The sequence below is a fragment of the Mesorhizobium sp. LSJC285A00 genome (assembly GCF_000503155.1).
Lineage (GTDB): Bacteria > Pseudomonadota > Alphaproteobacteria > Rhizobiales > Rhizobiaceae > Mesorhizobium.
The window spans coordinates 1-115,343 of the sequence record NZ_AYVK01000025.1; the positions used below are offsets into that span (position 1 = coordinate 1).

Annotated in this window: 103 protein-coding genes, 1 tRNA gene and 2 pseudogenes (1 of these 106 running past the window's edge); 53 read left to right on the forward strand and 53 right to left on the reverse strand. The window is 63.7% G+C overall.

The genetic code is table 11. The features are described 5' to 3' along the window. Positions 1-225 precede the first annotated feature (225 nt). From X726_RS149755 to X726_RS149735, 5 genes are all read right to left on the reverse strand, one after another. Positions 226-1,260: an ABC transporter substrate-binding protein gene (locus tag X726_RS149755; RefSeq protein ID WP_023671054.1), complete on the reverse strand. Its 1,035-nt coding sequence runs from the start codon at positions 1,258-1,260 to the stop codon at positions 226-228. A 78-nt stretch (positions 1,261-1,338) separates the two neighbouring features. Next, on the reverse strand, positions 1,339-2,253 hold the full coding sequence (locus tag X726_RS149750; protein ID WP_023671055.1) for a sugar phosphate isomerase/epimerase: 915 nt from the start codon (positions 2,251-2,253) through the stop codon (positions 1,339-1,341). Positions 2,254-2,275: 22 nt separating this feature from the next. Further along, on the reverse strand, positions 2,276-3,811 hold the full coding sequence (locus X726_RS149745) for a mannitol dehydrogenase family protein (protein WP_023671056.1): 1,536 nt from the start codon (positions 3,809-3,811) through the stop codon (positions 2,276-2,278). Further along, positions 3,808-4,590: an SDR family oxidoreductase gene (locus X726_RS149740; RefSeq protein ID WP_023671057.1), complete on the reverse strand. Its 783-nt coding sequence runs from the start codon at positions 4,588-4,590 to the stop codon at positions 3,808-3,810. The genes X726_RS149745 and X726_RS149740 overlap by 4 nt, the downstream gene beginning before the upstream one ends. 79 nt (positions 4,591-4,669) lie before the next feature. After that, entirely contained in the window at positions 4,670-5,557 is an 888-nt protein-coding gene (locus X726_RS149735) for a MurR/RpiR family transcriptional regulator (protein ID WP_023671058.1), read from the reverse strand. A gap of 86 nt (positions 5,558-5,643) precedes the next feature. Here X726_RS149735 and X726_RS149730 point away from each other — a divergent pair, with 86 nt between their 5' ends. Both X726_RS149730 and X726_RS149725 read left to right on the forward strand, forming a co-directional pair. Continuing rightward, on the forward strand, positions 5,644-6,828 hold the full coding sequence (locus X726_RS149730) for a Gfo/Idh/MocA family oxidoreductase (RefSeq protein ID WP_023671059.1): 1,185 nt from the start codon (positions 5,644-5,646) through the stop codon (positions 6,826-6,828). A 396-nt stretch (positions 6,829-7,224) separates the two neighbouring features. After that, entirely contained in the window at positions 7,225-7,476 is a 252-nt protein-coding gene (locus tag X726_RS149725; RefSeq protein ID WP_023671060.1) for a hypothetical protein, read from the forward strand. 13 nt (positions 7,477-7,489) lie between these two features. Here the strand turns inward: X726_RS149725 and X726_RS149720 are convergent, their stop codons facing one another. Genes X726_RS149720 through X726_RS149710 form a run of 3 tightly spaced genes read right to left on the reverse strand, consistent with a single transcriptional unit; the run spans position 7,490 to position 10,532 of the window. Further along, on the reverse strand, positions 7,490-8,353 hold the full coding sequence (locus tag X726_RS149720) for a carbohydrate ABC transporter permease (RefSeq protein ID WP_023671061.1): 864 nt from the start codon (positions 8,351-8,353) through the stop codon (positions 7,490-7,492). Beyond that, entirely contained in the window at positions 8,350-9,240 is an 891-nt protein-coding gene (locus X726_RS149715) for a sugar ABC transporter permease (protein WP_023671062.1), read from the reverse strand. Before X726_RS149715 ends, X726_RS149720 begins: the two co-directional genes overlap by 4 nt. Continuing rightward, positions 9,240-10,532, reverse strand: a complete 1,293-nt coding sequence (locus tag X726_RS149710; RefSeq protein WP_023671063.1) for an extracellular solute-binding protein — start codon at positions 10,530-10,532, stop codon at positions 9,240-9,242. The genes X726_RS149715 and X726_RS149710 overlap by 1 nt, the downstream gene beginning before the upstream one ends. A gap of 315 nt (positions 10,533-10,847) precedes the next feature. Between X726_RS149710 and X726_RS149705 the strand changes: the two genes are divergently transcribed. The 7 genes from X726_RS149705 to X726_RS149675 are packed head-to-tail and all read left to right on the forward strand — an operon-like array spanning position 10,848 to position 17,163. Further along, positions 10,848-12,122 (forward strand): extracellular solute-binding protein, encoded by a 1,275-nt coding sequence (locus X726_RS149705; protein WP_023671064.1) that lies wholly within the window; start codon positions 10,848-10,850, stop codon positions 12,120-12,122. A gap of 49 nt (positions 12,123-12,171) precedes the next feature. After that, the gene (locus X726_RS149700) at positions 12,172-13,104 is read left to right on the forward strand and encodes a sugar ABC transporter permease (protein ID WP_023671065.1); all 933 of its coding nucleotides are present in this window, start codon (positions 12,172-12,174) and stop codon (positions 13,102-13,104) included. Continuing rightward, entirely contained in the window at positions 13,101-13,958 is an 858-nt protein-coding gene (locus X726_RS149695) for a carbohydrate ABC transporter permease (RefSeq protein ID WP_023671066.1), read from the forward strand. The genes X726_RS149700 and X726_RS149695 overlap by 4 nt, the downstream gene beginning before the upstream one ends. Beyond that, a complete protein-coding gene (locus tag X726_RS149690) occupies positions 13,955-14,695 on the forward strand; it encodes a PIG-L family deacetylase (protein WP_033001899.1) in 741 nt (246 codons plus the stop codon). The genes X726_RS149695 and X726_RS149690 overlap by 4 nt, the downstream gene beginning before the upstream one ends. Further along, entirely contained in the window at positions 14,692-15,567 is an 876-nt protein-coding gene (locus X726_RS149685) for an ROK family protein (RefSeq protein WP_023671068.1), read from the forward strand. The genes X726_RS149690 and X726_RS149685 overlap by 4 nt, the downstream gene beginning before the upstream one ends. Next, the gene (locus X726_RS149680; protein WP_023671069.1) at positions 15,564-16,334 is read left to right on the forward strand and encodes a GntR family transcriptional regulator; all 771 of its coding nucleotides are present in this window, start codon (positions 15,564-15,566) and stop codon (positions 16,332-16,334) included. Before X726_RS149685 ends, X726_RS149680 begins: the two co-directional genes overlap by 4 nt. A gap of 37 nt (positions 16,335-16,371) precedes the next feature. Continuing rightward, positions 16,372-17,163 carry an SIS domain-containing protein gene (locus X726_RS149675; protein WP_023671070.1) on the forward strand — a complete coding sequence of 264 codons (792 nt, stop codon included), beginning with the start codon at positions 16,372-16,374 and terminating at the stop codon, positions 17,161-17,163. A gap of 60 nt (positions 17,164-17,223) precedes the next feature. Here X726_RS149675 and rsgA read toward each other — a convergent pair whose 3' ends face one another. Then, a complete protein-coding gene (gene rsgA, locus X726_RS149670) occupies positions 17,224-18,237 on the reverse strand; it encodes a ribosome small subunit-dependent GTPase A (protein WP_245272135.1) in 1,014 nt (337 codons plus the stop codon). A 268-nt stretch (positions 18,238-18,505) separates the two neighbouring features. On the opposite strand from rsgA, the gene X726_RS149665 reads away from it, so the two are divergent. Continuing rightward, positions 18,506-18,886, forward strand: coding sequence for a hypothetical protein (locus X726_RS149665; protein ID WP_023671072.1), 381 nt, complete (start codon positions 18,506-18,508; stop codon positions 18,884-18,886). 216 nt (positions 18,887-19,102) lie between these two features. On the opposite strand, the gene X726_RS149660 is transcribed toward X726_RS149665, so the two are convergent. Beyond that, positions 19,103-20,698 carry a GMC family oxidoreductase N-terminal domain-containing protein gene (locus X726_RS149660; RefSeq protein WP_023671073.1) on the reverse strand — a complete coding sequence of 532 codons (1,596 nt, stop codon included), beginning with the start codon at positions 20,696-20,698 and terminating at the stop codon, positions 19,103-19,105. A gap of 305 nt (positions 20,699-21,003) precedes the next feature. On the opposite strand from X726_RS149660, the gene X726_RS149655 reads away from it, so the two are divergent. From X726_RS149655 to X726_RS149640, 4 genes are all read left to right on the forward strand, one after another. Beyond that, entirely contained in the window at positions 21,004-22,074 is a 1,071-nt protein-coding gene (locus tag X726_RS149655) for a sugar ABC transporter substrate-binding protein (RefSeq protein WP_023671074.1), read from the forward strand. Between the two features lie 102 nt (positions 22,075-22,176). Next, on the forward strand, positions 22,177-23,217 hold the full coding sequence (locus X726_RS149650; RefSeq protein ID WP_245272136.1) for an ABC transporter permease: 1,041 nt from the start codon (positions 22,177-22,179) through the stop codon (positions 23,215-23,217). Positions 23,218-23,222: 5 nt separating this feature from the next. Further along, entirely contained in the window at positions 23,223-24,725 is a 1,503-nt protein-coding gene (locus X726_RS149645) for a sugar ABC transporter ATP-binding protein (protein ID WP_023671076.1), read from the forward strand. Between the two features lie 4 nt (positions 24,726-24,729). Further along, a complete protein-coding gene (locus X726_RS149640) occupies positions 24,730-25,698 on the forward strand; it encodes an ABC transporter permease (protein ID WP_023671077.1) in 969 nt (322 codons plus the stop codon). 74 nt (positions 25,699-25,772) lie between these two features. Here the strand turns inward: X726_RS149640 and gloA are convergent, their stop codons facing one another. Further along, positions 25,773-26,183 carry a lactoylglutathione lyase gene (gene gloA / locus X726_RS149635; protein ID WP_019856614.1) on the reverse strand — a complete coding sequence of 137 codons (411 nt, stop codon included), beginning with the start codon at positions 26,181-26,183 and terminating at the stop codon, positions 25,773-25,775. 157 nt (positions 26,184-26,340) lie between these two features. On the opposite strand from gloA, the gene X726_RS149630 reads away from it, so the two are divergent. Both X726_RS149630 and X726_RS149625 read left to right on the forward strand, forming a co-directional pair. Continuing rightward, positions 26,341-27,783 carry an FAD-binding oxidoreductase gene (locus X726_RS149630; RefSeq protein WP_023671078.1) on the forward strand — a complete coding sequence of 481 codons (1,443 nt, stop codon included), beginning with the start codon at positions 26,341-26,343 and terminating at the stop codon, positions 27,781-27,783. 3 nt (positions 27,784-27,786) lie between these two features. Further along, on the forward strand, positions 27,787-28,581 hold the full coding sequence (locus X726_RS149625) for a FadR/GntR family transcriptional regulator (RefSeq protein ID WP_023671079.1): 795 nt from the start codon (positions 27,787-27,789) through the stop codon (positions 28,579-28,581). 321 nt (positions 28,582-28,902) lie between these two features. On the opposite strand, the gene X726_RS149615 is transcribed toward X726_RS149625, so the two are convergent. Beyond that, entirely contained in the window at positions 28,903-29,790 is an 888-nt protein-coding gene (locus tag X726_RS149615; RefSeq protein WP_023671081.1) for an AraC family transcriptional regulator, read from the reverse strand. A gap of 375 nt (positions 29,791-30,165) precedes the next feature. On the opposite strand from X726_RS149615, the gene X726_RS1000000170555 reads away from it, so the two are divergent. After that, positions 30,166-30,309, forward strand: coding sequence for a hypothetical protein (locus X726_RS1000000170555; protein ID WP_023756462.1), 144 nt, complete (start codon positions 30,166-30,168; stop codon positions 30,307-30,309). A 231-nt stretch (positions 30,310-30,540) separates the two neighbouring features. Here X726_RS1000000170555 and X726_RS149610 read toward each other — a convergent pair whose 3' ends face one another. Then, on the reverse strand, positions 30,541-31,563 hold the full coding sequence (locus X726_RS149610; protein WP_280940459.1) for an NAD(P)-dependent oxidoreductase: 1,023 nt from the start codon (positions 31,561-31,563) through the stop codon (positions 30,541-30,543). Between the two features lie 2 nt (positions 31,564-31,565). On the opposite strand from X726_RS149610, the pseudogene X726_RS01000000167130 reads away from it, so the two are divergent. The 3 genes and pseudogenes from X726_RS01000000167130 to X726_RS149600 all read left to right on the forward strand — a co-directional run bounded on the left by X726_RS01000000167130 (position 31,566) and on the right by X726_RS149600 (position 34,958). Then, positions 31,566-32,380 (forward strand): annotated as a pseudogene (locus tag X726_RS01000000167130) (FadR/GntR family transcriptional regulator). A 226-nt stretch (positions 32,381-32,606) separates the two neighbouring features. Further along, entirely contained in the window at positions 32,607-33,593 is a 987-nt protein-coding gene (locus X726_RS149605; RefSeq protein WP_023671084.1) for an aldo/keto reductase, read from the forward strand. A gap of 207 nt (positions 33,594-33,800) precedes the next feature. Beyond that, the gene (locus X726_RS149600; protein ID WP_023671085.1) at positions 33,801-34,958 is read left to right on the forward strand and encodes a PHB depolymerase family esterase; all 1,158 of its coding nucleotides are present in this window, start codon (positions 33,801-33,803) and stop codon (positions 34,956-34,958) included. 47 nt (positions 34,959-35,005) lie between these two features. Here X726_RS149600 and X726_RS149595 read toward each other — a convergent pair whose 3' ends face one another. From X726_RS149595 to X726_RS149580, 4 genes are all read right to left on the reverse strand, one after another. Beyond that, the gene (locus X726_RS149595; protein ID WP_031215100.1) at positions 35,006-35,626 is read right to left on the reverse strand and encodes a hypothetical protein; all 621 of its coding nucleotides are present in this window, start codon (positions 35,624-35,626) and stop codon (positions 35,006-35,008) included. A gap of 260 nt (positions 35,627-35,886) precedes the next feature. Continuing rightward, positions 35,887-36,492, reverse strand: coding sequence for a hypothetical protein (locus X726_RS149590; protein WP_023671087.1), 606 nt, complete (start codon positions 36,490-36,492; stop codon positions 35,887-35,889). A gap of 32 nt (positions 36,493-36,524) precedes the next feature. Then, complete coding sequence (locus tag X726_RS149585; protein WP_023671088.1) at positions 36,525-37,277, reverse strand: DUF4142 domain-containing protein; 753 nt, start codon at positions 37,275-37,277, stop codon at positions 36,525-36,527. Between the two features lie 260 nt (positions 37,278-37,537). Next, positions 37,538-37,711, reverse strand: coding sequence for a hypothetical protein (locus X726_RS149580; protein ID WP_155923304.1), 174 nt, complete (start codon positions 37,709-37,711; stop codon positions 37,538-37,540). Between the two features lie 145 nt (positions 37,712-37,856). Here X726_RS149580 and X726_RS149575 point away from each other — a divergent pair, with 145 nt between their 5' ends. The 5 genes from X726_RS149575 (at position 37,857) to X726_RS149560 (ending at position 40,799) form a co-directional block, all read left to right on the forward strand. Beyond that, positions 37,857-38,207: a hypothetical protein gene (locus X726_RS149575; RefSeq protein WP_023671090.1), complete on the forward strand. Its 351-nt coding sequence runs from the start codon at positions 37,857-37,859 to the stop codon at positions 38,205-38,207. 200 nt (positions 38,208-38,407) lie between these two features. After that, complete coding sequence (locus X726_RS149570; protein ID WP_023671091.1) at positions 38,408-38,617, forward strand: hypothetical protein; 210 nt, start codon at positions 38,408-38,410, stop codon at positions 38,615-38,617. 59 nt (positions 38,618-38,676) lie between these two features. Continuing rightward, positions 38,677-38,946: a PilZ domain-containing protein gene (locus X726_RS1000000169200; protein WP_023726509.1), complete on the forward strand. Its 270-nt coding sequence runs from the start codon at positions 38,677-38,679 to the stop codon at positions 38,944-38,946. 185 nt (positions 38,947-39,131) lie between these two features. Continuing rightward, positions 39,132-39,680 carry a dihydrofolate reductase family protein gene (locus X726_RS149565; RefSeq protein ID WP_023671093.1) on the forward strand — a complete coding sequence of 183 codons (549 nt, stop codon included), beginning with the start codon at positions 39,132-39,134 and terminating at the stop codon, positions 39,678-39,680. 684 nt (positions 39,681-40,364) lie between these two features. Continuing rightward, a complete protein-coding gene (locus X726_RS149560; RefSeq protein WP_023671095.1) occupies positions 40,365-40,799 on the forward strand; it encodes a hypothetical protein in 435 nt (144 codons plus the stop codon). A gap of 408 nt (positions 40,800-41,207) precedes the next feature. Here the strand turns inward: X726_RS149560 and X726_RS149555 are convergent, their stop codons facing one another. The 7 genes from X726_RS149555 to X726_RS149525 all read right to left on the reverse strand — a co-directional run bounded on the left by X726_RS149555 (position 41,208) and on the right by X726_RS149525 (position 48,178). Further along, positions 41,208-42,020: an SDR family oxidoreductase gene (locus X726_RS149555; RefSeq protein WP_023671096.1), complete on the reverse strand. Its 813-nt coding sequence runs from the start codon at positions 42,018-42,020 to the stop codon at positions 41,208-41,210. Continuing rightward, positions 42,020-43,012 (reverse strand): TIM barrel protein, encoded by a 993-nt coding sequence (locus tag X726_RS149550; protein WP_023671097.1) that lies wholly within the window; start codon positions 43,010-43,012, stop codon positions 42,020-42,022. Before X726_RS149550 ends, X726_RS149555 begins: the two co-directional genes overlap by 1 nt. A 26-nt stretch (positions 43,013-43,038) precedes the next feature. Further along, entirely contained in the window at positions 43,039-43,806 is a 768-nt protein-coding gene (locus tag X726_RS149545; protein WP_023671098.1) for an SDR family oxidoreductase, read from the reverse strand. Between the two features lie 59 nt (positions 43,807-43,865). After that, complete coding sequence (ugpC, locus tag X726_RS149540; RefSeq protein WP_023671099.1) at positions 43,866-44,972, reverse strand: sn-glycerol-3-phosphate ABC transporter ATP-binding protein UgpC; 1,107 nt, start codon at positions 44,970-44,972, stop codon at positions 43,866-43,868. 25 nt (positions 44,973-44,997) lie between these two features. Further along, positions 44,998-45,903 carry a carbohydrate ABC transporter permease gene (locus X726_RS149535; protein ID WP_023671100.1) on the reverse strand — a complete coding sequence of 302 codons (906 nt, stop codon included), beginning with the start codon at positions 45,901-45,903 and terminating at the stop codon, positions 44,998-45,000. Further along, a complete protein-coding gene (locus X726_RS149530; RefSeq protein ID WP_023671101.1) occupies positions 45,896-46,831 on the reverse strand; it encodes a sugar ABC transporter permease in 936 nt (311 codons plus the stop codon). Before X726_RS149530 ends, X726_RS149535 begins: the two co-directional genes overlap by 8 nt. A gap of 81 nt (positions 46,832-46,912) precedes the next feature. Next, positions 46,913-48,178, reverse strand: coding sequence for an ABC transporter substrate-binding protein (locus X726_RS149525; protein WP_023671102.1), 1,266 nt, complete (start codon positions 48,176-48,178; stop codon positions 46,913-46,915). Between the two features lie 145 nt (positions 48,179-48,323). Between X726_RS149525 and X726_RS149520 the strand changes: the two genes are divergently transcribed. Next, positions 48,324-49,529: an ROK family transcriptional regulator gene (locus tag X726_RS149520; protein ID WP_023671103.1), complete on the forward strand. Its 1,206-nt coding sequence runs from the start codon at positions 48,324-48,326 to the stop codon at positions 49,527-49,529. 29 nt (positions 49,530-49,558) lie between these two features. On the opposite strand, the gene X726_RS149515 is transcribed toward X726_RS149520, so the two are convergent. After that, on the reverse strand, positions 49,559-50,599 hold the full coding sequence (locus X726_RS149515) for an aminopeptidase (protein WP_031215102.1): 1,041 nt from the start codon (positions 50,597-50,599) through the stop codon (positions 49,559-49,561). A 237-nt stretch (positions 50,600-50,836) separates the two neighbouring features. After that, positions 50,837-51,070, reverse strand: a complete 234-nt coding sequence (locus X726_RS149510; RefSeq protein WP_023671105.1) for a hypothetical protein — start codon at positions 51,068-51,070, stop codon at positions 50,837-50,839. Between the two features lie 185 nt (positions 51,071-51,255). Between X726_RS149510 and X726_RS149505 the strand changes: the two genes are divergently transcribed. Beyond that, the gene (locus X726_RS149505; protein WP_023671106.1) at positions 51,256-53,256 is read left to right on the forward strand and encodes an AI-2E family transporter; all 2,001 of its coding nucleotides are present in this window, start codon (positions 51,256-51,258) and stop codon (positions 53,254-53,256) included. A gap of 129 nt (positions 53,257-53,385) precedes the next feature. Beyond that, complete coding sequence (locus X726_RS1000000171160) at positions 53,386-53,544, forward strand: hypothetical protein (protein ID WP_023671107.1); 159 nt, start codon at positions 53,386-53,388, stop codon at positions 53,542-53,544. Positions 53,545-53,973: 429 nt separating this feature from the next. Here the strand turns inward: X726_RS1000000171160 and X726_RS149500 are convergent, their stop codons facing one another. Next, positions 53,974-54,342: a response regulator gene (locus X726_RS149500; protein WP_023671108.1), complete on the reverse strand. Its 369-nt coding sequence runs from the start codon at positions 54,340-54,342 to the stop codon at positions 53,974-53,976. A gap of 155 nt (positions 54,343-54,497) precedes the next feature. On the opposite strand from X726_RS149500, the gene X726_RS149495 reads away from it, so the two are divergent. Beyond that, positions 54,498-56,291, forward strand: a complete 1,794-nt coding sequence (locus tag X726_RS149495) for a PAS domain S-box protein (protein WP_023671109.1) — start codon at positions 54,498-54,500, stop codon at positions 56,289-56,291. Positions 56,292-56,855: 564 nt separating this feature from the next. Next, positions 56,856-68,189, forward strand: coding sequence for an autotransporter-associated beta strand repeat-containing protein (locus X726_RS1000000170560; RefSeq protein ID WP_023671111.1), 11,334 nt, complete (start codon positions 56,856-56,858; stop codon positions 68,187-68,189). Positions 68,190-68,359: 170 nt separating this feature from the next. On the opposite strand, the gene X726_RS149490 is transcribed toward X726_RS1000000170560, so the two are convergent. From X726_RS149490 to X726_RS149465, 6 genes are all read right to left on the reverse strand, one after another. Continuing rightward, positions 68,360-69,592: a MalY/PatB family protein gene (locus X726_RS149490; RefSeq protein ID WP_050588556.1), complete on the reverse strand. Its 1,233-nt coding sequence runs from the start codon at positions 69,590-69,592 to the stop codon at positions 68,360-68,362. Between the two features lie 49 nt (positions 69,593-69,641). Then, a complete protein-coding gene (locus X726_RS149485; RefSeq protein WP_031215105.1) occupies positions 69,642-70,766 on the reverse strand; it encodes an amino acid ABC transporter permease in 1,125 nt (374 codons plus the stop codon). Between the two features lie 18 nt (positions 70,767-70,784). Beyond that, positions 70,785-71,972: an amino acid ABC transporter permease gene (locus tag X726_RS149480; protein WP_023671114.1), complete on the reverse strand. Its 1,188-nt coding sequence runs from the start codon at positions 71,970-71,972 to the stop codon at positions 70,785-70,787. A 174-nt stretch (positions 71,973-72,146) separates the two neighbouring features. Further along, positions 72,147-73,160, reverse strand: a complete 1,014-nt coding sequence (locus X726_RS149475) for an amino acid ABC transporter substrate-binding protein (RefSeq protein WP_023671115.1) — start codon at positions 73,158-73,160, stop codon at positions 72,147-72,149. 165 nt (positions 73,161-73,325) lie between these two features. Continuing rightward, positions 73,326-74,285, reverse strand: coding sequence for a LysR family transcriptional regulator (locus X726_RS149470; RefSeq protein ID WP_023671116.1), 960 nt, complete (start codon positions 74,283-74,285; stop codon positions 73,326-73,328). 277 nt (positions 74,286-74,562) lie between these two features. Beyond that, positions 74,563-74,652 (reverse strand) — tRNA-Ser (locus X726_RS149465). A 359-nt stretch (positions 74,653-75,011) separates the two neighbouring features. Here X726_RS149465 and X726_RS149460 point away from each other — a divergent pair. The 3 genes from X726_RS149460 (at position 75,012) to X726_RS149450 (ending at position 77,440) form a co-directional block, all read left to right on the forward strand. Further along, positions 75,012-75,758 carry a hypothetical protein gene (locus X726_RS149460; RefSeq protein WP_023671118.1) on the forward strand — a complete coding sequence of 249 codons (747 nt, stop codon included), beginning with the start codon at positions 75,012-75,014 and terminating at the stop codon, positions 75,756-75,758. A 116-nt stretch (positions 75,759-75,874) separates the two neighbouring features. Next, the gene (locus tag X726_RS149455; protein ID WP_023671119.1) at positions 75,875-76,198 is read left to right on the forward strand and encodes a hypothetical protein; all 324 of its coding nucleotides are present in this window, start codon (positions 75,875-75,877) and stop codon (positions 76,196-76,198) included. A gap of 252 nt (positions 76,199-76,450) precedes the next feature. After that, positions 76,451-77,440: a BMP family ABC transporter substrate-binding protein gene (locus X726_RS149450; RefSeq protein WP_023671120.1), complete on the forward strand. Its 990-nt coding sequence runs from the start codon at positions 76,451-76,453 to the stop codon at positions 77,438-77,440. 387 nt (positions 77,441-77,827) lie between these two features. Here X726_RS149450 and X726_RS149445 read toward each other — a convergent pair whose 3' ends face one another. Together X726_RS149445 and X726_RS149440 are read right to left on the reverse strand one after the other, a co-directional pair. Beyond that, the gene (locus tag X726_RS149445; protein WP_023671121.1) at positions 77,828-78,241 is read right to left on the reverse strand and encodes a hypothetical protein; all 414 of its coding nucleotides are present in this window, start codon (positions 78,239-78,241) and stop codon (positions 77,828-77,830) included. Positions 78,242-78,254: 13 nt separating this feature from the next. Next, on the reverse strand, positions 78,255-78,461 hold the full coding sequence (locus X726_RS149440) for a SlyX family protein (RefSeq protein WP_196813821.1): 207 nt from the start codon (positions 78,459-78,461) through the stop codon (positions 78,255-78,257). A gap of 221 nt (positions 78,462-78,682) precedes the next feature. On the opposite strand from X726_RS149440, the gene X726_RS149435 reads away from it, so the two are divergent. The 6 genes and pseudogenes from X726_RS149435 to X726_RS01000000167140 all read left to right on the forward strand — a co-directional run bounded on the left by X726_RS149435 (position 78,683) and on the right by X726_RS01000000167140 (position 84,819). Beyond that, positions 78,683-80,215 carry an ABC transporter ATP-binding protein gene (locus X726_RS149435; protein WP_023671123.1) on the forward strand — a complete coding sequence of 511 codons (1,533 nt, stop codon included), beginning with the start codon at positions 78,683-78,685 and terminating at the stop codon, positions 80,213-80,215. Next, a complete protein-coding gene (locus X726_RS149430; RefSeq protein ID WP_023671124.1) occupies positions 80,212-81,351 on the forward strand; it encodes an ABC transporter permease in 1,140 nt (379 codons plus the stop codon). Before X726_RS149435 ends, X726_RS149430 begins: the two co-directional genes overlap by 4 nt. Position 81,352: 1 nt before the next feature. Beyond that, on the forward strand, positions 81,353-82,324 hold the full coding sequence (locus X726_RS149425; RefSeq protein ID WP_023671125.1) for an ABC transporter permease: 972 nt from the start codon (positions 81,353-81,355) through the stop codon (positions 82,322-82,324). A gap of 109 nt (positions 82,325-82,433) precedes the next feature. Further along, positions 82,434-82,826 carry a cytidine deaminase gene (cdd, locus tag X726_RS149420; RefSeq protein ID WP_023671126.1) on the forward strand — a complete coding sequence of 131 codons (393 nt, stop codon included), beginning with the start codon at positions 82,434-82,436 and terminating at the stop codon, positions 82,824-82,826. A 12-nt stretch (positions 82,827-82,838) separates the two neighbouring features. Next, positions 82,839-83,657 carry a purine-nucleoside phosphorylase gene (locus tag X726_RS149415; RefSeq protein WP_023671127.1) on the forward strand — a complete coding sequence of 273 codons (819 nt, stop codon included), beginning with the start codon at positions 82,839-82,841 and terminating at the stop codon, positions 83,655-83,657. Then, a pseudogene (locus tag X726_RS01000000167140) lies at positions 83,657-84,819 on the forward strand (thymidine phosphorylase). The gene X726_RS149415 and the pseudogene X726_RS01000000167140 overlap by 1 nt, the downstream one beginning before the upstream one ends. A 9-nt stretch (positions 84,820-84,828) precedes the next feature. Here X726_RS01000000167140 and X726_RS149410 read toward each other — a convergent pair. From X726_RS149410 to X726_RS149400, 3 genes are all read right to left on the reverse strand, one after another. After that, positions 84,829-85,386, reverse strand: a complete 558-nt coding sequence (locus tag X726_RS149410) for a TIGR02281 family clan AA aspartic protease (RefSeq protein ID WP_023740923.1) — start codon at positions 85,384-85,386, stop codon at positions 84,829-84,831. A gap of 129 nt (positions 85,387-85,515) precedes the next feature. Then, positions 85,516-86,145, reverse strand: coding sequence for a uracil phosphoribosyltransferase (gene upp / locus X726_RS149405; RefSeq protein ID WP_023671129.1), 630 nt, complete (start codon positions 86,143-86,145; stop codon positions 85,516-85,518). A gap of 127 nt (positions 86,146-86,272) precedes the next feature. Beyond that, positions 86,273-87,244, reverse strand: coding sequence for an adenosine deaminase (locus X726_RS149400; protein WP_023671130.1), 972 nt, complete (start codon positions 87,242-87,244; stop codon positions 86,273-86,275). 134 nt (positions 87,245-87,378) lie between these two features. Here X726_RS149400 and ubiE point away from each other — a divergent pair, with 134 nt between their 5' ends. The 3 genes from ubiE (at position 87,379) to coaBC (ending at position 91,295) form a co-directional block, all read left to right on the forward strand. After that, entirely contained in the window at positions 87,379-88,155 is a 777-nt protein-coding gene (gene ubiE, locus X726_RS149395) for a bifunctional demethylmenaquinone methyltransferase/2-methoxy-6-polyprenyl-1,4-benzoquinol methylase UbiE (RefSeq protein ID WP_023671131.1), read from the forward strand. A gap of 31 nt (positions 88,156-88,186) precedes the next feature. Next, positions 88,187-89,761: a 2-polyprenylphenol 6-hydroxylase gene (gene ubiB / locus X726_RS149390; RefSeq protein ID WP_023671132.1), complete on the forward strand. Its 1,575-nt coding sequence runs from the start codon at positions 88,187-88,189 to the stop codon at positions 89,759-89,761. Positions 89,762-89,828: 67 nt separating this feature from the next. Then, positions 89,829-91,295 (forward strand): bifunctional phosphopantothenoylcysteine decarboxylase/phosphopantothenate--cysteine ligase CoaBC, encoded by a 1,467-nt coding sequence (gene coaBC / locus X726_RS149385; protein ID WP_023671133.1) that lies wholly within the window; start codon positions 89,829-89,831, stop codon positions 91,293-91,295. A 120-nt stretch (positions 91,296-91,415) separates the two neighbouring features. Here coaBC and X726_RS149380 read toward each other — a convergent pair whose 3' ends face one another. From X726_RS149380 to X726_RS149345, 8 genes are all read right to left on the reverse strand, one after another. After that, positions 91,416-92,852, reverse strand: a complete 1,437-nt coding sequence (locus tag X726_RS149380) for an MFS transporter (RefSeq protein WP_023671134.1) — start codon at positions 92,850-92,852, stop codon at positions 91,416-91,418. 194 nt (positions 92,853-93,046) lie between these two features. Further along, positions 93,047-93,526 carry a DUF992 domain-containing protein gene (locus X726_RS149375; protein WP_023671135.1) on the reverse strand — a complete coding sequence of 160 codons (480 nt, stop codon included), beginning with the start codon at positions 93,524-93,526 and terminating at the stop codon, positions 93,047-93,049. Between the two features lie 89 nt (positions 93,527-93,615). Then, the gene (locus X726_RS149370) at positions 93,616-94,089 is read right to left on the reverse strand and encodes a DUF992 domain-containing protein (RefSeq protein ID WP_023671136.1); all 474 of its coding nucleotides are present in this window, start codon (positions 94,087-94,089) and stop codon (positions 93,616-93,618) included. A gap of 258 nt (positions 94,090-94,347) precedes the next feature. Next, positions 94,348-95,202 (reverse strand): tetratricopeptide repeat protein, encoded by an 855-nt coding sequence (locus X726_RS149365; protein ID WP_023671137.1) that lies wholly within the window; start codon positions 95,200-95,202, stop codon positions 94,348-94,350. 203 nt (positions 95,203-95,405) lie between these two features. Further along, entirely contained in the window at positions 95,406-95,684 is a 279-nt protein-coding gene (rpsU, locus tag X726_RS149360; protein WP_023671138.1) for a 30S ribosomal protein S21, read from the reverse strand. A gap of 176 nt (positions 95,685-95,860) precedes the next feature. Continuing rightward, on the reverse strand, positions 95,861-96,247 hold the full coding sequence (locus X726_RS149355; protein ID WP_023671139.1) for an SET domain-containing protein-lysine N-methyltransferase: 387 nt from the start codon (positions 96,245-96,247) through the stop codon (positions 95,861-95,863). Between the two features lie 105 nt (positions 96,248-96,352). Next, a complete protein-coding gene (locus X726_RS149350) occupies positions 96,353-97,111 on the reverse strand; it encodes an SDR family oxidoreductase (protein ID WP_023671140.1) in 759 nt (252 codons plus the stop codon). 133 nt (positions 97,112-97,244) lie between these two features. Then, the gene (locus X726_RS149345) at positions 97,245-97,613 is read right to left on the reverse strand and encodes a YrdB family protein (protein ID WP_023671141.1); all 369 of its coding nucleotides are present in this window, start codon (positions 97,611-97,613) and stop codon (positions 97,245-97,247) included. A gap of 201 nt (positions 97,614-97,814) precedes the next feature. On the opposite strand from X726_RS149345, the gene X726_RS149340 reads away from it, so the two are divergent. From X726_RS149340 to X726_RS149315, 6 genes are read left to right on the forward strand one after another with little or no spacing between them, the layout of a single operon-like run. After that, on the forward strand, positions 97,815-99,068 hold the full coding sequence (locus tag X726_RS149340) for a sarcosine oxidase subunit beta (protein ID WP_023671142.1): 1,254 nt from the start codon (positions 97,815-97,817) through the stop codon (positions 99,066-99,068). Beyond that, positions 99,068-99,490, forward strand: coding sequence for a hypothetical protein (locus X726_RS149335; protein ID WP_023671143.1), 423 nt, complete (start codon positions 99,068-99,070; stop codon positions 99,488-99,490). The genes X726_RS149340 and X726_RS149335 overlap by 1 nt, the downstream gene beginning before the upstream one ends. A gap of 12 nt (positions 99,491-99,502) precedes the next feature. Further along, on the forward strand, positions 99,503-99,814 hold the full coding sequence (locus X726_RS149330; RefSeq protein WP_023671144.1) for a sarcosine oxidase subunit delta: 312 nt from the start codon (positions 99,503-99,505) through the stop codon (positions 99,812-99,814). Further along, entirely contained in the window at positions 99,811-102,804 is a 2,994-nt protein-coding gene (locus X726_RS149325; RefSeq protein WP_023671145.1) for a sarcosine oxidase subunit alpha, read from the forward strand. The genes X726_RS149330 and X726_RS149325 overlap by 4 nt, the downstream gene beginning before the upstream one ends. Further along, entirely contained in the window at positions 102,797-103,381 is a 585-nt protein-coding gene (locus X726_RS149320) for a sarcosine oxidase subunit gamma (RefSeq protein ID WP_023671146.1), read from the forward strand. The genes X726_RS149325 and X726_RS149320 overlap by 8 nt, the downstream gene beginning before the upstream one ends. A 52-nt stretch (positions 103,382-103,433) precedes the next feature. After that, positions 103,434-103,661 carry a hypothetical protein gene (locus tag X726_RS149315; RefSeq protein ID WP_023671147.1) on the forward strand — a complete coding sequence of 76 codons (228 nt, stop codon included), beginning with the start codon at positions 103,434-103,436 and terminating at the stop codon, positions 103,659-103,661. Positions 103,662-103,799: 138 nt separating this feature from the next. Here the strand turns inward: X726_RS149315 and X726_RS149310 are convergent, their stop codons facing one another. Continuing rightward, positions 103,800-104,033 carry a DUF680 domain-containing protein gene (locus X726_RS149310; RefSeq protein WP_023671148.1) on the reverse strand — a complete coding sequence of 78 codons (234 nt, stop codon included), beginning with the start codon at positions 104,031-104,033 and terminating at the stop codon, positions 103,800-103,802. A gap of 186 nt (positions 104,034-104,219) precedes the next feature. After that, positions 104,220-104,864 carry a TetR/AcrR family transcriptional regulator gene (locus X726_RS149305; protein WP_023671149.1) on the reverse strand — a complete coding sequence of 215 codons (645 nt, stop codon included), beginning with the start codon at positions 104,862-104,864 and terminating at the stop codon, positions 104,220-104,222. 26 nt (positions 104,865-104,890) lie between these two features. Here X726_RS149305 and X726_RS149300 point away from each other — a divergent pair, with 26 nt between their 5' ends. Next, a complete protein-coding gene (locus X726_RS149300; protein WP_156940664.1) occupies positions 104,891-105,814 on the forward strand; it encodes a hypothetical protein in 924 nt (307 codons plus the stop codon). Between the two features lie 249 nt (positions 105,815-106,063). Here the strand turns inward: X726_RS149300 and X726_RS149295 are convergent, their stop codons facing one another. The 3 genes from X726_RS149295 to X726_RS149285 are packed head-to-tail and all read right to left on the reverse strand — an operon-like array spanning position 106,064 to position 108,422. Next, positions 106,064-107,098 carry a phosphotransferase gene (locus tag X726_RS149295; protein ID WP_023671151.1) on the reverse strand — a complete coding sequence of 345 codons (1,035 nt, stop codon included), beginning with the start codon at positions 107,096-107,098 and terminating at the stop codon, positions 106,064-106,066. Continuing rightward, positions 107,095-107,610, reverse strand: coding sequence for a MaoC family dehydratase (locus X726_RS149290; protein ID WP_280790513.1), 516 nt, complete (start codon positions 107,608-107,610; stop codon positions 107,095-107,097). Before X726_RS149290 ends, X726_RS149295 begins: the two co-directional genes overlap by 4 nt. Continuing rightward, positions 107,607-108,422 (reverse strand): SDR family oxidoreductase, encoded by an 816-nt coding sequence (locus X726_RS149285; protein WP_023671153.1) that lies wholly within the window; start codon positions 108,420-108,422, stop codon positions 107,607-107,609. Before X726_RS149285 ends, X726_RS149290 begins: the two co-directional genes overlap by 4 nt. 127 nt (positions 108,423-108,549) lie before the next feature. On the opposite strand from X726_RS149285, the gene X726_RS149280 reads away from it, so the two are divergent. From X726_RS149280 to X726_RS149265, 4 genes are read left to right on the forward strand one after another with little or no spacing between them, the layout of a single operon-like run. Further along, on the forward strand, positions 108,550-109,791 hold the full coding sequence (locus X726_RS149280; RefSeq protein ID WP_023671154.1) for an acyl-CoA dehydrogenase family protein: 1,242 nt from the start codon (positions 108,550-108,552) through the stop codon (positions 109,789-109,791). Next, positions 109,712-109,996, forward strand: a complete 285-nt coding sequence (locus tag X726_RS1000000171165) for a zinc-binding dehydrogenase (protein WP_196813644.1) — start codon at positions 109,712-109,714, stop codon at positions 109,994-109,996. The genes X726_RS149280 and X726_RS1000000171165 overlap by 80 nt, the downstream gene beginning before the upstream one ends. An 11-nt stretch (positions 109,997-110,007) precedes the next feature. After that, the gene (locus X726_RS149270; protein ID WP_023671156.1) at positions 110,008-111,045 is read left to right on the forward strand and encodes a zinc-binding dehydrogenase; all 1,038 of its coding nucleotides are present in this window, start codon (positions 110,008-110,010) and stop codon (positions 111,043-111,045) included. Positions 111,046-111,069: 24 nt separating this feature from the next. Then, positions 111,070-111,567 carry a hypothetical protein gene (locus X726_RS149265; protein ID WP_023671157.1) on the forward strand — a complete coding sequence of 166 codons (498 nt, stop codon included), beginning with the start codon at positions 111,070-111,072 and terminating at the stop codon, positions 111,565-111,567. 69 nt (positions 111,568-111,636) lie between these two features. Here the strand turns inward: X726_RS149265 and X726_RS149260 are convergent, their stop codons facing one another. Together X726_RS149260 and X726_RS149255 are read right to left on the reverse strand one after the other, a co-directional pair. Next, complete coding sequence (locus X726_RS149260) at positions 111,637-114,768, reverse strand: efflux RND transporter permease subunit (protein WP_023671158.1); 3,132 nt, start codon at positions 114,766-114,768, stop codon at positions 111,637-111,639. Then, positions 114,765-115,343: the 3' portion of an efflux RND transporter periplasmic adaptor subunit gene (locus X726_RS149255; protein WP_023671159.1), read on the reverse strand. It continues 585 nt past the right edge of the window; the window shows 579 of its 1,164 coding nt (coding positions 586-1,164); the start codon falls outside the window, past its right edge — the gene reads right to left on this strand; it ends in the stop codon at positions 114,765-114,767. Before X726_RS149255 ends, X726_RS149260 begins: the two co-directional genes overlap by 4 nt.

Here is a 115,343-nt window from a genome sequence, read left to right on the forward strand (position 1 = left end):
CGCCCCCCTCTGTCCTGCCGGACATCTCCCCCACAAGGGGGGAGATTGGCAGTTCCGGCGCCGCCCCTCGTCTTGCGACGTAGAAAATTAGCGAAAGCCGAGATGACAGCCAATCTCCCCACCTGTGGGGGAGATGTCCGGCAGGACAGAGGGGGCGCCGTAGAGCGCTAGTCTGTGTGGCGAGGACGGCAGGTCGCCGTCCGCGCCAGTTCATTCAAAACAAGCTTACTCCCCCGGCCCCTTGCATGCCACGATCTGTTCCTTCGTGTAGGTCGTCCACTCCGGGATCGAGATCGAGACCGGCCATTCCGGGCTCAGCGACGGGTCGGCGGCTGCCTTCAGCTTGGCCTTGCCTTCGTCGGTGGCGTTGTCCCACAGCTGCGGGTCGACCAGCACGGTCTGCTGCGCCGGCTTCTTGCCGTCGAGGATCTGCAGCGCCAGCGTCACGCCCGCGCCGCCGATCGAGCCGGGGTTGGTGACGGCTGCACCGACGAGACCTTTCACCGAGCTCAGCTGGCCGACGAAGCCGGCATTGTCGGCGCCGACCACCGGTACCAGCGGCGCCTGCGATTCGACCAGCGCGTCGACGATGACGTTGTCGATGCCCGACGTCCACACGCCGTTGAACGGCGTGCCGGTGGCCAGGAACGACAGCATCTGCTGCTTGGCCTGATCCTGCTGCCAGCCGGTGAAGACTTCCTGCGCCACCTTCACGCCGGGGTTTTCGGCCAGCGCCTTCTTGAAGCCTTTGTCGCGATCGCTATCGGCCGAGGCGCCGGCGGCGCCGCGCATGTAGAACACTTCGCCCTTGCCGCCCATCTGCTGGAACAGCCATTTGGCGCCGAGATAGGCATACTGTTCCTGGTTGTTGGAGATGATGTAGGCCGACGGTTCGGTCACCGCCTGGTCGACGGCAACGACGACGATGCCGGCCTTGGTGGCTTCTTCCAGGCCCGCCTTGATGCCGGCGGGATCAGCGGGGTTGACGACGATGGCGTCGACCTTGGCGCTGATCAGATTGCGGATGTCTTCGAGCTGGCCGGCGGCATCGGTGTTGCGGTGGGCGATGTTGAGCTTCGTCACTTCGCCCGAAGCCAGCGCCTGCGCCTTCATGGCGCAGACCATTTCCTCGCGCCAGCCATTGCCCTGCACGGTGTTGGAAATGCCGATCGTATATTTGGCTTCGGCCGACGACACGCCCATCGATGCCAGCAAGCCAGCGCCCGCAAGCAACGGGACCATGGTCAGTATTTTCTTCATCTCAGTACTCCTCCACATTGTTGTTTTTCGTCTCAGGGCCAGACCCTTCGGCAGGATCAGACCAAGTCATTCACCTCGTCATTTGACGAAGGGGCGCAGCACGTCGCGGGCGAGCAGAAAGCCCCGCTTCACCGCATCGTCGCTGCCTTCGAACCGCCTGTCCTCATGTTCGATGATGACCGAGCCGTCATAGCCGGCGCGGTAAAGGCCGGAGAAGAAGCCGCTCCAGTCGACATCGCCCAATCCCGGCATGCGCGGCACCTGCCAGCCTATCCCGGCGGAAAGGATTCCGCGCTCATACAAACCATCATGATCGATCATCAAATCCTTGGCGTGGACATGCAGCATGTAGGGGCCGAACTCCCGGATGAAACGGCCCTGGTCGATCATTTGCCAGACCAGGTGCGAGGGGTCGAAATTCATGCCGACCTCGCCGCCCCAGGCCTCAAGGATGCGCCGCCAGATGCAGGGCGAATAGGCGATGTTGTGCCCGCCCGGCCACTCGTCATAACTGAAGATCATCGGGCAGTTCTCGAAGGCGAGTTTTACCCCGTGATCGCGCGCATAGGCGACGGTCTCGGGCCAGACTTTCAGCGCGTCCTGCCAGTTGACGTCGACGGTCTTCGAGGCATCGCCACCGCAGAAGGTGTTGACCACCGGCACGCCCATATTGGCGGCCAGCACGATGACCTTCTTCAGATGGCCGATGACGGCCTCGCGATGGGCGGGGTCCGGATGCAACGGGTTGGGATAGTAGCCGAGGCCGGAGACCGTCAGCTTCTTCTCCGTCAGCGAAGCGACGATCTCCTTGGCCTGCGCCGCCGAGGTGGAAGCGGCATCGATATGGCTGGTGCCGGCATAGCGCCGCGTCGCGCCGGAGGTCTTCGGCCAGCAGGCGATTTCCAGCGCCTCGAAGCCGGCCGAGTGCGCCCAGCCGGCGACCTCGCCAAGCGGCGTCTCCGCAAACGGTGCTGTAAGAACTCCAAGTTTCATTCTGCCTCCCTAGACCCGACGACTATAATGCCGATTGTTTGGATCGCTTCAACCTCGCGACCTCATCTTGTTCAAGACTGTGCCGGACAGCCGCCATCGGATCGTCCGACAGCAGGTCGCCCAGCGCCGATGTGACTGCCGCGCGGAACGTATCGTCGGCGGCAAGGCCGGGGTCGAATATCCCGTCGATGGCAAGGATGGCGGACACCAGCGCGCTGGCATCGTGACCGGTCGCATCGGCGATCGCGGCGACCTTGCCGGCATAGGGGTCCGACACCGGCCAGCGTCTTTCAAAGCGATCCGAGGCCCGGATCAGATAGGCCATCCAGCCGGCGACCGGCACCGATAGCAGGCCGATGCTCTGGCCCATCGCGAGCCGGTCGCGGATCGGGTTGAGCAGGCGCTGGACGATCTTCTGCGAACCGTCGGTGGCGACCTGGTGGTTGCGGTGGCGGATCGCGGTGTTCTTCAGCCGGGCAAGGCTCTGCTCGACATAGGCAAGCGGCAGGACGCCGGATACCGGCATCAGCGTCGGCACAGTCTCCTCGACCAGCATGCGCTTGATGAAGTCCGACAGCAGCGGGTCGGCCATGGCATCCGATGTGTGCTCGAGACCAGCCAGAACGCCGAGCGTGGCGAGTGCCGTCTGGGCGCCATTCAGCACCCGCATCTTGAGATGCTCAAACGGCGTGACGTCGTCGACGAAGGTGGCGCCGACCAGATCCCAGCGCGGCATGCGGCCGGCGAATTTTTCCTCGATCACCCACTGCCGGAACGGCTCACCGACAGCGACGGCGGCATCGTGGTAGCCGAACCATTGTTCGACACTATCGAGGTCATCCTGCGTCACCGCCGGCGCGATGCGGTCGACCATGGCCGCGGGGAAGGCGACATTGGCCTCTATCCAGCGGGCCAGCCCTTTGCTCCGCCGTTCGGCAAACGTCCGCACGACATTGTTCAGGATAGTACCGTTGGTCGGGATGTTGTCACAGGAGAGAAACGTTATGGGTCGCTCATGTGTGGCCCTGCGCTGCTCCAGCGCCCGCACCAGCAGGCCGGGGACGCTGCGCGGCGTCTCGGGGTTGGCGAGGTCGTGGGCGATGTCGGGATGGCCAAGGTCGAGTTCGCCGCTGGACGGGACGTGGCAATAGCCTTTTTCGGTCACCGTCATCGTCACCAACTCGATATCGGGAGAGATCAGCACACCCAGCGCCGGTGCGGCACTCTCCTGGCTGTCGACCACCCGGACGATGCTGCCGATGACGCGTGCCTCGATATGGCTGTTCTCGCGGATCAGCCTTGTGTAGAGCCCGCCCTGCCGTCCCAGCGTGTCGGCAAGGCTGGGCGGACGGATGTTGATGCCGACGATGCCCCAGCGGTCGAAGCGCAGCGAGATGAGATCGTCGGTGTATTCGGCCTGATGGCTGCGGTGGAAGGCGCCGACGCCGAGATGCGCCATGCCGGGCGCCAGGAGCGTACGGTCATAGGACGGTGTCTGCACCGATGCCGGCAAGCGATCGAGCAGCACCGGCCCAAGCGTTTCGATGGAAGCGCTCACCGGTTCGCTCCGATCACCGCCTGTTCCTGGTCGATGACCGCGCCGGTCATCGGGCCGGCGGCGTCGGACAGCAGGAAGACGGCGAGGCTGGCGATGTCGTCCGGCGTCAGCAACCGGCCGAAAGGCTGCGCGGCGTTGGCCTTCTCGAGCCAGCCAGGGCCGTTGCCCAAAGTCTCCGCCTGCATGATGCGTTCGGCCGGCGTGTCCGTCCAACCGACATTGATGCCGTTGACGCGGATGCGGTCGAAACGGTGGGCGTTGGCGGCGTTCTTGGTCAGCGTCGCTAGCGCGCCCTTGGTGGCGGAATAGACGGCAAGCTCCGGCGAGCCGCAATGGGCGTTGATCGACAGAATGTTGAGAATGGCGCCACCTTGGCCGCGCTGCTTCATGTCGGCAATCGCCGCCTGCATAAGGAAGAACGGCGCGCGCGCATTGACGGCAAACAGTGACGCCCAGTCGTCGAGGCTGGCGTCGAGGAAAGAGGCGCGATCGGTCAGGCCGGCGGCGTTGACCAGCGCATCGATGCGGCCGAAGCGCTCGATGCAGGCCTGCGCCAGAAGGATGGGGGCGTCAGGATCGGCAAGGTCGGCGGCGACGAAGATGGTCGGCGTGCCCAATTGCGAAAGCTCGGCCGCCACGGCCTCGCCACGCGCCCTCTCGCGCCCGGTGACCAGCAGCCCGGCGGCACCGGAACGCGCCAGCGTCTCGGTAATGGCGCGGCCAATGCCTTGCGTCGACCCGGTGACCAGAGCCACCTTGCCGTCAAGCCGGATCTCCATTCCTCCTCCCGGGAATAAAGTTTCTATTTTGAGAAATATGGAACGGCAATTCCCGATAGTCAATTGGACCAGTGACGCCTCATTCGCCGCGCCGCGCCGCCACGCCATGGACCAGCGCCATCCCAACGGCGAGCGAGGCCGCCAGTGAGCGGAAGCCGGCAAAGTCGGATTCCACCACTTCCAGCCAGCTGTCCGAGAGCGGGATCAGCGGGCTGAAGGTGCTGTCGGTGACGGTGACGATACGCGCCTTGCGCTCATGCGCCACCGCGACGAGATCGGGCGTGATCGAATTGTAGGGGCTGAAGGAGACAGCGAGCACGGCATCCCGGCCGCCGATGCAGCCGATCTGGTCGAGTGCGGAGGAGCCGACATTGTCGACCAGCACGTTGCGCACGCCCTGCTGCGAGAGCGTCAGCGAGAGATAGGCGGTGACGGGAAAGGCGCGCTTGGAGCCGATGACATAGATCAGCTCGGCCGCTGCCAGCAGCGCCACCATCTTGTCGAAACTCGCGACATCGAAGCCCGCCTCGATGCGGCCAAGCGAGGCCTGCGACGCGCCGACCATGCCGTGCAGGAAATGCAGATTGGGCTCGGTCTCGGTGCGCGGCTCGCCACGGCCTTCCGGCCATGAGCCCTTGATGTGCTCCTTGAACAGGCCCTGGAAATCGGAAAAGCCGGAATAGCCGAAGATCTGGGCAAAGCGCACCAGCGTCGAGGGCTGCACGCCGGCCTGTGCCGCAACCTGCGCGATGGTGCCGAGCGCGACGTCGCTCGGATGCTGCCACAGGAAGATTGCCACCTGGCGCAGCCGCTTGGGGAAATGCACCGTGCCCGACGACAGCACGGCGCGCAGCTCCTCGTAGGTCTGCGGCTGGATATAGCCGAGTGCGGCCAGAGAGCGCCCGCGCTTGCGCGTCGCCGCCTCGTCGGTGCTGGACCGTCCGGATGCCTTGCTTGCCCCACTCATGATTTCAGGCTAGCGCGATACGATCGTTTTACAATATGAAAATTGGAAATCATGTTCGAAAGCGGTCTGCCGGGAGGAGCTTGAAAATGGTCTACGCAACATCGGACGGATCAGCCGGCAAGCGCCTGCGGGTCGGCATGGTCGGCGGCGGCCGCAATGCCTTCATCGGCGCCGTGCATCGGCTGGCCATGCGTCTCGACGACCAGATCGTGCTGGTCGCCGGCGCGCTGTCGTCGGACCCGGAAAACGCCGCCGCGTCGGCTGCCGAGATCGGCATCGCGCCAGATCGCAGCTATGCCGACTACCGGGCCATGGCCAGGGCGGAAGCTGAGCGGCCGGACGGCATCGAGGCGGTGGTCATCGTCACGCCCAACCATCTGCACGCGCCGATCGCCACGGCCTTTCTGGAGGCCGGCATCGACGTCATCTGCGACAAGCCGCTGTCGACGACGCTGGATGAGGCCGAGGCGCTGGTGGCGCTGGCGCGGGAGAAAAAGCGTCGCTTCGTCGTCACGCTCAACAACACCGGCTACGCCATGGTCCGCCAGGCGCGCGCGATGGTGGCGGCGGGCGCGCTTGGCCGCATCGTGTCCGTGCATGGCGCCTACATCCAGGACTGGCTGACCAAGCCGATCGACGCCGAGGGCCAGAAGCAGGCGGAGTGGCGCACCGATCCGGCGCGCGCCGGCCAGTCGGCGGTGTTGGCCGACATCGGCGTGCATGCCTTCAATTTGGCGAGCTTCATCTCCGGATGCGAGGCCGAGGCGGTGTCGGCCGATCTGTTCACCGCCGTCCCCGGACGCCGGCTCGACGACAATGCGCATGTGCTGGTGCGCTGGACGGGCGGCGCGCGCGGCACGATCCTGGCCAGCCAGACCTCGCCCGGCCACTACAACGATCTCTCGGTGCGCATCTATGGCGACAAAGCCGGGCTCGAATGGTCGGGCGGCCGGCCGGAGGAACTGCGCTTCTCCATCCATGGCGAGGAGACCCGCACGCTGGTGCGCGGCGGCCATGGCTCGACCACTGAGAGCCAGCGCGTGTCGCGCATGCCGGCGGCGCATCCGGAGGGATATATCGAGGCCTTCGCCAATATCTACCGCGACGCCGCCGATATCATTCGCGCCCATCGCTCTGGTGGGGTGGTCGATCCGGCGCGTGCGGCGCAGGTGCCCGATGTTGTGGATGGCGCGCGTGGGGTGAAGTTTGTTGCTGCGGCGGTGGAGTCGAATGCGGCGGGTGGGACATGGACTTCGGCGCGGTTTGGGTGAGGGGCTGATGCGGATGTAGAGGCCAGCGGCCTAGGGCGGTCCCCCACTCCGTCTCGGCTTCGCCGATCCACCTCTCCCCGATGAGGAAATCCCAAGCTTTTTGATGGGAAATGAAACCCAAGTCTTTCGATGCAGTGACTCCGGCGGTTGGCGTTTCCTCTCCCCCATGAACATGGGGGTAGAGGTGGCTCGGCGAAGCCGAGACGGAGTGGGGGACTGGCGCTGCCCTAAGGGATTGACCCGCCGAAGGCGCTACCGCCGCCGCAGCAGACCTGGCAGCGGCGGGGCGCCAAGTACTCTTCGGCCGCTTTACTGGGCAAAACGCTGCTATGCATGTGTTAATCATGATAGGGGTTGTTCATTGTCAGAGCATCGGCCCAGCCGTATTCGGTAACAATGCGCAACTTGTCTCTCTTCCTTGCTGCCAGCCTCGGCTGCCTCGTTCTCTCGGCGGTTTCCTTCGGCGCTCCGCAAGGCCTGCTCGTCACCCTGTTCCCGAACAGCAATGCAGCGAAGGTGGCGCAGTGCAGAAGCCTTCTCAAAATCCGTTTCGACACGGGCGAATGGCCGGACAAGCGCGCGGCTGACTATATGCGCTATGACGAGTGCTACTATCTGATCTGTGGCGGAACCAGGCCGAGCGCTTGAAGGCTTGGTGCAGCTATCCCTTGATCGCCGAGCCGACGATGGAATCGACGAAGAAGCGCTGCAGGAAGACGAACAGGATGAGCGGCGGCAGCACGGCCAGCGTGGCGCCGGCCATCACCAGGCCGGTGTTGACCGCGCCCCTGTTGTAGCTCAGCAACCGGCTCAGGCTGATGACGATCGGATAGGCGTCGGCATTGCCCTGCAGCACGGTCAGCGGCCACAGATAGCTGTTCCAGTGATAGACGAAGGCGAAGAGGGCCAGAGCCGCGATTGCGGGGGCGACGCTCGGCGCGACGATCTTGTAGAGGATCAAGAACTCCGAGGCGCCGTCCATGCGCGCGGCGTCGATGAGCTCGTCGGGCACGCCGGAGATGAACTGGCGCATCAGGAAGATGCCGAAAGCATTGGCGAGATTGGGCACGATGATGCCGGCGAGGCTGGCGTTGAGGCCGATCGAGCCGACCAGGCGATAGAGCGGGATCAACGTCACGATCGGCGGCAGGAACATGGTGGCGATCAGCAGAGAAAACAGCAGCGACTTCCCGGGGAAGTGGTATTTGGCGAAGGCGTAGCCGGCCATCATGCTGGTCAGCAGGATGCCGGCGGTGGTGATCGAGGCGATGACCAGAGAATTCCACATCGAGCGGCCGACATTGATCACGCCCGACACCTTCTCATAGGCGTCGAGGCTCGGCGTAAGGGGGATCCACACCGGCGGCACCTGCATGCTCTCGGCCGGCGTCTTGAGGCTCGACAGCGCCATCCAGACCAGCGGGAAGGCCGAGGCGACGGCGACCAGCAGCATCAGCGTCGCCAGCAGCGCCTTGCGGCCGGACGGGCGCCGGCGCGACAGCCGGCTCGACGATCCCGCGCTCATTCGTCGTTCTTCCGGTTGGCGAAGGCAAACAGCGCGCAGACGACGACAATCAGCGAAAGCATCAGCATCACCGCCATGGCCGAACCCAGTCCACCCTGCGCACGCTCGATGCCGACGCGGCGGATGTGGTAGGTCAGCACATTGGTCGAGCCGACCGGCCCGCCCTGCGTGATCAGGGCAACCGGCTCGAACACCTGCACGGCGTTGATGATGGCGATGACGGCGCTGAACAACAGCGTGCGCCGCATCAGCGGCAGCGTGATGAAGCGGAACTGCTCGAAACGGTTGGCGCCGTCGAGCTTTGCTGCTTCATACAGGCTGCCGGGGATTTGCGTCAGTCCGGCGATCGCCAGCACGGTGAAATAGCCGACCTGCTGCCAGACATTGAGGAAGACGATCGAGATCAGCGCCGAGCGCGGCGACGACAGGAAAGGCTGCGGGCCGATGCCGATAAGGCCGAGCATCTGGTTGAGAGGGCCTTCGCTCGGCGAATAGAGTTTCGACCACACCAGCGCCACGGCGATCATCGGCACCATGTAGGTGGCAAACAGCACCGTGCGCAGCGCCGTGCCGCCGGCGACATCGCGCTGGTAGACCATCAGCCCAAAGGCCACCGACAGCGGCAGGATGAGGATGACGGAGAGCGCGGTGTAGACGGCTGTGTTGACGAGCGCGGCCTTGAAATCGCGGCCGACCGAGGTGGCCCCGAAAATCTCGCGGAAATTGTCGAGGCCGATGAAGCTGGTGCTGGAAAACGGTGTCTGCGTCGACCAGTCCTGGAACGACAGCCAGACGGTGAGCAGCATCGGCAACAGGACGAAGATGCCGATCAGCGTCACGGCGGGCGCCAGCATGATGCCCGCCGAGGCACGGTACCTCTGAATCATTATTTGGCGGCGCGCTCCAGGATCGAAATGGCGTCGGCCTGCGCCGTCGCCTGCGCATCCTTGGCCGAGACCTGGCCATACTGCAACGCCTCGAGCGTCTGCTGCAGCGATTCCGAGAATTCCTGGCCGCCGGGCACGACAGGGAACGGCTTGGCATCGGTGAGCACGCTGACATAGCCGGAGAGGAATTCCGAGCCGAGCTTGTCTTTGTGCGCCTCGATGTCGGAGAGGCGTGAGGGCAGGATGCCCATCGACATGAGGATATCCGACATCGCGGAAGCACCGTTCTTGCCGGACTTTGGATTGTTCAGCCAGGCGAGGAAGTCCCACGCCGCCTTCTGCTCGGCGGCACCTGCATTGGCGTTGACCACGGTCATCCAGGAGTAGGAGATCGAATGCGGCTTGTCGCCGCTCGGGCCGACGGGAAGCGGCGCCGTTGCAATGTCGGCGAACTTGTCGCCCATGCCGGCCTTCAGTGCGCTCTCCCACCAATTGGCCATGATGATCATGCCGGTCTTGCCGGAGACGAAATTGTCGAGGAAGGGGCCGGTGGTGTTGGCGTCTGCGGTCGCCATCGCCGGCACGCTGGCGCCCGACTTGATCAGGTCCTCATAGAACTGGAAGGTCTCGGTCGCCTGCGGGCTGTCCAGCACCGGCTTGCCGTCCTTGACCAGGTCGCCGCCATTGGACACCAGCAGCGAGGCGAAGGGGTGGACGACGCCGGCGGCCCATGAATTGATCATGCCGAAGCCTTGCTGTCCCGCATCCTTGTTGGTCAGCTTCTTGGCCGCATCCTTGAATTCGTCCCAGGTCTTGGGTGGCGCCGCGATGCCGGCCTGCTTGAACAGCGCCTTGTTATAGTTCAGCGCATAGACATCGATCTCGTTGGGGATGCCGTAGAGCGTGCCGCCGACCGAGGCGGCGCTGGTGACGCCCGCCGGCCAGGCGGCCATGACCTCGCTGGCCACCGCATCGGGGGCGGGCGCGACCAGCTTGTCGCGGGCGAGTTCCGGCAGCCACAGATCGTAGATGCCGCCGATGGTCGGGCCGTCCGCGCCACCACCTTGCGAGCGCAGCGTGGTCAGGAGATCGCCGAAGGGAACGGCGCGCACGGTGACACTGACATCCGGATTGGTCTTGGCGAAATCCTTGGCTGCGGCTTCCAGCAGCGCGACCGTCTCCGGCGACCAGTGGGTGAGATAGGAGATGTTGACCGATTGCGCCCAGCCGGTGGCGGGCAGGATGGCGAGGCCCGCGGCCAGTGCCAGTTTCGAAGTCCAGGCAAACGACATTCCTCATCCTCCCTATCGATCACGATGACGTTATGACAAGTTCAGGCGATGACGCAAGGGCTTGCTGGCGAAAAAGCCTCATTTGGTGCCGCCACAGATTTCTTTGCTGCGCCGGAACGTGGATATTTATCATTATAAAACAGCTGTCTATGCCTACCCTCATGCGGTGAGGTGCCTGCCGCCACTGTTTTCGAAGCACACCAGACCTCTTGCGAATGCCGCTATGTCGTTATAATGACTTTCCCCAACCAATGACTTCTCACGGCACGGAAACGCCGCGGGACGCCAAGGACAGAGAACAATGGGAGACTGGCAATGAGCATGCTTTCACTTCACCGGCGCGCAGCACTTGGGCTGATCGGCGGCCTTGCCGCCGCCTGCGCCGGCGTCTTCGCCTCATTGCCGGCGCGAGCCGCCGACAGCACGGTGACGCTGTGGAGCTGGCGCACCGAGGACGAGGCCGCGATGCGCCGCATCTTCGATGCCTTCGAGGTGAAGAATCCCGGCATCAAGGTCGCCATCCAGTTCACGCCCGATGCCGACTACCAGAACCGGCTGAGCACGGCGCTGCGCGGCGGGCGCGGGCCTGACATCGCCCAGCTCAAGGCCTATGGCGAATTGCAGCCCTTCGTCGAGGCGGGCTATCTCGACGCGCTGGACGACAGCGTGCCGGAGCTGAAGAACATGGAGGACGCAGCGCTTGGCGGCGCGCGCGGCCGCAGCGACGGCAAGCTCTACGGCGTGCCCTACTCGGTGCCGATGATGGGCGTCTTCTACAACCAGGATATCTTCGCCGCCCAGGGCATCGAGATCCCCAAGACCTACAAGGATTTCACCGCCGTCTGCGAGAAGCTGAAGGCGGCCGGCATCACCCCGATCGCCACCGGCGGCGCCAACGGCTCGGCCTGGGAGCTGGAGATCGCCGTCGGCGTGGTCGGCCCGACCATCTATGGTCCTGATTTCTACGACGAGATGATGAGCGGCAAGGCGACCTTCCAGGATCCGCGCTATGTGGCGGCGCTGAAGCGCTTCGCCGAGCTGAAGCCGTATTTCCCCGACGGCTTCGCCGGCATCGACTACACCGCCGCCACGCAGCAGTTCATCGGCGGCAAGGCGGCGATGTTCCTCGGCGGTTCGTTCGAGAACGGCAGCTTCAAGGCGCAGAACCCGAAGCTGAAATTCTCGATCTTCCCGTTCCCCGCGGACGATGCCGGGGCAAAACTCTACACCTCGGCCTTCTCCGACGGCTCCTATGGCCTAGTCTCCGAGAGCCAGAACAAGGAAGCCGCGGCCAAGGTGCTGGGCTTCATGGCTTCGGCAGAGTTCGCGCAGATGTTCGCCGACGAGCTCGGCTGGCCGCCGGCCCGCACGGATGTGACGGTGAAGGATCCAGTGCTGGCCTCGATGATGGAGATGGCGAAGAATTCGACGCCCTATCTGACGCTGGTCGGCTTCCGCTGGCAGTCGCCGACGGCGTCTTCGGTGCTGCAGTCGGGGATCATCGACATGGTCGAAGGCAACATCGCGCCGGAGAAGCTGGCGGCCGACATGCAGGCCGCGGTCGCCACCTGGTTCAAGCCGAAGCAGTAGGCGCGGCCGGTCGCAAAAGCGGCCGGCCTCTCACGGACCAGAAAAGCGCATGAGCACCCTTCGCCGCACCAGCAGCCTTCGCCGCACGCAGCAGCGCATGGCCGTGCTGTTCATCCTGCCGGCGCTGGCGGTCTATGCGCTGTTCGTCCTCTATCCCCTGGGGATGTCGCTGTGGGGCAGCTTCTTCGTCTGGAAGGGGCTGCGCATGGTCGAGTTCGCCGGCCTGTCGAATTTCTCAAGGCTGTTCGTTTTCCCCAGCGGCGCGCGGATCTACGGCGCGCTGTGGCACAACACCGCCTGGTTCTTCGGCATCATGCTGTTCCAGAACGGAATCGGGCTTTTGTTCGCCTGGCTGCTGTTCCTGCGCGACAAGGGTGCGGCCTTCTTCCAGTCGGTGTTCTTCTTTCCGGCGGTGCTGAGCCCGGTCATCGTCGGCGCGCTGTGGCGGTTGCTTTTGGCACCGGGCGGCGTCGTCGAATGGGCGCTGAACGGGCTCGGCCTGCACCAGGGCAGCCTGACCGTGCTCGGCAACAGCCACACCGCGCTCGCCATGCTGATCGCCGTCGATGCCTGGAACTGGATGGGCCTGCCGGTGCTGATCTACACGGCAGGTCTGCGGCAGATTTCCGGCCAGATTTTCGAGGCGGCAAAACTTGACGGCGCCGGCAATGCGCGCATGCTGTTCTCGATCGCGCTGCCGCTGCTGATGCCGGCGCTGGGCACGCTGACGACGCTGTCGTTCATCAACACCTTCAACCAGTTCGACATCGTCTATGTCATGCAGGGCGTGCAGGGCAATCCGAGCTATTCGACCGACACGCTGGTGACCTACTTCTACCGGCTGGCCTTCGGCGCGGAAGGTGCTGTCGGCATCACCGATATCGGTCTGGCTTTGGCGCTCGGCACCGTGCTGTTCTTGATCCTCAGCATCGGCACGCTCATGATGCTGCGCTTCTTCGACCGCCGCACGGTGCAGCTATGAGCGCGCTGGCGATTTCGCAAAGACCGGCCATCTCTCGGCAGCTGGCGCGGCTGCCCGGCTGGACGGTGCTGATCGTATGGACGGCGGCTGTGCTGTTGCCGCTCTACATCCTTGTCGTCTCCTGTTTCAAGACAACGGCCGAGATCTACGACAACAGGCTCGGCCTGCCGCAAAGCTTTGCCTTCGACAATTTCATCAACGCCTGGACGCGCGCCGATCTCGGCCAGAATTTCATCAACAGCCTGATCGTCACCGGCGGCGCGGTCATCCTCACCATCGTCGTCTCGGCGATGGCCGCCTATCCGCTCAGCCGCTACAAGCTTGGCTGGAATGCCATCATGCTCGGCCTATTCCTGTCCGGCATCATGCTGCCCATCCGGCTCGCCTCGGTCGAACTGTTCACGCTGATGCGCAATCTTGGCCTGCTGGATTCGCTGACCGGGCTGATCCTGGTCTATTCGGCGATCCGCATTCCCTTCGCCGTCTTCATCTTCGCCAATTTCATGCGCGTCTTACCCTCCGAGTTGGACGAGGCGACGCGCATGGACGGCGCCGGCGAGGTCCGCATCCTGTTCCAGATCATCCTGCCGATGGTCAAGCCGGCGGTGTCGATCGTGGCCATCTTCACCGCGATCGCGGTGTGGAACGATTTCTTCTTCCCGCTGATCTTCATCTTCGACGACCGCTACAAGACGGTGCCGCTGGCGATCAGCGTCTTCGTCGGCCAGTTCCGCACCGACTGGGGCCTGGTGTTCGCCTCGCTGGCGATCTCCATGGCGCCCATCCTGATCATGTATTGTCTGCTGGCGCGCCAGATTCGCGAAGGCGTCGGTACCGGAGGGGGCATGAAATGATCGAAGACAGGATTTATGCGGCGAAATCGATCCTGGTGGTCGGCGCGCACGCCTTCGATGCCGAGGTGATGGCCGGGCCGCTGGCGGCCGCTGCCGTCAAGCGCGGCGCCACGGTGACCTTCCTGCATCTGACCATGGGTGAGCAGGGCCATCCGTACCTGGTTCCCGCGCATTATTGCGTGCAGAAGGAAGAGGAAGCGGGCAGCGCGGCGGAGCGGCTCGGCGTCGCCATGCGTGGCTTTGGCCTGCGCGACGGCTTCCTGCCCACAGACGATCAGACGGCGCTCGAAGTGGGCGACATCATTCGCGAGCTGAAACCCGAGATCGTCATCACCCATTGGCATGGCAGTTGGCACAAGGACCATCGCGCCGCCGCGCATTTGACGAAGACCGGTATCTTCTTCGCCGGACTGCCGACCGTTGCCAGCGACCATCCGGCGCACACGCCGCAACTGCTGCTGTTCGGCGAGAACTGGGAGGACGATGACGGCTTCCGGCCCGAGCATCTCGTCGATGTCAGCGACGGGTTCGAGGCCTGGCGCGACGCGGTCATGGAGTATGAGCTGGCGCGCGGCCTGAGCAGCTTCCCCTATGTCGACTATTACAGTTCGCTGTACCGGCTGCGCGGCTGCCTGCGTGGCACGCGCCATGCACAGGCCTTCGCGGCGGCGTCGCATTCGTGGAATGCCGGCAGCGGCCTGTTCTCGCTCCCCTTCGGCAAAGGGTCCGGTCGATGACGCGGGTACTCGGCATCGATCTCGGCGGCACCAATCTGCGCGCCGCCGTATCTACGGGCGATGTCGGTGCGTTGGAGGCGCTGGGCAGCGAGCCGGCGCCGGCAACCCTTGGTGCCTTCATTGCGCGAATCGACGCGCTGTGCGCTGAGGCCGGGTCGGTCTCAGCGCTTGGTATCGCGGTGCCGGGTCTGGTCGAGGGCTCAATCTGCCGCTGGATCCCCAACTTGCCGTTCCTCGACGGCGCCGATATCCAGCCGCTGTTTCCCAAACTGCGCGTAGCGCTCGGCAATGACGCGCAGATTGCGCTGCTGGCGGAGGCTGTCGAAGGCAGTGCGAAAAACATGTCGGATGCGATCCTGCTCGCCATCGGCACCGGCATCGGTTCGGCGGTGCTGGCCAATGGCCGCATCGTTGCCGGCGCGCATGGCGGCGCCTGCTCGTTCGGCTGGGCCTGCGCCGACGTCAAAGATCATGGCGAGGAGCGCAGCGGCTGGCTGGAGCGCGTCGCGTCGGGCCGGGCGCTTGATGCCCTTGCCGGACAGATCGGCCTTGCCGACGGCCGCCAGCTGATCGCCGCTGCCCAGGCCGGCGAACTGGCCGCACTCACCTTGCTTGAACTGCCGGCGCGACAGCTCGGCACCGCGCTTGCAGGCGCTGTCGCGCTGCTCGATCCGCAAGCGGTTCTGATTTCGGGTGGTTTGGCGGAGGCGCTGGATGTGATCCGGCCGCCGCTGCTTGCAGCGCTGCGACGCCAACTGCCGCCGCATCTGCGCGGCATCGACGTCAAGCCCGGAAAATTCGGTCCCCGCGCCGGCCTCGTCGGCGCGGCGCTGGCCGGCGCCGTTGGGCAAGGGTGGAGGCAGGTGCGATGAGCGAAGCAAGCTTTCAGCAGCCGGACCGCAGACGGCCGGAGCCGCTCTGGTATCAGGTCGAAGAGGCGATCCGCGCCATCGTCAAGAGCGGCGAATGGGCAACGGGCGACCAGATCCCGGCGGAGGACAGGCTGTGCGCCCTGTTCGGCGTCAGCCGTATCACGCTGCGCCACGCGCTGCGCAATCTCGAGGAGGCCGGGCTGCTCAGGCGCGAACATGGCCGCGGCACGTTCGTGCGCTCGACCACGCTGGTCGCCGGCACGCGCGAGCTGACCAGCTTCACCCAGGAGATGGGCAATATGGGCGTGGTCGCGGGCTCGCGTCTGCTCGACTGCAGCCTGACCACCGCCAACGCGGCGGCTGCCGGCGCGCTGGAGATCGAAGAGGGCGATCCGGTGGTGCGCATTCGCAGGCTGCGGCTCGGTAACAACGAGCCGATCGGCATCCAGACGGCGCAGCTGTCGGAGGTGCGCGTGCCGGGCTTCCTCGATGCCGGCCTGCTGCAGGGCTCGCTCTACGAGGCGCTGGAGCGCCATTACGGCATCGTGCCGGTGGCCGCGCGGGAGAACTACCGGGTCGGCGCGGTCGGCGCGGCGGATGCCGAACTGCTCGACCTCCCGGTCGGCAGCCCGGCCTTCGTCGTCGAGCGCATCACCACCGACGAGCGCGGCCCGTTCGAATTCACCGTCTCGATCATGCGCGGCGACCGCTACGAAATCCGCTCGACGCTGCGCGCCGGACGCGTGCCGCTGAACCCGAGAAGCTGATCCATTCCAGACCGACACAGCAAACAGGAGTACCCACGTGTCCGATCTCTACATCCACCGTCTCGCCGCCCTCATCGATCAGGCTGCGAAAGCCAATGAAGAGGCCTTTGGCCAGGCCGCCAGCCACTTTGCCGACTCGCTCGAGGGCGGCGGGCTGGTGCATCTCTATGGCTCCGGCCATTCGGTGCTGCCGGTGCAGGAAGTGTTTCCGCGCTATGGCAGCTATGTCGGCTTCAACCCCCTGACCGACCCGCGCGTGATGTGGCACAATGTGCTCGGCGCCGGCGGCGTGCGCGAGCTTTTGTGGCTGGAGCGTACGGAAAAATACGCCGAAAAATTCCTCGACCACCAGCCGCTCAACCAGGGCGATTCGATCATCATCTTCGGCCATAGCGGCCGCAACTCGTCGGGCATCGACACCGCGCTATACGCCAGGAAGCGCGGCATCTTCGTCGTCGCGGTCACCAGCAAGAACAATCTGGACAAGCCGGCGACGCACTCCTCCGGCAAGCGGCTGGCGGATGCCGCCGACCTCGTCATCGACACCTGTTCGCCGATCGAGGACGCCATCGTGCCGGTCGAGGGCTGGAGCCGGCCGGTGTCGGGCTCATCGACGGTGCTTGCCATGATCCTGGCGCATGAGCTGATCGCGCGCACCGCCGAGCAGCTCGCCAAGCGCGGCATCGAACTGCCGGTCTTCGCCTCGCCGACCATTGCCGGCGTGACGCTGCACGACACCGACGTCATCTACGGCGTCTACCGCGAGCGCATGCTGGATGCGCAGAAGAAGCACCTGCCGACCTTCCAGGCAACGATGCGCGGAGAGTGAAAAAAGGGAGGCCCGGCACATGCCGGGCCTCCGACGTCTCGTTCCGCAATTCCTATCCGCTCAACGCCGCTTCGGGCGCCCGGCAGGCGATTTGTTGCCGCGCGGGCCGCTCTGAACCGGCGTGTTGCCCTGGTTTTCCTCCGACAGCTTGCGCCAGCGGGCAAGGCGCTCAGGGTCGAGCGTACCCGCCTTCAACGCAGCCTGCACCGCGCAGCCCGGTTCGTGGACATGGGTGCAGTCGCGGAATTTGCACAGCGGTGCGAGCTCGGTGATTTCGGCAAACAGCGTGTCGATGCCGGATGCGACGTCGCTGACATGCAGCGTGCGCATGCCCGGCGTGTCGATCACCCAGCCGCCACCGGCGATGGGGTGCAGCGACCGCGCCGTGGTGGTGTGGCGACCCTTGGCATCGTGTTCCCGGATGCCCGCGGTCTGTTGCGGCGATTGCTGCGCCGATCCGGCCAGCGTGTTGACCAGCGTCGATTTGCCGACGCCGGAGGAGCCGACCAGCGCCACCGTCTGCCCTGCGCCACACCAGGGAGCAAGCGCCGCTGCGGCATCGGCGACGCGCGGGTTCAGCACCACCACGGCCAGCCCACGCTGCAGGGCGGCGGCCTGGCCTTGGTAAGCCTCGGCATCGTCAGCGGTGTCGGCCTTGGTCAGCAGGATCACCGGCGTCGTTCCGGCCTCGTTGGCCAGCGCGAGATAGCGCTCGAGCCGGGCGATGTTGAAATCGGCATTGCAGGACGTCACGATGAACAGCGTGTCGACATTGGCCGCGGCCAGCTGCGGCACCCTGCCGCCCTGTGTGCGGCGCTCCAGCACCGTCTTGCGGGTCAGGCGGCGGCGCAGCAGATGCGTGTGAGGCTCGACCAGCACCCAGTCGCCGACGGCATAGTCGCCGGTGTTGGCATTGGCCGGCAGCGTCAGATCCACTGGCCCTGACAGAGACAGACCGGCCAGACGGTCGCGGTGCACCGAAGCGATGCGCGTCGGCACCAGGTCTGCCTCATCGGCTTCAAGCTGGTCGCCGAAGAAATCCGTCCAGCCCAGGCTTGCGAGGGAGGCCGTCACGGTTTTGACCACGGCGACGGCGTCACAGACATCGGAGAGTATCCTTTGGCAAAATGGGCGCGGACCCTCGGGGCGGTTGTTCAAGCCGTGTATGGGCGGCATGGCGGCATTTGGCAAGCCGAACCGCGCCGATGGCCAAGCCGTTTCGCGCACCGCTTGGAACGCATCGAGGCGGTGGTTCGCTGAACGTCACCAGACACGGAAACCTACCGTGGCACCTATCCACGTCGCGTGCGTCGAGGGTCGTTCAACATTGAGGAAAAGTCCTATGCGCTTACGTCTCGTTACTCTCAATGTCTGCAACACGGAAGGCGAACCGGAGCGCCTGGCGGCCATCAACCGGGAGCTGGGGCGGCTCGACCCGGATCTGGTCGCCTTTCAGGAGGTCGTCCAGACAGCCGATGTGAAATTCCTCGATACGCTGCCCGATGGTTTGGATTTGCATGCAACGCATCAGGCCTCGTCGTCGACCTCGAAGTTGGCAAGGACGGCTGAGGATGGCAGGTCGGGAAGCCTGGTAGAAGGGAGGGGGATGGCCGGCGCCACAGGGGGCGGGGGGTTGGGATGGGGTTGCCTGAAGCACCGGCCAAAGCGGGACAAGTCCCACGTCCACAAGCTAGCAGAGCTTGGATCGGTTCATATGGTGTGATCGCGGAACTGGCGCCAAAGCGCTTTCACATCCCCGCGCAGGCGTCGGCAACGGGCCCGCAACCGGGGGTTTCCGGTCGGTTGGTGGGTTGCGCAAGCGCCGGTTGAAGGCGCTGCGGGAGGCTGTCGTTTTTAGTGGGGTTCGAGTGCTATGCGCTCAGCGACAGGTGCTCAAGGCAAGGCAATCGCATGGCGCCACCACATGCCATTGTCCTGCTTACGCCACCGGCAGCATCCGCCCCGCAATCAGATCCGCCGCCTTCTCCGCAATCATGACCACGGCGGCGTTGGTGTTCGACGACACGATGCTCGGCATGACCGAGCTGTCGCAGACGCGCAGGCCTTGCAGCCCGCGCACGCGAAGCTCGGGGTCGACGACGCTGTCGGCATCGCCGCCCATCCGGCAGGTGCCGACTGGGTGATAGGCGCTGCGGCCATGTTCTCGGGCGAAGGCTTCGAGTGCTGAGCGCCCCTGCATCGCCTTGCCGGGCAGATGCTCGCGGCTGATGTATCTGGCGAAGGCTGGCTGCGACAGGATTTCGCGGCTGATCTCGATGCCGTCGATGGCGCGTTCGAGATCATAGCGCTCGGCGAACGGGTTGGGGTCGATGATGGGCGCATCGCGCAGGTCCGCGGACTTGAGCGTGACGCTGCCGCGCGAACGCGGGCGCACATGGTAGGAGTTCAGCGTGCAGCCATTGCCGCCGGGAACCGAGCCGATGCCTTCCTCAACGCCGGCGCCGGGCAGGAAATGGAACTGGATGTCCGGCGTCTTCTCCGCGCGGTCGCCCCACCAGAAGCCGCCGGCCTCGACGATGTTGGAGGCCACCGGCCCCTTGCCGAACAGCGCATATTCAAGACCGGCGACCGCTTGCCAGCGCTTCTTCTTGTAACGGTCGATGCCGTGCGGTCCGTTGAGCTCGGCGACGACATCGACGTCCATGTGATCGTGCAGATTCTGGCCGACGTTTTTGGAATCGTGGACCACCTTGATGCCGTGATGGCCGAGATGCACGGCCGGGCCGATGCCGGACAGCATCAGCAATTTCGGCGAGCCGATGGCGCCGGCGGCGACGATGACTTCGCGCTCGGCGCGGAGCAGTTCGGTGCGGCCATTGACGATGATCTCGACACCGATGGCGCGGCCGTTCTCGACCACGATGCGGCTGACGGAGGCGTCGGTGCGTAGCGTCAGATTCTTGCGGCCGAGCGCCGGCTTCAGATAGGCGACCGCCGTGCTCGAGCGTTTCCCCCGACGCGTCGTCGTCTGGTAGAAGCCGGCGCCCGCCTGCTCACCGGCGTTGAAGTCGGCGCGGAAAGGAAGGCCCGCCTGCTGCGCCGCCTTGACGAAGATGCGGGTCAGCGGATGCGGCGCGCCGCTGGAGACGCCGAGCGGGCCGTCAATGCCATGCTGCGCATCGGCAAAAGTGTCGTTGCCCTCGGAGCGGACGAAGTAGGGCAGCACGTCGGCATAGCTCCAGCCGGCACAGCCGGCGTCAGCCGCCCAGCCGTCATAATCCTGCGGGCAACCGCGGGTGAACACCTGGGCGTTGATCGAGGAGCCCCCGCCCAGCACGCGGGCCTGCGGATAGACCATGGTGCGGCCGTCGATTTCCTTGCCGGGCGCGGTGTCATAGCCCCAGATCAGCGGCCCCGACGTCATCTTGAAGAAGCCGACCGGCAGATGGATGTAGCGATCGGTGTCGGGCGGACCGGCCTCGAGCAGCATGACGGACACGTCCGGGTCCTCGCTCAGCCGGGCGGCCAGAATGCAGCCAGCCGAACCGCCGCCGACAATGATGTAATCCGTCATTTCCACTCCCGGGTTCTCTTTGTTGGAGCATGATCTCCGGACAAAACGGTTTCTCGATTTGTCCGAGAAAACCGGTTCCCACTTCTAGGGATCATGCTCCGGCGGGCGATGAAAATCACCGCCCCTTCCTCTTGCGCGCGACGATCTCAAGTCGCTTGTGCCACGTCAAGAGAAAGGGTATGGTTATCGTGTTGAAGGGTTGTCGTACAAGTGGAGGAGCTTGACGATCCTCACCAGGAGGTCCCGGCCGCGCTCCCTGCGCAAGATGCCGGGCGGAACAGAATTCAATCGGGAGGTTTCGAGGTATGAACGACACGAAGAATTTTGCGGTCAACCGGCGCACGCTGATGATGGGCGCCACCGCCGGCGTGGCGGCACTCGCCATGCCGAGCGTGTTGCGCGCGCAGGACAAGCCGACACTGGTGACGTCGATCCGCTCGCTGTCCAACCCCTATCACGCGGTGTGGAAGACCGGCGCCGAAGCGTATGCCAAATGGGCCGGGCTGGAGCACGTCACGCTGGTTTCGGAAGGCAACAGCGAGAAGGGCATTGCCGACATCAAGGCGATGCTGGCCAAGACCGGCGGCAACATGGTGCTGAATTCCGATCCCAACGACACGCCCGATGCGCGCCCGATCGTCGAGGCCTGCGCCAAGGCCGGCGCCTATGTGGTGACGCAGTGGAACAAGCCTGGGGATCTGCACCCGAAGGATTTCAACCCGAACTATGTCTCGCATATCGAGTTCGACGGCATCGACAGCGGCAAGACCATCGCCGAGATCCTGTTCAAGACCATTGGCGGCAAGGGCGGCATCGTAGCGCTCGGCGGCCTGATCTCGACCACGGCGGCGATCGAGCGCAAGAAGGGCCTCGACGCAGCCCTTGCTGCCAACCCGGACATCAAGCTGCTCGACTTCCAGGTCGCCAACTGGAAGTCGACCGAAGCCTTCGACCTGATGGGCAATCTGCTCACCCGCTTCGGCGACGACATCAAGGGCATCTGGGCGGCCAATGACGATATGGGCTCGGGCGCTCTGGAAGCGCTGCGTGCCGAAAATCTCGCCGGCAAGGTGCCGATCGTCGGCGTCGACGGCATCAAGACGGCGGTCGATGCGGTGCGCACCGGCGAGTTCGCCTGCACCGTCACTTCGGATCCGTTCTGGCAGGGCGGCATGGGTCTGGCCATCGGCTACAACGCCAAGATCGGCAAGTTCGACCCAACCAAGGAGCCCGCGGAGCACCGTGAGTTCTACGGCAAGGCGGTGCTGATCTCGCACGACAATGTCGAGGAATATTACAAGACCAATGTCGATGCGAAGCCCGAGATCGACTGGAACGATCTGTGGGGCCGGGTCACCGGAGCAATCCGCACCTGATCCATCGGAGTGGGCTGCAACTCCCTGGCGGCCCGCTTCCTCCCGCAGCCGTCGCGATCCCCTTGTCGCGACGGCTGTCACCAGCAGACGGGAAGCGGTTTCTTGACAATCCATACAGAACCCCTGAAGTCCGTTTCGGACATCGAGCGGACGACGCCCATGACATCGTTCCCCGGCCGCATCGCGACATTCCTGGGCGGCAGGCGCTGGCGCAGCCTGGCGCCGCTGGCGGTGCTGATTGTACTCTGCGCACTCATCGCCATTGCCAATCCCAATTTCATCGAGCTGCGCAATCTGGTGCGGCTTGCGAATTCCGCCGCCGTGCCGCTGACGCTGGCCATGGGGCTGACCTTCATCATCCTGATGGGCAGCATCGACCTTGCAGTCGAAGGCACGCTTTCGGTGGCGGCGATGGTGCTTGTGCTGCTCGCCGCCAATGACGGCAACGGCAACGACTATGGCTGGTGGGCGGTGCTCGCTGCCATCGCCGCCGGCACCGCCATGGGCTTCGTCAGCGGTCTCGTCCAGACCATGCTGCGCATCCCGTCCTTCATGGGCACGCTCGGCATGTGGTTCATCGGCCTCGGCCTGTCGGTCTATATGCTGGGCGGCACGGCCATCAAGCTGAACGACGCCTCGATCCGCGACCTGGCCTTGCACCGTTTCCTCGGCCTTCCGGTGGCGGTCTGGGTCGCGTTCGGCGCCTTCCTGCTCTCCACTGTCATCCAGTATCACACCAAGCTCGGCCGCCACATATTGGCGATCGGCGGTGATGAGGATGTCGCCAAGCTCTCCGGCGTCAATGTCGTGCGCGTGCGCATCACCGCTTTTGCGCTGGCCGGTTTCTTCTTCGGCATTGCCGGCGTGCTGGCCGCGGCACAGCTAGGCCAGTCGCACGCCGTCATCGGCGACGGCAGGCTGTTTGCAGCGGTCACCGCAGTGGTCGTCGGCGGCACCGCTTTGACCGGCGGCGAGGGCGGCGTCGTCAACACGCTGATCGGTGTGCTGATCGTCACCGTGCTTGCCAATGGCATGATCCTGCTCGGCATCTCGCCCTACATCCAGCAGACGGTGCAGGGTCTGATGATCATCGCCGCGGTGGCGCTGTCGCTCGACCGTGTCCGCCTGAAAATCGTCAAGTGAACGCCATGCTGCAGGCGTCCAACATCATCAAGAATTTCCCCGGCGTCCAGGCGCTGCGCGACGTCTCCATCGAGGTGCGGCCCAATGAAGTTGTCGGGCTGATCGGCGAGAACGGCGCCGGCAAGTCGACGCTGATGCGGGTGCTGGCCGGCGGCTACCGGCCGGATGGCGGCTCGCTCACGCTGGATGGCGAACAGCTGCGCATGCGCAACGCCCGTGATGCGGCCAGGCATGGCATCGGCATGGTGTTCCAGGAGCAGTCGCTGGTGCTGAACCTGACGGTTGCCGAAAACATCTATCTCGGCGAAGAGGACCGCTTCACCCGCTTCGGCCTCGTCAATTGGCGCGCCATGAACGCGGCGGCGCGGCGGCAACTGGCCAAGATCGGCATCGACATCGACGTCACCGCGCGCACCTCCGAACTCACCTTCGCCGCACGCCAGATGGTCGAGCTCGCCAAGGCGCTGACCTTGGAGGAAGTGGTCGAGCGGCAGTTGCTCATCCTGCTCGACGAGCCGACCTCGGTGCTCAACGCCGCTGATATCGAGGTGCTGTTCGCGCGGGTGCGCTCGCTTAAATCCCGCGCCAGTTTTGTGTTCGTCTCGCACCGCCTCGACGAGGTGCTCAACATCTCCGACCGTGTCTACACGATGAAGGACGGCGCGGTCGTCGCCGAGCACCGCGCAGCTGAAGTCACCGCGCCGGAGCTGCACGAGATCATGGTCGGGCGCGGCCTGCAGGCCGAATATTACCGCGAGGCCCGCCAGCTCGCGCCGCGCGATATCGTGATGGTCGAGGCCAAGGGGCTTGGCGCCAACGGTTACTATCACGGCGTCGATCTCTCGATCCGGGCCGGCGAGATTGTCGGCATTGCCGGCGTCGTCGGCTCCGGCCGCGAGGAGGTGACGCGCACCGTTGGCGGCTTCGTCCAGCATGATGCCGGCGAGATGAAAATCGCCGGCGATGCCGTGCGCTTCTCCTCGCCGGAGCCGGCTGTGCGCAAGGGCATCGGCTATGTCCCGCGCGAGCGCCGGCTCGAAGGGCTGGTGATGTTCCTGTCGATCGCGGAGAACATTTCGCTGGCCGATCTCTCCAGCGTCATGCGCCATGGCGCCATCGACTATGGCAAGGAGCGCCGGCTTGCCGCCGACTGGATCAAGCGGCTGCGCATCAAGGCGCCCGGTCCCGATGCCGCCTGCCGCAAGCTCAGCGGCGGCAACCAGCAGAAGGTGGTGCTGGCGCGCTGGATGACGGCGGGCTCGCGCATCCTGGTGCTCGACCATCCCACACGCGGCCTCGATGTCGGCGCCAAGGAGGAGGTCTACGAATTGGTGCGCGATCTCTCGGCGCAAGGCGTGGCGATCCTTTTGATTTCCGACACGCTGGAGGAAACGATCGGTCTGTCGCACCAGGTGCTGGTGATGCGCGACGGTGCAATCACCGCGCGCTTCGATGCCAGCCCGGGCAACAAGCCGAACCAGGTCGATCTTCTCAGGGCAATGGTGTGAGCCCATGAATGAAGCGTTCTCCATCAGGCGGGTTTTCGAAGGCAAGTGGACGCAGGGTGCCATTCCGCTGGTGCTGCTGGTCGGCCTGCTGTTGATGATCGAGATCGCCGCGCCCGGCTTCCTCACCGGCGAAACCGTGGCGCTTTTGTTTGCCAACACCGCCGTGCTGTTCATCCTGGCGACCGGCGTCACCTTCGCCATTCTGCTCGGCGGCATCGATTTGTCGATCCAGGCGGTGGCATCGCTGGCCAGCGTCATCCTGGCGCAATTGCTGCCTTCGCTCGGCCTTGCCGCCTTTCCGGTGGCGATCCTGTCGGGGCTCGCCTTCGGCGTGTTGAGCGGCGTCGTTCACGTCAAGCTACGCGTGCCGTCCTTCGTGGCGACGCTCGCCACCGGCGGCGTGGTCACCGGCCTGGCGCTCTGGGTCTCCAATGGCCGCGCCATCACCATCGAGGAGGCTGGTCGCGAAAACACCGCCTGGATCAACGCCACTGTCGCCGGCATTCCCGTGGTGGTGCTGATTTCGACGGTGATCGGCATCGCCGCCTTTCTGGCGCTGCGCTACACGCGCTTCGGCCGCCAGGCGATTGCGGTCGGCGCCGGCGAACCGGCGGCGTGGGCGGCGGGCATCAATGTCGACCGCACCAAGATCATCGCCTTTGCCGCGTCGGGTATGCTCGCGGCCATCGCCGGCGTCGTGCTGGCGGCCAGGCTGTCGAGCGGCTCGCCAGTGCTGGCCAACCAGCTGCTGCTGCCGGCCATCGCCACCGTCATCGTCGGCGGCACGGCGATCACCGGCGGGCTCGGCGGCGTTGCCCGCACGGCGGTCGGCGCGCTGATCATCTCGATCGTGCGCATCGGCATGACCTTTGTCGGCGTCAACATTTTCCTGGAAAATATGGTGTTCGGCGCGGTGCTGATCGCTGCCGTCGCCATTACCATCGACCGCAGCAAGATCGCGGTCATCAAGTGATCCCGCCTCCCAGGCAAGCGCGGACAGGACGGGACCGCATCGGCGCGAGGCCGATGCGGTCCGGCCCGATCGGATCACATCGTGTCGAGGCCGATCAGCTCGATCTTGTAGCCGTCGGGGTCTTCGACGAAAGCGATGTGGGTGGTGCCGTGCTGCATCGGGCCGGGCTTGCGCGGGATCTTGGCGCCGCGCTTTTCCAGTTCGGCGCAGACGGCGTAGATGTCATTGACGCCGAGCGCCAGATGGCCGAAGCCGGTGCCGATCTCATAGGGTTCTTCGCGGCCCCAGTTCAGCGTCAGCTCGACGACGGCTTCCTTGTCCTCAGGGCCGTAGCCGACAAAGGCGTTGGTGAACTTGCCGCCGGGGTAGTCGTCGCGGCGCAGCAGGGTCATGCCGAGCACCTCGGTGTAGAAGGCGATCGACTTGTCGAGGTCGAGCACCCTGATCATGGTGTGCATATAGCGAAATCCCGGGGCGTCGCTCATTGGGGAAGTCCTCCGAATTCTGTGATTTGCGGGTCTGATCATCCACATCGAACGCTTGGCGGCAAGCCTCGCTTGATGTTCTCAAGCAGGGTTGTATGATAACACGACAACGCCGGTATTTGTCCAGCCGTTTTGCCGAGGGGCCCAGAGCCAATCCATGAATGCCGTGCCGCCACCCTCCGCATCGCAGATCGCAGCCCTGGCCGGCTTGCTGCCGAATGGCGGGCTGCTGACCGAGGAAGTGGATCTGGCGCGCTACAGCCGAGATTGGTCGGGCGATCATTTCGGCCGGCCGCTGGCGGTGGCGCGGCCCTCTTCGGTGGAGGAGATGTCGGCGCTGATGCGGTTCTGCCATGCCGAGCGCATTCCGGTCGTGCCGCAAGGCGGCCTGACCGGGCTCGTCGGCGCCGCAGTGGCGGCGGATGGCAGCGAGATCGTCATCTCGCTTGAGCGCATGAACAGGATTCGCTCGATCAGCCCGGTCGACTTTGCCATCGTGGTCGAGGCCGGCTGCATCCTCGAGGACGCCAAGCGCGAGGCTGAAGCGAGCGACTGCCTGCTGCCGATCACCTTCGGCGCGCAAGGCAGCTGCCGCATCGGCGGCAATGTCGCCACCAATGCCGGCGGCTTCAACGTGCTGCGCTACGGCATGACGCGCGACCTGGTGCTTGGCCTCGAAGTGGTGCTGGCCGACGGCCGCATCTGGAACGGGCTGAAAGTGCTGCGCAAGGACAATCGCGGCTATGATCTGAAGCAGATCTTCATCGGCTCGGAGGGCACGCTAGGCATCGTCACCGCGGCGGCGCTGAAACTATTCCCCAAGCCGACGCAGATCGAAACCGCGCTGGTTGGCCTGCGTTCCGTCGAGGACGCGATGGCACTCTATGCAAGGGCGCGGCGCGATTGCAGCGATTTGCTCACCGCCTTCGAACTGATCCTGCGCGGCGGCATCGAGATCACCATGCGCGAAGGCCAGGATTTTCCCGATCCGCTCAGCCAGCCCTATCCCGTCTATGTGCTGATCGAGGTGTCGTCGGGCGGGCTGATCGACCTCTCCAATATGCTGCTGGGGTTTCTCGGCAGCGTCGAGGACATCGTCGAGGACGGCGTCATCGCTTCGACCAGGGCTCAAGGTGAGCGGTTGTGGCTCTACCGCGAGATCATGGTCGAGCGGCAGGGCAGGGGCGGGCGCTACTTGCGCACCGATGTGTCGGTGCCGATCTCCAGGCTTGCCGATTTCGTCACCGATGCGCTGGCCGGCTTGGAGAAAGCCCGGCCCGACGCGCTGGCCGTCACCTACGGCCATGTCGGCGACGGCAACATCCACCTCAACGTCGTGCCGCCGGAAGGCATGGGCACCGAGGCGATGGAACATCTGTTCGAGCAGGCGGAAGCCGAGATCTTCACCGTCGTCGATCGCTATGGCGGCTCTATCAGCGCCGAGCACGGCATCGGCCGGGTCAAGCAGAAGGCGTTCCTCGAACGCATCGATCCGGTGACGCTCGACCTCGCCGCCGGCATCAAGGACGCATTCGACCCGCGCTACATTCTCAGCAACGGCCGCATTCTGGCGTCCGCATCCGCCGTCGACTATAGGTGAGCGATGACGCTGAAACTCGACAAGGTCAATCGCGGCCCACACCTCTCCACTCTGGTGGCCAGTTCCATCTCGCGCGAGATCGCGCAAGGCCGGCTGAAGCCGGGTGACCAGCTGCCGACCGAGGCGGCGCTGGCAACCACTTTCGGGGTCAGCCGCAACGTGGTGCGCGAGGCGATCGCGCGGCTGCGCTCGGAAGGCCGAATCTGGTCGCAGCAGGGGCGCGGCGCCTTCGTGGTCGAGAGCAACAACCCGACGGTGCTGACCATCGACCATGAGACGCTGCAGCGCGCCGACTCGTTTCGCAATCTGTTCGAACTGCGTGGCATCCTCGAAGTGCAGGCGGCGGCCCTTGCCGCAAAACGGCGCAGCGACGCCGATCTCAAAGCCATGGGCGATGCGCTGTCCGGCATGCGCGCCGCCCCCTATGGCAGCGTCGCCTGGCTGCGCAGCGACCTCGAATTCCACCGCACCGTCGCCGAGGCGACGCGCAATTCCTACATGGGCCAATTCCTGGTCTTCGTGTCCGAGCGGGTGCGCGAAAGCATTCTCGCCGCCGGCAACCAGCAAAAGTCGGACGACATGGCCCGCATCACGCTCGGCGAACATGAGCGCATCCTGAGAGCGATCCGTGCCGGCGACGCCGAAGGAGCACAAGCGGCGATGCGCGACCACCTGGCGGGCGCGGCGCTGCGGGTGGGGTTGCATGAGGGGGAAGCTGCGGAGATAGCGCCGGGGCCCGAGGCAGCGTCTCCGGTACGGCATTCGCGGTTGCGGAAGGCTGTGCGCGGGCAGGCTTAGGGATGCCTTGCCTTGTCCGAGCGCTGGGCCAATCGCCTATGGCAGCGCTGACCCCCACTCCGTCTCGGCTTCGCCGAGCCACCTTGCCGGGGCGAGCCACGGGTCTCGCCCGTCCTTCGGACCCCCCATTTCATGGGGGATGAGGAAATGCCAATCTCCGAGATCGCAGCCCTTCAAAAGCTTGGGTTTCCTCTCCCCCACGAATGTGGGGTAGAGGTGGCTCGGCGAAGCCGAGACGGAGTGGGGGAGCGCCATATCAGATTTCACACGGTCGTCGGCTCAACCAGCTCAGGGGCGGAGATAGGCCGCCACCCCACCGCGCTATTTCAGCGGCAGAAACAGCTCAAGCACCACCTCGCGCACCGGTCCGTTCGACGAAAAGTGCCGTTGGCAATAGATCGGAAAGTTGCGCGCCTCCTCGCCGCTGGCCGGAAGCCACTCCCGATAAAGGTAAAGCGCTGCCGGCTCGAGATTGTTGGTGTTGCCGGGGTAGCGCAGCACCGCGCAGCGTCCGCCGGGGATCACGCCGGCCTTCATCTGCGCGTCCTCGATCGGCCCGCCTTCTACCGGCAGGTCGGTTCCGGCACAAATATCCATGCTGTAATCGGCCGGGTTCGCCGGCTCCCTTTCGGAACGGAAGATGTTGAAGGTCGGGCTTGTCTCGGGCGAGAGGCCGGCCGCCTTGCGCCAGGCGATGAAGCGCTGGATGGTGTCAGGAAGCGTCGCCCGGTCGCCGCGATGCTCCATGATCGCCACCGGCGTCGGCAGCACATCGCGGATGATCACGTCGGCGGGTTCGAAGATTATCTGCATGAGCGTGGTCCTTGCTTTTTCGAGCGGCCCGAAGGCCATGAGCCACGCCCCCCAGTCGGGAGACTTCCGGAACGACGAAGGCGATTGTCCGAACCGTTGCCGAAAGGCGCGGGCGAAGGCATCCGGCGCGTCGTAGCCGGCATCCATCGCTATATCCGTGACGCTTTGGGCGTCGCTCTCGGCAAGCCTGTAAGAAGCGCGCTTCAGGCGGGCGAGCTGGACATAGCGATGCACGGACAAGCCGAAGGTTGACGTGAACTGCCGGTGGAAATGGTATTTCGAGAACGCCGCGACGCCGCTCAACGCTTCCAGGCCCAGATCTCCGTCCAGATGCTGGTCTATGTGGTCCAGCACCCGCTGCATCCGGGCATGGTAGTTTTCAAGTGCCGTCATCAACGTCTCGTCCTGCGTGGCGACACCAGATAGGCGCTCTTGGAGATGTCGCGCTCGACCGATCTTGCGGTTTGACATGGAGGGATCGGTGATGGGCGCGGGCAATTCATGACTGTGGAAGGTTTCTCCGCAAGGAGGTTTCGGGATAGCGGTTTCGGCCCGCGCCCTCAATCGCGCCCATAGCACATGTCAGCGCTGGCCTCCTCTCCGTCTCGGTTTCGCCGAGCCACCTCTCCCCATTATGAGGGCGAGGAATCGCTATCGCAGAGGTCGCGGCCTGGAAAAAATTCGGTAATAGGTAGCAGCTACACCTGAGATTCCCGCGCTGCGCTGGGCATGTTACGGGCATTGTGCTACGGTTCGAATGTCGGAGGCAGCATGACCCAGTTGATACTTACGGGAACGATCGGCGGGCTTCTTGGCACCGGGCTGGCTCTAATCGGTGTTCGGCAGGTGAGGATTCTCGACTGTGTGGTCGCGTTCGGCATGTTGCTTCTGGGGCTGACGTGGTTTGTGGGCTAGCGCAACGCGCTTGTTAGCTCGACGGCTTCTCACGCAGTTGCACCGGTCCTGTCCCGTTCCATTGGATGAACTCAGCCTTCTTGTCACAATCGCTTTAACAGCGGTTCGTGGACCTCACGAAGCGCGCGGTAGTGCTCACTCGGGTACGCTAGGAACGGACCGACGATGCTCTTGTGCATCGCCTCCGCTGCCACCAGAAAGCGCCCGATTTGGGGAGCGCCGTACGAGGTTTTACCCCGCCGCCTCCACCAGCGACACCCCGTTCAAACCCGCCACGATATCCGAAAGCGCCGGCACGAATTTCTCGCCATGGCCTGTTGTGACGGCCGTAGCGAACCCATTGCGCACAGCGGCGCCGATCGGGTTGGCGATGCCGGCGGCCTGGGCGAAGGAGGCGAGGTAGGTCATGTCCTTGAGCGCGTTGGCGATGGCGAAGCGCTGGGCGTTTTCGTTGCGGTTGAGGACGAAATCGAAGAAGGCCTGGTAGAAGCCGCAATCCATGCGGCTGCCGGAGATGACGCTGTTGAATACCTGCGGCGTCAGGCCGGCCTTGGCGCCGAGGCTCAGCGCTTCCGAATAGATCGCGGAATAGCCCATCGAGATGAAATTGTTGAGCAGCTTCATGGTGTGGCCGCTGCCGGTTGGGCCGGTGTGGACGATTCTCGCGGCGAAGGCTTCGAGCACCGGCCGTGCTCGGGCGACGATTTCGGCCGGGCCGCCGACCATGACGTCGAGCTTGCCCTCGGCGGCTTCCTTGGGCGTGCGCGCCAGCGGCGCGTCGATCAGCGTCATCCCCTGCTCCGCGAGGTCGGCGGCAAGCGCTGTCGTCGATGACGGATTGGAAGTCGAGCAGTCGATGATCAGCAACGGCTTGGCTGCCGCGGCAAGGCCGTCCGCGCCCTTGACCAGCGCTTCGACCTCGCGCGAACCGGTGACGCAGAGGATCACGATGTCGCAGGCGGCGGCGAGTTCGCGCGGGCTTGGCGCTTCGGTGGCGCCGGCGGCGATCAACCGGTCTGCGGCGGTGCGGCTGCGGTGGACATGCACCGTCAGCGGCCAGCCCTTGCGCAGCAGATTGTCGGCCATGCCGGCGCCCATGCTGCCCAGGCCGATGAAGCCGATGCGTTCTTTCATGCAATCCTCCCATGGCTCGTGCCAGCGGGCCGAACTTTCGTCGCCTTGCGGCGGGCACCCGTCGATGCAATTCTTTGAATAAGATTCGGCCTTCGAACAAGAATCGAACCGGAGTGCCACCGATGGCGGAGCCCATGACTTTCGATGCCATACCGCAGGCGCCCAACCTGCGGACGGGTCTGGTCAACACGCTGATTGCGCAGATCGAATCCGGTGACCTTGCGCCGGGGCAGCGGCTGCCGACCGAGCAGGAGATTGTTGCTGCCACAGGCGTCAGCCGCACCGTGGTGCGCGAGGCGCTGGCGGCGCTGCGTGCGCGCGGGCTGATTACCACGCGCCAGGGGCTCGGCGCCTTCGTCGCCAAGGATCCGCCGCCGAAGACGTTTTCCGTGCTGCCCGACGATCTCGAATCGATCGACGAGGTGCTGCGCGTGCTCGAACTGCGCATGGGCATCGAGGTGGAGGCGACCGGCCTCGCTGCCCAACGGCGCAGCGAGGCGGCGCTCCAGCAGATGAGCGCGCGGCTCGACGCGCTGGAGGCGGCGGTGCGTGCCGGCGGCTCCGGCTCGGAAGAGGATTTCGGCTTCCACCGCGCCATTCTCGCCGCGACGCAGAACCCGAATTTCACCCGGCTGTTCGACACGTTCGGCAGCGCCATGGTCCCGCGCCATTGGACGCGGCTCGACCGGATGACGGAGGCCGAGCGGGAAAAATATCTCGANGCAGCGCCATGGTCCCGCGCCATTGGACGCGGCTCGACCGGATGACGGAGGCCGAGCGGGAAAAATATCTCGACCGCATGCAGCGCGAGCATCGCGCCATTATCGGGGCCATCGAAGCCAGGGACGTCAACGCCGCGCGCCGCGCCATGCGCAGCCATCTGACCAAAAGCTATGCCCGCTTCGAGGATCTGCGCGACAAGGCTGTTCACGATTAGGGAGCCAACCACGGTTGACGGACTGCTCATCCGGCGAGCCCGCCGAGATAAAGGTCGCGCATCAGCGACATGTTCCTCCCGGCTCCAAATTGTTGCAATCTTGCCTGGTTGTCATACAACCCTGTAATCTGGTAAATCCCAGGAAGAGGGATGTCAATCGCGTTGCCATGCGATATGAGGCTCCCGAAATCAGAACCGTCATCAAAGCCGCAAGTCAGGAAGCAAAATGCATTCACGGAAATTTGGCCGTACCGGCAGATCAGTCAGCGAGATCGGCTTCGGCGCGTGGGCGATCGGCGCCGCCTGGGGCGAGGTCAATGATGACGATGCGGTCGCAGCCCTGCATGCCGCGCTCGATGCCGGCGTCAGCTTCCTCGACACCGCCGACGTCTATGGCGACGGCCGTTCGGAAAAGCTGATCGCACGGGTGATGAAGGAACGCGGTGGCGCGCGCCCGTTCATCGCCACCAAGGCCGGACGGCGGCTGCCGAAGCAGACGGTCGAGGGCTTCAGCGTCGAGAACCTCACCGGCTGGATCGACCGCAGCCTGAAATACCTCGAGACCGACACGCTCGACCTGGTGCAGCTGCATTGCCCGCCGACCGATCTCTACTATCATCCGGAGGTGTTCGAGCGTCTCGACAAGCTCACCGAGCAGGGCAAGATCCGCAATTACGGCGTCAGCGTCGAGCGTGTCGAAGAGGCGCTGAAGGCGATGCAATATCCCGGCGTCGTCAGCGTGCAGATCATCTTCAACGCCTTTCGCCAGCGCCCGGCCGAGCTGTTCTTCGCTGAGGCGAAAAAGAACGATGTCGCCGTCATCGCCCGCGTGCCGCTGGCCAGCGGCCTGCTGTCCGGCAAGTTCAGGACGGACACCAAGTTCGAGACCACCGACCATCGCCTGTTCAACAGGAATGGCGAAGCCTTCGATGTCGGCGAGACGTTTTCGGGCGTGCCCTATGAGGTCGGGCTGGCGGCGGTCGAGAAGGTGCGGCCGCTGGTGTCAGGCGACACCACCATGGCGAAATTCGCGCTGCGCTGGATCCTGATGTTCGACGCGGTGACGGTTGTCATCCCCGGCGCCCGCAATCCGGCGCAGGCGGTTTCCAATGCGGAAGCGGCTGAGCTTGCGCCGTTATCCTCCGAGTTGATGGCCAAGGTGAAGGCGGTCTACGATGAGAACATCAAGCCCTACGTGCATCAGCGCTGGTGAGCCAGCGCCTGCCGCCCTCGACCGGCTGACTGACCAGAGGTCAGCCGGGGCAAATTGCGCTCGTCGTTACAAGCTGTGCAGCGGATCCTGTGATCCACCGGTCATTTAATCGGCCGTGCCGCTTGTTATTGTGCAGTGCAGCAACGATATTGCTGCGTGTGCGTTGTGTGCACGAGTCTGCCCATTCCGGCGCGCAAGGATACCAATTTGCGAGACATATCCGATACGATCGCCCGGCTGAGCGCGATGCGCCGCCGGCCAGCCGGTGCAGGACAGAGCAAGGAAGATCACCTGTCCGAGATGACAGGGTTCGGGTCCAATCCGGGCGCCTTGCGTGCGCGGCTTTATCTTCCTGAAAACCTGCCGAAGCAGGCGGCGCTGGTCGTGGTGCTGCATGGCTGTACCCAGACTGCCGCCGGCTACGACCATGGTTCCGGCTGGACCGAACTTGCTGCCGATCAGGGTTTTGCCGTGCTTTTCCCCGAGCAGCAGCGCGCCAACAACGCCAATCTTTGCTTCAACTGGTTCGTGCCAGGCGATATAAGCCGCGACAGCGGCGAGGCGCTGTCCATCCGCCAGATGATCGAGGCGGCGGTGGTCACTCACGGTCTCGACCGCAAGCGGATATTCGTCACCGGCCTTTCCGCTGGCGGCGCCATGGCGGCGGTGATGTTGGCGACCTACCCGGACGTGTTTGCCGGTGGCGCGATCATTGCCGGGCTTGCCTATGGCAGCGCCTCGACCATCCCCGAAGCCTTCGACCGCATGCGTGGCCATGGCGGCCCGTCCAGAAGCGACCTGCAGCGTCTTTTGCGGGCTGCTTCGCTGCACAAGGGGCCGTGGCCGAGGATTTCGGTCTGGCAGGGCTCGGCCGATACGACAGTGGTGCCTTCCAATGCCGACGCGGTGCTGGCGCAATGGCAGGGCGTGCACGGCCTCGCTCAAGCGCCGACACGCACGGAAAAGGTCGACGGTCAGAGCCGAAAAGTCTGGTCCGATGGCAAAGGCCGCGACGTGGTCGAGGCATACAGCATTGCCGGCATGGGCCATGGCACGCCATTGCAGGCGAGCGGCGACAATGCTCTCGGCAAAGCAGGGCCGTTCATGCTGGATGCCGGGATTTCCTCGACGCGCCACATCGCCCGTTTCTGGGGGCTGACGAAGCCAGAGGTACGACGCGCGGCGAAAGCCAAGGCCGCTTCAGGCACTGCATTGCAGCCTTTCTCGCCGAAGGAAAAACCGCGAGCCGTCCGTGTCGATCCGACCCCGGAGCGTGTCAATCCGCCAGGCGGCGGTCCGGCGGCCGGGATCACCAAGGTCATCGAGGACGCGCTGCGGGCAGCGGGATTGATGCGCCGAGGCTGAGACTCGCCCCGCACACGCCCAAAATACAAGGGCAAGCGCCAGCATCATTATCGCAGCAGGCCTTCGTCCTCGAACGCATCCCAGCCCTTCAATCCGGGCGCCGGGCCGTCCGTGTTCCGGGTGTTCCTCGCAGTGCGAGCCTGGCCGGTGCCCTTTCCCGCGCGCGTCAGCGCGGCCTTGCCCGCGCCGCGCCGCCTGTTCTCGGCGACTTCCTGGACATCCTGCTCTCTCCACACGGTTGCCAGATCGCGGTCCAGGACGTCTTCGATGTGGCGCGGGTCGAAAACGTGGAAGGTGACAGACTTTGATCGCCCACGCATCTTGACGGTACGTGTGCCGGTGCTTTGCAGCCGACCGTCCTTGAGCCATTTGTGGCGCTCGCGCGAAGAGATCGTGAGGATATCCTCGACCTCGCGCGGAAGCACAGGCAGCGCCTCCACTCCCTCCAGTGTTTTGGAGATGCTGGCAGAGGCGGCCTTGAACGCTTCCGCTTCGGATTTCGACATTCGCAATGCGATGCGGCCCGTCTCGGCCTTGACATGCTTCCTGACTGCCCATGGCAGCCGGGCTCTGACTTCACGTTCGATCCCCTTGGAGCGCACGGCGGACCCGAGTGTCGCTGACGGCGACAACGGCCATTCGGCAATCAGTTGCGGGGACGGGCTCATGCCTTCCTGGGGCTGGTTTCGTTGGTTCGATGCTAACACGGCAAGAGCCGGTCAAGCCAAGGCAACAGCGAAAAGGGGCAGGTCCGAATAGACCCGCCCCTTATGGCCGAAATTGAATTTCGCTCGCAGCGCGCCGACAGCACCCTTGGCCCCGCCGCCGTACGGCGGCGGGGCTCGATGATCAAAGTGGGCTGGCGTTGCGCGTTTTGTCNTTCCCTACACGACGCTCTTCCGATCTGTGCGGCGGCGGGGCTCGATGATCAAAGTGGGCTGGCGTTGCGCGTTTTGTCGCGCTCGGCCTCGATGTCGGTGTAGGGGTCGGCATTGGCATCGAAGCCGGTCCAGCCACCGGCTTCGTAGGCGCGTCGGCGGTCTTGCAGATCGACCGAGTTGGACTCGCCAAGAATACGCTCGGCCTCGTCGGCGAGTTCGTCGCTGACCCTGGCGGTCACCATCGTGCCACCGCGGCGAACGCCCTCGGCATAGACATGGGCATCCCTTTCGGGGACGCCGGACTCGGTCAGCGCCCCGACGATGCCACCGGCAGCGCCACCGACGACCGCGCCGCCAACGGCGCCGACCGCGGTGGCGGCCAGCCATCCTGCGGCCACGACAGGACCGACGCCAGGAATGGCCATGATGCCGAGCCCTGTCAGAAGCCCGCCGGCGCCGCCAATGACGGCTCCGAGACCGGCGCCGCCGGCTGCATCCTCGGCGGCGTTGGAAGTGTCGCCGTCGTCGTACCAGTCATCCGAATTGTTGGCGACGATGCTGATGTCGGCCTGCGGCACGCCGATTGCCTCCAGTTCGCCGACGGCATCGGAGGCATCATCGTAGTTGTCGAAAAGTCCGGTTACGGTTTTCATGGTCTTGATCTCCTCGTTCTGGTTCAGAGGGTTCAGTTCGCGCCGGCAACGACGTTGCCCTGATAATCGAGCGCCACGGTCGTGGTCTTGCCATCCTTGGTGGCCTGACCGCGCCAGATGCCCTGGTCGTCTTTGGTCAGCTTGGACACGCCGGAGAAGCCGGCATCCTGAATGCGGCTCTTCGCCTGATCCTCGGTGAAGCTGTTGGCACCCGGGACCGGGGCGGCCGGATTGGTGGTGTCGGTCGTGCTCACGGCCGGGGTGGTGGAGCTGGTGGTCGACGATGCATTGTCGGCGGAAGCGATCTTCTCGACCATTTCCTGATGCATTTTGAGCGTCGGCAAGGTCTCGGAGGCGAAGGTCTTCAGCTGCGCGTTGTCGCCGTCCTTGGCATAGCTCTCGAACAGCGTGACCGCCTCCGAATGCGCATCGCGCTGCATCTGGACATAGGGCTTGTCGACGGCATCGTTGGCATTCTGCAGAGCCTCCAGATCGGCCTTGTGCTTGGCGTCCAGCTCCGTCGGCACTTTCAGCTTCTGTTCGCCGGCGATGGTCGCAAGCTTGGCGTTGGCGGCGCCGTGATCGTCGATCATCTTCTTGGCGAAATCCTTGACGCCTTGATCCTGGGCCTTGCCTTCTGCGATCTTGCTGGAGTCCACTTCGAACAGGCCGCCGATGGCAGCCTTGTCGACAAAGTCCTGAGCACTGTCGGCGGCGAAGGCGGGCAGGGCGAAGACCATGGCTGTGGCGGTGGCCAGCGAAGCTAGAAGAACACGTGTTTTCATGGACAGAGATCCTCGTTGGGGCACACATCGTGCTGTGAGCCTAACCAGTGCGGCCAAGCTTTGTTCCGCCGCCCAAGCGTTATAACCGGGAGGGTCGATGCCGCGATGATGGCCCCTCATCCTCGGATTTTGCGCCTTTGCGATGTCGACGCGTGGCTCGGACGGCGACCCGCTCGATGGGCGCCTTGCAAGTCCATCGCAAAGGGAAACGAGGCCTTCGCCGCCCGCAACGAATAGCGCCGGCGGTGGCCTATCGAGGTTCAGCGATCGTTGCGTTCGAGGCGGCGCGCAACCTCTGTCTGGGCGACCTGCAGCAGCGTGTCTATTTCGAACATCGCCGCCGCATGGCCGCCGTCGCGAATGACACGGCGGGCGCGGTGGAGCAGGTCGGAGACCGTCCGCAGCGTTTCAGCATGGCTCGATCGATTCGACAAATGCGTGCCCTCCATCAGCCACAACCGTTGGATCGGGAGAGTGTTCCCAAAGTTGGCGGCCGGCCCGGCGAATGACCGTGACGGCAGGCAGCGGAACCATCCTTGTCCGTTGGCCGTTCCCCTTGCCTCAACGAAAGGAACAGCCATGGCCGAGAACGACACCCCGAAGGACACCCCGAAGATTTCCGCCCGAGAGGCCCAGGAGGCCCTGGAGAAGCAGGTCGCATCGCTGAAGCGCGAGATCAGCAAGATCAACCGGACGCTCGCCGAACGCACAGAAGATGCCGTCGGCGAAGCCGGCGGCTGGTATGGCAGCGCGACCGAGCGCGCGGCACGGGCAACGCAGCAGCTGAGATCGCAGGCGCAGACGGTGTCCGAAGCCGTCCAGCAAAATCCCGGCACCATCAGCAGCGCTTTCGTGCTTGGCGGCATTGCCGGGCTGTTGATCGGCATGCTGCTCGGGCAAAGCCAGGAACGCGACCGAAGCTGGTTCTAGCGGCGTATCTTATGACCTATTGCGCCCGCTGGCTTTGCTGGCGGGCTTTGTATGGACCAGATCACTGTGGCTTTGAGTGAAAAACTCCCCGCTCGGGTAAACGGGATTTGTGGTCGGCGCCGCCCGCGCGGCGCCCTCGACAGGTGAGTTGAGTTTCCCTGCCGCGGTCGTATGTTGTTGACCGTAGTGGAGGATCACAAATGCCCATTCGACGCAAAGCCACCGAGGCCGGCGTTTTGCAGCCATCCGAACTCGAGCTGTTGGGCCGTGTATTCGAGCAGCTTAAGCGCGACGGTCAGTCGCCCGAAGCACGCGACGCCATCGCATCCCGGATAATCGCGAACTATATGGCCGGCGTGGTCGACGAAGCCGAGCTCGTCAGTCTTTCGAGGCAACCGCTGGGCCGGTAGTGCGCTTTCCATTCCGGGTTCAGAAGAGTTTCAGGTCGTCAAATCAGAGGGATAAGGCAATGCCGGCTGACCCACCGATAGAGCGACGGTCGCATATCCGTGATCTTGTTCTGAAGGAAGCGACAATCCGCGTTGGCGACGCCAGTATCAATTGTCTGGTTTGTAACCAGCACGCCCACGGTGCGGAGCTGCGGGTGAAGGCCGATATCGCAATCCCCGACCGTTTCGTGCTTCACGTGCCGGTCGATCATACCAGCTATCGCGCCGTGGTGCGGTGGAGACGGAACGAGCGACTTGGGGTGCAACTCGATTCGGGACGGCAGGCGTAGATGGCGGTAGCCGGGACGGATCACCCAGCTGTTCAAGTGCAGGGTTGATGGGACAAGGCAGGGCTCGTTTGCGGCACGAACGCTTCCTTCCATGCTGCTTGCGATTTGCAATCAGTTGCGATAGCCTCTGACCGCTTGCATTACAAGCGGTTGGTCCGTGGACCCACTAGGTGAAGGCGCTGCTTTTGGGCAAACTTATCTTGGGAATGAACGTTTCCATCGATGGCTATGTCGATGACATTGCCGGAAATCTGGTCATGGGCGCACCAAGCCAGAAGCACTTCGAGTACTGGATCGAGACGATTCGCAACCATGCCGGCGCTGTGTATGGCCGCCGGATGTACGAGGTCATGCGCTATTGGGACGATGATCACGCGGAATGGGATGCTTCGCTTCGCCAGTTCGCGACACTCTGGCGCAAGCTGCCCAAATGGGTCGTTTCGCGCACACTTTCACGGGTAGGCCCAAACGCCACCCTCATCTCCGGCGATATTGAAGCGCAGATTCGCGAGATCGCGGCCCGCACGGAGGGTACCCTGAGCGTTTCCGGTCCGGAACTGGCCGGCCTTATGACCAGGCTGGGGCTGATCGAGGAGTATCACCTGCACGTGAGGCCGTTCGTGCTCGGCAAAGGCAAGCCTTTCTTCCACGAGGCAAGGCCTGCGCTGCAACTGGTGTCGAGCACATTGATCGATGACGATACGGTTCATATGATCTATGTGCCGCGAGGCTGAACGATAAGGCGCTTCAGCGCCAACATGCGAACCTGGAGAGGGCCTGGTCCCGGCCTTCGCGCCGAGGTCTCACATGTCAGCTTGCGTGCTGGGTACCCAAGCAGCAGAGGGTCTGCTGTCGGCCCAAAATCTGCCGGTCAGCAATGCGCCCCATGCCGGTCAAAGAGGCCTTGCCGCCGTTCCTCCATAAGCAGACATTGCAGACCTACAAGGACATCGCTTTTACGCCCGAAGCGCCGCTTTGGTTGGTCCTTCAGTGACCTGGCGGCCCAAGGGCGTCGTCCTCCACCGCCCGACCTCGTCCGCAACTCATCGTTGCCGCCAGCGGCTCTGCTCCTGGCCTTCCCGCGATGACCGAGCGGGTAGTGAAACATCATGGTCAAGCCTGAAAAGCAAGGTCCAACCTAGCCGCCTTTCCGGGCCTGCGTCATCATCGTCCAGCAGTTCAGGATCCTGCGTGCGCCAGCCGGGTCCGTCGGGTCGGCCGGCCGCACAGTTTTTTTCATCCCGCTGGAACATTGGCGAAGGAATGCAGTTGGGGTCGCTGCAGATGCCGCCGCGTGGTGCCTGTGGGCGATTGGTGGCAACACCTGATCGGCCGCCGCTCCTTTACGAGGCGGCTTAGCGTGTGAGCCAATCCTGCAGCAAAGGCCTTGGGATTGGAACGACCAACAGGAGGCAGTCATGAAGCACCAGACACTCGATCAACTCCAGTCAGTCGCGGACATCAGTCCACTGTCGCCGGCTCTGCTGGCTACAAGGACGCAACGGATAGAGCGGTGGGCGGAACTGCTCTATCGAAATCCGACGCGCTCCCTTGTGGCTCTCACCGGGACTGAGCATCTGCATCCCTCTGTCCGCGGAGAAGCGCGCGCGGTCGGATCGGCGATCAGTGTCGCCTTTGACGATCCACTGCTGCGTGCATCGGGCATGCAATCGGATACCTACGGGGAAGCCAGACGCTTCTTCGAACTCTCCGATTGGCAGTTGCATGAGATCGTCTGCAGTTGCCACACCGGCGCCACCATGCAGGCTGGCTGGGCCGCCGGACGTGTCCGCAGGGTCCTCAATGGGAGCAAGATATTGGCTTGGCTGAGAAAAGGATTCATGCCGCACTGAGACACAGCGCTTGCGCCTGAAGAAGCATGCAGGCTCCAGCAGAGATTGCGTCGGCTCCGCGAAGGCATGGCTGACCTCAGTGGAGTAGGGCGGCCGAGTTGCTTGCGACTTCAGAAATGACGTTCACCATTGCTTAGTGGACCTCGTCAGGGTGATCGGCAATTTCGTGAATAGCGAGTGCCAGCGCCAGTTTCGACCAACCGGTCGGCAGCGCCCTCGTGACCAAGCGGGGTTACTTATCCTCGGTGCGTCACATGTGCGCTTCGTCAGCGGTATAGCCTGCCAATCCCTCCACAGCCGTTTTGACGCTGCGAAAAGCTCGAGGCGTGAGGGGGCAATTTAACCCAGGAATCCCGAAAACGGACCTTCCGCTTTCGGCCCCGAAATTGAAATTCGAGGCCTCCCCCATCACCCCGGAAAGATCGTAAACCCGCCATCGACGCGGAGCACCTGCCCATTGATAAATCGTGCGCGGGGGCCGGCCAGAAAGGCCACCGCCTCGGCGATCTCCTCGGGCTCGGCATAGCGGTTCAGCGACTTCCTGCTCGAGTCCATGCGCTCGGGATCGACCACGCGGGTCGCCTGGAAGCGTGCCGTCTTCGTGGCGCCTGGGCTGACCGCGTTGATGCGCACGCCGTCGTCGATCAGTTCCTTGGCGAGACAGCGCGTGTAATGCACGACCGCGGCCTTCAAGGTGGAGTAGACGACCTCGGGCGAGCAGCCGAGATGTGCCGCCGCCGACGCGATGTTGATTACGGAGCCGCCGCCGCGCCGTTTCATCGGCGGCACGAAGGCCTGGCAGACCAGCATCGTGCCGATCAGATTGTTCTCGGTGAGCACGCGGATGTCGTCCAGTTCGATGTCGAGGGCGTTGTTGGGGTTCGGCTTGCCGCCCTTGGCGCCGATGTCGCCGCCGGCGCAATTGACCAGCACATGCACGTCGCCGAGATCGGCCTCGATCTTGCGCTTCATCTCGGCCACCGCCTTCTGGTCACCAATGTTGCCGGTCACCGACGTGACCTTCGTGCCGTGCCGCTTCAGGCGCTCGACCACTTCGCCGAGATTGGCGAACTCGCCATATTTGGCCGGCGCTTCCTCGTCCATGTCGTGGATTGCGACATTGGCGCCGAGTTCGGCCAGGCGCTCGGCCATCACGCGGCCGAGGCCGCGGCCGGAGCCGGTGACGAAGGCGGTCAATCCATCGAGTTCACGTGCCGTCATCAGATCTTCTCCATCAAACCAAATTTGCGCATGTTGGCCGCGCTGCGCCGGATCATGTCGAGCTCATAGGAAACCAGTGAGACGTCGGCTTCGCGCTCCCAAGGCGTGCGGTAGTCGGCATCGTCGGGCAGCCGGTTGCGCTGCGCGGCCGCCAGGCAGGCGGCAAATTCGCGTGCCGTCTTCTGCGGATAGCCGCGCCACCAGTCGTCGCTGAGATAGCGGACATGCCGGGCCTCCAAGGCGCCCGGTTCGAGAACGGCGGTCATGCGATCGTGGTGTTGGCCAAGAATGGCGAACAGCTCGGCAAACGGCACCGCACCGTCGCCGATGGCACAACGGATCAGCCGATAGCCTTCGGTCGTGAACTGCACGCGGTAATCCTTGAGGTGGACATGGCGGACATAGGGGGCGATCACCTTCGTAAAATCGAGCGGCGCTTCGCCGACCGGGAACGTGTTGCCGGTGTCGAAGGTGACGCCCACACTGTCACCACCGAGGGCGCAGAAATCGACGAGTTCCCGGCTGGTAAAGTCCTGGTGGTTTTCGATCGCAAGGACATACCCTTCGGTATTCGCGCGGGGACCCCATTCCACCAATCGCCCCCGAATGATGCCGGCGTACTCGCTCCATTTTGCGCCGGCGGCGTTGCGGTCGCCGCAGAGAACCGGCGTCAGCGCCGTCCGGATGATTTTGGCCTTGAGCAGGCGCGCGGCCCGAAACGCATCGTCGAGCGGTTCGCCCACCAGCAGGCCGCCGCTGACGACCGGCGTGATGCCAAGGCCGGCGAGCCGTTCGCGCAGCGCGATCACCGCGTCGTCGGAAAGCTCGCTCAGCCATGGCACCCAGATCTCCAGCACGCGCGCGCCGAGTTCGGTCGCGAGCGCGATGAAACCTTCGAGCCCCGCTGGCTGCGGATTGGCGCGTGGCGTGCCGCGGCCCTGGAGGCCGAGATGATAGGCCAGGCCGTAGGGGTTCAGGCCGACCTCGAGCATGAAGCGATCCTTTGAGTCAGGTGTGGTCATCGCAGGCCGGCATCCACGGTGATCGACTGCTTGGTGATCATGCGGCTGTCGTCGGCGGCGAGGAACAGCACCGTGCGCGCGATCTCCTCGCCGAGCAGAACCTTGCGGATCACCTGGCGCTGCACGACCTGGTCGACCGAACCTTCGGTCTTGTACCAAAGCTCCCGCTGCCGGTCGGTGATGACGGCGCCCGGCTCGATGGCGTTGACGCGGATGTTGTCGGGGCCAAACGCCCGCGCCAGCGCGAAGGTCAGCCCGACCACCGCAGCCTTGGCCGCCGCATAGGGGGCCATCTCTGACGCGCCGAAACGCCAGGCGATCGAGGAAAAATTGACGATCGAACCAAAGCCCAATTCCTGCATGTGCGGATGCACGGCCTGGGCGGCAAAGAAGTGGTGCCTGAGGTTCACATCCTGGGCGTGGTCCCAATCTTCCTGCGTCACGTCGGCGACGGAGAGGCGATTGTCATCGGCGGCGTTGTTGACCAGCACTGCGACAGGCCCGAGGCGGTCGCGCACCGTGCCGATCGCGGCCTGGAGGGCGGGGATATCGGTCACATCGCAGCGCAGGAACAGGGGCGCGTGCGCTGCCGCGGCGGCGAGTTCCCGCGCGAGCGCCTCGCCGGCCTCCTGCTGCAGATCAAGAAACGCCACTCGTGCGCCATTGGCGGCGAAGGCGCGGACCGTGTCGGCGCCGATGCCCGACGCACCGCCGGTGATCAGCACGACGCGCTCGGACAGGCTCGGATAGGTGGCGAAGGACAAGGCGGAACTCTTTTCAGATCAAGCTTCGGTCAGATCGGGTCAGATCAGATCGGGTCAGATCAGATCAGGCGTTGGGTCGTCGGGTCGAACAGGCAGGCACGCGCCATGTCGATGCCGAGCGTCACCGCCTCGCCCATAAGCGGCGTGCCGTCGGGGTCGAAACGGCCGGTGATCTCCTTGCCGCCCAGGCGCAGGACGGCCATGGTCTCCGCGCCTGTCGGCTCGACCAGTTCGACCACTGCATCGATCTGCGCGATGCCCGGCTTGCGGCGCGCAAGGTCCGGATCGAAGCGGTAGATATGCTCGGGACGGATGCCGAGCACAAGCTGTCGCGGCGTGTCGGATGGGAGCGCCTGGACGATCGGCAGGCTGGCCGTCTTGCCGTCGGCGGTCTGCAGCACGACAGTCGGGCGGCCGCCTTCCTGGCTCAGTTCCGCGGCCAAAAAATTCATCGCCGGCGACCCCATGAAGCCGGCGACGAACATGTTGGCCGGACGGTTGTAGATCGTGGCGGGATCGTCGAATTGCTGGACCTCGCCCTGATGCATCACGGCGATGCGCGATGCCAGCGTCATCGCCTCGACCTGGTCGTGGGTGACGTAGACCGTGGTCTTGCCGACGCGGTGATGCAGCTTCTTGATTTCGGTACGCATGTCGACGCGCAGCTTGGCATCGAGATTGGAAAGCGGCTCGTCGAACAGGAACAGTTTGGGATCACGCACGAGCGCCCGGCCCATGGCGACGCGCTGGCGCTGGCCGCCCGAGAGCTGTCCGGGCTTGCGTCCAAGCAGCGGTTCGATCTGAAGGAAAGCGGCAACCCGTTTTACAGCCTCGTCCTGCTGCGGCTTCGGCACGCGGCGGCTTTCCATGCCGAAGGTGATGTTCTCGCGCACCGTCATCGTCGGGTAAAGCGCGTAGGACTGGAACACCATGGCGATGTCGCGGTCCTTCGGCGGCACCGAATTGACCAGCCTTCCGTCGATGCGGATCTCGCCGGAGGTAACAGATTCGAGCCCGGCGATCATCGCCAGCAGAGTGGACTTGCCGCAGCCGGACGGTCCGACCAGCGCGATGAACTCGCCGTTCCGCGCTTCGAGATCGATGCCCTTCAGCACCTCGACCGCGCCGAAGTTCTTGCGCAGCGATCGGATGATCAATGTCGACATGCAATGCCCTTCACTTGATCGCGCCTCATTTGATGGCACCTTGCGTCAGGCCGCGCACAAAATACTTGCCGCCGAAGAGATAGATCAGCAGCGGCGGCAGCGCGCCGATCAGCACGGCGGCGCTCATGACATCGTAGGCGCGCACATTGGTGCCGCTTGCCGTCAGCGCGACGAGCGCTGCCGTGATCGGCTGTTGCTGCCCGGAGGTGAAGACGACGCCGAACAGATATTCGTTCCAGATGCCGGTGAACTGCCAGATCACCGTGACGATCAGGATCGGTGAGGAGAGAGGCAGAATGATCTTGCGGAAGATGCGCCAGAAGCCGGCGCCGTCGATGCGCGCCGCCTTGATCAGGTCGTCGGGGATGCTGACGTAGTAGTTGCGGCAAAACAAAGTGGTGAACGAAATGCCCTGGATGACGTGGATGAGGACGAGCCCGTAGACCGAATTGCTGAGGCCGAGATTGCCGAGGATGAACGCCCACGGCATCAACGAAATCTGGCCCGGAATGAAGACGCCGAGCAGCATGCAGGTGAACAAAGCTTCCGAACCTCTGAAGCGCCATTTCGACAGGATGTAACCGTTCATCGCGCCGACCGCCGTCGAGATGATCGTGGCCGGGATCGTCATCTTCAGGGAGTTGTAGAAGTTGCGCTGCATGCCCTCGCAGGTGCCGCCGATGCAATAGGTGCTCCAGGCCTGCCCCCAGGCATCGAGGCGGAAGCTGCGCGGCAGCGAGATCAACCCGTTGCGTGCGATCTCCTGCTGGTCGCGGAATGAATTCAGCACCACGACCAGCAACGGGACCAGGTAGATCGCCGCGAAGACGACCAGCAGCCCATAGATGGCGAAGCGGGTGAGAAAATGCCGGCGCGACGCGACTGCGGCAGCGCGACGGTCGAGCGACTGGTCCAGGGAGACGTCAGCCATGGCCGGCTTCCTTGCGCCGGCGCCAGACCACCCAGAATGAATAGGGCACCAGCACCACGGCAACAGCGGCAAGCATCATGATGGCGGCGGCCGCACCTTCGCCGATCTGGCCGCGTTGGAACATCAGGTCATAGACGTAGATGGCGGGGAAGGTGGTCGAGATCCCCGGGCCGCCTTTGGTCAGGGCCGCCACGAGGTCGAAGGTCTTGATGGCGAACTGGATCTGGATGACGGCGACCGCCAGGAAGATCGGCGCAATGGTTGGCAGAAGCACCTTGCGATAGATGCGGAACGTCGATGCGCCGTCGATCTGCGCGGCCTTGACGAGGTCCTGATCCACCGAGCGCAGGCCGGCCAGGAACAGCGCCATGGCAAAGCCCGAGGCCTGCCAGACACCGGTGATGATCACCGCGTAGATCGCATAGTGCCGGTCGCTGGCGAGTGCGAAACTGAAGCTCGCCCAGCCGAAACCGCGCACCATGGCCTGGATGCCGTCGGTCGGATTGTAGAGCCAGCTCCAGACCGTGCCGGTGACGATGAAGGAGACGGCCAGCGGATAGAGGAAGATCGTGCGCCAGGCCGCTTCGCCGCGCACGCGCTGGTCGATCAGGATCGCCAGCAGCAGTCCCACCGCCATCGAGCCGACGATGTAGAAAGCGCTGAAGAAAAACAGGTTGTTGTAGGCGATGTTCCAGCGCCGGTTCGCCCACAGCGACGCGTAGTTCTCGAGGCCGACGAAGCCGTAGGTCGGCAGCAGCGAGGAGTTGGACAGCGAGATATAGAGCGTCCAGCCGGTGAACACGAAGACGTAGACGAAGCTCGCCACGAGAGAGGGGCCGAGCACCAGCAAGGGCATCGCGGAGCCCAGCCGCTCGCGCCAGGGGCGGGCGGGCGTCGGGACCGACAGGATCAGGTCGTGATTTGACATTCAGAGCACGGAAATTGGCAGAGCACGGGACTGAAAGGGAGGACGGCCGGGCGGATAGGCATCGCGCCCGGCCATTCCCGTCTATTTCTGTGCTTCCGCCGCGTCGGCCATCGCATTGGCGCCATCCTCGGGCGACATGTCCGGCGTCGCCACGAACTCGGTAATGGAGTCCATGATCGCGCCGCGCATCTTCTGCGGGATGGTCATGTTGTGCGCCATCGAGCGGACCAGCGTGCCGTCCTTGATCGAAGCCTGCAGATCCTTCTGCGAGAGCTGCTGGCACGGATTGAAGCCCTTCGACAGATCGATATCCAGGCGTGCGGGGATCGAGCCCTTGGCCTGGTTGAAGACCGTCTGGAAGTCGGGCGACAGGATCAGGCTGGCCAGCATCTTCTGGCCGTCGATGTAATCCTGGTCCTTCTGCTTGAAGAACACGACCGAGTCCGAGTTGAGGATGAAGCCGGGCTTGCCCCAATCGGTCGGCGCCTGGGCGCAGACATAGTCGGTGCCTTCCTTGAAGCCGGCGGCGGTCAAAAGGCCGATCGTCCAGTCGCCCATGATGTGGAACGCCGCGTCGCCCTTGCCGACCAGCGCCGACATCGAATCCCAGTCGCGGCCGACCATGCCCGGATCCATGTACTTGCTCGTCATCAGGCGCATCTGCGTGAAGGCCTTGACCATTCCCGGGCTGCGCATGGACTCGACATCGCCTTCGACAAAGGCCTTGCGGTAGAGATCGATGTCCTGGCCGTAGAGCACGACCTCGAACACCGTCGAATCCGTCCAGTCGGCGGTCGAATGCGAGATGCAGATCTTGCCTGTGGCGATGATCTTGTCGCAAGAGGCGTTGAATTCGGCCCAGGTCTTCGGCATTTCCGCCACGCCGGCGGCCTGCATGACCTTGGGCGAGGCCCACAGCCAGTTGATGCGGTGAATGTTCATGGGCGCGGCGACCCATTTGCCGGTCGGCTTCATCACCGGAAGCAATTCCGGCGCCACCACTTTCTCCCACCCTTCCGAGGCCGCCAACTCGTCGAGATCGGCGGTCATGCCGGTCTCGTTCCATTCGGCGATCTCAGGGCCCTTGAGCTGCACGGCAGGCGGGGCATTGCCGGCGATCACGTCGGCGCGCAGCTTGGCCAGCGTATTGGCGGTGTGGCCGGCGATCGAGGTCTGTTCCCATTTGCCGCCCTTGGCAGTGAACATCTCGCCGAGCTTGGCGATCGCCTGGGCGTCCGATCCGGTCGCCCACTGGTGCAAAAGGTTCGTCTTGGGTTCGGCGAAGGCTGCCCCGGCGAAAAATGTGCACGCAGCAGCGGCCGCAAGCGCGGTCATGACGGACTTCATCGTTTCACTCCCATATCGTGTTGCACGGTTCGTCTCGACCGCTTATGGCCGCGGTTTGAAGCCGCCGCCGGCGAGATGCGTCAATCTCGAGTTCTTTCCAAGATGACATATTGGAGCTATCAGTCAACGATGTTTATGTTGAGCCATGACAAAACCTTCGCTTAGAACCTGGCTGATCGACAGACCCTCCGCGTCGCCGGAGAGCATGATCGTGCGCTGCCTGAGTGAGCGCGGTGCGCTCTCCGCCTTGCAGATCGCACGCGCCACCGGTCTGGCGCGCTCGACGGTGTCAACCGCGCTTAACGGCTTGAAAAAGTCTGGAATGGTGATCGAAGCCCCGACCAGCCGCGACGGCATCCGAGGCATCGGCAGGCCAGCCGCGGCGGTGACGCTCAATCCGACAGCGGGCACCTGCGTCGGCATTCACCTGGCTCTTCAGCAGATACGGCTCATCGTCGCCGATGTCTCGCATTCCGTCATTGCCGAACAAAATATTCCAATGGCGCTGGACTACCAGCCGCAACAGGCGGCCCAGGCGGTCAAATCGGCGATTGCCCAATCTTACAGGGAAAACGGTCTGCCGGTGGCGGGGCTCCTGGGGGTTGGTGTCTCCGTCTCCGGCCCTGTCAGCCGCGATGGAGTGGTGCTGCGCGCAAGCATGGTTCCAACATGGGCCGGCGTCAACATACGAGATGTGTTCGGACCCGTTCTGGAACAGCCGATCTTCGCCGACAACGAGAGCAACTGCGCGGCCATTGCCGAGCTGATGTGGGGTGCGGCCGTCGGCCAGGACGATTTCGTGCTGTTCAAGATCGATCTGGGTGTCGGCGGCGCCATTGTCCAGCATGGCCGGCTGGTGACGGGCGTCGCCGGCGGCGCCGGCGAATTCGGGCACATCAGCATCGATCCCGGCGGCGACCTTTGCCGCTGCGGCAATCGCGGATGCCTGGAGCTCTACGCGAGTTTTACCCGGCCGCTGGAACAGATTTCGCGTGTCGTTGGGCGGCAAGTCACCATGGACGATGTCATCGCCATGGCCGAGCAGGGCGACGTCAGGGCGTTGCGGATGATCGAGGATACCGCCGAGATCGCCGGCCGGGGTCTCGGCCTGATCGGCTCGGTGCTCAATCCGCCGCTTATCATCATCGGCGGCCACATGGCTTTGGCAGGGGACATTCTGTTGACGCCGCTGATCGCGTCCTATGAACGCCATACGCTGATCAAGTCCCGCGATATCGCTCCCGCCCTGCGCACGCGCATCATCGTTGGCAAGCACACCGAGAACGATGCCTTGCTGGGCGCGGTCGGCCTCGTTTTGAGACACCAGACGAAGGAACTGTCGCTGGGGTGATCGTCAGGACCTGCCTGTGCTTGTTCAAGTCAATTGCACGTGTCAGCAGCCTTGAGCGCTTCGGCGCGGGACGATTTGGGCAAATCCGCGATCCGCCGGACAGAAGCGTAAAACCTTGGATAGTTGCCCGAACACAGGTCGAACAAGCGAAGAAAGGCCGGAACCTGTTCACCGTAGACAGAAGTTGCCGCGAGCTTGGCGTTGTTGATCGGGGCAGCGAACCAGGCGTCGTATCCCCGGTATCCGGCCCAGTGCCTGTCGCGCATCCGCCGATAGCGCATCCGCAACCGGTCGATGGTTGCTGCCTTGGCGGCCGCCATCTTTTCCGGGGTGCGGGGACTACCATAGACCTGCCTTAGCTCGTCGCGCGTCTTCGCCACCAGTCCAAGAAAATCGGCGCTGCGCTTGCGATCGGCTTCGTAGCGGCGCAATCCGGCCCGGTCGCCGGCGGCGCGGAGCCATTTCCTGACGCCGCTGGTTTCGACGGCAACGGCGAACGCCTCGTTGAATGCGGAATCGCCATCCACATAGAGGCGCTGATGCGCCAGCTCATGAAAAACAAGGCTGGCGAGATAGGTGTCGTCCTGACGCAGCATGGTGCTCAGCAGCGGGTCACTCGACCAGCCAAGCGTGGAATAGGCGGTGACGCCCGAGACATAAACGTCCAGCCCCTGTCTTTGAAGTTCGACAGCGTTCTCAGTCGCGGATTTCCGGGAGAAGTAACCCCGGTATGGAACGCAGCCGAAAACCGGAAAGCACCATGTTCGTGGCGCCAGCGAGAATTGCGGCGCGGCAAAAACGGCCCAGGTCACGGCGTCCCGATGGATGTCGACATAGCTGCGGTAGCTGCTGTTTTCGGGCAATGCCAGCTCATCTGTCGCAAACCGTCTTATGGCGCTGGCCGACGCCAATTTCGCGCGCAATGCCTCAGGCGTCGAAGGATCACGGATGATTTTTCCAATATTTTTGCGGGCGGCCATGATCTGCGCGTGACCCTGCAACGACTGCGCGTAGTAGGAAATGCTCGTGCAGCCGGTCGCCCCGGACGCGATGATCGCCGCGGCAAGCATCCGAAGAACGCGCTTCACTGTTTGCCCACCCTGCCCATCTCCCTATGCAGCAAACGTCCTGGTCACCCTCAAACAGGAGGCACCGGTTTCCGTCAAGAGCTGCAGGGGCAGGGGGCGACACCGACCTGGGCAGGGCAAGGCGGGCATTCGCCTAGGATTGACGAAAGTCCACCGCAGGGCGGAGCGGGCGAGATACGGACCGTCCGTTGGGACGCCGTTCCCCCAAGCTGCCGCGCGCTACTGGTCCGAAAACCTCACGCTCACGCCGCGCTGGCGAAAATAAGCCTGCATCAACTTACGGCCGGAGCGGTTGTTCTGCGCCAATTTTGCCGGATCGAACACCGCCTGTTTTGCGCCCTCTCGTGTCAGCGCAGCCTTGAGCGTCGCGATATGGGCGTCGATGTCGGCATTGTCCGCCCGCAGCGAGGCATAGATACTTTCGGTCGCTTCGGCCACAGTCGGTTCGCTCACAGATGTCGTCCTTTGGTTGGTTGGGCGGCGGCTTTACCACAGATTTGCGGCTCCGACGATATCGACTGAACCGTCAGAGCACAGCGCCCAGGGCGCAAAACCGCAAAACGTATGTATTCGGCCCTGCTAAACATTGCCCGGCAGGCGAATGGGTCTAACTATCGCTAGGAAACGGGGGGAATCAGGTGGCTGCCAATCGTCGAAACGACATCTCATCGTCCGAGCGGGGGCTAGGACGGATTCTTGCGGCAGGCAATGCCCATCCGCGCACAGCTCTGCCTACCGTGGCAACCATCGTCACGACAGTAGCTGCGCTGTATTTCGGTCGTGAGGTGTTCCTTCCCATTGCCATCGCGCTGCTTTTGACCTTTGCGCTGGTGCCGATGGTCTCCGCACTGAAGCGTGTCGGCTTGCCTCGGCTGCCCGCAGTGCTTCTGAGCGTGATTGGCGCATTCGCGGCCCTGGGCCTGTTCAGCTTCATTGTTGCGACCCAGGTAAGCGAGCTTGCTCAGAACATTTCCGTCTACCAGACAAACATTCTGACGAAGGTACGTTCCCTCAAGGAGACGGGCGTTGGTGGCGGCATAATTGCCAGGCTGAGCGGGGTGATCGAGCGTGTCGGTCAGGAGATCGACAAGCAGGATGTGGCGCCGCCTGCGGCCGACAAGCCCCGGCGCGAGCCTGTTCCCGTCGAGATCGTCGCCCGCGAGAGACCTCTGGAGGTATTGCAGAACATCATCGGACCGTTGATCAGCCCGCTGGCATCAGCTGGCCTGATCATCATCGTCGTCATCTTCATGTTGCTTGAGCGCGAGGATCTGCGCGACCGGTTTATCCGCCTCGTCGGCTATGGCGACCTCCATCGCACAACGCAGGCATTGCAGGATGCCGGCAAACGGGTTGGCCGCTATCTGATCATGCAATTGGTGGTCAATATCGTCTACGCGATACCAATCGCAATTGGCCTTTGGGTGCTCGGCATTCCCAACGCGCTGCTGTGGGGGTTGCTGGCACTGGCGCTGCGCTTCGTTCCCTATATCGGCCCTGTTATCGGCATGCTGCTGCCCTTGTTTCTGGCCTTGGCGGTTGCGCCCGGCTGGTCGCTGGTGCTGTGGACCGCCGCACTGTTTGTCGTCATGGAATTGGTAACCGGCAACGTCATCGAACCGTGGCTCTATGGCTCGCGCACGGGACTTTCTCCTTTGGCAATCATCGTTGCGGCAATTTTCTGGACATGGTTGTGGGGGCCGCTCGGCCTGGTCCTTTCGACGCCGCTGACAGTTTGCCTCGTCGTCCTCGGGCGACATGTTCCGCAGTTCGAATTTCTCGACGTCCTGTTTGGCAACGAGCCCGTCCTTGAAGCTCACGCCCGGCTCTATCAACGGCTCCTGGCCGGCGATCCCGACGAGGCAACTGACCATGCCGAGGAGATCCTCGAGGAGAAGTACCTGATCGATTTCTACGACACTGTCGCCATTCCTGCTCTCCTGTTGGGCGAGCAGGACCGCATGCGTGGCGTGATGGGCGATCAACAGCGAAGGCAGGTGGCGGCGAGCGCCCAAATTCTTGTGGCAAATCTTGCCGACGATGCACAGGAAGAGGCAAGCGAGGAAGATGCGCCGGCAACCACCGCGGAAGGGAGCGCGAGCAGGGAAACAGATGGCGTCGAAGAGGAAGAGATCGAGCTGCCCGACGGCAAGGACATGTCGGTGCTTTGTGCCGGCGGTCGCGGCGAACTCGACGATGCCGCTGCCGCCATGCTCGCTCAGGTGCTGGAGGTGCAAGGTGCTACGGTGGCGAAGGCCAGTTTTGTCGATATGGAGCCGGCAGGTATTCGTCGTCTCGAACTAGAGGCGATCGACACCGTCGTGGTCGGTTTCCTGAACCGGGATTCGCTCAAGCATGCCCGCTTTCTGGTCCGGAGACTGAAGCGCGCCAAGGCAGGTTTGAGAATTGGGATTGTGTTCTGGTCAGACGCGGAGCAGGGCGATGTCGGGCAAGAAAGGCAAGCTTTGGCCGCCGACATCAGCGCCGATTTCGTAGCGCACGGCATGGTCAACGCTGTGCTCGGCGCACTTTCTCCAGCGCCGGCCGTTCCCCTCAAAGTCGTTTCGAAACGCCGCGATCGACGCCGTCCGGCCCCTCGAAAACGGATCCCGGCCCAGGCAACGGCCGCAACAGCCTAGCCGCACCGCCATGTCTCAGATTGCCGCGCCGGCGCTGGAATGCCTGGTGCGACGGCAAGATCGTCCCCACTCGCAAACCATGGAACAATCTCGCGGCCTTGCGGTTCCTAACATCGAAGGAGAACCCCCATGCTTAGATTCCTTATCCGCCTCGGCGCGATCTACGCGGCGTTCCAGATCGGCCGAGAGTTCGGCCGCAAGGAGACCGAAATCATGCTCCTGCCGCCGCCCGTTGACTACGAGCGGCAACCGACGTCAAGAAACGAAACCGATTTCGGAGAGGCATAGGACCGGTCAATCTGTCTGGTCGATCTGGCCCATGCTGGCGCCGTCCCTGCGCGGGGCGCTTTATCGTACGAACGGACCCGGCCACTTGGCTGTTGCCAGGATCGTTTCTGGCAACGCAATAATTGAGCCGCTATCTCTGTCGCTCAAACGCGGCACAGCGAGGTTGACCGTGCGTCGAAGAATGAGTCTCAGATCCTGGCGTTGAGCCGATGGAGAAGGCATGATCAGCACGGGCAAGGACGACCCTAAGAAAGTGGAAGGGAATGAAGCACTGGTGCTGTCAACTGCCAAAGAGACCGGCATCACCGAGGATCAAGCGCGCGACCTTGTTCGCCTGATCGGCACCGGCCGCAATTCGCTGCTCCGTGAGGCACGGCAGCTGCTCCGGCAGCGCCTGGCTAGTTTAGACCGAAGGTGCTCAGAGCACGGCTATCCCGTCGCCTTCTGCTGCCCGGCGGTCATCGCTTTGAGAGCCCGGACCACCTCTGCAGGTCCGGCGGGTTTCATCACTCTTACGCCGGACGAGAACGCTTCGGGGGTTTCCTCGAGCCCCAGGCCGGAATAGACGATGAAAGGAACCGCCCGCCCTGCCAAGGTTTTTGCCGCGTCAACAGCCTCGCCGTCCGACAGCCTTACGTCCAGGATCGCTGCGGCGGGGGTATGGTCCGCAAGAAAACGTTTCGCCTGGGAACATGTCGCCGCCAATGCCACGGCAAAGCCCGCCTCCGAAAGAGTGGACTCCATATCCAGTGCTATCAAGGCTTCGTCGTCGACGACAAGGACCAAGGGTTTGCCCATGCGCGGATGATCGCACGTTTGTAGATGGAAGACGAGTCGAGGCTACGACCCTTTTAGGGTCCGGTTCCCGTACGCAGCGGGTCGAGACCGCGAGCAATGGGAACCAACTGATCCAAGCCGCATTATATTTGGTTGGACTGGACAAGGTGTTTGGGATGCATGAAGCAACACAGGCGAATGTTGTCGCCTTCGAAAACCCGGGGGTGTCCAGCAATGACGGTCTGGATTTCGATTACAAGGATTTCTTCGAAAACGGCGCCGTTGCCCTCCATCTGGTGAACGCAGACGGCGTAATCGTGCATGCCAACCAGGCTGAGCTCGACCTTCTCGGCTATCCCGCAGAGGACTACCTCGGTTGCCACATCGCCGAGTTCTATCCCGACCGGGACGTCATAGAGGACATTTTGGGTCGCCTTGCCAATGGCGAGAAGATCGTAAGATATCCGGCGCGATTGAGGGCCAGCGATGGATCGATCAAGCACGTCGAAGTCACCTCAAGCGGACATTTCCGGGACGGCAAGCTGATCAACACCCGGTGCTTCACGGTCGATGTAACCGACTTGGTGCACACCCGCTCGGAGCTCAGGCAGCATGACAGTACCTATCACCAGATACTCGACGGCCTACCCGTCGCCATCTACACGACCGATCAGGATGGGACGATCACCTACTACAACCGCGCCGCGGCCGATCTGGCAGGCAGGGAGCCTGAAATCGGCAAGGATAAATGGTGTGTGACGTTCAAGCTGTTCAGTGCCGACGGCAAGGAATTGCCGCACGATGAATGCCCGATGGCCATCGCGCTCAAGGAGAACAGGCCGGTCCGCAATCAGCAAGCTGTTGCGCAGCGTCCCGATGGATCGTTTTTTCCGTTCCTGCCCTACCCGACACCGCTGCGGGACGAGCACGGCGCTCTGATTGGCGCCGTCAACATGCTGCTGGACCTGACGGACCGCCAGCGTGCCGAAGAAACCAGGCAGCACCTGTCAGCGATCGTGGAATCCTCATTTGACGCTATCGTCAGCAAGGATCTCAACACCATCATAAAAAGCTGGAACCACGGCGCCGAACGGCTTTTCGGCTATACCGCCGACGAAGCGATTGGCCGGTCGGTGACCATGCTGATCCCCGAAGACCATCAGGACGAGGAACCCCGCATCCTCCAACGCATTCGCCGCGGCGAGCGCGTCGAACCATTCGAAACGACCCGCCTGCGCAAGGATGGCAGCCTGGTTCCGGTTTCGCTGACGATATCGCCCGTGCGTAACGCAACCGGGCAGATCACCGGCGCATCGAAGATAGCGCGAGACATCACGTCGGCGAAGGAGAATGAATACCGCATCCGCATGCTGATGCGCGAGGTCAACCACCGGGTGAAAAACCAGTATTCGGTCATCCTGTCGATGATCCGGGAGACCAACAAGCGATCGGAGACGCCAAAACACTTTGAAACCCAGGTGCGCGAGCGCATCATGGCGTTGTCGCGATCTCACGACCTGCTTGTTTCGGCGGATTGGAAGGGTGCCACGATCAGCGACCTCTTGGCGGCCCAGGTCGAGCCTTTCCCGCGGGGGGATGTGATCGAAATGTCGGGCCCATCATTGGTGCTCAGTCCCAACGCAGTTCAGTATCTCGGGATTGCCTTCCACGAACTGGCGACCAACTCGGCCAAATACGGCGTGCTCTCAGGGGACAAGGGCCGGATTTCGGTCACATGGGGCATCACCGGTTCCGGTGCTTCGAGGCTCTTTCACCTCACCTGGGTCGAAACCGATGGGCCGCAGGTTCAGACTGTCGGACAAGGTGGCTTTGGAACCGTGGTGCTGAAGCGGGTCGCGCCCGCAGCGGTTAGTGGGAAGGGAATTCTCGAACACGGTCCGCATGGCATAACATGGAGCCTGGAAGCGCCTTTGGTTTCCGTGGCAGCTTCTGCCGTCCATGAAGCTTAGAAGCAGGAAGCAGCCCTGCAACGAGCATTCGTCAATTGGCGTCTCTCCCCACTTCGCTCCAGAACCGGATGGCCGCCGCTGCGCCACGGCAAGTCATCAAGCAGCGGATAGGCGCACGCCACCGGCCTCGCAGCTCGCATTTCAGGGGTATACCCCTGCTTGACGTCGCTAACCCGGTTTTGGCGACGGTCTGAGACAGTGAACTCAGCGCGGTTCGGGAGGAAAGATCTGCGGGAAGTAAGCAGGTCGCGAGGCAGTCTTCGACAAGTGGCGAAAACGTGGCATGAATGCGACACTGCGGCAGAAATTAAGGTGCTCTCAACAATATTGAACGGTAACGCTCAACTCTGAGATATTCCCCAGTATAGGATTGAGTCGAGCCGGAATGGACGGGCATATTAGCCTTCCATAATACTTAGGGGAGGCGGCATGCTAGGATTGCTCGATGGCGAGGTGGCACGTCGGCTTTCGCGACTCGGCGAAGGCGCTGGTCCATCCGGCTTTGGCGTACCTGGAAATCTTGGAAGCGCAAACTTCGATTGGCGCACCCTGCGTGGCGGCCGCATGACCAAGTGGAAGGGCGAGGCGGCGAGCTATGCGCCAAATGTGGCGCATCTCGTCTCGAATGTCGCACGCAGTTGGGGCACCCGGCTTCTGCCGGCCGCGCTGCTGATGGGGCTTGGCGCGGGTTCGGCCAGTGGCGCCGACAGATACTGGGATGCCAACGGCACGGCACCTAACCGGGGTGGTACGGGCGTATGGGACACAAGCTCGTCTTTCTGGAGCCCCAATGGCGATGGCGTCAGCGGCCCATATACCGTCTGGAATAACGCCGCGCTCGATGATGCCATTTTCGGCGGTCCCAACGGCATCACCGCAACGGTGACGTTGAACGCGCCGATCACCGCGCATAATCTCACCTTCGACGTCAGCACCACCTATACTCTGACCGGCAGCACGCTGACGCTTGCCGGCGCGATACCGACGATCACCAACAACGGTACCGCCACGGTCAATTCGATTCTTGCCGGCAACGCCGGACTGACAAAGGCGGGCGCCGGCGTCCTGACCCTCACCGGCGCCAACACCTTCAGCGGCGGCTTGAACGTCACTGCGGGCACGCTGAACGTGAGCGGCGATTCTTCGCTTGGCGCCGCGAGCAATGGCATTGCCTTGGCGGCAGGCACCACCCTGCGAAGCACCGGCGCGCTGGCCGCTGGCCGCGTCGTGACTTTGCTCTCCGGCTCTTCCGCAATTGGTGGAGGCGTCGGCTCGGCCCACATCACCGGAGCCGGCGGCTTTACCCTAGCCGCAGCGACGACGCTGAGTGACGACACCAATGATTTCACCGGTGGGGTAGGTATCGATAGCGCCAACCTGTCCTTCACATCGATTCGCAATCTGGGCGAGGCGAGCGCCCTGGGGGCGGCGACCACGGCGGCCAACGGCGCAGTCTTCGTCCGCAATGCCTCCGCCGTTTATATCGGTAGCGGCGACACCTCAAACCGCAGCTGGAACATGGCGCCCTTCACCGGCTCCTCCGCTCTGTACAATCAGGGGACCGGCACGCTGACGGTGACCGGAGACATAGTCGCGGGGGGCGGGTATTCAGCGTCTGTCATTTTGGGTGCGCAGACCGCGGATCTGGCACTGCTGGGCGTCATCAGCAGCAATCTTGCAACTCGGCCGTTTGTATTCACCGGCGGCGGGACAAACCGCAGCATTACGTTGAATGGCGCCAACACCTTCGGCGGTGCCGTCACGATCCAGGCCGTCACCGTAAGGGCAAACGTACTGGCCGACCAGGGCGCCACCAGTTCGCTGGGGACGGGTGCCGGCGTAGGGACGATCTCGCTCAGCAACGGCGTGCTGTCCTATATCGGTACCGGAAGCAGCACCAATCGCGGGCTGTCAATCAATGGCGGCAGCAGCGTCCTCAACGACGGTACGGGCGCGCTTGCTCTTAGCGGAGCGGTTGCGTTCAATGCCGCCGCTCCGGCGGACACTTTCACTCTCGGCGGTAGCTTCGCGGGTAGTAACACCTTGTCGGGCGTGATCTCAGGCGCCGGCAACCTCGTCATGAACGGCGGCGCAGGCAATGCATGGCTGCTCAGCGGAGCCAACAGCTTCACCGGCGTGACCACCGTCACCAGCGGAACCCTGCAGGCGGGCAGCAGCCAGGCCTTCGGCACGTCGAATGCGATGGTTGTCAACGGCGGCGCGCTGGACCTGAATACCCGCGCGATCGAGGTCGCCTCGCTCGCTGGCACTGGGGGCGCCGTAGCGCTGACCGGCGCCGATCTGACAGTCAACGGCGGGGCCAGCACGAGCTATGCCGGCAGCATCACCGGCACCGGCGGCCTGGTCAAGCGCGGCACGAGCACGCTGACGCTGACGGGACAAAGCACTTACACCGGCGGCACGACGATCAATGGGGGCACGCTGGCGCTGAATTTTGCCGCGACCGCCGGTGGACCGACGAGCAACCTCATAGCCGCTTCGTCGGCGCTCAACATGGGTGGCGGCACTCTCGCCATCACCGGCGCTGCCGGTGAAGCCGACGTCCAGACCTTCAACGGTTTGAACGTCACTTCCGGCAACAACAAGATCAATGCGACCTCTGGCGCCGGCGGCAGCACAACCGTCAATTTCGGCGCCATCAACCGCACCGGCGGTCTTATCGATTTCGGCCTGCCGAGCACCGGCGCCTTCACCACCACCAATGCCGACGGCGCGCTGGGTGGGTGGGCCACGGTCAACGGGGCTGATTACGCGCAGGTGGTCGGCGGCAACATCACCGCCTTCACGGCCTATGTGAACAAGGACAATGCCGCCACCTGGGTAAACGGCGACATCGTTTCCGACCAAGGTGGTGTGGCCAATTCCCCATACACCGGCACAGTGACTGGCAGCGTAGCGTTGGGTGGTCTCAAATATACGGCCGCAAACAATTCGACTGTGACGGTCGGTGCCGGCAACACGCTGAGCGTTGACGGAGCCATCATCGTCGCTGCTTCGGTGGGTAATGCCAGCCAGACTATACAGGGGGGGTCGATCACCGGTGGAGCGGGCGGTGGTACGCTGGGCGTTATCCAGAACAGTACGGGTACAGGCACCTTCACCATTGCCTCGACCATCGTCGACAATGGCGGGGGGACCGGCTTTGCCAAGGCAGGAGCCGGCAGAGTCGCGCTCTCCGCCCTCAACACCTATACCGGCCCAACCACGATCAGCGGCGGCACGCTGTCGGTCAACACGGTTGCCAATGGCGGTCAGGCGAGCGCGATAGGCGCATCTAACAGCGCCTCCTCCAACCTCGCCATCGAGGGCGGGACGCTGCAATATACGGGCACGACTGCAACGAGCGACCGCGGTTTCACGTTGGCCACAAGCGGTGCCGTGACCGCCGGCACCATCGATGTCAGCTCTGCTGGAACCAATCTGACGTTTTCCGGTCAGGTCACCAGTCCTGACAGTGCCGGTCTCACCAAGACCGGCGCCGGTACGCTGACGCTTTCGAACGCAACCAGCAATTATTCGGGGGTGACCACTGTCAGCGCAGGCACGCTGTCGGTCGGCACGCTGGCCAATGGCGGCGTTGCCAGCGGCATCGGTGCTTCCAGCAGCGCCTCCACCAATCTGGTTCTGCAGAATGGCGGCACGCTTCAATACACCGGTGCAAACGTCACCAGCGACCGCGGCTTCACGGTGGGTACTGGTGGTGGTGTTGTTGGCGTGAGCAACGCCGCGTCGACACTGACGCTGGGCGGTACGGCGATCGGCACGGGATCCCTTACCAAGGCCGGGGTAGGCACGCTGGTGCTGTCCGGCACCAACACCTACAGCGGAGGTACCACCATCAGTGCCGGCACGCTGCGCGCCGGGTCTACCCAGGCGTTCGGGACGGGCCTGATGACGCTGGCCAACACGGCCGGCGCGACGCTGGACCTCAACGGCTTCAACGCAAGCGTGAGCGCATTACAGGGCGGCGGCCCCAGTGGCGGCAATGTCGTCCTCGGCACGGCCACGCTGACGCTGAGCGGCGGCACCGGCACCTACGCCGGTGTGATCAGCGGCACGGGCGGCGTGACGCGTAGCGGCGCTGGCGTCCAGACCATGTCGGGCTGCGGCAACACCTATTCCGGCGCAACCACAATCAATGGCAGCACCATCAGCACCGACTGCCTTGCCGACGGCTTGCAGGCCAGCGGAATCGGCGCCTCCTCTGCCGCGTCCGGCAATCTTGTCCTCACCGCTGGCGGCATTCTCAACTACACCGGCGGCTCCGTCAGCATCAATCGCGGCTTCACCCTGCAATCCGGTGACGGCAACGTGGTCGTCGCAACAGGCACGACGACGCTAGGATTCAGCGGACAGGTCACTGGGGCTGGCAGGCTGCGAAAGGGGGGCGCCGGCGTCCTGCTCTTGTCCGGCGCCAACAACTACTCTGGAGACACGGTCGTCGACGCTGGCATCTTGCGGGCGGGCTCCACCAGTGCTTTCGGCACAGGCGGCATGTTCATGCAGAACGTCGCCGGCGCAACCTTGGACCTGGCCGGCTACAATGTCTCAGTGCTTAACCTTCAGAACGGCGGACCTCTCGGGGGCAACGTGACGCTGGGATCAGGTACGCTGACAATCACCAACGGCAGCAACGCCTCCTACGCGGGTGCCATCAGTGGCACGGGCGGGCTGCGCAAGAGCGGGGGCCCAGGGGCCGCCCAGGTCCTGACGGGTTGCGGGAGTAGCTACACTGGCTCCACCGTGATCGATTCGGGCTTCCTTTACGTGACCTGCCTGGCCGACGGCGGCGCCAACAGTTCGATCGGCGCATCGAGCGCGGCAGCCAGCAATCTGGTGCTCAATGGCGGTACGCTCACCTACACCGGGCTCGGCGGCAGCACGAACCGTCAGTTCACGCTTGGCGCAGCCGGCGGCACGCTCGACGCCTCTGGCAGCGGCCCGATCAGTTTCACCAGCGCCGCTCCGGTCGCGCTTGCTGGCACCAATACCGCCCGCACGCTGACGCTTAGCGGCAGCAATACCGGCAACAACAGCCTTGCCGCGCAAATCACGGACAACGGCTCGGGAAAGACGGCGCTTACCAAAACCGGTACCGGTACCTGGGTTGTGACCAACGCCGGCAGCACCTATACCGGCGTTACCACCATCAGCGGCGGTGTGCTTGCCGTCGACAAGCTGGCCAATGGTGGACAGGCGAGTTCTGTCGGCGCGTCTTCCTCGCTCGCTTCAAATCTTGTCATCGGCAGCGGCTCGACGCTGCGCTACACCGGCGCCGGCGACACCACCGACCGCCTGTTCACGCTCTCGACCGGAACGAGCTTCATCGAATCGTCCGGCACGGGCGCGATCGTCTTCAGCAATACTGGGTCGGCCGCCTATACCGGCTCTGGCAATCGCACACTGGCGCTTGGGGGCACCAATACCGGCCTCAACACTATGGGCGGCACCATCGTCGATGGTCCCGGCGGTCCAACCACGCTGGCCAAGAATGACAGCGGCACCTGGGTGCTGACGGGCAACAACACATTCACCGGCAACACAGTCGTCAATAACGGCAATCTGATGATCGGCAATGGCGGCACGTCAGGCAATGCAGGCGCCGGCAACGTGATCGTCGCCAATGCAACGTCCACGCTCTCCTTCAACCGCAGCGACACTTTTGGTTTCACGGGAACGCTGAGCGGCGCGGGCAACATCGCGCAGATCGGCACCGGCACCACAGTGCTCACCTCGGCGGGCAACACCATCGGCGGCACCACCAGCGTCAACGCGGGCACGCTGCAGGTGAACGGCGCCCTGACCACGGCGACGATCGCCATGAACGGCGCCGGCACGCTGACCGTGAACGGCACCGTGCAGGGTCCCGGCGCCACGGCTTCGACGGTGACCGGCGATGCCGGGGCGAGCACGATCAACGTCAATCTGGGCGGCACGTTGCTGGCCAATGGCGACCTCGGCGGCGGCAACGACACGGTGAGTGTCAGCGGCACGCTCAATACGGGCGCCGCCGCGCTGAACCTTGGCGCCGGAAACGACACGCTGGTTCTCAACGATGCCGCCGCGATCAGCGGTGTTGGCGTCAACGCCGGCACTGGCGGCGAGAGCGGTGCAGGCGACACGCTTCGGGTGGTCACCGCGATAAATCGCACGCTGCGGGGCGCCAGCGTCAGCGGCTTCGAGAGCCTGGACAAGCAGGGCGCTGGTACGCTGACGCTTTTCGGAGACCACAGCTATAGCGGCGGGACGACGATCAGCGGCGGGGTGCTGCAGGTTGGCAATGGCCCAATAGCGGCCACGCTGAACACGCCAACCGTCATCAACAATGGCGCTCTAAATTTCGCCCTGAACAACGACTATACGTTCGGCGGGACGATCACCGGCTCGGGAAGAGTGTCGAAGAACAATCTCGGCACGACCACGCTCACCGCGGACAATAGTTACGCTGGTACGACAACTGTCCTTGGCGGAACACTCATCGTCGACGGCAACCAGTCGGGCGCGACCGGAACCACCACCGTTGGTCCAAGTGCTACCTTGGGCGGCAAGGGAACGATAGGCGGCAGCGCGAACGTCTCCGGCGCGCTTGCCCCAGGTGCTCCCGGCAACGCCGCCGGAACCCTGACGATCAACGGCAGCCTGGGCCTCACCAGCAGCGCGGCTCTCAACTACAATTTCGGCCAGGCGAATGTGGCCGGCGGCGCCTTCAACGATCTGGTCAATGTCGGCGGCAATCTGACGCTGGACGGGACGCTGAACGTGACACAGAGCCCCGGTGGCACGTTCGGCCCTGGCGTCTACCGTGTCATCAACTATGGCGGCACGTTGACGAACAATGGCCTCAACGTCACCGACCCAAATTATGTCGTGCAGACCTCGGTCGCCAATCAGGTCAATTTGGTCAATTCGGCGGGGCTACAGCTCAGCTACTGGGACGGCGATGGCGGTCCGCACTCCAACAGCATCGTCAATGGCGGCAATGGCACCTGGCGCGCCGCCGGCGACCAGAACTGGACCGACTCCACCGGCCTTTTCGCCGCTCCCTTCGCCAATGCCAGCTTCGCGATTTTCCAAGGCGCCGCGGGCACCGTCACGGTCGACAACACCAACGGCCAGGTACAGGCCGCGGGGATGCAGTTTGCCAGCAACGGCTATCTGGTCCAGGGCGGCCCGATCGAGCTGGTGGGCGGCGCGAGCATCATCCGCGTCGGCGACGGCACAGGCGCCGGTGCAGCCTACGTCGCGACGATCAATTCGAGCCTGACCGGCAACAGCCAGCTGGTGAAGACCGATCTCGGCACGCTGGTTCTCTCGGGGACCAACAGCTATACCGGCGGCACGACCATCAATGGCGGAACAGTCCGGATCTCGCAGGACGCCAATCTCGGCAACGCAGCGGGCGGCCTGTCGTTCAGCGGCGGCACGCTGAACACGATTGCAGACATCACGAGCGGGCGTGCCGTTACGCTCGCCGGCGCCGGCACATTCCTGACCAATGGCGGCACGACGACCACATTGACCGGAGGCATCGCCGGGGCAGGCGGGCTGACCAAGGACGGCGCCGGCACGCTGGTGATCGCCGGCGATGCCGCGCATTCGGGCGGCACGACCGTCACGGCGGGCATCCTGCAGGTCGGCAACGGGGCGACGGCCGGCACGCTGGCCGGCAACGTGACCAACAACGCTGTCCTGGCCTTCAATCGTTCGGACAGCCTGACCTTTGGTGGCGCGATCACCGGCACGGGCGCCGTACGGCAGATCGGAACCGGCACCACGGTGCTGACGGCCAACAGCAGCTACAGCGGCGGCACGACGATCTCGGCCGGCACGCTGCAGCTCGGCAATGGCGGCTCTGCGGGCTCGTTCACCGGCGACGTGACGGACAACGGCACGCTGGCGTTCAACCGCTCGGATAACTTTACCTTCGGCGGCACGATCAGCGGCGCAGGCGGCTTGAGGCAGTTCGGCAGCGGCACGACCACCCTGACCGCAAACAACACGTATACGGGCAATACGGTTGTCGATGGCGGCACGCTTTTGGTCGATGGCGACCAGTCGGCGGCCACAGGCCTGACAGCCGTCAATGCAGGTGGTACGCTGGGCGGTACGGGCATCATCGGCAGTAATGTCTTTGTCTTCAATGACGGCGCATTGAACCCAGGTGATGTCGGGGCCACACCAGGAACGCTCACCATCAACGGCGGTCTGAGTTTGCTTAACGGCTCGACCCTCAACTACAATTTCGGCCAGGCGAACGTACCCGGCGGCGCCTTCAACGACCTGACTGAAGTCGGCGGCGATCTCATCCTCGACGGCACGCTCAATGTCGCCGTTTCTCCCGGGGGAACCTTTGGCCCCGGCATCTATCGGGTGATCAGCTATGACGGCGCCCTGTTCGACCATGGCCTGAATATCGGCACCATCCCTTCGCCTGACTTCTTTGTGCAGACGTCGGTCGATCATCAGGTCAATCTGGTCAACACGGCCGGACTTACGTTGAACTACTGGGACGGCGCGGCCGGACCGAAGAACGACGGTTTCGTCAATGGCGGCGACGGGCTCTGGCAAGCTTCGGCCGGCAACGACAACTGGACCGACAGCGCCGGTATCGTCAACGCTCCCTTCACCGACAGCGCGTTTGCCATCTTTGCCGGCGCGGCTGGAACCGTATCGGTCGACAACAGCCTGGGCGGCGTCAGCGCTTCCGGAATGCAGTTCGCCACGGGGGGCTACCTGATCCAGGGCAATGACATCGCCCTGGTCGGTCCGCAGTCGATTATTCGCGTCGGCGACGGCACGGCTGCGAGCGCGGCCTACAGCGCGACGATCAGTTCGAACCTGACCGGCAACACCCAGTTGGTGAAGACCGATCTCGGCACGCTGGTTCTCTCGGGGACCAACAGCTACACCGGCGGCACGGCCATAAACGGCGGTACGCTGCAGGTATCGGACGACGGCAATCTGGGTGCTGCCGCGGGAGCCCTCAGCTTCGACGGCGGCACGCTGCGCAACACCGCGGCCTTCAGTTCCGCCCGCGACGTGACGCTCAATGCCGGCGGCGGCACCTTCGAGACCAATGCCGATCTGACACTGTCGGGCCTGATCGGCGGCGCGGGCGGCCTCACCAAGACCGGCACCAGCGCGCTTACCCTCGCCGGCGCCAACAGCTACACCGGCCCGACCACGGTCACGGCCGGAAGCCTGTTCGTCAATGGCAACCAGAGCGGGGCATCCGGGCTCACCTCGGTCCAGAGCGGCGCCACGCTCGGTGGCACCGGCACGCTCGGCGGCGACGTTACAATCGCCGACGGCGCCACGCTGTCGCCCGGTGCGGCCGACGGCACTCCAGGCACGCTCGCCATCGCCGGCAATCTGTCGCTCTCCGGCGGCTCGATCCTGAACTACAGCTTCGGCCAGGCGAATGTCGCAGGCGGCGCGCTCAACGACCTGACCACGGTCGGCGGCAACCTGGTGCTTGACGGCACGCTCAATGTCTCGGTTTCGTCAGGCGGCACGTTCGGCCCCGGCGTCTACCGGGTGTTCAACTACAACGGTACCCTGACCAACAACGGGCTGTCGGTCGGGACGATCCCGTCGACGGACTATTTCGTCCAGACGGCAATCGCCAACCAGGTGAACCTCGTCAACACTGAAGGGCTGACACTGAATTACTGGGACGGCGCTGCTGGTCCGAAGTTCAACGGCGTCATCGATGGCGGCGACGGTGTGTGGCAGAACTCGACCGGCAACGACAATTGGGCAGACAGCACAGGCGCGGTCAATGCCCCCTTCACGGACAGCGCGTTCGCGATCTTCGCGGGCGCGGCGGGCACGGTAACGGTGGACAACGGCCTCGGCCAGGTCGCGGCTTCCGGCATGCAGTTCCTGACCGACGGCTATGTCATCCAGGGCGGTCCCGTCGCGTTGGCCGGCGGACCGACATCGACCATCCGTGTCGGCGACGGCACCGCGGCCGGAGCCGGCATCACGGCCACCATCGCCGCGCAGCTGACCGGCAACACCCAGCTGGTCAAGACCGATCTCGGGACGCTGGTGCTGACCGGCACCAACAGCTACACCGGCGGCACCGCGATCAATGGCGGCACGCTGCAGGTCTCCGCCGGCGGCAATCTCGGCGATGCGGCCGGCGCTCTCGCTTTCAACGGCGGCACGCTGCACACGACGGCGAGCTTCAACAGTGGCCGCGCGATGAACCTTCTCGGCCAAGGCACGGTGCTCACCGACGCCGGCACGACGCTGACCTGGGACGGGACCCTGGCCGGCGCCGGCACCCTGACCAAGAGCGGCACGGGGACGATGACCATCGCCTCGGACAGCTCGGGCTTTGCCGGCACGACCTCGATCGATGCTGGTACGCTCGCCGTCTCGGGCAGCCTGTGCGGCATCGTCAATGTGAACGCGGGCGGCCGTCTCCAGGGCACCGGCACTGTCTGTGACACCAACAACTTCGCCGGCGGCGTTATCGCGGCCGGCAATCCCGGCGTGCCTGGCACGCTGACGGTAGCCGGCAACTATGTCGGCAATGGCGGCGTGCTGGAGATCGAAACCCAACTCGGCGGCGATGGCTCGCCGACCGACAGGCTTGTGGTCACCGGCAATACGTCGGGCGCCACCGATCTGAAGGTCATCAATCTGGGCGGCGGCGGGGCGCAGACCGTCGAAGGCATCAAGGTGGTCGATATCGGCGGCACGTCGGCGGGCACCTTCAGCCTGCTTGGCGACTATGTCTTCCAGGGCGAGCAGGCCGTGGTCGGCGGCGCCTACGCATACAGGCTCTACAAGAACGGCGTCAGCACGCCGGCCGACGGCGACTGGTATCTGCGTTCGGCCTTGATCAACGGCGATCCCGATCCGCAGCCGCTCTATTCGCCTGGCGTGCCGCTGTACGAGGCCTATGAAGGGGTGCTGCAGGCCTTCAATGAACTGGGCACCATGCAGCAACGCATTGGCAATCGGTCGTGGGGCGAGGGTGCTACGCCGCAAGGTGCGGAGCTGCCAGGCCAGGGCTCGGTCGACGGCAAGGCGATATGGGCGCGCATCGAAGCTGCCCATGCCGAGATCAAGCCGGAGACGTCGACCTCCGGCACGAACTATGACGTGACCACCTGGAAGCTGCAGGCCGGCGTCGATGGCCTGCTGCACGAAAGCGACGCCGGTACCCTGATCGGAGGGATTACGGCCCACTACGGAACCGCGTCGTCGGACGTCTCCTCGATCTTCGGGGCAGGGTCGATCGCTGCCACCGGCTACGGCGTCGGCAGCACGCTCACCTGGTTCGGCAGCGGTGGCTTCTACGTCGACGCGCAGGCCGAGGCGACATGGTATGACAGTGACATCCGGTCGGCCACGCTGGGCACCACGCTTGCGGACGGCAACAACGGTTTCGGCTACGGGCTGAGCATCGAGGCCGGACAGAAGATCGCCCTCAACGGCAACTGGTCGCTGACGCCCCAAGCCCAGCTTGCCTATTCGTCGGTCGACTTCGACACGTTCACGGACCCGTTTGGCGCCGTCGTGTCGCCCGGCAGCAGCAACAGTCTCGTCGGCCGCCTCGGCCTCTCCGCGGACTATGAAGACCAGTGGGTGGACGATGCGGGGCAAGTCAGCCGCACGCACATTTACGGGCTCGGCAACCTTTACTACGACTTCCTCGACGGAAATGATGTCGATGTGTCTGGCACGAAACTGGTCAGCGAAAATCAGGCGCTGTGGGGCGGTGTCGGCCTTGGTGGCTCGCTGAGCTGGGCGGACGGTCGCTACGCCGTCTTCGGAGAAGGGACAGCGCGGACAAGCCTCAAGGATTTTGGCGATAGCCACGCCCTGGGCGCCAAGCTCGGGTTCGCTGTGAAATGGTAGCGGCGATCGAGATGGACATGTCGACCTTGGCTTGAGGGTCGGGTCCGGCAAGGCTGCCGAGGTCTATGGAATCCGGACTTGCGGTCATCCGGCTCGTCGGCCCTGGACGTTTCCTTACCGGCTGCCGGCATCAAATACCAGGCTCGCATCCGAAGCACCCTGGCGCTCGATCACAGGGATGCCAGCGCGCTGGACATGCGCTCCAGCCCTTGCCGCAACAGAGGACGCGGGCAGCCGACATTCAGGCGGATGAAGCCTTCGCCGCCAGGCCCATAGACGCGGCCGTCGTAGAGATTAACCCCGGCCCGATCGACAAAGAACTTCTGAATTCCACCCACTCGGCGATCGAGCGCGCACGCGTCCAACCACACCAGAAACGATGCGTCGGGCCGCATGGGCGTGATGCCTGGAAGGTGTTCACCGGCGAACTCGCAAACCAGATCGATGTTGCCGGCGATGTAGCGCGTGAGTTGGTCGAGCCACGGCGCGCCGCTGCTGTAAGCAACCTCCAGGGCCAGGCGGCCGAAAAAGTTCGCATTCACCATGAATGACGCCTGCATTGCGGCAAGAAGCGCCTCGCGGCGCTTTTTGCTGGCTACCGAAATGGTTGCCGAAGGAACCCCGGCAAGATTGAAAGTCTTCGTTGGAGCGGTGCAGATGAACGATTTCTCGGCAGCATCTTCCGAGATGGAGGAGAAGACGATGTGGGGGCGATCCGACAACCTTATGTCGCAGTGAATGTCGTCGGATATGACCAGGATCCCATGGCGCTCGCAGATGTCGTTGAGCGCCGCCAATTCTTCGCGTGTCCAGGCCATTCCGGCAGGGTTGTGAGGATTGCACAGCAGGAATGCCTTGGCACCGCCGGCCGCCAGTTTCTCGAAATCCTCGAGATCGAGTTCATATCTGTTGTTCTGCAGCCTCAGCCGGTTCGTAAGCAGAACCCGCCCGTTTCCCTGAACAACTTCGAAATAGGGCGAGTACACGGGCGACTGCACAATGACGCAGTCACCGGGCTTGGTGAAGGTTCGCAGTATCGCAGCCACGGACGGCATGATCGCCGGCGCGGGAAGCAAGGTCTCCAGTTTCGGCGACCAGTTGTGCCGGTGCGCGAACCACGATTGCACGATCTCATAGTGGCGCGGATCGCGGCGTGTGTAGCCGTAAATGCCATGCTCCGCGGCCTCGCGCAGTCGCGCGATGACGGTTTCCGGAGCGCGGAAGTCCATATCCGCCGTCCACAGCGACAGCAGGTCCTGGCCCTCGACCTGGGGAGAGAACTCGTCCCACTGGTTGGCCCATTTGACGGATCCGAACTGCTGACGGTCGTGGATCTGGTCGAAATCTATTCCCGCGATATGTCGCTGCCCATGCGCCGATGCGGGCGTGTCTGCACAAGCCATTTGATAGTCACCTTGCCGCGGGCATTGCTTGTGGCATCATCATCGCCTCCTAGGATTTGTGGCCACGCGCCAATTGGCGCTCCATAGATTGCGAGTAACGCGACATGCCGAAGCAAAAGCTCCAGTAGACCAACCCCGCAAAGAGGTAGCCGGTTGATGAGATCGTCGGGCCTGCCCAGTTCGGATCGACGCGCGCCGTTTCGACGGCCTTCAGGAAATCCGCGATGCCGACGATGGCGACCAGAGTCGTGTCTTTGAACAGACCGATGAAGGTCGAGACGATGCTCGGTATGACGATCGTCAACGCCTGAGGGAGGACGATCAGGCGCATCATGTCGAAGTAGCCGATCCCGAGCGCCTTGGCCGCTTCGTATTGGCCCTTCGGGATCGCCTGAAGGCCGGCTCTCACGACCTCGGCCATATAGGCGGACGAGAACAACGCTATCGCGATGAGCGGGCGCAACAGACGATCAGGTGTCAGATAATCCGGGACGAAGAGCGGCATCATGAAGTTCGCCATGAACAACACTGTGATAAACGGCACGCCGCGGACGACTTCGATGAACGTGACGCAAACCGTCTTGACGAAAGGGAGTTCCGATCTGCGTCCAAGCGCCAGGACAACCCCGATCGGAAGCGAGAAGACGATACCCACGATCGACATCAGCAACGTGATCAAGAGACCGCCCCAGAGCGTCGTATCGATGACAGGCAAATGAAGCCAGGCAACGCCGCGCACGAGAACGAACGCGGCCACGGGGTAGACGAGGAAGAACAGCAACGCCGCCACTTTGCGCCGCGGAGCCTTCGTCCACAGGAGCCAAACGATGAGGATGGCGCCGATCGCCTGCGCAAGGTCCACCCGCCACCGCTCGGAAACCGGATACGCGCCGTATCGCAGGTAGTCGAACTTCTCGGCGATGAAAGGCCAGCAAGCCCCCTGGCTGTTCGTACGGCAAGCTTCGTGGCCGCCGCTCCAGACCGCGTTGAAGATCGCAAAGCTCAGGAAGTGATGCAGCAGCCACGCGGCGAGGAGGACAAAGCATATTGTCAGCGCGCCTGAAGACGGCGTCGAAAACAGGTTCTTTTTCATCCAGCTCACTGGACCCGGTCGAACGTCCGCGGGAGGCGCCATGGCTGGTATGAGCGCGCTGATGTCAACTGGCGAACGCATGGACTGATCGCTCATCCGTCACCTTTCAACGATTGCAAAATGTCGGTTGCACGCGTTCATGACCAACGACGTGGCAAGGGAGATGACGAGATAGACCGACAGGGTAATCGCCATGACCTGGACGGCGGCTCCGGTCTGATTGAGCACCGTGCCGGCAAAGATCTGAACGAGGTCGGGATAGCCGATGAACACGGAAAGCGACGAGTTCTTGATGAGGTTGAGATACTGGCTTGTCAAAGGGGGAATGATGATGCGCAGCGCCTGGGGAACGACGACCAGACGAAGCGTCTTGCCCGGCGCCAGCCCCAGCGCATGCGCAGCCTCGGTCTGGCCCTTTGGCACTGCCTGGATTCCACCTCGCACGATCTCGGCGATGTATGAACCGGTGTAGACCGACAGACCGATCAGGAGAGCGGCAAACTCCGGATAGAGCTGATGCCCGCCTTGAAAATTGAAACCCCGCAGCTGCGGAGCGACGAACGAGACCGGCTCGCCAGCCGCCAGGAAAAGGACCAACGGAAATCCTATCAAGGTCGCCAGACTGACCAGAAGCACCGGCAGCTGCTTGCCCGTCCGTCTCTGGACGCTCCTGGCGCGAAACCAGAATGCAACGCAGCAGGAAATGGCCGCAACGAATGCCAGGCCCACCAGACCCGCTCCCGGATGCAAATGAATCTCCGGAACGATGAGGCCGCGATTGTTGAGGTAGATGCCGCCGGGAATGGCGATGGACGCCTTCGGCGAGGGCAACGGCTTGAGGACGGCGTTGTACCAGAACAGCAGCTGCAGCAATAACGGAACATTGCGCACAAGCTCGACATAGGCGGTCGCCACCTTCGAAACGATCCAGTTCGGCGACAGGCGGGCAACGCCGATGACGAAGCCAAGCAACGTCGCAAACAGGATTGCGAGGAGACTGACGTAGAGGGTGTTGACCACTCCCACCCAGAACGCCTGACCGTAGCTGGACAATGCATCGTACGGTATCAGGGTTTGATTGATGTCGAAGCCGGCAGACTCGTTCCAAAAGTCGAATGAGAGCGGAATCCCCCGGACCCGCATATTCGATGCAGTCTGCATGCCGATGCCTAGGGCCAAGGCCAGCAGGCAGCCGGCGAGCAAGAGCTGGTAGAAGATGCCCCGCACCTTCGTATCGTGCAGGGACAACCTCCTGCGCGACGGCGCGGGAAGCGACAAATGGGACATGGGCTGTTCCTATCGGGTCCGTGCAAGGCGCTGACGGTAACACGCCAGCGCCTTGCAACCATGCCTTTGCCTAAAGCGCGTCGGGTTTGAACGGACTCAGGCGACGCGCTTTAGGGTCTTCGTTTTTATGCATGTCGTTGTCTCAAAACCGGGGCCATTTTTGAGCGACATGCATTAGCGGATCGGCGGAGCGTACTGAACGCCGCCTTTGTTCCAGAGCGCGTTCATGCCGCGCTCCATTTTCAGCGGCGAATCCTTGCCGACATTGCGATCGAACACTTCGCCGTAATTGCCGACCTGTTTGATCACTTCGACCGGCCAGTTATCGCCGAGCCCGATGTCCTTGCCTATGCTGCCTTCCACGCCAAGCAGGCGGCGGATGCTGGGGTTGTCCGACGATTTCATGGCATCGACGTTCTTGGAGGTGACCCCGTATTCCTCCGCGGCCACCATGACGTAGAGCGTCCACTTCGCCACATTGAACCACTGGTCGTCACCCTGCCGCACCGCCGGGCCAAGCGGCTCCTTGGAGATCAGCTCGGGAAGAACAATGCTGTCGTCCGGCTTGGCCATGCGAAGCCGCGACGCGTTCAAGGTGGAGGTGTCTGCGGACAAGACGTCGCAACGTCCCTCCTCATAAGCCTTCACCACAGCTTCCTCGTCCGCGAAACCAACCGTCGTGTACTTGATCGACTGCGAGCGAAAATAGTCGGCAAGGTTCAACTCGGTCGTGGTGCCCTGGGTGACGCATATCGATGCGCCGTCAAGTCCCTTGGCTGACGTGATATTGTCCGCCTTGCGCACCATGAACCCCTGGCCGTCATAGAAATACGTGCCGGCAAACAGTATGCCTAGCGACGTATCGCGGGACGATGTCCAGGTTGCGTTGTGGGCGAGAATGTCGATCTCTCCCGACTGCAAGGCGGTGAAGCGATCCTTTGGCGTCAATGGGATGAACTTGACCTTTTGCGCATCCCCGAGCACGGCAGCGGCCACGGCGCGACAATAATCGACGACAAATCCGGTCCATTTGCCTTCATTGTCGGGGAGGCTGAAGCCAGCCGTGGCCGAATTCGTGCCACAGGTCAGCACGCCATTTTTCTTGACATTGTCGAGGGTTGCGGACCACGCCGAGGAGGCGGTGCACGCGATGGCGAGGGCAAGTAGGCCCTTGAACGTTGATCTCATTTCGGCATTCCCCTGTTATTGTTGAAAGGGAATGTGCTCTCCAGGTGAACTATTCGTCAAATCGATTGTCCTCATGGTCAAAATGAGCGCCCCTCATAATTGCGCAGCACCCGCTCGCAGGTAAAAAGGCGCTCGAGTGTTGAAACAGACGACAGCGCGCGCGACCTATTTTACGGCCGACCCAGGTCTCCGACGGTCGACCCTTGGTCTCTTGGTCCGCGACTCGTTGTAGATGCCCACGATGATTTCCCGGAGCCACCTGGTTCCCGGGTCATTCGCCATCTGGCGGTGAACAATAAGCCAGGCATTCACATTCGATATCGGAATGGGTGGCGGGACCAACGTCACCTCACTCCTCTCGTCCAGCATTTGCAGGATGGCATCACCGCAATGGGTAATCAGTTCAGTGCCGCGAAGCGCCCAGGGCAGCACCGGATAGTTCGAGATGGTCGCAACGACATTGCGGCGAAGACCCATCTGTTTGAGGGCGGCATCCGCGAGGCCTTCCGCCAGGCCATCTGCGGAAATCTGGAGGTGAGAACTGGCCAAATAGGTTTCCAGCGTCATAGCGCTTCTGGCGATCTTGCTTCCACTCCACACCGCGCAAAACAATCGGTCCTGGCCAAGCTCCACCTTCAAGAGACCTGGGTCGTCGCGTATCGCTGCTCCCGTCAGCGCACAGTCAACTTGTCTCAAATAGACCGATGAACCGATTTCGGGTCCGTTTGCGGGAATGACGTTCAGCGTCGCGCCAGGAGCTTGCCTGGAAAATTCTCGAATGAGGCCCGGGATGAAAACCATGGCATGATAATCTGTAAGCCCAACGCGAAAGTTGCGTCGCGTCGTTGCTGGATTGAAGATCTGATGCCGGTCGATCGATGCGCGGATCGTCGCGAGTGCGGCGGAAATATTCGACAGCAGCTCAACTGCCCGGGGAGTTGGCCGCATCTCGCCGCCATCTCTGGTGAACAATTCATCCTGCAATAGATACCGAAGCTTCGACAGGGAGTGGCTTACAGCTGATTGTGTTCTGCCCAATTCGGTAGCCGCCCGCGTCACGCTCCTTTCCCGCATCATCACGTCAAAGACCCGCAATAGATTGAGGTCGATATCGTTATAATTCATGGAATTACCTCATCTGGGACCTGAGACCGCACCAGGCGGCACTACCGCGTTGGTTGCGACGGTGACAGATGGGGGACGAAGAGTGAAGACAGAGGTCCGGCTTTGAAACTCTGGCGGTTGAACAGGTGACGGCGACCGCCGCATCGCTCCGCGGCATTTCTGCGCCTGGCTTGGCGAGCAAGCCGGCAATCCGCCATGAACCCAGGGCGAGCATGTGAAGTAAAGTCAGCCGCACCCGCTGGGTGGGAAATCGCAGGCGGTTTCATTGGCTTGATAATGGCGGAGAGAGCGGGATTCGAACCCGCGTTACGGTCTCCCGTAAACACACTTTCCAGGCGTGCGCCTTCAACCACTCGGCCACCTCTCCGTCCTTGCATTCGCGCCGGCCGGTTTTGCCACGCGGGTTGGGGAGATGCATCCCTTTGGGATTTGCGGGAAGACCCGCTTGATGGACACCGCCAACCAGCGGATGCCCTTCCCGGCGCCCGTCAATCAAACAGGCGCGGGGCTCATCTAGTCGATCCGGCGCCGAATGCCAAGCCATAACGGCAGTCTATTCGCTTTGCCGGCCATGCATCGTTTCGCGGGGCTTTGAACGGCTCCGCTTCTAAGGCGCTTCGGTTCTGAATGGTGTGCACGGGCAAGGCGGCAGGGCCGGCCGCGCTTGACTTCGCCCCTCGCCACCTGTCGAGTGCGGCGGAGGCTTTGCGGGGGCAACGTCCAGACATGACATCGAGCAATGAACAGCCGGCCAGCGGAACGCCGGCCGGAGGCATGCCAGGCGGGCTGACGCCCGCAGGGCCTCCGGACAGCGGGCTGTCCTTCGTGCCCGTGGTCTGGCTCCTCTTCGTCATGGCATGGTCGGTCTACTGGCTGGTCTCGGCGCGGTGGCTGTTCGAGAGTTCCGGCCTGCCGGACAGGGTCTTCTATTTCGTGCTTGGCGGACTGGCCTTCGACATCGTCACCATCGTGTGGGGGCTTTATCTGCTCGGCCTCGCCTTAAGCCGTTCCGCGCGCTTTCCGCGTCATTTCACCATCTGGCAGATCACCACTATCGCCTGGCGGCTGGCCGAGCAGGTCTATGCGCTGACCGTGCCCGATTTCACCGTCTCCGCCAGGGAGCTTGCGATCGCCGCCACCGAAATCGTCATCGGCCTGTTTTGCATTTACCTGCTGCGCCGCGGCGACGAGGCCAAGGCCTTTTATGCAAGGCCGGAAGCGCAGGCACCGTCAGCCTTTAGTTCGATCGTCGCCGCGCTGGCCGGCATCACCCTCGGCGCCGTCGTCGGCGCCGTCGCCGGCTTCGCGCTTGGCGCGGGGATCGCCGAAGCCACCGACATCAGCTGTTTCGAAGGCGGCTGCGGCTACTTCGCGGTGTTCATCGGCCTTGCCGGGCTGGTGGTCGGGGCCATTGGCGGCGGCGTCCTCGGCGTCTGGCTCGTCCATCGGCGGAGCCGAAAGGTGGCCATATAGGCGGGCGATAGGCTTCAAATTCGCGTATGGCGATTGCACGCGGGGCGTGCGCATTCTATTCCTCGCCTTTGACCGGAAGGTCCTCGGGAGGAACTTGAGGACCGGGGAAGATTTCGATGTTGCGTTTTTTGTTTCGCCTCGCGGCCATGATCGCACTCTCGGTCGCCGTCATCATGGCCGTGCTCGACGCGACGCGCTCGGTGGCGGCTTCCACATTGGTCATGACGCCGCTGAATTCGAGCTGGCTGGCGGTTTCGCCCGACACCCGCGCGGCCTTCGAGACCTTCGTGCGCGCCAAGGTCAATCCGACGATATGGGATGGCGGCATCGCCTGGGTGCTTGCCCAGCCGGGGTTTGCCGTGTTCGCGGTGCTTGCCTTCATCCTCTATGCGATCGGCTACCGGCGCCGGCGGCGCGGCGGAGAATTCGCGCCGGGCTGATGGGTTGTCCCAGCGGACTTGCGACGACAACGCGGCAATCGTCCACAGCTGTCACCGCATTGGGCATGTTTTTCCAACGGGGGGCATGCTTTTCCAAAAGGTCAAAATTCCGCGTGAATTTTGTTTCGGGCCGTGCCAGATTGCCTTGAGCGGGAGGGGAGTACACTCCTGGCTGATGCCGCATGCCTGCCGGAGAACCGGGCAGGCGGGCGGCGCGTAACGGAAAAAAATAACCGACAGGGTGTGGATCACATGAAACGTATCGTTCTCGGCCTCCTGGCCGCAACCGCAATGGTTCTTCCGGCTTTCGCCGCGGATGTCCAGCCGGCCATCCTCTACGATCTCGGCGGCAAGTTCGACAAATCCTTCAACGAGGCTGCCTATCACGGCGCCGAAAAGTTCAAGACCGAGACCGGCACCGCCTATGTCGAGTTCGAAGTGTCGAACGCCTCGCAACGCGAGCAGGCGCTGCGCCGCTTCGCCGAGGACGGCCGCAACCCGATCGTCATGGCCGGCTTTGCCTGGGAGGATGCGCTGAAGGTGGTCGCGAAGGAATATCCCGATCTCAACTTCGCCATCATCGACGATGCCGTCGATATGCCCAATGTCCGTTCGCTTGTGTTCAAGGAAAACGAAGGCTCCTATCTCGTCGGCATCATGGCGGCGATGGCCTCGAAGTCCAAGAAGGTCTCCTTCATCGGCGGCATGGACATTCCGCTGATCCGCAAGTTCGAATGCGGCTATGTCGGCGGCGCCAAGGCGGCCGGTGCGACCGACGTCATCCAGAACATGACCGGCGACACGCCCGCGGCGTGGAACGATCCGGCCAAGGGCGGCGAGATCGCCAAGACACAGATCGACCAGGGCTCCGACGTGGTCTATGCCGCGGCCGGCGGCACCGGCGTCGGCGTGCTGCAGGCGGCGGCGGATGCCGGCAAGCTCGGCATCGGCGTCGATTCCAACCAGAACGGCCTGCAGCCCGGCAAGGTGCTGACCTCGATGCTGAAGCGTGTCGACGTGGCCGTCTACACCGCCTTCATGGACGGCAAGAACGGCACCTTCAAAGGCGGCCTGCAAAATCTCGGCCTCAAGGAAGGCGGAGTCGACTACGCCATGGACGACAACAACAAGGCGCTGGTCACCGACGAGATGAAGGCGGCGGTCGAAAAGGCGAAAGCCGACATCATCGCCGGCACGATCCAGGTGCACGACTACACCGCCGACAACGCCTGCCCGTATTGATCGGCAAGTTATTTCTTTGTTTTGACGCAATTCCGGACGGAAAACCGCTTCACACTTTTCCTGAAATTGCTTTAGGTTTCGAACCGCCGGGTGAAAGCCCGGCGGTTTTGTTTTTGGAGGGTTGGAAGGACGTTGAAGATTGGCGAAGATCTCGGCGACGTCCGATCTCCCCCCTTGCGGGGGAGATGCCTGGCAAGGCAGAGGGGGGTGCTGTCCCTCGGCCTAACAGCCAATTCACCGTTCATTCCCAACGGAAGCCATTAAGGTTGGCGANCCCTCTGGCCTGCCGGCCATCTCCCCCGCAAGGGGGGAGATCGGCAGTTCCGGCGTTGCGGGCTCGGCGAAGCTGAGACGGAGAGGGGAGCGCCGTATGCGGTTGGCCGTAGGTCAGGGCAGAAGCGCACTTCCTGTCGACAACAGACCGACGAGATAACCCACCGCAAACACCACGATCAGCGCGATGGCGATGACGGCGCCACGCCGGCCGCCGAGCGAATGCACGCCGACGCCATAGGGCTTCCGCTCCAGTCTGCCGATCACCGGCTTTACCTCGTCCTGGCCGACTACACGCATCTGCGGCAGTTCGGCGATGCGTTGCGAGATCAGCTGCCAGCGATCGCTGCCGCCCGATGGCCGCCCCGTGCGATCGAAGACATGCATACGCTCGGCCAGCCGCATCACCGTGTCGCGGAAGGCGGGATCGATCTCCAGGTCGCGCTCGGCACGCTCGCGGTCGCGATCGTTCATCAGGCCAAGCACATAGTCGCCCGCCCGCGCAACGCGATCGCTTTCACCGGCCATCGGCTTCTCCTTGCTACCAGTGCGGCGGTTTGGTTATCGGCACGTCGGGGGCCGACTGTTCCTCCAGCGCCATGAAGCGCCCGGTCAGCGCATCGAGCTTGCGCTGCATGCGTTCGATCGCCGTCCACTGTTCGGCGATCTGGCCCGACAGTTCCTCGATGGTCTTTTCCTGTTCAGCGGCGCGGATTTCCAGCGTCGTCAGCCGGTCGACAGGCATGATCATTCGAAACTCCCTAGGTCTTGGTGCACGCAGTTGCAGCATGATGATGCGACTGTTGACCCTTGCATATTAGTGAATGTGAAGGTCTGCGGCCACGTTCGAAATTGACAAGCGCACCGGGATTTGTCGAGAGTGGCCACTGCGCCGCCAATTGGCACGGGTGGGGCATCATGCTAGGCGTTTTGACCAAGCGATAAAAAAATAAGAGTGGGACAGGCTGCATGGCGCAAGCCGCAATCGAACTGATCGGCATCAACAAGAGTTTTGGCGCCGTTCGCGCCAATCGCGACATCAATCTGGAGATCGCACGCGGCACCATCCACGGCATCGTCGGCGAGAACGGCGCCGGCAAGTCGACGCTGATGTCGATCCTCTACGGCTTCTACCAGGCCGACAGCGGCGAGATCCGTGTCGGCGGCAAGCCGGCGTCGATCAAGACCTCCAACGACGCCATCGCGCTCGGCATCGGCATGGTGCACCAGCACTTCATGCTGGTCGACAATTTCACCGTGCTGGAAAACATCATCCTCGGCGCCGAAAGCGATGCGCTGTTGAAAAAGAGCATCGCCAAGGCGCGCTCCGAACTGGAGCGGCTCGAGCGCGAATACGGGCTGGAAGTCGATCCCGACGCCATCATCGAGGAATTGCCGGTCGGCCTGCAGCAGCGTGTCGAAATCCTGAAGGCGCTTTATCGCGGCGCCGAGATCCTGATTCTCGACGAGCCGACGGGCGTGTTGACGCCGGCCGAGGCCGACCATCTGTTTCGCATCCTCAGGCAATTGAAGGACCAGGGCAAAACGGTGGTGCTGATCACCCACAAGCTGCGCGAGATCATGGCCATCACCGACAATGTCTCGGTCATGCGCCAGGGCACGATGGTGGCGACGCGCGAGACCAGCAAGACGACAGTCGGCGAACTGGCCGAACTGATGGTCGGGCGGCGCGTGCTGCTGCGGGTCGAAAAGGGCGAGACGGAGGCCGGTGCGGTCAAGCTCGCAGTCAAGAACCTGACGGTGAAAGACCAGCGCGGCGTCACCATGGTCGACGACATCTCCTTCGATATCCGCGCCGGCGAGATCGTCGGCATTGCCGGTGTCGCCGGCAACGGCCAGTCCGAACTGCTCGAGGCGATTTCCGGCATCAGGCGCGCGGTTTCCGGCTCGGTGATGCTCGATGGCAAGCCGATCGACCTGACCGGGGCCGCCGATCCCGGCGAGTTGCGCGACCGTGGGCTCGCCCATGTGCCGGAGGACCGCCATCATGTCGGCCTGGTGCTGGCCTTCGAGGAGAACGAGAATTCGATCCTCGGCTACCATGACGACCCGCGCTACCTCAATGGGCCGTTCCTCAACATCGACGCCATCATGACCGATGCCAAGGACAAGATAGAGAAGTACGACATCCGTCCCGGCAATCCGCGTCTGAAGACGGCGAATTTCTCCGGCGGCAACCAGCAGAAGATCGTGCTGGCGCGGGAAATGGAGCAGGACCCCGGTGTTCTGATCGTCGGCCAGCCGACGCGCGGCGTCGATGTCGGCGCCATAGAATTCATCCACAAGCGGCTGATTGCCATGCGCGACCAGGGCAAGGCGGTGCTGGTGGTGTCGGTCGAGCTCGACGAGATCCGTTCGCTGTCCGACCGCATCCTGGTGATGTTTGCCGGGCGCATCGTCGGCGAACGTGGCCCTGAGGCGACCGAGGGCGAGCTTGGCCTGCTGATGGCAGGCATCGATCGCCAGGAGGCGGCAGAGTGAGCACGCCTTACGCCAAACTGCCGGCCTGGGCCGATTATGGGCTGATCCCGCTGATCAATCTGTCCGTGGCCTTCATCGTTGCCGGTTTCGTCGTCATGCTGGTCGGCGAAAACCCGCTTCGTGCCGCCGTCATCCTGGTCGAGGGCGCTTTCGGCAAGGGAACCGGCATTGCCTTCACGCTGTTCTATGCCACCACCTTCATCTTCACCGGCCTGTCTGTGGCGGTGGCCGCGCATTGCGGCCTGTTCAACATCGGGACCGAGGGCCAGGCCTATATTGCCGGCCTTGGCGTGGGCGTGGTCTGCCTCGCCTTCGACACTGTGCTGCCGTGGTGGCTGACCTTTCCGCTGGCGATCGTCGCCGGAGCCGCCGTCGGTGCGCTGTGGGCGCTGATCCCGGCCTATCTGCAGGCCAAGCGCGGGTCGCACATCGTCATCACCACCATCATGTTCAACTTCATCGCGGCCTCGATCATGGTCTACCTCCTGGTCGGGCCGTTGAAGCCGGCAGCGTCGCAGGCGCCGCAGACGCGCAACTTCCTCGCCGGCGCCGAACTGCCCAAACTCAACTGGATCATCGAACTGTTCGGCGCCAAGATCCGCTCGGCGCCGTTCAACATCTGCTTCCTGCTGGCGCTGCTCATGGCATTCCTGGTCTGGCTGCTGATCTGGCGCACCAAGCTCGGCTATGAGATGCGCACCTACGGGCACAGTCCGAAGGCGGCGCGCTATGCCGGCATTTCGGAGACCCGCATCATCATCATCGCGATGATGATCTCGGGCGCGCTGGCGGGCATGATGACGCTGAACCCGGTGATGGGCGACCAGCACAATGTGGCAATCGACTTCGTCTCCGGCGCCGGCTTCGTCGGCATCGCCGTAGCGCTGATGGGCCGGCTGCATCCGGTCGGCATCGTGCTGGCGGCGATCCTGTTTGGCATGCTCTACCAGGGCGGTGCAGAACTTGCCTTCGAGATGCCAGCGATTTCCCGCGACATGATCGTCATCATCCAGGGCCTGGTCATCCTGTTTGCCGGTGCGCTAGAGCACATGTTCCGGCCCTATGTGCAGGCGCTGTTCGCTTCGTTCAGTCCAAGGTCGGTCGGCATGGAAGCGGTCAAAGGGAAGGGCGCCTGAGATGGATGTGTTCATCGCCATCGTGCAGATCCTGGACTCGACCATACGCCTGTCGGTACCCTTGCTGCTCGCTTGCCTCGCCGGCCTCTATTCTGAACGCGCTGGCGTCTTCGACATCGGGCTGGAAGGCAAGATGCTGGTCGGCGCCTTCGCCGGTGCGGCCGCAGCTTCGGTCTTCCATTCGGCCTTCCTCGGTCTCGGCATGGCGATCGTGATGTCGGTCGCCTTTGCCCTGGTGCACGGCTTCGCCTCGATCACCCACCGCGGCAACCAGATCGTTTCCGGCGTGGCGATCAACTTCGTCGCCGCCGGGTCGACAATCATTCTGGGCCAGGCCTGGTTCCAGCAAGGCGGGCGAACGCCGGCGCTGCAGCCGGGCGAGCGCTTCGAGGCCATCACTCTGCCAGGAGCTGCCGCCATCCACGACGTGCCGATTATAGGGCCGATCTATTCCGAGCTTTTGTCCGGCCATTCGATCCTGGTCTATCTCGCTTTCGCCATGGTGCCGTTCACCTGGTGGGTGCTGTTTCGCACCCGCTTTGGCCTCAGGCTGCGCGCCGTCGGCGAGAACCCGGCCGCCGTCGACACCGCCGGCATCTCGGTCGCCTGGCTGCGCTACCGGGCGCTGATCTGCACCGGTATCCTCACCGGCATCGCCGGCGCCTACCTCTCGATGGTGCAGAATGGGGGCTTCGTGAAGGATATGACCGCCGGCAAGGGCTACATTGCGCTGGCGGCGCTGATCTTTGCCAAATGGCGACCGGTGAACGCCATGTTCGCCTGTCTTCTGTTCGGCTTCCTCGACGCGGCGGCGATCCGCCTGCAGGGTTCGCCATTGCCGTTGATCGGCAAGGTGCCGGTGCAGTTCATGCAGGCGCTGCCCTATGTGCTGACCGTGATCCTGCTTGCCGGCTTCATCGGCAAGGCGATCCCGCCGCGCGCCGGCGGCGTGCCTTATGTCAAGGAACGTTGATCCGGGCGCGCCCAGGAGCACTGTGTCGAACATGCGGCTGGTGCTCGAAAGGCGCCAGGAAAACGCAAAGCGCCGGGTTTTGACCACGATCGTCGGAGAGAACGTCTAGATGTCGCATGATCTGTTCGAAGCCGCGCAGGAGGCCATGGCCAAGGCCTACGCGCCCTATTCGAAGTTTCCGGTGGGTGCGGCGTTGCGCACCGAAGACGGCCGTGTCTTCACCGGCGCCAACATCGAGGTCGCGTCCTATCCGGAAGGCTGGTGCGCCGAGACCACGGCGCTCGGGCATTATGTCATGGGCGGCGGCGGCAAGATCGTCGAGGTCGCCGTCATTGCCTCGCGCATGGCCAAATGCTCGCCCTGTGGCGGCTGCCGGCAAAGGCTGGCGGAATTCTGCCGGCCGGACACGAAGCTCTATCTTTGCGACAACGCCGGCGTGGTCGAGACCGTGACCATGGGCGACATGCTGCCCTACGGGTTTCGTGGCGACATTTTGAAGTGAGAGTTGGCTGATATGAAGGAAGCTCTGGACCACCTCGTTGAAAGGCTGGACGGGTTGGCGCCGACAACGGCGATGGTGCTGGGGTCGGGCCTTGGCGGGCTTGTCGACCAGGTCGAAAATGCCGTGCGCATCTCTTATGCCGACCTGCCGGGTTTCCCCCGCAGCGGGGTGACTGGCCATGCCGGCGAGGTGATCGCGGGGCTTTTCGCCGGCACGCCGGTGCTGATGCTGTCCGGCCGCGCCCATTATTACGAGCACGGCGTTGCTGCGGCGATGCGGCCGGCGCTGGAGGTGCTTGCCGGCATCGGCATCACCAAGCTGATCCTTACCAATGCCGCCGGCTCGGTCGATCCCGACATGCTGCCTGGATCGGTGATGCTGATCACCGATCACATCAATTTCTCCGGCTCCAACCCGCTGATCGGCGAGCCGAGCGACCGCCGCTTCGTCGGCCTGACCGAAGCCTATGATGCCGGCTTGCGCGCGGCGATCGAACGGGCGGCGAAGGCGACAGGGACGGCGCTGCACAAGGGCGTCTATATGTGGTTTTCCGGTCCGTGTTTCGAAACCCCTGCTGAAATCCGCATGGCCCGCGTCATGGGCGCCAATGCGGTAGGGATGTCGACCGTGCCGGAGGTCATTCTCGCCCGCTTCCTTGGGCTTCGCGTAGCCGCCTGTTCGGTGATCACCAATCTCGCCGCCGGGATGACCGGGGCGGAACTGTCGCACCAGGAGACCAAGGACATGGCGCCGATCGGCGGCGCACGGCTGGCGACGATCCTTGCGCATGTGTTCCAGGATGGGTTGCCGGAGCCGAAGGGCGCTGCCTGATGCTTCTGCAGGAAATCATCCGCCGCAAGCGCGACGGCCAGAAACTGTCCCCGCAGGAGATTTCGGCCTTCGTCGCGGGCGTGACTTCGGGCAGCGTCTCGGACGGCCAGGTCGGCGCCTTCGCCATGGCCGTGTTCTTCAACGGCATGAACCGCGACGAGGCGGTGGCGCTGACGCTCGCCATGCGCGATTCCGGCGATGTGCTCGACTGGTCGGACCTGCCGGGTCCCGTCACCGACAAGCATTCGACCGGCGGCGTCGGCGACAATGTCTCGCTGATGCTGGCGCCGATCGTCGCCGCTTGCGGCGCCTATGTGCCCATGATCTCCGGCAGGAGCCTTGGCCATACCGGCGGCACGCTGGACAAGATGGATGCCATCCCAGGCTATATCAGCCAGCCGGATATCGCGCGCTTCCGCAAGACCGTGCTCGAGACCGGCTGTGCCATCATCGGCCAGACCGCCGATCTCGCGCCCGCCGACCGTCGCCTCTATGCGATCCGCGATGTGACCGGAACGGTGGAATCGGTGCCGCTGATCACTGCCTCTATCCTGTCGAAGAAACTGGCGGCCGGCCTGCAGTCGCTGGTGCTCGACGTCAAGGTCGGCAATGGCGCCTTCATGGAGAAGTCGCGCGACGCGACAGCACTTGCCAACAGCCTGGTCGAGATCGCCAACGGCGCCGGCCTGAAGGCCTCGGCGCTGGTCACCGGCATGAACGAGCCGCTGGCGTCGGCGGCCGGCAACGCGGTTGAGGTGCGCAACGCCGTCGATTTCCTCACCGGGAGGCTCCGCGACAAGCGACTGGAGGATGTGACGCTGGCGCTGGCCGCCGAGATGCTGCAATCGGCAGGGCTGGCGTCGTCCAATCAGGACGGTCTCAGGCGCGCGGCCGAGACGCTGGCCGGCGGCCGCGCGGCGGCCGCCTNCTCGGTGGCGGGCGTACGCGGCCGGACGACAGGATCGACCATGCGGTCGGCATCACCAGGCTGCTGCCGCTCGGCGCCGAGGTGCGGACCGGCGAGCCGCTGGCGCTCGTGCACGCCCGCACGCAAGCGGAGGCCGAAGCGGCCGCAGCCGCCGTGCTTTCGGCCTATACGATCGGGGCGTCGAAACCAGCCGCCGACAAGACTGTCATCCGGCGCGTGCTGCCGCGCGGGTAGCGGAAGGCGCTACTGCACCAGCAACAGTGTGCCGTTTTCGACCTGGTATTTTGCCAGCCGCTGCAAAAAGCTCATGCCGATCAGGTTGGTGCGCAGCGCCTTGTCGTCGAGGACCACGGCCTGGATGTTGTCGACGCTGATCTTGCCGATCTGCAGGCGGTCGATGTTGACCACAGCGGCCCTGATCGCGCCATTGGCGGTGTTGACCTGATGGCTGAAATCCGACGGGTTGAGCGAGATGCCGATGCGGCGCGCCGTCGAGGTGTTGATGGCGACCAAAGTGGCGCCGGTGTCGATCATGCCGTCGACCTGGCGGCCGTTGAGCTTGAAGGCGGAGGTGAAATGGCCGCGCTCGTCGGCCGCCACCAGGACCTTGCGACCGGTGGGCAGCGGTGCGGCCGGCTTGTCGGGAACCGAGGCGAGGCTCAGCTCGGGCTGCGGTTGCGGCTTGCCGGCGACGGTCGACTTCAACAGGTTGTCGAGAATCTGCGGGTTCGACTGATAGACGATCGGGATCGATGCCGACGTTCCGGCGAACACGCCCAGAATGAGAAGCTTGCGCAGCATGAATGGACCTTCGTGAAGGCCCATTTTTGCCCACGTATGGTGTGTGCCGCTTTAACGCCAACCCGAAACCGCGGCTTTGCGTAAACGGGCGGTAAACGACTGGATGCCAGCTGGCCTTGCCAGCCGCCGTCATTTGGTTCCGTACATGCGGTCGCCGGCATCGCCGAGGCCGGGCATGATGTAGCCCTTCTCGTTGAGCTGGCGGTCGATGGAAGCGGTAAAGACCGGGACATCCGGATGCGCCTTGGTGAAGCGCTCGATGCCTTCTGGCGCCGCCAGCAGGCAAAGGAAACGGATGTTGGTGGCTCCGCGCTCCTTCAGCTTGTCGATGGCCGCGATGGCCGAGTTCGCGGTCGCCAGCATCGGATCGACGACGATCACCAGCCGGTCGGCGAGATCGCTCGGCGCCTTGAAGAAATATTCCACCGCCTCCAGCGTTTCGTGATCGCGGTAGAGGCCGACATGCGCGACGCGGGCCGCCGGGACCAGGTCGAGCAGGCCTTCGAGCAGGCCATTGCCGGCGCGCAGCACCGAGGCGAAGACCAGCTTCTTGCCCTCCAGCGTCGGCGCTTCCATGGTTTCCATCGGCGTTTCGATGGTCGTCGTCGTCAGTTCGAGGTTGCGGGTGACCTCGTAGCCGAGCAGGAGCGAGATCTCGCGGAGCAGTCGCCGGAAGCCGGCGGTCGACGTCTCCTTCTTGCGCATGATGGTCAGCTTGTGCTGGACAAGCGGGTGGTCGACGACGGTGACGCCCTGCATGGGTTGCTCCAGTGAATGGTGAATAGTGAATAGTGAATAGTGAGCAGGTTTGCGAGTCCCGATGGATCGATCATTGCCGTGACAGGCCGAACCGCCGGCAAACCAATCACCAATCACCAATCACCAGTCACCTCTTCGCATCGAGCCGGGCAAGCAGCGCGCTTTTCGTCTTCCTGTCGACGAAAGCCGCTTCGATCGCCGTCCTGGTGACGGCGGTCAAAGCTTTTTCATTCATGGAGAAATGCTCGGCGGCGATGTCGTATTCGCGCTTCAGCGAGGTCCAGAAATAGGGTGGGTCGTCGGAGTTCAGCGTCACCTTGCAGCCGGCCGCCTGCAGGGCAGGCAAAGGGTGATCGGCGAAACTGTCGTAGACTTTGAGCGCGATGTTGGAGCCGGGGCAGCATTCGAGCACGATGCCCTCATCGGCGATGCGGCGCACCAGGTCGGGATTTTCGATGGCGCGCACGCCATGGCCGATGCGCGAGGGGCGGATGTGGTCGAGTGCGGCCTGCACCGTCTCCCACCCGGTCAACTCGCCGGCATGGATGGTGATGCCAAGGCCGGCTTCGCGGGCGATCTCGAAGGCCCTGACATAATCCTCCATCTCGCCCATGCGCTCGTCGCCGGCGACGCCGAAGCCGGTGACCAGCGGATTTCCGCAGCGCGCCGCAAAGCGCGCCGCCTGCTCGATCGACTCGACGCCGACATGGCGTACGCCGGTGACGATCATGCGGCCCTCGATGCCGGTCTTGGCTTTGGCGCGCAGCATGCCTTCGCCGAGCGCATCGGTATAGGCCTTGGGCGACAGGCCGGCCCTGACGGCATGGTCGGGCGAGGTGAAGACCTCGGAATAGATGGCGCCGTCGCGGGCAAGGCTGGTCAGATAATGGTCGGCGAGGCGGGCATAATCCTCCTCGGTGCGGAACAGGTCGGCGGAAAAATCATAAGCCGCCAGGAACGAGGTGAAATCATGCCAGACGAAGGAGCCGTTCTGGATATAGGGCGAGGTGTCCTTGCCGTATTTCTGCGCCTGACGGATGACGAGTTCGGGCGCCGCTGCCCCCTCGATGTGGCAGTGCAGTTCTGCTTTCAAAGGCATGCAGTTATCCCGTCTCATCAGTCCAGGCCGTAAAGCCCACCACCTGGAAGCGCGGCCGAACACCGCGCCTTAAACAATAGCGCCCGCACCATCGATCGGCTATGGTCCCGCCGGTTTTATGACGGATCAAAATAATGTCGGTTGAGAGAACCACGGCCGCGGGCGGCATGGAAACCTCCTATGGTTTCAAGAAGGTAGGGCCAGGCGACAAGCAGCCTCTGGTCAACGATGTTTTCCACAAGGTGGCGAACCGCTACGACCTGATGAATGACCTGATGTCGGCCGGGCTGCACCGGCTGTGGAAGGATGCCATGGTGACATGGCTCAATCCGCCGAAACGTCCGGGCTGGAAAGTGCTTGACGTGGCGGGCGGCACCGGCGACATCGCCTTGCGCATTGTAGACGCCAGCCAAGGCAACGCGCATGCCACGGTGCTCGACATCAACGGCTCGATGCTCAGTGTCGGCCGTGACCGCGCGGAGAAAAAGGGCCTGTCCGGCAACACCGATTTCGTCGAGGCCAATGCCGAGGAACTGCCTTTCACCGATAGCACCTTTGACGCCTACACCATCGCATTCGGCATCCGCAACGTGCCGCGCATCGATGTCGCGCTGACGGAAGCCTTTCGCGTGCTGAAGCCCGGCGGACGGTTCCTGTGCCTGGAGTTTTCCGAGGTCGAGATGCCGCTGCTGGACAAGGTCTACGAAGCCTGGTCGTTCAACGCCATTCCGCAGATCGGCAAGATGGTGACGGGCGAGGGCGAACCCTATTCCTACCTGGTCGAATCGATCCGCAAATTTCCCAATCAGCAGAACTTTGCTGCCATGATCACCCGCGCGGGCTTCGAGCGCGTGTCGTTCCGCAACTATTCCGGCGGCATTGCCGCCCTGCATTCGGGCTGGAAGCTTTGAGGCACCACAGTTTGCAGCAGCAGGGTAGGCGATGAGCAGCGTCGGCGCCGCCTTTCGGCTCGCGCGGGCCGGCTGGGTGCTGGTCCGCGAGGGCGTGATCGCAGCACTGCCGGGCGACGAACTCGGCGGCCTGCCGAAATTCGGCTGGCGCATGGCCCGGCTCTTCACCCGCCGCCGCGCACTCGCTTATGAGCGCAGCGACCGGCTGGCCAAGGCGGTGGTCCGGCTCGGACCCTCCTACGTCAAGCTCGGCCAGTTCCTGGCGACGCGGCCTGATGTCGTCGGCAACGACATGGCGCTCGACCTCGCCATGCTGCAGGACAAGATGCACACTTTTTCGCAGGCGGAAGCGGTGGCGGCGATCGAGGGCTCGCTCGGGCGCAAGATCGGCGAACTCTATACGCAGTTCGGCGGGCCGGTCGCGGCGGCCTCCATCGCCCAGGTCCATCCCGCGCAGGCCATGCATGACGGTGTCGATACCAAGGTGGCGGTGAAGGTGATCCGGCCTGGCGTGCGCCGCCGCTTCTTCCAGGATCTCGAAAGCTATTTCCTCGCCGCCCGGCTGCAGGAGAAATACATCCCGTCGTCGCGCCGGCTGCGGCCGGTCGAGGTGACCGAGACGCTGGCGCAGACCACCAAGATCGAGATGGATCTTCGCCTCGAGGCGGCCGCACTTTCGGAACTGGGCGAAAACACCAAGGACGATCCGGGCTTCCGCGTGCCGTCGGTCGACTGGGAGCGCACCGGGCGCGATGTGCTGACCATGGAATGGGTCGACGGCGTCAAGATGAACGACATCGCCGGGCTCGCTGCGGCGGGGCACGATCTGAAGGCGATCGCCACCAACCTGATCCAGTCGTTCCTGCGTCACACGCTGCGGGACGGCTTCTTCCATGCCGACATGCATCCAGGCAATCTGTTCGTCGAGGCCAATGGCAATATCGTCGCCGTCGATCTCGGCATTGCCGGACGGCTCGGCAAGAAGGAGCGCCGGTTCCTCGCCGAAATCCTCTACGGCTTCATCACGCGCGACTATCTGCGCGTCGCCGAGGTGCATTTCGAGGCCGGCTACGTGCCGCGCCAGCACAATGTCGCGGCTTTCGCGCAGGCCATTCGCGCCATCGGCGAGCCGATCCATGGCCAGCCGGCTGAAACCATCTCGATGGCGAAGCTTCTCACGCTGCTGTTCGAGGTCACCGAACTGTTCGATATGGCCACGCGGTCGGAACTGATCCTGTTGCAGAAGACCATGGTGGTGGTCGAAGGCGTCGCACGCACGCTCGACCCGGCCTTCAACATGTGGAAGACGGCCGAGCCGGTGGTCGGCCAGTGGATCGCCGGCAATCTCGGGCCGAGCGGCCTGCTGATGGACGCGCGCGACGGCGCCAAGGCGCTGCTGGCGCTGGCCCGCCAGGCGCCCGATCTTGCCGCCCGCACCGAGCGGCTGTCACGCGAGATCGATTTTATGGCGGAGCACGGCCTCCGCTTCGACGAAGCGACATCGCGCGCCATCGGTAAGGCCGAAGCGCGCTACACCCGCTCGGGCCGGCTGGCGCTATGGGTGATCGCGCTGACGCTGGTGTATATCGCGTGGAAGCTGCTCTGATCGCTTGCATCGCTAGCAACTGTGGTGCTAGCGTTGCAGTCGCGCTATTGATGTCGCGGAGCAAGTCATGGGCACCATTACTGTCCGCAATCTAGCTGACGACGTGAAGCAGAAATTGCGTGAGCGCGCTGCGGCGCGCGGGGTGTCGATGGAGGAAGAGGCGCGTGATGCGCTTGCCAAAAGCGTGCTGTCGGCGGAAGCCGGCATGCCCGAGAGCGAAACCCTCTATGCAACAATCCGCCGCCTGGTTGAGCCTCATGGAGGTTTTGACAACGATCTGTCCCAGCGAGGTCAATCCACAAAAACGCACAACACCCTCGACGGCAAGCGCATCCTGCTGATCATCGGCGGCGGCATCGCCGCCTACAAGGCGCTGGACCTGATCCGCCGGCTGCGCGAGCGCGGTGCGGCGGTGCGCGTCGTGATGACATCGGCGGCGCAGGAGTTCGTCACCACGCTTTCGGTCGGCGCGCTTTCGGCCGACCATGTCTTCACCGAACTCTTCGACCGCAGTGACGAGCACGATGTTGGCCATATCCGCCTGTCGCGCGAGGCCGACCTCTTGGTGGTGGCGCCGGCCACCGCCGACCTGATGGCCAAGCTCGCCAACGGCCATGCCAACGATCTGGCCTCGACGGTGCTGCTCGCCACCGACAAGAAGGTGCTGATGGCGCCGGCGATGAACCCGAAAATGTGGTCGCATGCCGCGACGCGCCGCAACCGGGCGACGCTCGCCAAGGACGGCATCGCCTTTGTCGGCCCGGCCAGGGGCGAGATGGCCGAGAGCAATGAGGTGGGCGAAGGCCGCATGGCCGAGCCGCTGGACATCGTGGCAGTGATCGAGGCACTGCTCGACAGCAGGCCGAAGCCGCTGGCCGGCCGCAGGATCATCGTCACCTCGGGGCCGACGCATGAGCCGATCGACCCGGTGCGCTACATCGCCAACCGCTCTTCGGGCAAGCAGGGCCATGCGATTGCGGCAGCGCTGGCAAGACTGGGCGCGGATGTACGCCTGATCTCCGGTCCGGTCAGCATTGCCGATCCGGCCGGCGTTGTGACGACACATGTCGAGACCGCGGCCGAGATGAAGGCGGCCGTCGAACAGTTGTTGCCGGCGGACGCCGCGGTCTTCGTAGCTGCCGTCGCCGACTGGCGCACCGCTGGCACGGCCGGCGAGAAGATCAAGAAGGTGGCGGGCCAGGGCCCACCGGCGCTGCAAATGGTCGAAAACCCCGACATTCTCGCCAGTGTTGGTCATCACGGGCAACGGCCGGGGCTGGTTGTCGGCTTCGCCGCCGAGACGCAGGACCTGATTGCGAATGCCGAGGCCAAGCTGAAGAAGAAGGGCGCCGATTTCATTGTCGCCAACGATGTCTCGCATGAAAGCGGCGTCGGCCCCACCGGCGTCATGGGCGGCGACCGCAACAAGGTGCGCATCGTCTCGAAGGACGGTGTCGAGGAATGGCCTGAGATGGGCAAGGGCGAGGTGGCGGCGCGGCTCGCCGCGCTCATCGCCGAGCGTTTGCAAGCCTGAGCGGCCGCCGGTTCCGCAATCGGGCAGGCCATGGTCTTGCAAGCAGCCTTGTGGCCGAGGGCATTTGACGTCGACAGCGCCGGCGGAATGCTGTCGCCAAATTCTCGATCGGCCGTGCCCTCAGCCTGGCGCCAGTTGCGGCCGGCGTGCCTCCAAAGCCATCTTCAACGCCGCCAGGCAACCGACAATGCCAAGTGGCACGAAGGCCAGGTACAGCCAGCCGGCGACGTGCGCTGCTGCCTCGCGGTTCAGCCCGTCCGAAAAGCCGCTGGCATTGGCGATGATGCCGGCCATGGCGGCGCCCACGGCGTAGCCGATGCGCTGCATGGTCGGCACGGCGGCCGAGGCGATCGTCTGCTCGCCGTCGCGGGCCGAGGCGACGATGATGCGGGTCAGGAAGGGCCATGACACGCCGAAGCCACCGCCTTGCAACAAAGCGCAGAGCAGGATCACCGGGATCGAGCCGGCGGGGATGGCATAGGCGAAACCGGCGAGGCCGGCTGCAATCATCAGCGCGCCGATGACGAGGATCTGCCGTTCGCGCTGCAGCGGCGCATTGGCGACGGCGATCGACAGGATTGACCAGGCGATCGATTCGGCGGCGATGATGTAGCCTGTGGTCAGGATCGGGATGCCGTGCAGCGTGGTAAGCAGAAGCGGCCCGTAGATGGAAAAAGAGACTGTCGCCACCGAGAAGGCGGCAACCATGCTCATGCCGCTGCCGACCGGCGAGCGCCATGAGAACAGGCCCGACGGGAACAGTCGCGATTGCGGCTTCATGGCGTCGACGAAAACGAACAGCGCCAGGCCGGCGAGGCCGAGGACCAGCAGCAGCGACGATCGAAGCAAGGCGACGTCGACGCCTGCGGTGGCGATCAGCACGACGGCGATGGCGAGGCAGCCAAGTGCTGCAAAGGGGAAGGGCGGCGAGGTGCCGGCGGCGGCTTGCGGCTTCGTCGCTTCCGGCGTGTTCAGGACGATGAAGCTTGCCGATGCCATGGCGATGCCACCCAGCACGAAGACGCCGAAGGCCCAGCGCCAGGACAGGAGCTCGACCATGATCGCGCCGAGCATCGGGCCGCTGAAGGCGGCGACGCCCCAGATCGCCGACATGATGCCGAACAGCTGTGGCCAGATGCTGCGGTTAAACAGCCGCTCGACCGAGACGAAGGCCAGCGACACCAGCGCACCGCCGCCGAGACCCTCGACCAGACGGCCGCCAAGAAACACCGGCATGGACGGCGCGGTGGCGCAGATCAGTGCGCCCACGGCATAGAGCAGGGCGGCGACCGTGACGTTGGAGCGTAGAGCGACATAGCTGACCAGCCGCCCGGCCGCTGCGCCGGCGACAATGGCGCCGAGCTCGTAGACGGCCAGCGACCAGCCGACGAACTGCACACCGGCGAGGTCCCCGACCATGGCCGGCATGACCGTCGCCACCATCGTCTCGTTGGTGGCGTGCAGCAGGATGCCGAGGCTGATGAAGCAGAAGCGCGCGAGGTCGCCGCTTGCCCACAATGCCCGCCAGTCGACCTTGTTGCTGGTGATTTCAGTCATTCTTTTACCCTGCCTTTGCATATCTCGATGCCGGCGCATGGCGCCAGAAGCCAGTGGGGGCTTTCCGGCGGGGCCATGCGCGCTGTTTCAGTCAGGCGAGTTGTAAAACCTCAAGCGCAGTTGAGCTCAAGTGGCTTTTTATCGAAGTGCAGACGGTCGAGATTGGCCGGAAACCTCTCCGCTTGATGCGCCGGTCAGTTCTCAATGCTGCGCAGCTGAAACTGGCTGACGCCGATGGCAATGTTGATACCGGTCTGCGTCTGCAGGCTGAGCGGCTGCAGAGTGAAGGCCTGCGAGGAGCCGCCGACCAGGAGATTGGCGCCGGCGCCGACCGCCGCGGTCACTTCGGCGCTGGCGCCGATATAGTCGCCGGCCAACGCGCCGGGCGCATAGATGTTCCTCAGCGGCGTCAGCACCAGCCATTGCATGACGGTCTGCTTGGTGGTGCCGATGTCGAGCCCGTATTTGTTGACGGCGCCGAAATAGGCTTCCGGCGAAAAGCTCTTGTCGGCCGGCGTGAAGGTGCAGCTCAGATCCTTGCTGGAGCCGAAGATGAAGCCGGTGCCGCCGCCGATGGCGCAATCGAGCACACCGAGTTCGATACCCTGGCCTTGCGCTTGGGCCTGGGCGGTACAGATGATGGTGATAGCGGCGGCGATGGCTGGTTTCAGCACGGCGGATCCCCCAAAAAGCATGCGGCGCGAAACAGTAACCTGTTCCGCGCCGCGCGTAGAGGGATCAGTCGATCCTTATTTGCCGATGCTTATTTGAACGAGTGGATCAGCTCCAGGGAGGTCACGGCGACCGCTACATTGACGCCGGTCTGCGCCTGGACGCTGAGCGGCTCCAGCACAAAGGCGCCGTCCAGCCCGCCGACCAGCAGATTGGCGCCGCCGCCGGTCACCACGCTCGCCTCGGCGTTGACGCCGTAATAATGGCCGGCAAGGTCGCCCTCGTCATGGCCGCGGGTGGCGGCCAGAACCGCCCACACCAGCTGGCCCTGATGCGTCTGGCCGAGATCGACGCCGAGCTTGGAGATCATCCCCGTGTATTTCTCGGACGGCCCATGGTGATAAGGACGGAACGTGCAGTCGACGCCCTTGTTCGACGTGATGACGTAACCGACGCCGCCGTCGATGGTGCAATCGAGCGTGCCGAGCTGAAGCTTGCCGGCGCTGGCGGGAACGGCAAGCAGCGTCGTGGCAAGTGCCGCGGCACAGATGATTTTCTTGATCATGGGTCAGTCCTTTCGAAAAATGCCTTCAACAACGGTTGAATGGCCCGGAGCGTTCCGCTGAAAACTTGGCGCGATCAAGGCAGGGGTTAACGCTTTGCCCCCGGTGGTTAAGATTGGGTGATAGTGGGGTTTTCTGGATACGCATCCCTAGCGGAAGCGCTCTGCGCTTTCCCGGGGAGAAACCGCTCAAGCGGGGCACTGCATCAGGAATGGAACGTTGTTATAAAAGGCCGCGGATGGCGGCGCGCCGGCTGCATCTCAGCCGGCGGTGGCGCCCGATGTGCGCGACAGGCCGTCCTTGGCCGGCTGGTAGGTCGGGTCGAGATGGACGGCTTCGCGGTAGGCCTTCGAGGCCTTGACCTTGTCGCCGCGGCGCTCGTAGATCAGCGCCTGGTTGGACCAGGCTTCGGCGTTCTTGCCGTCGAGCTTGATGGCCATGTTGAAGTCGGAGAAGGCGTTGTCCTCGTCATTCATGGCGAGATAGGAGAGGCCGCGGCCGTTATAGGGTTCGGCCGCGTCCGGCGCCAGGGAGATGGCGGTCGAGAAATCCTCGATGGCAAACTTGTGCTGGCCCTGGCTTTGATAGATCAGGCCGCGATTGTGATAGGCGCGGGCATCCGTGGTGTCGAGCTGGATCGCCTTCTGGAAATCGTTGAAGGCCTGCTGGGTCTGGCCGGCCTTGCGATAGAGGTTGCCGCGGCCGATATAGGCGGCGTCATAATTTGCATTGATCTGGATCGAGCGGTTGTAGTCGGCAAGGGCGGCCGCCTGGTTGCCGAGGAAGCGCTGGATCAGTGCCCGGTTCGAATAGGCCTGGTAGAAATTCGGGTTGAGCTGGATGGCGGTGTCGAAATCCTTCAGCGCCGCCTGGTACTGGCCGCCACGGCCATAGGCCGAGCCGCGCACATTGTAGCCTTCCGGATCCTGCGGATTGCGCTGGATCACCGCCGACAGCGAGGAGATGTTCTCGCTTGAGCCTTGCGCCTTGTCGATGTTGTTGAATTCGCCGGTCGGAACGCTCTGGCAACTGGCAAGCACCAGGCCGGACATCAGGGCTGCCGCCAGGGCCAAACCGCGCATTGTGGTTTTGCGCTCTACGCCGATTGCGTTCATGTCTGCCCTGTCCTCACTTCAGCCGCGCCGTCCAGGTCCCCCTCCGGGCCGGGTCACAGATTCTCGTAACAAAATCTAGAACGCCGTTTGCGCGTTCAAGGGAACGGCCTCCAACAGAATGGCGGCGCTCCAAACAAAAAGGTGGCGGCGATTCCGCATCGCGCCACCTCAGCGTATCCTTCGAAAAGGACGAAAAATTGGCGTCAGAACCGCGGCGGACGCGGAGCACCACCAGGACCACCGGCGGCGCCGGCAGCAACCGGGCGCGGCGTCATCGGCAGCAGGCCTTCGCGCTGGGCGCGCTTGCGGGCCAGCTTGCGGGCGCGGCGAACGGCTTCGGCCTTTTCACGGGCGCGCTTCTCGGAAGGCTTCTCGTAATGGCCGCGCATCTTCATTTCGCGGAAAATGCCTTCGCGCTGCATCTTCTTCTTGAGAGCGCGAAGCGCCTGATCAACGTTATTGTCGCGGACGAGTACCTGCACGGGCAATCCTGTCTTTCGGGTTTGATATCAACAGGCAAGTGGCCATAGCCACATGCCTCCGCGGCGCTTTACACCACGAATTGTGGCGGCTGATAGCAGAATCAGGCCGCGCTGTCCACACTGGAAATGAAGGACAACCGCCAATTTGCCACGGCAGCCCCGAGATAGGGCGCCAACTAGGCGCTGGCCAGATGGAGCCGTGCGAAATCCTCGAAGAATTCGCCGTAATCGCAGGTAATTTCCTCACCGGCTGATATATCTCGGGTGGCCGTGGCGCCGCCATATTGCGAAAAATCCGTGTTCGGCCGCTCGGCGTGGTTCATGAAGCGGCCATTATCGACTTCATAGACCATGAAGCCGGGACGGTCGGGGCTCGGATAGGCATAGCGGTCGAGCAATTCCTTGAGGTGCGGCGGCGCCGCCTCGTATTTGTCCATCGGGATCAGCCGGTCGAAATCCGGATCGAGCCGCCAGATCGAGGCGCCCTTCCTGATCGGCTCGGCGGCGAACACGCCGACGCCTTCGATTGCGCTCTGGGCGACATAGGTCCTGATAAGCAGCATGTCCGTCCTCCTCACCCGAAACCGAATCGCCAAATCGCGTGGAAAAAGCAAGTCCGGTTTCGGGTTCTATGGCTGATCGGCGCGGGCGATGATCCGCGAAATGCTTCACGTCCGGGTGATCGAGACGCCGCCATCGGCAAACAGCGCCGATCCTGTGGTGAAGCTCGACGCATCCGATGCCAGGAAGAGCGCAGCGCGGGCGATCTCTTCAGGCACAGCGACACGTTTCAAGGCATGCAGGTTTTCCACGAAAGCGCGTGATTCCGGCGTCTTGAATGTTGCCGACGGCGTGTCGGTGCCACCCGGCATCAGCGCGTTGACCCGCACGCCCCTGGGGCCGTATTCGGCGGCCAGCACCTGCGTCAGGCCGATCAGTCCGGCCTTGCTCGCGGCATAGCTGGTCATGCCCGGCATGCCGACTGTGTGACCGACGAAGGTCGAGGTGAAGATCAGCGATCCGCCGCCGCGTTCGACCATCGCCGGCACCTGGTATTTCGCGCCGAGAAAGGCGCTGGTCAGATTGGCGTCGAGCGTCTCGCGCCATCCGTCCAGCGACAGTTCCGAAATCGGACCCATCGTTCCGACGGAGCCGACATTGTTGAAGGCGATATCGAGCCCGCCGAATTTTTCGACGGCGAGATCGACGAGGGCTTTTGCATAGGCTTCGTCGCGGACATCGCCGGCAAGCGCGACTGCCGTGCCGTCGGCGTCCTCGATTTCGACGACCAGCGCATCGAGTTCGGCCTGGCGGCGGGCGGCGATGACGACCCTGGCGCCTTCTTCGGCGAAGAGTTTTGCGGTGGCGCGGCCGATGCCGGAACTGGCGCCGGTGACGATCGCTATTTTATTGGTGAGTGCGAACATTTTTTACATCCTTTCATCGCGCCGGCTGTGCCGGCAACCGGGATGTTGATCGCAGTTCGGGACGGTGCTAGCCACCCGATACGTGCTCGACTTGCTGAATGGCTTCGCAGCGGCACAAGCGCCGCGCGCCGGACTATTGCTTCAGCAGCCAGCCGAGGCGGTCGAGCGAAAATGCGTAGCTGATGGCGATGAGCAGCGTGATGACAACGCCCGTGGTCGTGTGACCGGCGGCATAGAATCCGGCTGCACCGCCAAACAGGATGGCCAGTTCAAGCACCAGCCTGACTGCGCCTGGTACAGGAACCGGCGCGCGTCCGGACCGGCTCGGATCGCCGCGCACCGCGAAGGTTCCCCACAGCGCAGCTGCAATGAACGGCAAGGCCAAGGCGAAGAGCCAGCGCCACCATCCGCCGGAGAGGCTCCAGCCGGCAAAGCCGAGGCCAAGCAAGGCGGCAAGTTCCAGCAGGAAACGCAAGGTCAGATTCCACCAGGCGTTGCCCATATTCGTCCTCCAGAGTCTCGCGATCGCCAGTGTGTCCGAACGCAGCCATGCCTGCCAGCCCGGGCAGGTCTTTTCCACCGCGGCGCAAAACGGCAAGCGCCGTCGCAAACAGCGCAAGGGTGGAAGCGCCGTTTCGCTAGTGATACACCTCGCGCGCCGGGGCTGCGTAAATACCCCACCGCCATTTGCGAGGCTGGAACGTTGAAAAAATATTCGGTATTCGCCATCGCCCGCGAGGCCATGCGCGGCCACAAGGGCTGGGAGGAACAATGGTCCTCGCCGGAACCGAAGAAGGAATATGACGTCATCATCGTCGGCGCCGGCGGTCATGGCCTGGCCACCGCCTACTATCTCGCCACCGTTCACGGCATCACCAATGTCGCGGTGCTGGAAAAGGGCTGGCTAGGCGGCGGCAACACCGGTCGCAACACCACCATCATCCGCTCCAACTATCTCTATGACGAGAGCGCCGGCATTTACGACCACGCGCTGAAGCTGTGGGATGGGCTCTCCCAGGAGCTCAATTACAACGTCATGTATTCGGCGCGCGGCGTCATGATGCTGGCGCACAATGTGCACGACATCCAGGTGCTGAAGCGCCATGTCCATGCCAACCGTCTCAACGGCATCGACAATGAATGGCTGACGCCTGAGCAGGCGAAGGAATTCTGCCCGCCGCTCAACATTTCCAGGCAGGCGCGCTATCCCGTCGTCGGCGCCGCCTTGCAGCGGCGAGGCGGCACGGCGCGTCACGATGCGGTGGCCTGGGGCTATGCGCGCGGCGCTTCGGCGCGCGGCGTGCACATCATCCAGAATTGCGAGGTCACCGGCGTCAAGCGGGCGGCCAATGGCGCGGTCATGGGCGTCGACACGACGCGCGGCTTCATCAGCGCCAAGAAGGTCGGCGTGGTGGCTGCAGGCCACTCCTCGGTGATCATGAACATGGCCGGCGTGCGCATGCCGCTGGAAAGCTATCCGCTGCAGGCGCTGGTGTCGGAGCCGGTCAAGCCGGTGGTGCCGTGCGTGGTTATGTCGAACACGGTGCACGCTTATATCTCGCAGTCCGACAAGGGCGAGCTGGTGATCGGCGCCGGCACCGACCAGTATGTCTCCTATTCGCAGACCGGCGGCCTGCATATCCTGCAGCACACGCTCGACGCCATCTGCGAGATGTTCCCGATCTTCACCCGCATGAAGATGCTGCGCTCGTGGGGCGGCATCGTCGACGTGACGCCCGACCGTTCGCCGATCCTGGCCAAGACGCCGGTATCAGGCCTCTACGTCAATTGCGGCTGGGGCACGGGCGGCTTCAAGGCAACGCCCGGCTCAGGCCATGTCTTTGCCCACACGATTGCCAAGGACGATCCGCATCCTATCAACGCGCCCTTCACCATCGAGCGCTTCCGTACCGGCCGCCTCATCGACGAGGCAGCGGCGGCGGCGGTGGCGCACTGATGATGGTGGAGTTGGCTGTAGCGGTGCCGCTGGTGCTGGCGGGGGAGCAGGACCTGTTCCATTTTCCGTCACCGGACGAAGTGCGCACGCAGCCGATCAGCCGCGCCGGCAACGAAGCCAATTGGCCGTTTTCGATCGACGCCGGCATTCTGGGATGCGTGTGGAGTGGTGGCCAGAAGGTGGTCATCTTCATGGAGAACAGGCCCTCCGATCTCGGCGAGGACGACACATTCGAGCCGCGCAGCGTCATCGTGACGACCGATCCGTTTCAGCTCACGATCGGCAACATGGCGTATCGCGAGCTGTTTCGCCCCGCCGCAAGTGTAGAGGAGCGCATTCGGCTCGTCGCGCCTTTTGCTGCGATGGGCCAGAGGCTTTGCAACCAACCGGCCGGCGCGCATGTCGGCCACGGCGAATTGTAGGAACGAACGATAATGCTTCTCATCCGCTGCCCCTATTGCGAGGAAGAGCGCCCGGAGCTCGAGTTCCGTAACGCCGGCGAGGCGCATATTGCGCGTTCGGCCAACATGGCGGGCGAGAGCGACGACGACTTCGAAAAGTTCTTCTTCATCCGCTCGAACCCCAAGGGCATCATCTATGAGCGCTGGCGCCACATCCATGGCTGCGCACGCTTCTTCAATGCGGTGCGCGACACCGTCACCGACAAGTTCGTCATGACTTACAAAGCCGTCGAGCCGAAACCGTCCAAGCTGCCCAAAAACTCCAACGAAATGGCTTCCAAATGAGCGGCGCGTTCCGCATTCCGAGCGCCGGCCGGCTCAGCCAGGCCAAGACCGCGCGCTTCAGCTTCGACGGCCAGGCCTACACCGGGATCGAAGGCGACACGCTGGCCTCGGCGCTGCTTGCCAATGGCGTGCATCTGGTGGGACGTTCGTTCAAGTATCACCGTCCGCGCGGCTTCCTGTCGGCCGGAGCGGAAGAGCCCAACGCGCTGGTCGAGGTCAAGCGCGACGCGGCACGCAAGGCGCCCAACATCCGCGCCACGGTGCAGGAGCTCTATGACGGGCTGGTCGCGCAGTCGCAGAACCGCTGGCCTTCGCTGGCCTTCGATGTCGGCGCGGTCAACGACATTGCATCGCCGCTGTTTTCGGCCGGCTTCTACTACAAGACCTTCATGTGGCCGAAGGCGGCCTGGAAGAGCCTCTACGAGCCGAAGATCCGCGCCGCGGCGGGTCTTGGCGTTTCGCCCGACAAGCCAGATCCCGACCATTATTCCTCGCGCTATGCGCATTGCGACGTGCTGGTGCTGGGCGGCGGTGCGGCCGGCATCGCGGCAGCGCTCGCCGCTGCCGAAACCGGCGCGCGTGTCATCCTCGTCGACGAGCAGGCCGGCTTCGGCGGCAGCCTGCGCTTCGAGAGCGGGGCGAAGATCGACGGCCAGGACGGTTATGCCTGGGCGCAAGGCGCGGTGGCCAAGCTCACCGCCCTGGACAATGTCCGCGTTTTGTCGCGGACGACGGCGTTCGGCTACTACGCGCAGAACTTCGTCGGCCTGGTCGAGCGGGTCAGCGACCATCTGCAAAACCCCGGCCACGATTTGCCGCGCGAGCGCCTATGGCAGGTACGCGCCAAGCGCGTGGTGCTGGCGACCGGCGCCATCGAACGCCATATGGTGTTTGCCGACAATGACCGGCCCGGCATCATGCTGGCCTCGGCGGCGCGGACTTATCTCAACCAGTACGGTGTCGCGGTCGGCAAAAATGTCGGCGTCTACACCGCAAATGACTCGGCCTACTCCGCCGCGATCGACCTGAAGAAGGCCGGCGTCAACGTGGCGGCGATCGTCGACCTGCGCGACCATCCGACCGGACCTGTGATCGACGAGGCGAGGGCGCTCGGGATCGAGGTCAATTTCGGCCGCGCGGTGATCCGCGCCGGCGGCAAGTTGCGCGTGACCTCGATGACGGTGCAGCCGAAGAATGGGGGCGGCGAGCGCACCATTCCGGTCGACGCCATCCTGATGTCGGCCGGCTGGACGCCGTCGGTGCATCTGTTCTCACAGTCGCGCGGCAAGGTCGCCTTCAATGACGAGACCAAGCGCTTCGTGCCGGGCATCTATGCGCAGGACTGCGTTTCGGTCGGCGCCTGCAACGGTACGGATGGGCTCTCGGCGTCGATCGATGAGGCCTATGCGGCCGGCGCAAAGGCGGCGAAGGATGCGGGCGGCAAAGTGGCCAAGGGCGTAAAGCCGAAGGTCGACGCGTCGGAAAGCTGGTCGCGCGGCATGCTGGGCGCGGCGCCCGGCGCCGGGCCGGACAAGACGGTCAAGGCCTTCGTCGATTTCCAGAACGACGTCACCGCCAAGGACATCCGCCAGGCGGTGCATGAAGGCATGCGCTCGATCGAGCACGTCAAGCGCTTCACCACCAACGGCATGGCGACCGACCAGGGCAAGACCTCCAACATGCACGGCCTGGCGATTGCCGCCGAGACGCTTGGCAAGCCGATCCCCGAGGTCGGGCTGACCACGTTCCGCGCACCCTATACGCCTGTTACTTTCGGCGCGATCGTCAGCCATTCGCGCGGTCCGCTGTTCGACCCGACACGCAAGACCGCGATCCATCCCTGGGCGGAAGCTCAAGGCGCGGTGTTCGAGGATGTCGGGCAGTGGAAACGCGCCTGGTATTTCCCCAAACCCGGCGAGGACATGCACAAGGCGGTCGACCGCGAATGCGTCGTGGTGCGCAGCAATGCCGGCCTGTTCGACGCCTCGACGCTGGGCAAGATCGAAGTGGTCGGGCCGGATGCGGCCAGGTTCATGGAACTGCTCTACACCAATCCGTGGGAGAAGCTTGAGCCCGGCCGCTGCCGCTATGGCATCATGCTGCGCGAGGATGGTTTCATCTATGATGACGGCGTCGTCGGCAGGCTGGCGCCGGACCGTTTTCATGTGACGACCACGACGGGTGGCGCGCCGCGCGTCATGAACCATATGGAGGACTATCTCCAGACCGAGTTCCCGCATCTGAATGTCTGGCTGACCTCGATAACCGAGCAATGGGCGGTCATCGCCGTGCAGGGGCCGAAGTCGCGCGACATCATTGCACCGCTGGTCGAAGGCATCGACATGTCGGACGAGGCGCTGCCGCATATGTCGGTGCGCGAAGGCAAGATCTGCGGCGTGCCGACCAGGCTGTTTCGCATGTCGTTCACCGGCGAGCGCGGTTTTGAAGTCAACGTGCCGGCTGATCACGGCCAGGCGGTCTGGGAAGCGCTGTGGGCCGAAGGCCAGAAGCATGGCGCTACTGCCTACGGCACCGAGGCCATGCACGTGCTGCGCGCCGAAAAGGGCTACATCATCGTCGGCCAGGACACGGATGGTACGGTGACGCCGAACGATGCCGGGCTCGACTGGGCGGTCGGCAAGAAGAAGACCGACTTCGTCGGCATCCGCGGCCTGACGCGGCCCGATCTGGTCGCCAAGGGCCGCAAGCAGCTGGTCGGCTTGAAGACCAAGGACCCGAAAGTGGTGCTTGAGGAAGGCGCGCAGATCGTCGCCGACCCGAAGCAGGCGATCCCGATGAAGATGATCGGTCACGTCACATCCGGCTACTGGTCGGAAAATTGCGGTCGCTCGATCGCGCTGGCGCTGGTTGCCGGCGGCCGCGACCGGATGGGCGACACGCTCTATGTGCCGATGCCGAACGGGGTGATCGAAGTGGAGGTTACCGGCATGGTGTTCTTCGACGAGACGGGAGGGCGCCTCAATGGCTAAGGCTGCTGCAAAGAAGACGGCCCCAGCTGCAGCGGCGTCGGTCGAGCGCCGCCCGGCCCTGGCTGGACGCGTCGTTTCCGCAACGGATGTCAAGGTCGAGGTGCTGCCGCCGGCGGAGCGCATGTCGCTGCGCGCGCCGGAGGCTTCCGTGGCGGCGCTGTCGAAGGCGCTCGGCCTGACCTTGCCGAAGCAGCCGAAAACTTCGGCGTCGAAGACAGGGCGCACGGCGCTGTGGCTTGGCCCTGACGAGTGGCTGGTCATCGATGAGGCTGGCAAGGATCCGCTGGCCGATCGTGCTGGGGTTGCCGCATTGCATTCGGCGGTCGGCATCTCGCACCGCAACGTCGCCTTCGCCGTCACCGGCCCGGCGGCTGCCGCCGCGATCAATGCAGGCTGCCCGCAGGATTTGTCGCTCGAGGCTTTTCCGGTGGGCGCGGCGTCGCGCACCATTCTCGGCAAGTGCGAAATCCTGCTGTTGCGCACGGCAGCCGACGCTTTCCGGGTCGAGTGCTGGCGTTCCTTCTCGGACTATGTCTTTACTTTCCTGTCGGAAGCAGCCAGCGACGCGGCGGCGTAGGAACGTTTGACGGGTCAAGCCGTTCTGCTTCCCCCATCAGGGAGAACATACGATGCCGTCGAAAGCGCCGCCGAAGTCAGCTGGCAAGACGTCCGCCGTGCGCTCACTCGAACATGAGCAGCATCACGAGGTGACTGCCGAAGAGGAACTCGAGGAAGGCCTCGAGGACACGTTTCCGGCCAGCGATCCGGTGTCGATCACCTCGACCGCCATCCCAGGCGCGCCGGCAAGACCCGGCAAGGCCAAGACGGTGCCGGGTCGCAAACCGCGCAAGAAATAACCCGTTCGGCTACGCCAGGTTTGAACTCAGGAAAAGCCGGCTTGCGCTGAGGAAATGGGGGCGCTGAGGAAAAAACGGGCGGCCGGGATTATCCTGCCGCCCTTAAATTAGTCGTTGCTGTGGTCGAGCCCGATCAACTTAGAACGTGCTCGGCACGATCCATGGGTTGATCTCGATGCCGAGACGCGGGCTCTTGGCCTTGACGTCGGACTTTTCGACCGAGCCGGTCACGGCGCAATCGAGCTTGGCATTGGTCGTGGTGTCGACGCAGGTGGCGGCGGGGGCCTGCTTGGTCGAGTGTGTGTTGTTGGCGGCGAAAGCCGAGCCGGAGAGAGCCAGCACGGTGGCGAGAGCGAGAAGGGTCTTGTTCATGTCAGTCTCCATCGGTTAAACTTTTTTCGTACATGTACGATACAACGTACACATACGTCCACCGAGATGGGTTTTCAAGTCGAAAAACGTACGCGTACGACAAATTTTTTTGAATGCCGAAAATTGCGGCGCACTGACACAGCCGAAGCTGTCAGGCCGGACGTTGAATTGGAGGGGCGGGGATGCTCAGCAGTCGACCGGGGTCTCGGTCAGCGGCGGCACATTCTGGGTGCTGAGCGTGGCGAGCGTGAAATCGCACATCCGCGTCACGAAAGCCTGTGGATCGCCGAAGGGGTAGAACGGGAACGTGATCAAAAGCGAGATGGTGCCGTGGCCGACTGCCCAAAGCATGGTGGCGATGGCGCGCGGATCGCCCTGCAGCTTGCCTGCAGCAACGCAGGCCTCGACCCTGGATATCAGCGCTTTCATCGCCGGGTTGGCCTCTTCCATGTCCTCATAGCTTCTGCCTTCCGGCAGCTTGGTCTTTTCGGTCATGAACACGGTGCGGTATTCGTTGGGATTGCCGAGCCCGAAGGCGGCATATTCGGTCATCACCGCACGCAAGGCCTCGATCGGATCGTCGGAAGGATGCTCCTCGATGCGGCGGGCAAGTGTTTCGAAGGCATCCTCGGCCAGCGCAAACAGGATGTCCTGCTTGTCGGCGAAGTAGGAATAGACCGACATCGGAGCATAGCCGACCCGCTTGGCCAACTTGCGGATGGTCAGGCCTTCATAGCCCTCTTCCTTGACGAGCTTGTGGGCTGCGTCGAGCAGTTCGGAACGCAGTTCGGCCTTTTGTTTCTCGCGGCGTTTCTGGACGCTCAGTGGCAAGATCCGGTGCCTTTGGTTGGTTGTGCATGACTAAATATATACGCTGTACGGAAACGGGCAAGGGCGCTGTCAGGGGCATCAAAAAGCGACCTCAAGCTTTCTCTCGAATAGTCGTGCCCGTTTTGGTCCATTCCGCCAGCATCTATGTCACAGCATGTGTAACCTGGGCGCACGCAGGCAACATCGGACTGTTACAAACAAAGCCTATTTGGCGGCTCTGCAAGAAATTTCGGTTTTGGGGGGCCTCTATGGCTGCGATAGAGCTTTCGTCCGGGCTGCCGGGCGCACATCCACTTTCTCATGGCGCAAGGCTAGCGCTCAGGCGGGTCGTGATAGTCGCATGGCTGGCGATCGCAATCGGCTTCGCCATGGAAGCGCTTATTCTGACTGCCGGATTTGCGGCAGGTTCGCACCCGGCCCCGACCCAGGTTCTGATCGACTTGGCGCAAGGCGTGACCTGGTCATTCTTCGTCTGCGCCGGCGTCAGCCTCGGCACGGCGATCACCAAGGTGCGAGCCTCGCTTGGCGGCCTGATCGCCATGATCTCGGGGCCGCTGGCCATGGGCATCGCCAAAGGTACGCAAAAGGTGATGGTGAGCGCGCTTGATGTATCGGCAAAGCCCGTGATCCTGTCGCTCACTACGCTCGGTATGTTGCGGGCGATCGAGTATGGTTTGCTGGGTTGGATGCTGGCTTCGCTGGCATCCAAGGAAGAACCTCGCTCGCTGCATTTCATGCTGGCGGGTGCCTTGGCCGGCGCGGTGTTCGGCGGCGGGATCACGGCGCTGACGATCGAGACTGCCGCAGCCAAGGACATTGCGCTGGCATTGCCGCAGGCTGTCGCCACCGGCCTCATTGAGATCGTGTTTCCGATCGGATGCTCGCTGGTCGTCTACATCGCCCTGCAAGTCAGCCGGCACATGAAGTTCATTTCCAGCGATGCGCGCTAGAGCAGGATGATTTCAGGTCGAATTGACCTGAAATCTGAATCCGGGTCTAATCAAATTGATAGAGCATGATGTCGTCCGAAAACCGCTTCACACTTTCGGCATCATGCTCTTTCTACAGACGGTGATCGGTTTGCGTCCTGTTTCCAGGCCGGTTGCCACCACCTCCGTATGGGCTTGCTCCCCGGTCGGGGAACGGAACTGATCCGATCTGTCATCAAATCGCGCCGACCACAATATCTCATTGTCGAGTCAGGTTCGGTCGATCAGCTTGGCGGCAAGGTGCGACAGCAGCTTCACCGCTTGACCATAGGTCTTGGCCTTTTCGGGGTTGGAGGCGTTGCCGTCCAGCGCCCGCTTGTAGACGCCCTGGCAGATGGCAGCCAAACGGAAGAAGGAGAAGGCGAGGAAGAAGCTCCAATTGTCGATGCCGGCCAGCCCGCGCCGACGGCAATACGCCGCGACATAGGCTTCCTCCAAGGGAAGGCCGAGGGCGGCGCGGTCGACGCCGCCAAGACCGCGAAAGCCCGAGGCGTGCGGCAAGCGCCATTGCATGCACTGGTAGGCGATGTCGGCAAAGGGGTGGCCAAGCGTCGACAGTTCCCAGTCGAGCACGGCCAGCACTTTCGGCTCATTGTGCGCGAAGATCATGTTGTCCAGCCGGTAGTCGCCATGCACGAGAGATTTTCGGCCGTCATCGGCCGGCGTATGCGTCTCCAGCCACGCGATCAGCAGGTCCATGTCGGCGACCGTGCCGGTCTCCGAGGCGCGGTACTGGCTGGTCCAGCGTGCCAGCTGGCGTTCGAAGTAATTGCCGGGTTTGCCGAAATCGCCGAGCCCGACCGCCTCGACATCGACATCGTGCAGGGCCGCCAGCGTGGCGTTCATAGCATCGTAGAGGGCGGCGCGCTCATCGTTGCCAGCGGCCTCCGGCAATGCCGGATCCCAGAAGATGCGGCCGTCGAGAAAATCCATGACGTAGAACATGCGGCCGATCGGCGTCGCCTCCGCCGACAGATGCAGCATCGCCGGCACCGGCACGGCGGTGCCGGCCAGCGCCTTCATGACCGTGAATTCGCGGTCGACCTGATGCGCCGATTTCAGCAACTGGCCCGGCGGCTTGGCGCGCAGGACATAGCGGCCGCTGGCCGCGGTCAGCAGATAGGTCGGGTTCGACTGGCCGGATTTGAATTTTTCGATGGAATGAAGCCTGGCAAAACCCGGGATGTGCGCCTCGAGATAGGGCGCTAGTGCCGTCCGGTCCAGCGCGTTGGCGTCGCCGCTCATGCGGTCTCCGGCTCACGCTCGATCAGCGTCAGCGTCAGCCAGCGCGCCGTCAGCGCCGGCTTCTTCGAGCCTTCGATCTCGATGGTCACGTCATGCGCCGTCTGCACCCAGCCCGACGGCCTGACCTTGACGTCGGCCAGCACGAAGCGGGTGCGGATGCGCGCGCCGGTCTTCACCGGCGCCAGGAAGCGCAGCGAATCGAAACCGTGGTTGACGCCCATCTTGCCCTTTTCCAGCGGCGGCATGGTCTCGAAGGTCATCGCCGAGAGCAGCGACAACGACAGGAAGCCATGCGCGATGGTGCCGCCGAACGGCGTCTCGTTTTTGGCCCGCTCGGGGTCGCAATGGATGAACTGGTGGTCGTCGGTGGCGTCGGCGAACTGGTCGATCATGGTCTGTGTGACCTCGCGCCATGGCGAGACGCCGACTTCCTTGCCGACGCTGGCCAGAAGCACATCGAGACTGATCGGTTCCACTGCGGTGTCCTCCCCTTGCCGCCGACCGCGGCTCATTCCTTGAACAATGTCAGCCCATGCTGCACCGACTGCCCGCCGTCGATCGGCAGGATGGCGCCGGTGACATAGGAACCGGCACGGCTGCACAAATAGAGCGTTGCGCCGCCGATGTCATCCGCCACGCCGATACGGCCGATGGGGACATGGCTGCCGACATGTCTGGCCTTTTCTTCGGTGCCGGTGGCAAAGGCGGTCATCCGGCTCTGGAAGGGGCCGGGGGCGAAGGCGTTGACGGTGATGCGCCGCGCCGCGAGTTCGATCGCCAGCGTGCGCGTCAGGTGGTGAACGGCGCCCTTGGACGCGGTGTAGGAATAGGCGTCGTCGGCCAGCGGCTGCGTGCCCATCACCGAGCCCAGGTTGATGACGCGGGCCGGATCGGCATCGCTCGCGGCGGCTTCCAGCAGCGGCAGCAATTCGCGCGTCAGATGGAAGACGGCGGTGACGTTGACGGCGAACACCTTGGCCCAGCCGCTATAGGGAAAATCCTCCAGGGAGGCACCCCAGGATATGCCGGCATTGTTGACCAGAATATGCAGCTTCTCGGTGCGCGCCTTGACCTCGCCGACCAGCGCGGCAATGCCTGCTTCGCTCGAGACGTCACCGGCAAAGCCTTCGGCACTGCCGGAGCCGCCGAGCCCGTTCAACTCAGCGGCGACCTTGATGCAATCCTCGCCCTTGCGTGAAGCGATCATCACGGTGGCGCCGGCTTGGACCAAAGCGGTCGCCACCATGCGGCCGATGCCGGTCGCGGCTCCCGTCACCAGCGCTGTCTTGCCGGCGACTGAGAACAGTTCTTCCAGATAGCTCATCGGAATTCCTCCGCGCTTTTCTGCTCACGGTCCGGGGCGAAAGGGGCTCGCGTTGACAAGGCTACCCGAAGTACGGTCATCCTTGCCACGGGTAAAGTGCCCAGATGCGTGAAAGGGTTGGAGACCGATGGCGGACATGAATCTCGGCATGACCGAGCGGCTGAAGCCGATCCACGCCCGTGTCGCCGCCATGGTGCGCGATGAGATCATGCCGCTCGATCATGATTTTTTGAGTGAGGTCGGCAAGGGCGGCGACCGCTGGGTCTACACCGCGCGGCAGACCGAGATCCTCGAGGGATTGAAGAAGACGGCCAAGGAGCGCGGCCTGTGGAATTTCTGGCTGACCGGGTCCGAGCGCGGCTATGGTCTCTCGACGGTCGAATACGCCTACCTCGCCGAGGAGATGGGCAAGGCGCATCTCGGCGCCGAGACCTTCAACTGCTCGGCGCCCGACACCGGCAATATGGAGGTGCTGGAGCGCTACGGCTCGGACGACCACAAGCAGGCATGGCTTGAGCCGCTGCTCGAGGGCAAGATCCGCTCGGCCTATCTGATGACCGAGCCGGACGTCGCTTCCTCCGACGCCACCAACATCGCCATGCGCTGCGAACGGCGAGGCGACGACTATGCACTCAACGGTGAGAAATGGTGGGCGTCGGGGGCCGGGGACCCGCGCTGCGCCATCTACATTGTCATGGTCCGCACCGGCGGCGAAGCCGAGCCGCAGCACCGCCGCCATTCGATGATCCTGGTGCCGTCCGACACCATGGGCGTGATCAAGCTTCGACCGATGCAGGTCTATGGCGATGACGACGCGCCGCACGGCCACATGCACCTCCGCTTCGACAATGTCAGGGTATCGGCCGGAAACCTGATCCTCGGCGAGGGCAGGGGGTTCGAGATCGCGCAGGGGCGGCTCGGCCCCGGCCGCATTCACCATTGCATGCGCGCCATCGGCCAAGCCGAAATGGCGCTGGAGCTGCTGTGCCAGCGCTCGGTGCGCCGCGAGGCCTTCGGCCAGCCATTGGCCAAGCTCGGCGCCAATTTCGATATCATCGCCGAGTGCCGCATGGAGATCGAGATGGCGCGGCTGCTCTGCCTCAAGGCGGCGTGGATGATCGACCAGGGCGATGCGCGCGCAGCCGCGCCCTGGATCAGCCAGATCAAGGTCATCGCACCGCGCGTCGCGCTCAAGGTCACCGACGAGGCCGTGCAGATGTTCGGGGCGCAAGGCATCAGCCAGGACACGCCGCTGGCACGCTCATGGACGCATCTGCGAACCCTGCGCCTTGCCGACGGGCCGGACGCGGTGCACCGCCGGCAGGTGGCGCGTACGGAACTCAGGAAATACACGCAGGAAAAGGTCTGAGCGGATGAAGGCCATTATCGCCCGCGATTTCGCGCCGCTCGACCAGCTCGTCCATGCCGACAATCTGAAGGCGCTGGTCGGCTGGCATCTCGCCGGCAAGGTTCGGCCGGCCATCGAAGGCACTTATCCGCTGGCCGATGCCGCCGCCGTGGTGACGCGCGTGCTTGGCCGTGGCGCATCCGGCAAGCTCATCCTCAAACTGTAAGGAGCCCCGCCATGGCGATCCCCTCAGACATGAAAGCACTGCTGCTGACCGGCGACGGCTACACCAGGACGCCCTCCGGCAGTGCGCTGGAGGCGATGGAGCCGTATCTCAAGCTTGGCAGCATCGGCGTGCCGACGCCCGGACCGAGCCAGGTTCTAATCAAGGTCAGCCTCGCCTCGATCAACCCGTCCGACGTCATGTTCATCAAGGGCCAGTACGGTCAGCCGCGCGCCAAGGGCCAGCCGGCCGGCTTCGAGGGTGTCGGCACGGTCGTTGCCAGCGGCGACGAGCCCTATGCGAAAAGCCTGATCGGCAAGCGCATCGCCTTCACCACCGGCGTCACCAATTGGGGCGCGTGGGCGGACTATGCAGTTGCCGAAGCTGCCGGCTGCATTCCGCTGCTCGACACGGTCCGCGACGAGGATGGCGCGGCGATGATCGTCAACCCGCTCACGGCGCTCGCCATGTTCGACATCGTCAAGGAGACGGGCGAAAAAGCCTTCATCATGACCGCCGGCGCCAGCCAGCTTTGCAAGCTGATCGCGGGTCTCGCCAAGGAGGCTGGGTTCCGGCCGATCGTCACCGTACGCCGCGACGAGCAGATTCCGCTGTTGAAGGAGATCGGGGCTGCCCATGTGCTCAACGAGAAGGCGCCGGATTTCAAGGCAGCACTACGCGATGTGGTCAAGGCCGAGCAGCCGCGCATCTTCCTCGATGCCGTGACCGGGCCGCTGGCCTCGGCGATCTTCGACGCCATGCCGAAGCGCTCGCGCTGGATCATCTATGGACGGCTCGATCCGGACACCACTGTCATCCGTGAGCCCGGCCAGATGATCTTCCAACACAAGCACATTGAAGGCTTCTGGCTGGTCGAATGGATGCGCCAGTTCCGCGACAAGCGCGGCCCGGCGATCATGGAAGCACAGAAGCGCTTTTCGGATGGGCTCTGGTCAACCGACGTGACGGCGGTGCTACCGCTGGATGAGGCGATGGCGAAGGCCCCGGCGGAGCTGGCCAAGCCGAACGGGAAGGTGTTTATTAGGCCGTAGATCAGAAGAGTTCGAGGTTCTCCCATGAAGCAACTGTGGTTCGTTGCAGTCGTCCTCACGGGGATGGCAGGCTCGATTTCTGCCGAGGCTGCTGACAAGTTCCCGCCTTCCTGGCGCAAGTCGATGACCAATGACCCCAGCACAAACTTCTTCCTCAAGAAGTATTCGGCCGCCCTGGACAATCCTGCTGCGACCGCAGTCAGAAACATCGTGCTGGCGCGAGAAGTCGGCTCGGAGTGTCAGTCGTCCAAGGTCAATAAAGCCAAGCTCAAAGCATATCGCGACAGCACGCTCGGCGCGCTTTCGCCTGACGCCCTCAAGGCAGCGGCGTTTGAAACCCGCGTTGCGCTGCGCGGCTTTGACTACCAAGATCTCGCTCACCTCTGTGCCGGGATAGACTATCAATTCGGGCCGAAAGGAGCACTGATCGCGGGTGCGATATCACCGGGGAAAGGTGAGCCGAGGTACCGGTACGACCCGGCCAACCCGTACATCCAACTGCCAGAATTCACTGGCAAATAGTGGAGGCGCACGAACGGTTTTCAGTGCTGACGACCGCCCCCTCCCTATATCTACAGCCACTGGAGCCAGCTACTCCGCCGGCTCGACATTGGCGTACGCCGCTTCCTCAAGCTCCCGCTTCAGCCTCGCTTCCTCATGCGCCTTCGGCGTGACGAAGCGGCCGAGCAGGAGGTAGGCGACCGGGGTCAGGAACAGCGTCGAGACGGTGGCGAGACCCAGCCCGCCGACGATGACCCAGCCGAGCGCGATGCGCGCTTCGGCACCGGCGCCGGCGGCCAGCACCAGCGGGACCCCGCCGAGGATGGTGCAGATCATCGTCATCATCACCGGCCGCAGGCGGATGATCGAGGCCTGCTCGATCGCCTCGCGCACGCCGAGGCCGCGGTCGCGCAGCTGGTTGGCGAATTCGACGATGAGGATGCCGTTCTTGGCCATGACGCCGACCAGAAGCACGAGGCCAATCTGGCTGTAGGCATTGAGGCTGGTGCCTGACAAAAGCAGCGCAAAGATTGCGCAGGCAAGGCCGAGGGGGACCGTCGCCATGATGATGACGGCGCTGACGAAGCTTTCGAACTGGGCGGCGAGCACCAGGAGGATGATGACCAGCGCGAAGCCGAAAATGGTGATCATGGCGCTGTTGGTCTCGCCGAGCGTCGCGGCTTCGGCCAGCGGCAGGACGCGGCTGCCCGGCGGCAGCAGCGGGGCGGCGATCTGCTCGGCAACGCCGAGCGCGTCACCCAGTGCGAAATTGCCGTTCAGGTTCGAGGTGATCGCCACAGAAGGCTGCTGCTGTTCGCGGGTCAGCGACGGCGGCACGGCGCGCTCGGTCAGCGTGGCGATGGTCGACATCGGCACGAAGCGGCCGTCGGCGGTCTTCAGGAAGATGTTTTCCAGATCGGTCGGATCATTGATCGGGTTGGTGGTCGAGACCAGCTTCACGCCATAGCTGCGGTCGGCGATGTAGACATCGACGACATCGTTGCCGTCGAGCATCGCCTGCAAGGTGTTGGCGAGCCCTGATATGTCGATGCCGAGATCGGAGGCGCGCTCGCGGTCTATGGCGACAGCCAGCTGCGGCTGCGTCGGGTCGATGGAAAGCCGCGGCGTCTGGAAGCGCGGATCGGCCTGCATCCGGGCGATGATCTTGACCGCCGCGTCGCCGAGCGCCTTGCGGTCGTTGCCGACCAGCGCGAATTGCAGGCCGTTGCCGGCGCCGCGAATGCCGAGGCTATTGGCCTGCACCGGGAAGATGCGCACGGATGGCACCTGCCGGGTCAGCTGGCTTATCTGCGCCATGATCTCCTGCTGGCTGCGCGTGCGCTCGTCCCACGGCGCCAGCGTCATCACCATGAAGCCGGAATTGTAGGCGCCGTTCTGGCCGGCGTTTTCGAAGGTCGAGACGATCTCGCCGGAATCGCGCAGCGGCTGGATCAGCCTCTCGATCTTCTGCATCTGCTGCGTGGTGTAATCGAGGCTGACGCCTTGCGGCGCGTTGATGCGCAACAGCACGACGGCGCGGTCCTCGCTCGGCGTCAGTTCCTGGCGGATGGTGCCGAACAGGCTGAAGGCGACGCCCGCAAACAGCACCGCAACCAGCAGCACGATCCACGGCGCGCCGAGGCAGGCATGCAGGGCGCGCTTGTAGGCCGCGTTCAGCGCGCCACCGACGCGCGCGCCAATGCCGTGACCGCCTTCATGGTGGAGCGATGCGCCGGTCAACATGCGCGAGGCCAGCATCGGGCACAGCGTCAGCGCCACCACGCAGGAGAGCAGCACCGACATGGCGAGGACGAAGCCGAATTCGCGAAACAGGCCGCCGGTCTGTCCCGGCAGGAAGGAGATCGGCACGAAAACGGCAACGAGCGTCAGCGTCGTGGCGATGACTGCGAAGAACACTTCTTGGGCGCCGAGCACGGCGGCGGCACGAGGCCCCATGCCTTCGTTGCGCCGTCGCACGATGTTTTCCAGAACGACGATGGCGTCGTCGACGACAAGGCCGGTTGCCAGCACCAGCGCCAGAAGCGTCAGGATGTTGATGGAGAAGCCGGCGAGATAGATGGCGGCGATGGTGCCAATCATGGCGACCGGCATTGACAGACCAGGGATCAGCGTCGCGCGCCAGTCGAGCAGGAAGATGTAGATGACGATCAGCACCATGGAGATCGACAGGCCGAGCGCGATCTCGACCTCGTGCACGGCGCCGTTGACGAAGACTGCGTCGTCGCTGGTGATCTTGATCGACATGCCCTTGGGCAGGTTTTCCTGCAGCTTGGCGACGGCTGCCTTCACTCCGGTGGAAATATCCAGCGTGTTCGATTCCGCCTGGCGGATGATGCCAAGGCCAATGCCGGTCTTGCCGTCGGAGCGCAACGAGGTCTGGCCGATGTCGGGACCGAGCGTGACGGTGGCGACGTCGCGGATGCGCGTCGTGCCGCCGATGATGATGTTTTCGAATTCTTCCGGCGTCGTCACATCGGCCGTGGTGCGGACGATGAGATCCTGGTTGGTGGTGGTGATCGAACCGGCTGGTGAATCGAAAGCGACCGAGGCAAGCGCTGCCCTCAGATCGGCCACAGTGAAGCCGAGGCTGGCGAGCTTGTTCTGGTCGACATCGATGCGGAAGATCTTGTCGCGGTCGCCATAGACCTGAACGTCGGCGACGCCAGGCACGGCAGCCAGTTCGTCCTCGATCTGGTCCTGGACGATCACCGTCATGTCCTGCACCGACATGGTGTCGGAGGTGACGGCCAGTCGCATCACGGCATCGGAATTCGCATCGGCCTTGACGATGCGCGGCGGGTCGGCGGTCTCCGGTATCATGTTGGCGACACGGCCGACCGCGTCGCGCACGTCGGAGGCGGCGACGTTCAAATCGACGCCGTCGTTGAACTCGATGGTGACGCGGCTCTGGCCGAAGGAAGAGGTCGACGAGATCGACTTGACGCCGGAGACGCGGGCGACCGCGCCCTCGATGGTGTCGGTCAGTTCACGGTCGACGGTTTCGGCGGCGGCACCCTCGAAGGCCGTCGACACGGTGACCACGGCGCGGTCGACATCGGGCAGTTCGCGGATTTCGACGCCATAGAAAGCGGCAAGGCCGGCCACTGCGATCAGCGTGTTCAGCACGAAGGCCATAACCGGCCTGCGGATGAAGAGTGCGGTGAAGCCGGTTTCGCTGGCGGTGCTGACGGGTGCAGTCATGAGCCTTCGGCAGCTTCCGCGGCGCGCTGATCCTGGCCGGCGATGCGGACCGCGCCGCCTTCGCTGACGCTCTGGGTGCCTTCGGTGACGACCATGTCGCCATCCTCGATCTCGGCGTCGATCAGCACCGTCTCGGTGTTGCGCTGGATGATGCGCACGGGAACGCGCCTGGCCTTGCCGTCCTCGACCTGCCAGACATAGGCGCCGTCGGAACCCCACAGGATTGCCAGCGGGCTGACGGCCGGATAGGTGTCGCCGGGGAAGCGCATGGTGATGCCGAACGACATGCCGGCGCGCAGCGAATCCGCCGGATTGGCGATTGCAGCCTTGACCAGCAGGGTGCGGCTCTTTTCGTCGATGTGGTTGTCGATGGCCGACACAGTGCCGGTATAGGCCTTGCTCGGATTGGCGATCGGCGTCGCCGACAGTTGCGCGCCGACCTTGACGGCGGCGGCGAAGCGCTCGGGCATCAGGAAATCGACCAGGATGGAGGAGCGGTCGTCAAGCGTGGCGATCGCCGACTGGCTGGTGACGTAATTGCCGGCCGATATCGGCAGGATGCCGACCGTGCCGGC

Bases quoted from the DNA above. Each gene is read 5' to 3' on its own strand.
- X726_RS149755 (WP_023671054.1), bottom strand. From the start codon at position 1,260: ATGAAGAAAATACTGACCATGGTCCCGTTGCTTGCGGGCGCTGGCTTG.
- X726_RS149750 (WP_023671055.1), bottom strand. From the start codon at position 2,253: ATGAAACTTGGAGTTCTTACAGCACCGTTTGCGGAGACGCCGCTTGGC.
- X726_RS149740 (WP_023671057.1), bottom strand. From the start codon at position 4,590: ATGGAGATCCGGCTTGACGGCAAGGTGGCTCTGGTCACCGGGTCGACG.
- X726_RS149735 (WP_023671058.1), bottom strand. From the start codon at position 5,557: ATGAGTGGGGCAAGCAAGGCATCCGGACGGTCCAGCACCGACGAGGCG.
- X726_RS149730 (WP_023671059.1), top strand. From the start codon at position 5,644: ATGGTCTACGCAACATCGGACGGATCAGCCGGCAAGCGCCTGCGGGTC.
- X726_RS149725 (WP_023671060.1), top strand. From the start codon at position 7,225: ATGCGCAACTTGTCTCTCTTCCTTGCTGCCAGCCTCGGCTGCCTCGTT.
- X726_RS149720 (WP_023671061.1), bottom strand. From the start codon at position 8,353: ATGAGCGCGGGATCGTCGAGCCGGCTGTCGCGCCGGCGCCCGTCCGGC.
- X726_RS149715 (WP_023671062.1), bottom strand. From the start codon at position 9,240: ATGATTCAGAGGTACCGTGCCTCGGCGGGCATCATGCTGGCGCCCGCC.
- X726_RS149710 (WP_023671063.1), bottom strand. From the start codon at position 10,532: ATGTCGTTTGCCTGGACTTCGAAACTGGCACTGGCCGCGGGCCTCGCC.
- X726_RS149705 (WP_023671064.1), top strand. From the start codon at position 10,848: ATGAGCATGCTTTCACTTCACCGGCGCGCAGCACTTGGGCTGATCGGC.
- X726_RS149700 (WP_023671065.1), top strand. From the start codon at position 12,172: ATGAGCACCCTTCGCCGCACCAGCAGCCTTCGCCGCACGCAGCAGCGC.
- X726_RS149695 (WP_023671066.1), top strand. From the start codon at position 13,101: ATGAGCGCGCTGGCGATTTCGCAAAGACCGGCCATCTCTCGGCAGCTG.
- X726_RS149690 (WP_033001899.1), top strand. From the start codon at position 13,955: ATGATCGAAGACAGGATTTATGCGGCGAAATCGATCCTGGTGGTCGGC.
- X726_RS149685 (WP_023671068.1), top strand. From the start codon at position 14,692: ATGACGCGGGTACTCGGCATCGATCTCGGCGGCACCAATCTGCGCGCC.
- X726_RS149680 (WP_023671069.1), top strand. From the start codon at position 15,564: ATGAGCGAAGCAAGCTTTCAGCAGCCGGACCGCAGACGGCCGGAGCCG.
- X726_RS149665 (WP_023671072.1), top strand. From the start codon at position 18,506: ATGCGCTTACGTCTCGTTACTCTCAATGTCTGCAACACGGAAGGCGAA.
- X726_RS149660 (WP_023671073.1), bottom strand. From the start codon at position 20,698: ATGACGGATTACATCATTGTCGGCGGCGGTTCGGCTGGCTGCATTCTG.
- X726_RS149655 (WP_023671074.1), top strand. From the start codon at position 21,004: ATGAACGACACGAAGAATTTTGCGGTCAACCGGCGCACGCTGATGATG.
- X726_RS149645 (WP_023671076.1), top strand. From the start codon at position 23,223: ATGCTGCAGGCGTCCAACATCATCAAGAATTTCCCCGGCGTCCAGGCG.
- X726_RS149640 (WP_023671077.1), top strand. From the start codon at position 24,730: ATGAATGAAGCGTTCTCCATCAGGCGGGTTTTCGAAGGCAAGTGGACG.
- gloA (WP_019856614.1), bottom strand. From the start codon at position 26,183: ATGAGCGACGCCCCGGGATTTCGCTATATGCACACCATGATCAGGGTG.
- X726_RS149630 (WP_023671078.1), top strand. From the start codon at position 26,341: ATGAATGCCGTGCCGCCACCCTCCGCATCGCAGATCGCAGCCCTGGCC.
- X726_RS149625 (WP_023671079.1), top strand. From the start codon at position 27,787: ATGACGCTGAAACTCGACAAGGTCAATCGCGGCCCACACCTCTCCACT.
- X726_RS1000000170555 (WP_023756462.1), top strand. From the start codon at position 30,166: ATGACCCAGTTGATACTTACGGGAACGATCGGCGGGCTTCTTGGCACC.
- X726_RS149605 (WP_023671084.1), top strand. From the start codon at position 32,607: ATGCATTCACGGAAATTTGGCCGTACCGGCAGATCAGTCAGCGAGATC.
- X726_RS149595 (WP_031215100.1), bottom strand. From the start codon at position 35,626: ATGAGCCCGTCCCCGCAACTGATTGCCGAATGGCCGTTGTCGCCGTCA.
- X726_RS149590 (WP_023671087.1), bottom strand. From the start codon at position 36,492: ATGAAAACCGTAACCGGACTTTTCGACAACTACGATGATGCCTCCGAT.
- X726_RS149585 (WP_023671088.1), bottom strand. From the start codon at position 37,277: ATGAAAACACGTGTTCTTCTAGCTTCGCTGGCCACCGCCACAGCCATG.
- X726_RS149575 (WP_023671090.1), top strand. From the start codon at position 37,857: ATGGCCGAGAACGACACCCCGAAGGACACCCCGAAGATTTCCGCCCGA.
- X726_RS149570 (WP_023671091.1), top strand. From the start codon at position 38,408: ATGCCCATTCGACGCAAAGCCACCGAGGCCGGCGTTTTGCAGCCATCC.
- X726_RS1000000169200 (WP_023726509.1), top strand. From the start codon at position 38,677: ATGCCGGCTGACCCACCGATAGAGCGACGGTCGCATATCCGTGATCTT.
- X726_RS149560 (WP_023671095.1), top strand. From the start codon at position 40,365: ATGAAGCACCAGACACTCGATCAACTCCAGTCAGTCGCGGACATCAGT.
- X726_RS149555 (WP_023671096.1), bottom strand. From the start codon at position 42,020: ATGACGGCACGTGAACTCGATGGATTGACCGCCTTCGTCACCGGCTCC.
- X726_RS149550 (WP_023671097.1), bottom strand. From the start codon at position 43,012: ATGCTCGAGGTCGGCCTGAACCCCTACGGCCTGGCCTATCATCTCGGC.
- ugpC (WP_023671099.1), bottom strand. From the start codon at position 44,972: ATGTCGACATTGATCATCCGATCGCTGCGCAAGAACTTCGGCGCGGTC.
- X726_RS149535 (WP_023671100.1), bottom strand. From the start codon at position 45,903: ATGGCTGACGTCTCCCTGGACCAGTCGCTCGACCGTCGCGCTGCCGCA.
- X726_RS149530 (WP_023671101.1), bottom strand. From the start codon at position 46,831: ATGTCAAATCACGACCTGATCCTGTCGGTCCCGACGCCCGCCCGCCCC.
- X726_RS149525 (WP_023671102.1), bottom strand. From the start codon at position 48,178: ATGAAGTCCGTCATGACCGCGCTTGCGGCCGCTGCTGCGTGCACATTT.
- X726_RS149520 (WP_023671103.1), top strand. From the start codon at position 48,324: ATGACAAAACCTTCGCTTAGAACCTGGCTGATCGACAGACCCTCCGCG.
- X726_RS149515 (WP_031215102.1), bottom strand. From the start codon at position 50,599: ATGCTTGCCGCGGCGATCATCGCGTCCGGGGCGACCGGCTGCACGAGC.
- X726_RS1000000171160 (WP_023671107.1), top strand. From the start codon at position 53,386: ATGCTTAGATTCCTTATCCGCCTCGGCGCGATCTACGCGGCGTTCCAG.
- X726_RS149500 (WP_023671108.1), bottom strand. From the start codon at position 54,342: ATGGGCAAACCCTTGGTCCTTGTCGTCGACGACGAAGCCTTGATAGCA.
- X726_RS149495 (WP_023671109.1), top strand. From the start codon at position 54,498: ATGCATGAAGCAACACAGGCGAATGTTGTCGCCTTCGAAAACCCGGGG.
- X726_RS1000000170560 (WP_023671111.1), top strand. From the start codon at position 56,856: ATGACCAAGTGGAAGGGCGAGGCGGCGAGCTATGCGCCAAATGTGGCG.
- X726_RS149490 (WP_050588556.1), bottom strand. From the start codon at position 69,592: ATGGCTTGTGCAGACACGCCCGCATCGGCGCATGGGCAGCGACATATC.
- X726_RS149485 (WP_031215105.1), bottom strand. From the start codon at position 70,766: ATGCGTTCGCCAGTTGACATCAGCGCGCTCATACCAGCCATGGCGCCT.
- X726_RS149480 (WP_023671114.1), bottom strand. From the start codon at position 71,972: ATGTCCCATTTGTCGCTTCCCGCGCCGTCGCGCAGGAGGTTGTCCCTG.
- X726_RS149475 (WP_023671115.1), bottom strand. From the start codon at position 73,160: ATGAGATCAACGTTCAAGGGCCTACTTGCCCTCGCCATCGCGTGCACC.
- X726_RS149470 (WP_023671116.1), bottom strand. From the start codon at position 74,285: ATGAATTATAACGATATCGACCTCAATCTATTGCGGGTCTTTGACGTG.
- X726_RS149460 (WP_023671118.1), top strand. From the start codon at position 75,012: ATGACATCGAGCAATGAACAGCCGGCCAGCGGAACGCCGGCCGGAGGC.
- X726_RS149455 (WP_023671119.1), top strand. From the start codon at position 75,875: ATGTTGCGTTTTTTGTTTCGCCTCGCGGCCATGATCGCACTCTCGGTC.
- X726_RS149450 (WP_023671120.1), top strand. From the start codon at position 76,451: ATGAAACGTATCGTTCTCGGCCTCCTGGCCGCAACCGCAATGGTTCTT.
- X726_RS149445 (WP_023671121.1), bottom strand. From the start codon at position 78,241: ATGGCCGGTGAAAGCGATCGCGTTGCGCGGGCGGGCGACTATGTGCTT.
- X726_RS149435 (WP_023671123.1), top strand. From the start codon at position 78,683: ATGGCGCAAGCCGCAATCGAACTGATCGGCATCAACAAGAGTTTTGGC.
- X726_RS149425 (WP_023671125.1), top strand. From the start codon at position 81,353: ATGGATGTGTTCATCGCCATCGTGCAGATCCTGGACTCGACCATACGC.
- cdd (WP_023671126.1), top strand. From the start codon at position 82,434: ATGTCGCATGATCTGTTCGAAGCCGCGCAGGAGGCCATGGCCAAGGCC.
- X726_RS149415 (WP_023671127.1), top strand. From the start codon at position 82,839: ATGAAGGAAGCTCTGGACCACCTCGTTGAAAGGCTGGACGGGTTGGCG.
- X726_RS149410 (WP_023740923.1), bottom strand. From the start codon at position 85,386: ATGCTGCGCAAGCTTCTCATTCTGGGCGTGTTCGCCGGAACGTCGGCA.
- upp (WP_023671129.1), bottom strand. From the start codon at position 86,145: ATGCAGGGCGTCACCGTCGTCGACCACCCGCTTGTCCAGCACAAGCTG.
- X726_RS149400 (WP_023671130.1), bottom strand. From the start codon at position 87,244: ATGCCTTTGAAAGCAGAACTGCACTGCCACATCGAGGGGGCAGCGGCG.
- ubiE (WP_023671131.1), top strand. From the start codon at position 87,379: ATGTCGGTTGAGAGAACCACGGCCGCGGGCGGCATGGAAACCTCCTAT.
- ubiB (WP_023671132.1), top strand. From the start codon at position 88,187: ATGAGCAGCGTCGGCGCCGCCTTTCGGCTCGCGCGGGCCGGCTGGGTG.
- coaBC (WP_023671133.1), top strand. From the start codon at position 89,829: ATGGGCACCATTACTGTCCGCAATCTAGCTGACGACGTGAAGCAGAAA.
- X726_RS149380 (WP_023671134.1), bottom strand. From the start codon at position 92,852: ATGACTGAAATCACCAGCAACAAGGTCGACTGGCGGGCATTGTGGGCA.
- X726_RS149370 (WP_023671136.1), bottom strand. From the start codon at position 94,089: ATGATCAAGAAAATCATCTGTGCCGCGGCACTTGCCACGACGCTGCTT.
- X726_RS149365 (WP_023671137.1), bottom strand. From the start codon at position 95,202: ATGAACGCAATCGGCGTAGAGCGCAAAACCACAATGCGCGGTTTGGCC.
- X726_RS149355 (WP_023671139.1), bottom strand. From the start codon at position 96,247: ATGCTGCTTATCAGGACCTATGTCGCCCAGAGCGCAATCGAAGGCGTC.
- X726_RS149350 (WP_023671140.1), bottom strand. From the start codon at position 97,111: ATGTTCGCACTCACCAATAAAATAGCGATCGTCACCGGCGCCAGTTCC.
- X726_RS149345 (WP_023671141.1), bottom strand. From the start codon at position 97,613: ATGGGCAACGCCTGGTGGAATCTGACCTTGCGTTTCCTGCTGGAACTT.
- X726_RS149335 (WP_023671143.1), top strand. From the start codon at position 99,068: ATGATGGTGGAGTTGGCTGTAGCGGTGCCGCTGGTGCTGGCGGGGGAG.
- X726_RS149330 (WP_023671144.1), top strand. From the start codon at position 99,503: ATGCTTCTCATCCGCTGCCCCTATTGCGAGGAAGAGCGCCCGGAGCTC.
- X726_RS149325 (WP_023671145.1), top strand. From the start codon at position 99,811: ATGAGCGGCGCGTTCCGCATTCCGAGCGCCGGCCGGCTCAGCCAGGCC.
- X726_RS149320 (WP_023671146.1), top strand. From the start codon at position 102,797: ATGGCTAAGGCTGCTGCAAAGAAGACGGCCCCAGCTGCAGCGGCGTCG.
- X726_RS149315 (WP_023671147.1), top strand. From the start codon at position 103,434: ATGCCGTCGAAAGCGCCGCCGAAGTCAGCTGGCAAGACGTCCGCCGTG.
- X726_RS149310 (WP_023671148.1), bottom strand. From the start codon at position 104,033: ATGAACAAGACCCTTCTCGCTCTCGCCACCGTGCTGGCTCTCTCCGGC.
- X726_RS149300 (WP_156940664.1), top strand. From the start codon at position 104,891: ATGACTAAATATATACGCTGTACGGAAACGGGCAAGGGCGCTGTCAGG.
- X726_RS149295 (WP_023671151.1), bottom strand. From the start codon at position 107,098: ATGAGCGGCGACGCCAACGCGCTGGACCGGACGGCACTAGCGCCCTAT.
- X726_RS149290 (WP_280790513.1), bottom strand. From the start codon at position 107,610: ATGAGCCGCGGTCGGCGGCAAGGGGAGGACACCGCAGTGGAACCGATC.
- X726_RS149285 (WP_023671153.1), bottom strand. From the start codon at position 108,422: ATGAGCTATCTGGAAGAACTGTTCTCAGTCGCCGGCAAGACAGCGCTG.
- X726_RS149280 (WP_023671154.1), top strand. From the start codon at position 108,550: ATGGCGGACATGAATCTCGGCATGACCGAGCGGCTGAAGCCGATCCAC.
- X726_RS149270 (WP_023671156.1), top strand. From the start codon at position 110,008: ATGGCGATCCCCTCAGACATGAAAGCACTGCTGCTGACCGGCGACGGC.
- X726_RS149265 (WP_023671157.1), top strand. From the start codon at position 111,070: ATGAAGCAACTGTGGTTCGTTGCAGTCGTCCTCACGGGGATGGCAGGC.
- X726_RS149260 (WP_023671158.1), bottom strand. From the start codon at position 114,768: ATGACTGCACCCGTCAGCACCGCCAGCGAAACCGGCTTCACCGCACTC.